Source organism: Pseudomonas sp. LD120 (assembly GCF_009861525.1).
In the GTDB taxonomy this organism is placed as follows: Bacteria; Pseudomonadota; Gammaproteobacteria; order Pseudomonadales; family Pseudomonadaceae; genus Aquipseudomonas.
Window position 1 is genome coordinate 56,853 of record NZ_WVHL01000002.1, and the last position, 115,343, is coordinate 172,195.

At 63.6% G+C, this 115,343-nt stretch carries 86 protein-coding genes, 1 tRNA gene and 1 pseudogene (2 of these 88 cut by a window edge); 49 read left to right on the plus strand and 39 right to left on the minus strand.

From position 1 onward, the window contains the following. Positions 1-11,955, plus strand: the 3' portion of a protein-coding gene (locus PLD_RS03385) for a filamentous haemagglutinin family protein (RefSeq protein WP_159889837.1). 585 nt of this gene lie to the left of the window's left edge; the window shows 11,955 of its 12,540 coding nt (coding positions 586-12,540); its start codon lies off the left edge, out of view; it ends in the stop codon at positions 11,953-11,955. Positions 11,956-12,482: 527 nt separating this feature from the next. Here the strand turns inward: PLD_RS03385 and PLD_RS03390 are convergent. Both PLD_RS03390 and PLD_RS03395 read right to left on the minus strand, forming a co-directional pair. Further along, positions 12,483-12,935, minus strand: a complete 453-nt coding sequence (locus PLD_RS03390; RefSeq protein ID WP_159889839.1) for a hypothetical protein — start codon at positions 12,933-12,935, stop codon at positions 12,483-12,485. Positions 12,936-13,113: 178 nt separating this feature from the next. Continuing rightward, positions 13,114-14,325, minus strand: coding sequence for an MFS transporter (locus PLD_RS03395; protein WP_159889841.1), 1,212 nt, complete (start codon positions 14,323-14,325; stop codon positions 13,114-13,116). A 125-nt stretch (positions 14,326-14,450) separates the two neighbouring features. On the opposite strand from PLD_RS03395, the gene PLD_RS03400 reads away from it, so the two are divergent. Next, a complete protein-coding gene (locus PLD_RS03400; RefSeq protein ID WP_159889843.1) occupies positions 14,451-15,359 on the plus strand; it encodes a LysR family transcriptional regulator in 909 nt (302 codons plus the stop codon). 12 nt (positions 15,360-15,371) lie between these two features. On the opposite strand, the gene PLD_RS03405 is transcribed toward PLD_RS03400, so the two are convergent. The 9 genes and pseudogenes from PLD_RS03405 to PLD_RS03445 all read right to left on the minus strand — a co-directional run bounded on the left by PLD_RS03405 (position 15,372) and on the right by PLD_RS03445 (position 21,556). Next, positions 15,372-15,446: transfer RNA gene (locus PLD_RS03405), tRNA-Gln, on the minus strand. Between the two features lie 169 nt (positions 15,447-15,615). Further along, positions 15,616-16,320 (minus strand): hypothetical protein, encoded by a 705-nt coding sequence (locus PLD_RS03410; protein ID WP_159889845.1) that lies wholly within the window; start codon positions 16,318-16,320, stop codon positions 15,616-15,618. Positions 16,321-16,527: 207 nt separating this feature from the next. Further along, positions 16,528-17,634 (minus strand): Gfo/Idh/MocA family protein, encoded by a 1,107-nt coding sequence (locus PLD_RS03415; RefSeq protein WP_159889847.1) that lies wholly within the window; start codon positions 17,632-17,634, stop codon positions 16,528-16,530. Positions 17,635-17,947: 313 nt separating this feature from the next. Then, a complete protein-coding gene (locus PLD_RS03420; protein WP_159889849.1) occupies positions 17,948-18,715 on the minus strand; it encodes an SDR family oxidoreductase in 768 nt (255 codons plus the stop codon). Positions 18,716-18,754: 39 nt separating this feature from the next. Continuing rightward, positions 18,755-19,822, minus strand: a complete 1,068-nt coding sequence (locus tag PLD_RS03425; RefSeq protein WP_159889851.1) for a phosphotransferase family protein — start codon at positions 19,820-19,822, stop codon at positions 18,755-18,757. Between the two features lie 336 nt (positions 19,823-20,158). Beyond that, the gene (locus tag PLD_RS03430) at positions 20,159-20,293 is read right to left on the minus strand and encodes a hypothetical protein (protein ID WP_256674534.1); all 135 of its coding nucleotides are present in this window, start codon (positions 20,291-20,293) and stop codon (positions 20,159-20,161) included. 2 nt (positions 20,294-20,295) lie between these two features. Beyond that, positions 20,296-20,466, minus strand: a pseudogene (locus PLD_RS03435) (2-hydroxyacid dehydrogenase); the annotation flags it as partial. 16 nt (positions 20,467-20,482) lie between these two features. Then, positions 20,483-20,878, minus strand: coding sequence for a VOC family protein (locus PLD_RS03440; RefSeq protein ID WP_159889853.1), 396 nt, complete (start codon positions 20,876-20,878; stop codon positions 20,483-20,485). 138 nt (positions 20,879-21,016) lie between these two features. After that, positions 21,017-21,556: a cysteine hydrolase family protein gene (locus PLD_RS03445; RefSeq protein WP_159889855.1), complete on the minus strand. Its 540-nt coding sequence runs from the start codon at positions 21,554-21,556 to the stop codon at positions 21,017-21,019. Between the two features lie 497 nt (positions 21,557-22,053). Between PLD_RS03445 and PLD_RS03450 the strand changes: the two genes are divergently transcribed. Continuing rightward, positions 22,054-23,334 (plus strand): serine/threonine transporter, encoded by a 1,281-nt coding sequence (locus tag PLD_RS03450; protein ID WP_159889857.1) that lies wholly within the window; start codon positions 22,054-22,056, stop codon positions 23,332-23,334. A gap of 293 nt (positions 23,335-23,627) precedes the next feature. Further along, the gene (locus tag PLD_RS03455; protein WP_159889859.1) at positions 23,628-25,292 is read left to right on the plus strand and encodes a SulP family inorganic anion transporter; all 1,665 of its coding nucleotides are present in this window, start codon (positions 23,628-23,630) and stop codon (positions 25,290-25,292) included. Between the two features lie 146 nt (positions 25,293-25,438). Here PLD_RS03455 and acnB read toward each other — a convergent pair whose 3' ends face one another. After that, positions 25,439-28,039 carry a bifunctional aconitate hydratase 2/2-methylisocitrate dehydratase gene (gene acnB, locus PLD_RS03460; RefSeq protein WP_159890819.1) on the minus strand — a complete coding sequence of 867 codons (2,601 nt, stop codon included), beginning with the start codon at positions 28,037-28,039 and terminating at the stop codon, positions 25,439-25,441. Between the two features lie 409 nt (positions 28,040-28,448). Between acnB and PLD_RS03465 the strand changes: the two genes are divergently transcribed. Beyond that, positions 28,449-28,916 (plus strand): DUF1289 domain-containing protein, encoded by a 468-nt coding sequence (locus PLD_RS03465; protein WP_159889861.1) that lies wholly within the window; start codon positions 28,449-28,451, stop codon positions 28,914-28,916. Positions 28,917-29,055: 139 nt separating this feature from the next. Here PLD_RS03465 and PLD_RS03470 read toward each other — a convergent pair whose 3' ends face one another. Further along, positions 29,056-29,919: a universal stress protein gene (locus PLD_RS03470; RefSeq protein ID WP_159889863.1), complete on the minus strand. Its 864-nt coding sequence runs from the start codon at positions 29,917-29,919 to the stop codon at positions 29,056-29,058. Between the two features lie 231 nt (positions 29,920-30,150). On the opposite strand from PLD_RS03470, the gene PLD_RS03475 reads away from it, so the two are divergent. The 3 genes from PLD_RS03475 (at position 30,151) to PLD_RS03485 (ending at position 32,927) form a co-directional block, all read left to right on the plus strand. Next, the gene (locus PLD_RS03475) at positions 30,151-30,756 is read left to right on the plus strand and encodes a tRNA-(ms[2]io[6]A)-hydroxylase (protein ID WP_159889865.1); all 606 of its coding nucleotides are present in this window, start codon (positions 30,151-30,153) and stop codon (positions 30,754-30,756) included. A 170-nt stretch (positions 30,757-30,926) separates the two neighbouring features. Beyond that, entirely contained in the window at positions 30,927-31,637 is a 711-nt protein-coding gene (locus tag PLD_RS03480; RefSeq protein WP_159889867.1) for a winged helix-turn-helix domain-containing protein, read from the plus strand. Further along, a complete protein-coding gene (locus PLD_RS03485) occupies positions 31,638-32,927 on the plus strand; it encodes an ATP-binding protein (protein ID WP_159889869.1) in 1,290 nt (429 codons plus the stop codon). Positions 32,928-32,997: 70 nt separating this feature from the next. Here PLD_RS03485 and PLD_RS30565 read toward each other — a convergent pair whose 3' ends face one another. Both PLD_RS30565 and PLD_RS03495 read right to left on the minus strand, forming a co-directional pair. After that, positions 32,998-33,345 carry a MipA/OmpV family protein gene (locus PLD_RS30565; protein WP_159889871.1) on the minus strand — a complete coding sequence of 116 codons (348 nt, stop codon included), beginning with the start codon at positions 33,343-33,345 and terminating at the stop codon, positions 32,998-33,000. Positions 33,346-33,483: 138 nt separating this feature from the next. Then, positions 33,484-34,050 (minus strand): GNAT family N-acetyltransferase, encoded by a 567-nt coding sequence (locus PLD_RS03495; RefSeq protein WP_159889873.1) that lies wholly within the window; start codon positions 34,048-34,050, stop codon positions 33,484-33,486. Positions 34,051-34,360: 310 nt separating this feature from the next. Here PLD_RS03495 and PLD_RS03500 point away from each other — a divergent pair, with 310 nt between their 5' ends. From PLD_RS03500 to PLD_RS03595, 20 genes are all read left to right on the plus strand, one after another. Next, positions 34,361-34,801 (plus strand): GTP pyrophosphokinase, encoded by a 441-nt coding sequence (locus tag PLD_RS03500; RefSeq protein WP_159889875.1) that lies wholly within the window; start codon positions 34,361-34,363, stop codon positions 34,799-34,801. A gap of 168 nt (positions 34,802-34,969) precedes the next feature. Further along, positions 34,970-35,608, plus strand: coding sequence for a TetR family transcriptional regulator C-terminal domain-containing protein (locus tag PLD_RS03505; RefSeq protein ID WP_159889877.1), 639 nt, complete (start codon positions 34,970-34,972; stop codon positions 35,606-35,608). A gap of 77 nt (positions 35,609-35,685) precedes the next feature. After that, complete coding sequence (locus tag PLD_RS03510; RefSeq protein ID WP_159889879.1) at positions 35,686-36,402, plus strand: response regulator; 717 nt, start codon at positions 35,686-35,688, stop codon at positions 36,400-36,402. 46 nt (positions 36,403-36,448) lie between these two features. After that, positions 36,449-37,219: an ABC transporter substrate-binding protein gene (locus PLD_RS03515; RefSeq protein ID WP_256674535.1), complete on the plus strand. Its 771-nt coding sequence runs from the start codon at positions 36,449-36,451 to the stop codon at positions 37,217-37,219. Further along, positions 37,216-39,471, plus strand: a complete 2,256-nt coding sequence (locus PLD_RS03520; protein ID WP_159889883.1) for an ATP-binding protein — start codon at positions 37,216-37,218, stop codon at positions 39,469-39,471. Before PLD_RS03515 ends, PLD_RS03520 begins: the two co-directional genes overlap by 4 nt. A gap of 208 nt (positions 39,472-39,679) precedes the next feature. Next, positions 39,680-41,083, plus strand: a complete 1,404-nt coding sequence (locus tag PLD_RS03525) for an amino acid permease (RefSeq protein WP_159889885.1) — start codon at positions 39,680-39,682, stop codon at positions 41,081-41,083. Positions 41,084-41,328: 245 nt separating this feature from the next. Continuing rightward, on the plus strand, positions 41,329-42,630 hold the full coding sequence (locus PLD_RS03530) for an IS4 family transposase (protein ID WP_159890820.1): 1,302 nt from the start codon (positions 41,329-41,331) through the stop codon (positions 42,628-42,630). Between the two features lie 1,287 nt (positions 42,631-43,917). Beyond that, the gene (locus PLD_RS03535) at positions 43,918-44,709 is read left to right on the plus strand and encodes an enoyl-CoA hydratase/isomerase family protein (RefSeq protein WP_159889887.1); all 792 of its coding nucleotides are present in this window, start codon (positions 43,918-43,920) and stop codon (positions 44,707-44,709) included. A gap of 324 nt (positions 44,710-45,033) precedes the next feature. Further along, a complete protein-coding gene (locus PLD_RS03540; RefSeq protein ID WP_159889889.1) occupies positions 45,034-46,194 on the plus strand; it encodes an acyl-CoA dehydrogenase family protein in 1,161 nt (386 codons plus the stop codon). Positions 46,195-46,215: 21 nt separating this feature from the next. After that, entirely contained in the window at positions 46,216-48,315 is a 2,100-nt protein-coding gene (locus PLD_RS03545; RefSeq protein WP_159889891.1) for an acetate--CoA ligase family protein, read from the plus strand. Between the two features lie 10 nt (positions 48,316-48,325). After that, the gene (locus PLD_RS03550; RefSeq protein ID WP_159889893.1) at positions 48,326-49,933 is read left to right on the plus strand and encodes a 5-guanidino-2-oxopentanoate decarboxylase; all 1,608 of its coding nucleotides are present in this window, start codon (positions 48,326-48,328) and stop codon (positions 49,931-49,933) included. Between the two features lie 27 nt (positions 49,934-49,960). Then, a complete protein-coding gene (locus tag PLD_RS03555) occupies positions 49,961-51,169 on the plus strand; it encodes a pyridoxal phosphate-dependent aminotransferase (RefSeq protein WP_159889895.1) in 1,209 nt (402 codons plus the stop codon). Between the two features lie 9 nt (positions 51,170-51,178). Continuing rightward, positions 51,179-51,883, plus strand: a complete 705-nt coding sequence (locus PLD_RS03560) for an NAD(P)H-dependent oxidoreductase (protein ID WP_159889897.1) — start codon at positions 51,179-51,181, stop codon at positions 51,881-51,883. A 275-nt stretch (positions 51,884-52,158) separates the two neighbouring features. Next, entirely contained in the window at positions 52,159-53,754 is a 1,596-nt protein-coding gene (locus PLD_RS03565; protein ID WP_159889899.1) for an FAD-binding oxidoreductase, read from the plus strand. Positions 53,755-53,758: 4 nt separating this feature from the next. Further along, positions 53,759-55,351: a glycerol-3-phosphate dehydrogenase/oxidase gene (locus tag PLD_RS03570; RefSeq protein ID WP_159889901.1), complete on the plus strand. Its 1,593-nt coding sequence runs from the start codon at positions 53,759-53,761 to the stop codon at positions 55,349-55,351. Between the two features lie 23 nt (positions 55,352-55,374). After that, positions 55,375-56,949: an FGGY-family carbohydrate kinase gene (locus tag PLD_RS03575; protein WP_159889903.1), complete on the plus strand. Its 1,575-nt coding sequence runs from the start codon at positions 55,375-55,377 to the stop codon at positions 56,947-56,949. A gap of 128 nt (positions 56,950-57,077) precedes the next feature. Then, the gene (locus tag PLD_RS03580) at positions 57,078-57,614 is read left to right on the plus strand and encodes a hypothetical protein (protein ID WP_159889905.1); all 537 of its coding nucleotides are present in this window, start codon (positions 57,078-57,080) and stop codon (positions 57,612-57,614) included. 202 nt (positions 57,615-57,816) lie between these two features. Continuing rightward, positions 57,817-58,293 carry a hypothetical protein gene (locus PLD_RS03585; RefSeq protein ID WP_159889907.1) on the plus strand — a complete coding sequence of 159 codons (477 nt, stop codon included), beginning with the start codon at positions 57,817-57,819 and terminating at the stop codon, positions 58,291-58,293. 62 nt (positions 58,294-58,355) lie between these two features. Then, the gene (locus PLD_RS03590) at positions 58,356-58,601 is read left to right on the plus strand and encodes a hypothetical protein (protein WP_159889909.1); all 246 of its coding nucleotides are present in this window, start codon (positions 58,356-58,358) and stop codon (positions 58,599-58,601) included. 213 nt (positions 58,602-58,814) lie between these two features. Continuing rightward, positions 58,815-60,941 (plus strand): TonB-dependent receptor domain-containing protein, encoded by a 2,127-nt coding sequence (locus PLD_RS03595; protein ID WP_159889911.1) that lies wholly within the window; start codon positions 58,815-58,817, stop codon positions 60,939-60,941. A gap of 57 nt (positions 60,942-60,998) precedes the next feature. Here PLD_RS03595 and PLD_RS03600 read toward each other — a convergent pair whose 3' ends face one another. From PLD_RS03600 to PLD_RS03620, 5 genes are read right to left on the minus strand one after another with little or no spacing between them, the layout of a single operon-like run. Further along, positions 60,999-61,904 carry a DMT family transporter gene (locus PLD_RS03600; RefSeq protein ID WP_159889913.1) on the minus strand — a complete coding sequence of 302 codons (906 nt, stop codon included), beginning with the start codon at positions 61,902-61,904 and terminating at the stop codon, positions 60,999-61,001. Positions 61,905-61,957: 53 nt separating this feature from the next. Beyond that, on the minus strand, positions 61,958-63,214 hold the full coding sequence (gene argG / locus PLD_RS03605) for an argininosuccinate synthase (RefSeq protein WP_159889915.1): 1,257 nt from the start codon (positions 63,212-63,214) through the stop codon (positions 61,958-61,960). A gap of 12 nt (positions 63,215-63,226) precedes the next feature. Further along, positions 63,227-64,411, minus strand: coding sequence for a PLP-dependent aspartate aminotransferase family protein (locus PLD_RS03610; RefSeq protein WP_218575847.1), 1,185 nt, complete (start codon positions 64,409-64,411; stop codon positions 63,227-63,229). Next, on the minus strand, positions 64,408-65,406 hold the full coding sequence (locus PLD_RS03615) for a fatty acid desaturase family protein (protein ID WP_159889916.1): 999 nt from the start codon (positions 65,404-65,406) through the stop codon (positions 64,408-64,410). The genes PLD_RS03610 and PLD_RS03615 overlap by 4 nt, the downstream gene beginning before the upstream one ends. Before the next feature lie 28 nt (positions 65,407-65,434). Continuing rightward, the gene (locus PLD_RS03620) at positions 65,435-66,181 is read right to left on the minus strand and encodes a YqcI/YcgG family protein (RefSeq protein ID WP_159889917.1); all 747 of its coding nucleotides are present in this window, start codon (positions 66,179-66,181) and stop codon (positions 65,435-65,437) included. A gap of 330 nt (positions 66,182-66,511) precedes the next feature. Here PLD_RS03620 and PLD_RS03625 point away from each other — a divergent pair, with 330 nt between their 5' ends. Further along, positions 66,512-67,291 (plus strand): TOBE domain-containing protein, encoded by a 780-nt coding sequence (locus tag PLD_RS03625; protein ID WP_159889918.1) that lies wholly within the window; start codon positions 66,512-66,514, stop codon positions 67,289-67,291. Positions 67,292-67,375: 84 nt separating this feature from the next. On the opposite strand, the gene PLD_RS03630 is transcribed toward PLD_RS03625, so the two are convergent. Beyond that, positions 67,376-67,873 (minus strand): hypothetical protein, encoded by a 498-nt coding sequence (locus PLD_RS03630; protein WP_159889919.1) that lies wholly within the window; start codon positions 67,871-67,873, stop codon positions 67,376-67,378. Between the two features lie 273 nt (positions 67,874-68,146). On the opposite strand from PLD_RS03630, the gene PLD_RS03635 reads away from it, so the two are divergent. Then, positions 68,147-68,695 carry a hypothetical protein gene (locus PLD_RS03635; RefSeq protein ID WP_256674537.1) on the plus strand — a complete coding sequence of 183 codons (549 nt, stop codon included), beginning with the start codon at positions 68,147-68,149 and terminating at the stop codon, positions 68,693-68,695. Positions 68,696-68,800: 105 nt separating this feature from the next. On the opposite strand, the gene PLD_RS30505 is transcribed toward PLD_RS03635, so the two are convergent. The 12 genes from PLD_RS30505 to PLD_RS03690 all read right to left on the minus strand — a co-directional run bounded on the left by PLD_RS30505 (position 68,801) and on the right by PLD_RS03690 (position 78,433). Then, positions 68,801-69,034 (minus strand): hypothetical protein, encoded by a 234-nt coding sequence (locus PLD_RS30505; RefSeq protein ID WP_218575848.1) that lies wholly within the window; start codon positions 69,032-69,034, stop codon positions 68,801-68,803. A gap of 325 nt (positions 69,035-69,359) precedes the next feature. Then, the gene (locus tag PLD_RS03645) at positions 69,360-71,072 is read right to left on the minus strand and encodes an amidase (protein WP_159889920.1); all 1,713 of its coding nucleotides are present in this window, start codon (positions 71,070-71,072) and stop codon (positions 69,360-69,362) included. A 147-nt stretch (positions 71,073-71,219) separates the two neighbouring features. Then, positions 71,220-71,666 carry a hypothetical protein gene (locus tag PLD_RS03650; RefSeq protein WP_159889921.1) on the minus strand — a complete coding sequence of 149 codons (447 nt, stop codon included), beginning with the start codon at positions 71,664-71,666 and terminating at the stop codon, positions 71,220-71,222. A gap of 20 nt (positions 71,667-71,686) precedes the next feature. Beyond that, positions 71,687-72,517, minus strand: a complete 831-nt coding sequence (locus PLD_RS03655; RefSeq protein WP_159889922.1) for a suppressor of fused domain protein — start codon at positions 72,515-72,517, stop codon at positions 71,687-71,689. A 271-nt stretch (positions 72,518-72,788) separates the two neighbouring features. Then, positions 72,789-73,169, minus strand: a complete 381-nt coding sequence (locus PLD_RS03660; RefSeq protein ID WP_159890826.1) for a rhodanese-like domain-containing protein — start codon at positions 73,167-73,169, stop codon at positions 72,789-72,791. A 9-nt stretch (positions 73,170-73,178) separates the two neighbouring features. Beyond that, positions 73,179-73,631: a group II truncated hemoglobin gene (locus PLD_RS03665; protein WP_159889923.1), complete on the minus strand. Its 453-nt coding sequence runs from the start codon at positions 73,629-73,631 to the stop codon at positions 73,179-73,181. An 11-nt stretch (positions 73,632-73,642) separates the two neighbouring features. Next, a complete protein-coding gene (locus PLD_RS03670) occupies positions 73,643-73,927 on the minus strand; it encodes a cyd operon YbgE family protein (protein ID WP_159889924.1) in 285 nt (94 codons plus the stop codon). Beyond that, the gene (gene cydX, locus PLD_RS03675) at positions 73,924-74,046 is read right to left on the minus strand and encodes a cytochrome bd-I oxidase subunit CydX (RefSeq protein ID WP_159889925.1); all 123 of its coding nucleotides are present in this window, start codon (positions 74,044-74,046) and stop codon (positions 73,924-73,926) included. Before cydX ends, PLD_RS03670 begins: the two co-directional genes overlap by 4 nt. 22 nt (positions 74,047-74,068) lie before the next feature. Continuing rightward, a complete protein-coding gene (gene cydB / locus PLD_RS03680) occupies positions 74,069-75,205 on the minus strand; it encodes a cytochrome d ubiquinol oxidase subunit II (RefSeq protein ID WP_159889927.1) in 1,137 nt (378 codons plus the stop codon). Further along, positions 75,198-76,769 (minus strand): cytochrome ubiquinol oxidase subunit I, encoded by a 1,572-nt coding sequence (locus PLD_RS03685; RefSeq protein ID WP_159889929.1) that lies wholly within the window; start codon positions 76,767-76,769, stop codon positions 75,198-75,200. Before PLD_RS03685 ends, cydB begins: the two co-directional genes overlap by 8 nt. Continuing rightward, the gene (gene cydP / locus PLD_RS30400) at positions 76,766-76,942 is read right to left on the minus strand and encodes a cytochrome oxidase putative small subunit CydP (protein ID WP_178116116.1); all 177 of its coding nucleotides are present in this window, start codon (positions 76,940-76,942) and stop codon (positions 76,766-76,768) included. Before cydP ends, PLD_RS03685 begins: the two co-directional genes overlap by 4 nt. 171 nt (positions 76,943-77,113) lie before the next feature. Further along, a complete protein-coding gene (locus tag PLD_RS03690; RefSeq protein ID WP_159889931.1) occupies positions 77,114-78,433 on the minus strand; it encodes a sigma-54-dependent Fis family transcriptional regulator in 1,320 nt (439 codons plus the stop codon). Positions 78,434-78,667: 234 nt separating this feature from the next. Here PLD_RS03690 and PLD_RS03695 point away from each other — a divergent pair, with 234 nt between their 5' ends. The 5 genes from PLD_RS03695 (at position 78,668) to PLD_RS03715 (ending at position 81,176) form a co-directional block, all read left to right on the plus strand. Next, positions 78,668-79,546, plus strand: a complete 879-nt coding sequence (locus PLD_RS03695) for an MBL fold metallo-hydrolase (RefSeq protein ID WP_159889933.1) — start codon at positions 78,668-78,670, stop codon at positions 79,544-79,546. 260 nt (positions 79,547-79,806) lie between these two features. Then, a complete protein-coding gene (locus tag PLD_RS03700) occupies positions 79,807-80,121 on the plus strand; it encodes a metalloregulator ArsR/SmtB family transcription factor (RefSeq protein ID WP_159889935.1) in 315 nt (104 codons plus the stop codon). Continuing rightward, positions 80,118-80,552, plus strand: a complete 435-nt coding sequence (locus PLD_RS03705; RefSeq protein ID WP_159889937.1) for a YeeE/YedE family protein — start codon at positions 80,118-80,120, stop codon at positions 80,550-80,552. Before PLD_RS03700 ends, PLD_RS03705 begins: the two co-directional genes overlap by 4 nt. 2 nt (positions 80,553-80,554) lie before the next feature. Continuing rightward, the gene (locus PLD_RS03710) at positions 80,555-80,974 is read left to right on the plus strand and encodes a DUF6691 family protein (protein WP_159889939.1); all 420 of its coding nucleotides are present in this window, start codon (positions 80,555-80,557) and stop codon (positions 80,972-80,974) included. A gap of 13 nt (positions 80,975-80,987) precedes the next feature. Next, a complete protein-coding gene (locus tag PLD_RS03715) occupies positions 80,988-81,176 on the plus strand; it encodes a DUF2892 domain-containing protein (RefSeq protein ID WP_159889941.1) in 189 nt (62 codons plus the stop codon). Between the two features lie 167 nt (positions 81,177-81,343). Here PLD_RS03715 and PLD_RS03720 read toward each other — a convergent pair whose 3' ends face one another. The 3 genes from PLD_RS03720 to PLD_RS03730 all read right to left on the minus strand — a co-directional run bounded on the left by PLD_RS03720 (position 81,344) and on the right by PLD_RS03730 (position 86,249). Then, positions 81,344-83,563, minus strand: coding sequence for an OsmC domain/YcaO domain-containing protein (locus PLD_RS03720; protein ID WP_159889943.1), 2,220 nt, complete (start codon positions 83,561-83,563; stop codon positions 81,344-81,346). A 149-nt stretch (positions 83,564-83,712) separates the two neighbouring features. Next, positions 83,713-85,221: an NAD(P)/FAD-dependent oxidoreductase gene (locus tag PLD_RS03725; RefSeq protein WP_159889945.1), complete on the minus strand. Its 1,509-nt coding sequence runs from the start codon at positions 85,219-85,221 to the stop codon at positions 83,713-83,715. Then, positions 85,218-86,249 (minus strand): LysR family transcriptional regulator, encoded by a 1,032-nt coding sequence (locus PLD_RS03730; RefSeq protein ID WP_159889947.1) that lies wholly within the window; start codon positions 86,247-86,249, stop codon positions 85,218-85,220. Before PLD_RS03730 ends, PLD_RS03725 begins: the two co-directional genes overlap by 4 nt. Positions 86,250-86,733: 484 nt before the next feature. On the opposite strand from PLD_RS03730, the gene PLD_RS03735 reads away from it, so the two are divergent. The 8 genes from PLD_RS03735 to PLD_RS03770 are packed head-to-tail and all read left to right on the plus strand — an operon-like array spanning position 86,734 to position 106,237. Further along, on the plus strand, positions 86,734-87,000 hold the full coding sequence (locus PLD_RS03735) for a phosphopantetheine-binding protein (RefSeq protein ID WP_159889949.1): 267 nt from the start codon (positions 86,734-86,736) through the stop codon (positions 86,998-87,000). A gap of 13 nt (positions 87,001-87,013) precedes the next feature. Further along, the gene (locus PLD_RS03740) at positions 87,014-88,363 is read left to right on the plus strand and encodes an NAD(P)/FAD-dependent oxidoreductase (protein ID WP_159889951.1); all 1,350 of its coding nucleotides are present in this window, start codon (positions 87,014-87,016) and stop codon (positions 88,361-88,363) included. 32 nt (positions 88,364-88,395) lie between these two features. Next, positions 88,396-95,757, plus strand: a complete 7,362-nt coding sequence (locus PLD_RS03745; protein ID WP_159889953.1) for a type I polyketide synthase — start codon at positions 88,396-88,398, stop codon at positions 95,755-95,757. Positions 95,758-95,805: 48 nt separating this feature from the next. Continuing rightward, the gene (locus PLD_RS03750) at positions 95,806-101,130 is read left to right on the plus strand and encodes a type I polyketide synthase (protein ID WP_159889955.1); all 5,325 of its coding nucleotides are present in this window, start codon (positions 95,806-95,808) and stop codon (positions 101,128-101,130) included. A 49-nt stretch (positions 101,131-101,179) separates the two neighbouring features. Beyond that, complete coding sequence (locus PLD_RS03755; RefSeq protein ID WP_159889957.1) at positions 101,180-102,814, plus strand: NAD(P)/FAD-dependent oxidoreductase; 1,635 nt, start codon at positions 101,180-101,182, stop codon at positions 102,812-102,814. A 1-nt stretch (position 102,815) separates the two neighbouring features. Next, on the plus strand, positions 102,816-103,958 hold the full coding sequence (gene pltE, locus PLD_RS03760) for an L-prolyl-[peptidyl-carrier protein] dehydrogenase (protein WP_159889959.1): 1,143 nt from the start codon (positions 102,816-102,818) through the stop codon (positions 103,956-103,958). Beyond that, entirely contained in the window at positions 103,955-105,451 is a 1,497-nt protein-coding gene (pltF, locus tag PLD_RS03765) for an L-proline--[L-prolyl-carrier protein] ligase (protein ID WP_159889961.1), read from the plus strand. Before pltE ends, pltF begins: the two co-directional genes overlap by 4 nt. A gap of 3 nt (positions 105,452-105,454) precedes the next feature. Then, positions 105,455-106,237, plus strand: a complete 783-nt coding sequence (locus PLD_RS03770) for a thioesterase II family protein (protein WP_159889963.1) — start codon at positions 105,455-105,457, stop codon at positions 106,235-106,237. 5 nt (positions 106,238-106,242) lie between these two features. Here the strand turns inward: PLD_RS03770 and PLD_RS03775 are convergent, their stop codons facing one another. Next, positions 106,243-106,878, minus strand: a complete 636-nt coding sequence (locus PLD_RS03775; RefSeq protein ID WP_178116117.1) for a TetR/AcrR family transcriptional regulator — start codon at positions 106,876-106,878, stop codon at positions 106,243-106,245. 111 nt (positions 106,879-106,989) lie between these two features. Here PLD_RS03775 and PLD_RS03780 point away from each other — a divergent pair, with 111 nt between their 5' ends. From PLD_RS03780 to PLD_RS03805, 6 genes are all read left to right on the plus strand, one after another. Continuing rightward, positions 106,990-108,003: an HlyD family efflux transporter periplasmic adaptor subunit gene (locus tag PLD_RS03780; RefSeq protein ID WP_159889967.1), complete on the plus strand. Its 1,014-nt coding sequence runs from the start codon at positions 106,990-106,992 to the stop codon at positions 108,001-108,003. After that, positions 108,000-109,769 (plus strand): ATP-binding cassette domain-containing protein, encoded by a 1,770-nt coding sequence (locus PLD_RS03785; protein WP_159889969.1) that lies wholly within the window; start codon positions 108,000-108,002, stop codon positions 109,767-109,769. Before PLD_RS03780 ends, PLD_RS03785 begins: the two co-directional genes overlap by 4 nt. A gap of 9 nt (positions 109,770-109,778) precedes the next feature. After that, positions 109,779-110,918, plus strand: a complete 1,140-nt coding sequence (locus PLD_RS03790; protein ID WP_178116118.1) for an ABC transporter permease — start codon at positions 109,779-109,781, stop codon at positions 110,916-110,918. A gap of 4 nt (positions 110,919-110,922) precedes the next feature. Then, complete coding sequence (locus tag PLD_RS03795; RefSeq protein WP_159889971.1) at positions 110,923-112,041, plus strand: ABC transporter permease; 1,119 nt, start codon at positions 110,923-110,925, stop codon at positions 112,039-112,041. 11 nt (positions 112,042-112,052) lie between these two features. Beyond that, complete coding sequence (locus PLD_RS03800; protein ID WP_159889973.1) at positions 112,053-113,549, plus strand: efflux transporter outer membrane subunit; 1,497 nt, start codon at positions 112,053-112,055, stop codon at positions 113,547-113,549. Positions 113,550-113,620: 71 nt separating this feature from the next. Further along, positions 113,621-114,220, plus strand: coding sequence for a LysE family translocator (locus tag PLD_RS03805; protein WP_178116119.1), 600 nt, complete (start codon positions 113,621-113,623; stop codon positions 114,218-114,220). 141 nt (positions 114,221-114,361) lie between these two features. Here PLD_RS03805 and PLD_RS03810 read toward each other — a convergent pair whose 3' ends face one another. Together PLD_RS03810 and PLD_RS03815 are read right to left on the minus strand one after the other, a co-directional pair. Continuing rightward, positions 114,362-114,859, minus strand: a complete 498-nt coding sequence (locus PLD_RS03810) for a hypothetical protein (protein WP_159889977.1) — start codon at positions 114,857-114,859, stop codon at positions 114,362-114,364. 294 nt (positions 114,860-115,153) lie between these two features. After that, positions 115,154-115,343, minus strand: partial view of a response regulator transcription factor gene (locus PLD_RS03815; RefSeq protein ID WP_159889979.1) — the final stretch only. The gene runs 596 nt beyond the window's last position; 190 of the gene's 786 nt are visible here — the last part of the coding sequence; its start codon lies beyond the right edge, outside the window; its stop codon occupies positions 115,154-115,156.

Consider the following 115,343-nt stretch of genomic DNA (forward strand, 5'->3'; position numbering starts at 1 on the left):
AACGGTCGGCCCAGCGAGATCCAGGGCCAGATCAAGGGCGCCGGCACGGTGATGATCATGAACCGCAACGGGGTGATCTTTACCGGCACCAGCCAGGTCAATGTGCGCAACCTGGTGGCCGCCGCGGCCACCATCAGCGACGAGCAGTTCACCCAGCGCGGTCTGTATGTGGACGCCAACGGCACCCAGCCGACCTTCGTCGATGCCCTGGGCAAGGTTCAGGTGCAGCGCGGTGCGTTGATCCAGACCCATGCCCCGGCCAAGTCCACCGATGCCGGTGGCTATGCCTTGCTCCTGGGGGCGGAGGTGGAAAACGCCGGCACCATCGTGACCGCCAAGGGCCAGGCCACCTTGGCCGCCGGCGACAGTTTCTACATCCGCCGCGGCGTGGGCACCGATGGCAACCAGCGCTCGACGACACGCGGCAATGAAGTGGCCACCTCGCTCAAGCCCGGCAGCAGCGCCGGCTCGGTCAGCAACAGCGGTTTGATCATGGCGTCCACCGGCGACATCACCCTGACCGGGCACCAGGTGGCGCAGAACGGTGTGGCCTTGGCCAGTACCTCGGTGGACACCCGCGGCACCATCCACTTGCTCAACGCCGCCAGCGACAGCACCGGCAGCGTGACCCTGGGGCAGGGCAGCACCACTGCGATTGTGCTGGACAGCAGTGGCAGCACCGCCCTGGACAGCCAGCGCAACAACGGCCTGATCAACCTCGACGGCACCCCGACCAACCTGATTACCGGGCAGTTCAATAACCTCAGCAGCGTGGCCGACCGCACCGATCAGTCGCGGGTGGAGATCGTCAGTGGCGGCACTGTGGACTTCCAGAACGGCTCCATCACCCTGGCCACCGGTGGCCAGGTGGCGGTCAGCGCCGGGCAGCGCAGCCTGGTGCGCGACGGCGCGGTGATCGATGTGGCCGGCGCCGTCGGGGTCAAGGTGGCGATGGAGTCCAACACCATCAAGATCAACGTTCAGGGCAACGAGCAGCGCGACTCGGCGGGCAATCGCGACAGCGGCCAGTTGATCAACAACGACGTCTGGGTCGACCTGCGCGAGCTGGTGTTTGTCCCGGCCGGCACCAACGGCTACGCCACCGACCGCTGGTACACCGCCGGCGGCTTGCTGGAAGTGGGCGGCTACCTGGGCACCCAGGGCCACAATATCGGCGAATGGATGGCCCAGGGCGGCACATTGACCTTCACCGGCCAGGAGGTGGTGACCCAGTCCGGCGCCCAGTTGAACCTGTCCGGCGGCACGGTCGATGTGCAGGCCGGCTACATCCAGCAAACCTGGCTCAAGGGCGTCGACGGGCGTCTGTACGAGTTGTCCCGGGCCCCGGGGGATTTGCTCTACACCGGTATCTACAAGGGCTACGTGGACAGCAGTCCGCGTTGGGGCCGCACCGATTACTACTACAACCCGCTGATCGCCCAGCAGCGCCGCTACGAGGCCGGCTACACCGTCGGCCGCGATGCCGGCAAGCTGGTGATCGGCACCGGCAATGCGGTACTCGAAGGCCAACTGGTCAGCGAAGTGTTCAAGGGCGAGCGCCAGACCCAGGCGCCCAACGTCAACCTCGACGGCTACCAGCAATCGCACAAGGCCGCGGCCCAGCGCGCGCAACTGATCATTGGCAACTACACGCCGATCTACAACAAGAGCAGTGGCACGTTGCGCTATGCCCTGAGCCCGACCGTGGACAACGTGCTGATCGAGGCCAACCAGCAGCAGATCGCCGACGGCCTGGACCTCGCCACAGCCTTGCCGGCCAATCGCCAGGGCCAACTGGTGCTCGACAGCGACACACTCAATGGCTTCCAGCTGGGGGCTATCAAGGTCGGCGCCAAGCAGCAGATCCAGGTCAACGGCGCGCTGCAGGTGGCCGACGGCGGCGACATCACCCTGTTCGGGCCGCAGGTGCAACTCAACGCCAACCTGACCGCCCATGGCGGCAGCATCAACGCCGGCAACGTGCTGAAGCAGGTGGATGTGAACCGCAACTTCGTGGTCGGCGATGTGATCCTCGCACCTACCGCTGGGGCCCAGGCCCGGGTCGATGTGGCCGACGGGGTCAAGCTGGATGTCAGCGGCCGTTGGAACAACTTGGCCTTGAATCCGGCGGACAGCAGTGGGCTGGCCTTTATCAACGGCGGCAAGTTGTCGTTGCGCAGCAGTGGCGACCTCAACCTGGGCAACGGCACCCTGGTGGATGCCAGCTCCGGGGCCAGCCTCGGCTACGACGGCAAGGCCACGGGCGGCAAGGGCGGCGACGTGACCCTGGCGGCCGATGGCCAACTCGACCTCAAGGGCGTACTGCGCGGCTATGGGGTCAATGGCGGTGGCACCCTGGCCTTGCAAGCGCACAAGGTAGTGATCGGTGCCAGCAACCCGGGCCCCGAGGCCGGCACCCTGCAACTGGCGGGGGACTTCTTCAACAAGGGCTTCGGCGCCTACGACATCACCGGTAACGAAGGCCTGACGGTGGCCGACGGCGCCCAGGTCGAGGTTCAGATGCCGGTCTACCGCGTCGGCGCCCAGGCCGGCAACAGCGCCACCGGCAGCGATTCGTCCAGCGTGCTGCAGACCTGGCTGCCGGAGCTGTACCAGCAGGATGCGCTCAAGGGTGTTTTGACCCAGCGCCGTGGCGCCGGGTTGACCTTGAGCGCCGGCAATCAGTACTCCACGGCCGCGCAGTTGGCCAGCACCGCATTGAACGTGGGCCAGGGCGCGGTGATCAGTGTCGACCCGGGGCAGGCCATCAACCTGCGTAGCGTCGGTCAACTGACGATGAACGGCACCCTCAATGCCTGGGGCGGCAGCGTCAGCCTCGGCGGGCTGACGGTGGCCAGTTCCGAAGCGGCCAATGCCGCCGGCCACGGGCGCTCGATCTGGGTCGGCGAGCAGGCGCTGATCGATGTCGCGGCGCGGGCAGTGAGCGCGGTGGACAACCGCGGGCGCCGCTACGGTCAGGTGCACAGCGGCGGCAAGATTGCCATCGGTGGCGAGATCGACCTGGCCACTGGCATCGCCAAGGCCAGCGACCTGTTTGTGGTGGTGCGTGACGGCGCGCGCCTGGAGGCTTCCGGGACCCAGGCGGCCCTGGACATTCCCGGCCAGGGCCGGGTGCAGGTGGCCAGCAATGGCGGCAGCATCAACTTCGCCTCCAACAACGGCCTGTACCTGGACGGCAGCTTCGTCGCCCGGGCCGGTGGCGCCGGGGCGGCGGGGGGCCGTTTGTCCCTGGCCCTGGAAAGCCCGTACTACATCAAGAACGCGGTCAACGACCGGGTGCTCAAGGCCCGGGAGTTGGTGATCAGCCAGGTCCACCAGGGCAGCACGCTGCCGGGCAGCGCCGATGCCGCGGCCGCCAGCTTGGAATACGGCCATGGGCGTCTGGGTGTGGATCAAGTCACCGCCGGCGGTTTCGACAATCTGGCGCTGCTGAGCAACGGTTTGTTGAGCTTTGACGGCGATGTGTCGCTGAACCTGGGCCAGAGCCTGCGCCTGTACAGCGGCGCGCTGAACCTGAGCGACAGCGCCGCGGCCAATACCCGGGTCAATCTGTCGGCGCCGTACCTGCTGCTGGCGGGCATTCTCGCGCCGTTGGAGGCCAAGGATCAGTACCTGCGGCCGGTGTCCACCGGCACACCGTCGCAACGGGCCACTCAGGGGCAATTCAATGCCAGCGGCAATCTGATCGACGTACGCGGCAACGTGGTGTTCGGCAGCGAGGGCAGCCTGCGCCAGGCCGATAACAGCCAGGTGACGGTCGAGCGTCGTGGTTTCGACCATGTGCAGTTGAGCAGCCAGGGCGATCTGCGTTTTCTGGCCGGCGCCGACGCGAATGTTATCGCCCAAGGCATCAGCACCCAACTGCTGACCCAGGGCGACATGACCCTGCGGGCGGCGCAGTTGTATCCGGCGACCGAGGTCGGGGCCCGGGTGATTGCCGGCTACCTGGGCAATCTCACCGGTACCGACCTTGACTTCGACCCGGCGCGGACCCTGACGATTGGCCGCGCCGGCAACTATGACGCGGCCGTGCCGTACTCGGCCTTCGGCCGCCTGCAATTGGGCGCGGCCACCATCAAGCAGGGTGGGGTGCTGCGCGCGCCCCTGGGGCTGATCGAGATCGGTAACCAGGGGGCCAGCCAGGTGGAGTTGCTGCCTGGCAGCCTGACTTCGGTGAGTGGCAAGGGCTTGGTGTTGCCTTATGGCGGCACGGTCGATGGTCAGGTCTACCAGTACAACGGCAAGACCGTGACCTTCGTTGGCCAGGGGGCACGGGTCAACGGCAACAGCGATCTGAGCATCGGTGTGATCCTGGGCGGCAAGTCCGTGGCGGTCCGCGCCGAGGCCACGGTGGATCTGTCCGGCGGTGGCGAGCTACTGGGGGCTGGCTTCATCTCCGGGCGCGGCGGCTCCACCGATGCTCGCTACAGTCCGCTGGTGCAGATAGGCAGCAATGGCCAACTGATTCTCCCAGGCCTTGCGAGCAACCCGATCTACGCCATCGTCCCCGGTGTGCAGCCGGGCTATGCGCCGGTCGCCCCAGAGGGCGGTGCAGTGGACCCATTGATAGGCCAACAAGTCACCATCGGCGCCGGCGTGCCGGGGTTGGCAGCCGGCACCTACACCCTGATGCCCTCCACCTATGCGCTGATGCCCGGGGCGTTTCGCGTGGAGATCAACGGTTTGGCGGGGCTCGCGAGCGAAGGCGCGACCCAGCTGCTGCGCAATGGCTCCTGGTCCACCGCTGGGCGCTTGTCGGTGGCCCATACCGGGATCAGCAACAACGTAGCCAGCCAGTTGATTCTGACCTCGGCCGACACCTTGCGCCGCTACTCGCAGTACAACGAAACCGGTTATGCGCCATTTGCCAAGGCCGATGCGGCCCGGCTTGGCGTACCCCGGCCCCTGCTCGCGGCGGACGCCAAGACCCTGAAGCTGGCGCTGCGCGAAGGGGCGGGCAGCGATGCGTTTTCCTTTGAGGGCATTGGCCGCTTCAAGGCCGCCGCCGGCGGATACGCAGGCACCGTCACGGTGATGAGTCCTGGCGACACCAACACGGAGGTGGTGGCGGCCGGCAAGGCGGCCACCGACGGCTTCCAGGGGGTGACCCTGCATGCCGACAGCCTCAATGCCCTGGGTGCCGCACGCCTGGTCATCGGTGGCTTGAGCGCTGTCGCTTATGGCCAGGGTGGCAACTACGTCACCTTTGATGAGGGCAACTACCTGACCCGGGGCGCGATCACCCTGCGCGCCGGGGCGAACCTGGCCGCGCCTGAGGTGTTTCTGGTGACCGGAGGTGGGGCAATCCAGGTGGAGCAGGGGGCCTCGATCAACACCATCGGCCAGGGTCAGGCCAGCTACGACGCGAGGGATGGTTTTGTCTACAAAGCGGCCAATATGGTCGCCGTCTCCAACGGTTTGCTGAATGTGATCAATGTGCCTTCAGCGGGTGCCAAGGTCAGTGATGGCATTCAAGTGGGGGGGTGCAGCGGCGCCCCGTGCAGCGGACAGGCTGCGCTGTACTCCGAAGGCAGCATCGTCGCCTTGACCGACAGTACCTTCGAACTGGGTGAGCAGGTGCGCTACGGCACGCGCCATCTGAACCTGGGCCTGAACGCAATCAATGTCGGCAGCACCGAGGCGCTGGCGGCGGCGGCGGCGAGCAATCGCCTGCCGGCGGGGATGACCCTGAACCAGCCAACGCTAGAGCGTCTGCTGCGCGGTGACACTCAGTTTGGCGCCCCGGCCCTGGAAACCCTGCAACTCTCGGCCCGGGACAGCTTCAACTTCTACGGCAGCGCCAGCCTGGACACCTATGACCCGGTGACCGGCAAGTCGCTGCTGAACAACCTGATGCTGTCCACCCCGGCGATCTATGGTGCAGGCGGCGCCAATGACGTGGCCAGCATCCACACCGCCCACCTGATCTGGCAGGGCGCTGAAACCCCGGCCGGGGCGGTGGTGGCCGGTGGGATCGGCAGCGGCAGCGGACGTCTGGATATCAATGCCGAGCGTATCGAGTTCGGCTACGGCGCCTTCGCCCAGCCCAGCACCACCCAGCGCTTCGATCGGCTGGCCCTGGGCTTTGCCGACGTCAACCTCAATGCCAGCCAGCGCATCACCGCCAACCACAAGGGCAGCCTTTCGGTGTACCAGAGTCAGGGCGCCTATGACCCGCAGAAGGGCTTTGCCTACAGCGGCGGCAACCTGAACATCCTGACCCCGCTGATGACTGGCGCAGCCGGCTCGGTGAACCGCATCAGCGCTGGTGGCGTGATCGATATCGGCGCTTCGGCCGGGCCCCGCGGCGAGGTCGATGGCCAGGGCGCGGCGCTGTCCTTGCAAGGCGACAGTATTCGTCTGGCCAGCGCCGTGGTGCTGCCCAGCGGCAAGCTGACCCTTGAGGCCCGTGGCGATGTGCAACTGACCGATGCGGCATTGATTGACGTGGCCGGGCGTGCCGTCGCTTTCAACGACCTGACGCGCTATGGCGCAGGGGGTGAGGTGTTGCTAGAAAGCCACGCTGGCCATGTGCTGCAAGCGGCGGGCTCGACCATCGATCTGTCGGCACAGCACAACCAGGCCGGCAAGCTGCGGGCGGTGGCGGTGGACAGCGCGGCCGGGCGGGTGGAGCTGGCGGGCAAGATCCTCGGCAGCAGCAGCGGCGATTACGATGCCGGCGGCATCCGGGTGCCTTACCTGGGGGGCGCGGTGGAGATCCAGGCCCAGTACCTGGGTGTCAGCGGCACTCTGGACGAACAGTTCGCGGCGCTAAACCAGCGGCTCAACCAGGGGCAGGTATACGGCGCGCGCAGCTTCCAGCTCAAACAGGGTGACTTGACCATCGGCAACGGGGTCAAGGCCAACAGCGTCAACGTCTCGCTGGACAACGGCAGCTTGCGGGTCAATGGCCTGGTGGATGCCAGCGGTGAGCGGGTCGGCAGCATCAACCTGGCCGCCAGGCACGGCCTGACGCTGGACGGCAGCGCGGTGTTGGATGCCCATGGCCGCCAGTTGCGGGTCGACAGTTACGGCCAGATCATCGATTCGCCCAACCGCGCCACCGTGGTGCTCGGTTCCGGCCTGGGTCGGTTGACCCTGGCCGACGGCGCGCGCATTGACCTGCGCCATGGCACCGATGTGGCCCAAGGCAGCGGCGCCGGGCAGAACGATGGCCGCAATCGCGGCACCCTGGCGTTGAACGCGCCACGGCTGATCCAGGCCGATGGCAGCAGCGACGATATCGATATCGATGCCCGTGGCGGCTTGCAGATCCAGGGCGCACGCTCGATCGCGGTCAACGGCATGATCAGCTATGACGATGCGCCACTGAAAAATGACAGCACCGCCAGCGGCCGACCGTACCAGGCAATCACCCAGGCTTACCTGGACCAGAAACATCAGCTGAGCACGGCCTTTATCAACGCCGCGCTGCAAAACAACGACCTGTTGCAGAACAAACTGGCCGGTCTGAACAACGCCACCTATGCCGACGCCTTGCACTTGCGCCCTGGCGTGGAGATCGTCAGCAAGACCGCCGACGGCGACCTGGTGGTGCAGGGCGACCTGGACCTGTCCGGCTATCGCTACGCCAGCCTCAACCCGCATAGCCAGAAAACGTCGGTATATGGCTCCGGCGAGGTCGGCAGCCTGACCCTGCGGGCCGGTGGCGACTTGAACATCTACGGCAGTATCAATGACGGTTTTGCGCCGCCGCCGTCCACCGTGGACGACAAGGGCTGGGTGCTGTTGTCGGGCGTGGACTTCACCGGCGGTCACCTCATCGTGCCGGGCACTGGGGTGACCCTGGCCGATGGCACGCGGTTCCCCAGCGGCACCACCCTCAACTACGACTTGCCGCTCAAGGGCCTGACCCTGGTGGCGGGCACCCGTTTGCCGGTGACGGTGCAGCTCGAACAGAGCCTGACCTTGCCGGCGGGCAGCGTGCTGGCCGCCGCCGTGCGCGATGCCCAGGGCAACCTGCTGTTCGCCGCCGGGACCCTGCTCAGCGAGGCTCGGACCCTGGATGCCGGTACCCGGCTGGAGGCCGGCAACTTGCTCGGCCAGAACATCCAAGTCACGGCCATGACCTGGCCTAAGGGCGTGGCGTTGCCCAACGTGGTGGGCGCGCTGTTGCTCGACGGCAGCAAGGCGCTGCCCCTGGGCGCGCTGATTCCTGCCGGCACCGACGTCAAGCTGCCGGGGGGTGTCGAGTCGATGCAACTGCGGCCGGAAGTGGCCGGGCGCCAGGGCTCGCAGTGGGCCCTTGCACCGATGCTCGCCGAGGGCTCGCAATCCTGGTCCCTGCGTCTGGTGGCCGGGGCCGATACCGAGGCTGCCGACAGCCGTATCCTGCAGGCCAATCCCCGCAGCGGCGACCTGCATCTGGCGGACAGCCACTACGGCATGTTCGCCAAGGAACTGCCTTCCAAGGGGGTGTTTACCTGGACCGCCAAGGTGGTCGAGGACTTGGCCGCCAATGGGGTGATCGTCCAGGAAGGTGACCCGGTGGATCAGCAGGTCCTCGACGACCTGGAACTGGGCAGCATTGCCGAGTTCTGTGGCAATACCCCGGAATATTGCGCCATGAAGAGCACTTACGTCTGGACGCAGGAGGCTGTGGACGAACTGGCCATGGCCGGCATTGAGGTGACCTTGGGGGCGGTGATCGAGGAGCAGTTCATCCAGGACCTGGGTCTGCCTTCGGTAGAGGCCATGTGCAGCGAGTCGCCCAACTTCTGCCTGGCGCAGAGCGCCAAGGAGTATGAAGCGACGCCTTCGAGCCGCCGCTTCAGCGTGATCCGCACCGGCACGGGCGACCTGGAACTGCTCAGCGCCGGCAACCTGAGCATGGATTCGCTGTACGGGGTCTATACCGCCGGGACCTCATCGACCGCCACCCCCGCTGGCGATCCTTACAACCAACCCCGGGGCCTGGGCAGCGGCAGCACCGTGCTCAACGACCCGGGCAGTTATTTCGAGTCGTTCGTCGATGGCAGCAGCACCAGCCTGTATCGCGCCTGGTACCCGGAAGGCGGTGGCGACCTGCGGGTCGATGTCGGTGGTGACCTGACCGGCAATATCACCAGCATGGCAAGCAACAGCCTTACCTGGCCCAACCCCAAGGACAACGGCTTGGACTCGGCCGAGGTGGGCAACTGGCTGTGGCGCCAGGGCAGCGCCGATGTGGCCACTGGCGGCACGGTCCAGCCCACGGCCTGGTGGATCAACTTTGGCACCTATGTGGCGGGCGCCGCCGACAAGATGGTGGGCTTCACCGGCTTCGGCACCTTGGGCGGCGGTGATCTGGATCTGACGGTCGGTGGCGATGCCGGGGTGCTCAAGCGCCTGTCCGCGGCCGCCGATGCGGCTTCGGTCAGCCCGCGCAGCGAGGGCCTGGTGCTGGCGGTGGGCAGTACCGGTCGGGTGGCCAGCGATGGCAGCCTGCAACTGACCGGCGGGGGCGATATGCGGGTGCATATTGCCGGGGCCTTGAACCCGGCCAGCGAGCAGAGCAACGATCATCGCAGCGGCATGCTGGTCAACCTGCGCGGCAACGCCCAGTTGCAGAGCGCCTCCCAGGGCAGCATCGGCCTGCTCTATGGCGGCACCGCCGCCGACCACAACCCGAGCGAGACTCGGGCCTTCGATCCGTCGCGCGCCACCCGTGGCCTGGCCCAGGGCGGCCTGACCCTGGTGCCGGGGGATGCCACCTACCAGTTGCAAAGCCTGGGTGACCTGGTGCTGCAGAACGTCGAGGACCCGGGACGGGTCAAGCAGTTCAACGGCGCGCTCTTCAGCCGTGGCAGCGAGCAGGGCAGTGGCCAGAGTTGGTTCACCCTGTGGACCGATCACACGGCTGTCGATGTGATGTCCCAGGGGGGGAACCTGACGCCTTTTACCACGTCCTCCAGTGCGACGGACCTGGCGGTGGTCTATCCGTCGATCCTGCGGGCGGTGGCTGCCAGCGGCAGCCTGTACTACGGCAAGGCCGCGGCACCGCAGCGCGACGACGTCAATTATCGCTACCCGCTGGTGTTGGCTCCCGGTGCTGACGGGCAGTTGCAGTTCCTCGCCCAAGATTCGGTCTACGCCGGTGGTTTTACGGTCAGCCAGTCGGGTGCGGCAGGGGCGGCGATGGCCACGCCATGGCACCCGGCCTTTGTCGGGCGCATCGGCGGCGCCGTGGTGGCCAGCAACCTGTCGATCAATGGCTCCCCGGCCAACACCGTCACCTTGCCACTGTTTGCCTTTGGTTCCGGCAGTGTCTCCGCCGTGCTGGACGAGGCCGTGGACCCGGCGCGCTTCTATGCCGTGAGCGGCGACCTGATCGGCGTCAACAGTGGCCGGATCATCCGTTTTGGCAGCGCGCCTTCTCAGTTGCACTCCGGGCAGACCTGGTACGAGGCCAGCCGCCCGGTGTGGATGATGGCCGGGCGCGACATCGTCAGCAGCGGCAGCATCGTTGGCGTCGGCGACCCCGGTGATGGTTCAACCTCGCGGGGCAATCTGTTCGTGCACAACCACCCCAGCGATATTTCCCTGGTCAGTGCCGGACGCGACATTCTTTACAGCAGCTTCAACGTTGCCGGCCCCGGCACCCTGGAACTGACGGCGGGGCGCAACATCCTCATGGAGGACAAGGTCAGCGTCACCAGCATCGGCGCGGTGGTCCCGGGGGGCAGCCGTCCTGGCGCGAGCATCGTGATGCAGGCCGGGGCCGGCGCCAGCGGCCCGGATTACCGGCGCTTCGTCGCCGCCTACCTGGACCCCGCCAATCAGGCCCAGCCCGGCGAAAGCCTGTCGGGCACCAAGGTGGCCAAGACCTACGAGGCCGAACTGGGGAACTGGCTGGCCGAACGCTTCGGTTTTGTCGGCGACAGTGCCCAGGCCCGGGCCTACTACGCCGCGTTACCGGCCGCACAGCAGCGGGTATTTGCCCGAGACGTGTATTTTGCCGAACTCAAGGCCGCCGGCCGCGAGTACACCCAGGCCGGCGGGATACGCCAGGGAAGCTACGCCCGGGGGCGGGCGGCGATTGCCGGGCTGTTCCCGAGCACCGACGTGGCCGGAAACCCGATCACCTACCAGGGCGACATCACCCTGTTCGGCGCTTCTGGGGTACACACCGACTTCGGCGGCAATATCCAGATGCTGACGCCTGGCGGCAACCAGACCTTTGGCATCGAAGGCACCGCGCCACCCGCGTCGGCCGGGGTCATCACCCAGGGCGCGGGGGACATTCAGTTGTATTCCCTGGGCAGTATTCTGCTGGGTCAGAGTCGGATCATGACCACCTTCGGCGGCTCGGTCATGGGCTGGTCGGCGGTGGGCGACATCAACGCCGGCCGGGGTTCCAAGACCACCGTGGTCTACACCCCGCCCAAGCGCGTCTATGACCACTGGGGCAACGTCAGCCTGTCGCCGGCGGTGCCCAGCACCGGGGCGGGGATCGCCACCCTCAACCCGATTGCCGAAGTGGCGGCCGGCGACATCGACCTGATCGCGCCCCTGGGCACCATCGACGCCGGCGAAGCAGGCATCCGGGTCTCGGGCAATGTCAACATCGCCGCGCTGCGGGTGGTCAACGCGGCGAACATCCAGACCCAGGGCAAGTCCTCCGGAGTGCCGGTGAGCGCCACCGTCAACACCGGCGCCATGACCTCGGCCAGCGCCGCCGGCTCCGCCGCGTCCCAGGCCGCGCAAGACGCCGCCCGCAACCAGCAGGCGGCGGCCAAGCAGGGCCGGGCCTCGATCGTCACCGTGGAAGTGCTGGGCTTTGGCTCCGAACCGGTGCAGCGTCAGCACGAAGAAGCCAGCCGTGCCCCGGGCTACAACCCCGACAGCCCGGTGCAGGTCCTGGGCGCCGGGCCCTTGAGCGACCAGGCCCGGGCGCGCCTGACCGATGAGGAGCGTGGGCAGCTGACACTCTAGGAATCTCTTGCGGTAGCACGCTTGGGGGGGCGATCGTTGATCGCTCCCTTTTTTGTCGCTGTGTCCCGTCCTGAATAAGGTTTACACCTTCTTATCCCTTCTCAGGAGGGAGTCATGAATACGGGAGAAAGACGCAGTCAGCGTGATTACACTGTCCCGTCCTGAATAAGGTTTACACCTGCTGACCCATTCTCAGGAGGGAGTCATGCAAACGGGAGAAAGGCGCTGGCTGGAGAGGGCAGGCCTGAACGGGATGAAAAGCGGCGCGGGTGTGGGTCTGGATCACAGTGCATTCAGATTTCCGGCCGGCGGTCCGGGTGTTCAGGCAATGCTGGGTCGACGGTTGAGGCGCGTCAGTCAAGGTCGCAAGTGTTACGGGAGAGCTTAGAACGGCGCCCGCCGGGGCCCGCAGCCTCGATCAGGCGGCGGGCCCCGGTGCTCCTTGTCACGGGTGACTTTTCGTCTGCTCTATCGCTGAGCACAAGGTGCTTCTCAAAGCCTTGGCGATAGGGTTGGTGGCTGGCTCGCTAGACGGTCGCGATCATGCAGCCGATGGCCCCGGATTGCTGATAGATGACCCAGTCCTTATGGGCGTTGGCGAAGTCTCGCAGCCCACGCTTGGCCGCATCGCTGTAGCCCAGGGCGACGGCCCAGCGCGCGGCTACCGGGTCGGTGTACTGGGTGAGTTTTTCGATGTCTTTCTGAGTCTCCGTCAGGAGTTTGTTGCCGGCATTCGTGGCGCTTTCGACTTTCAGTTCGATGGCGTAGTTTTGGCTGTTATGTTGCGCCAGCACATCCAGGCGCCAAGCCTGGTTGGGGGCCGGGTAGGGCACCTCGCGGGCGGCGGCCACATGGGCCGAGCGCAGCAGGATCAGGAATTCCACCTGAAACCACACTTCCCAGGCGGCACCGGTGCTGATGGCGGCTTCGATGCGCGCGTGGTCGTTGAGGATCAGGTGACTAAGGTCGGTATTTTTCATGGTGCGTTGCTCTTTGTGGGTGAGGGTACAAAGGGGAACGAACCACGCAGGGATGTTGTGAAGGCTCTTGGTCAGGAACCGAGGATGACGGATGACGGGCGATTGGCGGTGGGTGACAGGCGATGAGCGGGTTTGCGGCCCACAAGGAGTGGGCGGCCTGCGCAGAAATGAGCGTGCGTTAGCCCTCAAGCGTGGCCGCGGTATTGGCCTTGTTCAACTGAGCGGCGCCCAGGCAGTAGAACAGTCCCCCGGCGACAATGAACGCCCCCAGCATGTAGAAGATCCAGTGTGCTGGATGGCTCGCCAAAACCATGCCGCAGAGGATCGGGCCCAGGGCGCCGCCGAGGCTGGAGAGGTTCTGCGCGCCGTAATAGAGGCCCCGCAGGGATTCGGGGGCGATCAGGTCGATGAACATGTATTCGGCGGGGAACACGATGATTTCACCGAGGGTGAACAGGGTCATGGAGAGCATCCACAGCGGCAGGCTGGTCGACAGGGCGAATCCGCCGACCCCCAGCAGGAACAGGCTCAAGCCAACCGCCAGCCACTGCTTCAAGTGGCGGGGAGTGATCCTGCGGCCAATGGCGTATTGCAAGGTGATGACCAGCAACGCATTGGTCGCCACCAGGGTGCTGATGGTGCTGTAGGCGACCTCCGCGGATTCGGTGACCACCAGGTATTGGGACAGGTACGCCGAGAACTGGCCAAAGACCACTGCGCTGAGCAGTCCGCCGAGGGTGAAGCAGATCAGGCGATGATCCCGCAGCAGTAGTCGGCCCAGCGCGAGAAAGGCCGGGGGCTGATGGGGACTGGCGCCAGGCGTGAGGTGCCGGGCGCCCTGAGCCAGGTACAGGATAAAGAAACCGCTTCCCAGGGCGCTGGACAGTACAAAGGGCAGGCTGCTGCCTTGCTGGGCCAGCCAGGCGCCGAGCAACGGGCCAACGGCATAGCCGATGTTGGTCAAGGTGTACTTGATCGAAAATACTTCGCTGCGTTCGGCCACCGGTAACTGCTGGGCAAAACCTGCTTTGACCGCGATATCGAACACCGCGTAGGCGAGGTTGATCGACACCAGGCACAGGTAGAACAGCCAGAGACTCTGGGCGGCAAAGGCGCCAATGAAGCCCAGGGTGAAGACTGCGACGCAGGCCAGGATCAGCCGGTAGGTGGCGATCCGATCCACCAGGTAGCCGCCGTAGAGGCTCAACAGCGAGCCGACGATCAGGCTGCTGCCGATCACCAGGCCGATGTCGACGACGCTCAGGGTGAAGTAGGCGGACAGGTAGATCACCAGATAAGGCAGGGTGATCGCCCGCGCCAGGGTCAGGATCAGCGAGCCCGACAGCAACAGCTTGATGGTCTTTGAGTAGTTTTTTAGGGTGCGCAGCATCCATGCCTCGTTGAGCAGTGCAGGTTGAGTCTTGCTTGGGCTATCAGCTTACTGAGGAATGGGCTTCTGTTTTATGATGATTTTTCTCCAGTGAATGGAATCAGATTCATGAATAAGGACGCTGCATGTTTTCTTCCGAACGCCTGAAGGGCATCGATGTTTTTGTCTGTGTGGTCGATTCCGGCAGCTTCAAGGCCGCTGCCGAACGGCTGAACCTGACGCCCTCCGCCGTCAGCAAGGCCATCGCCCGCCTGGAAAACCGTTTGCAGGCCCATCTGTTGCAACGCACCACCCGCAGCCTGGCGCTGACCGATGCGGGGCAGGCCTTCTATCGCACCTGCGCCGAGGTACTGGCCGATCTGCAAGAAGCCGAGTGGGCATTGCAGGCGGAGAACACCGAGCTGCGGGGCAAGCTGCGTATTGACCTGCCGGGGGCCTTTGGCCGCACTCAGGTGTTGGAGCTGATCTTGCGCTTTGCCCGGGAACACCCCTTGCTGCAACCCCACGTGACTTTTGCCGATGCCTTTGTCGATCCTCTTGAAGCTGGTGTCGATATAGCCGTGCGGCTCGGCGGGCCGCGGCAGTGGCCCGCAGCGCTGGGGCATCGCCACTTGGGCCATGAGCGGCATCTGTTCTGCGCTTCCCCCGCGTACCTGCAGCACCAAGGTACGCCCCTGACCGATGCCGACTTGCTGCAGCATCGCTGCATCGCCTATGGCTGGGCGGATGGGCGGGTCCATCCCTGGAGTTTTCCTGGCAGCCGGCCAGGGGAGATCGAGCGACGTGTCATGCCGGCCGCTTGTGTGGTGGGCGATGGCCAGGGTTTGTTGATGGCGGTGATGGCGGGCTACGGAATCGCCCAATTGCCGTCGTGGCTGGTCAAGCGTCAGTTAGAGGAGGGCACCCTGGTACAGGTGCTGGCGCAGTGGGCACCCCAGGGGCAGGCCATCCATCTGTTATGGATAAAGAATCGTCAGGCATTGCCCAAGGTCAGCGCCTTGCTGGAACTGTTGGCGGAACACTTGATGGCATAGACAGAAAGAAAATGGCAGGGGCGGCTGGATTCGAACCAACGCATGGCAGGATCAAAACCTGCTGCCTTACCGCTTGGCGACGCCCCTGTAACTGTTGCGACGTTACTTGCTTTGACTGCCGGTCCGGGGAGGGCCGCTGCAAGAACGGGCGCAAATTTATCAATTTATCCGCAGGCTGGGAAGCCCCTAAGTGCAAAAAAATGATTTTGAAAACAGCTGCTTAGTCTTTTTCAGGGCACTTCGCCTGCCTCTGGGCTCAGGGGCTCAGGTAGGCGGGCTGTGAGTCTTTCAGGGGCAGGGCGATCTCCAGCGCGCGGCGGATGGCTTGCAACTCCGCGCCTTCAAGGAGGCGCCGGCCAAACTCATAGTCGTTGCCCCCCGGCCCCAGGTGCACTGAAAACAACCCGAACAGTTGCTCGTCTGCCTCTTCGATGAACAGTTCCATATAGGTTTCGTGGCGGCGGTAGGCGCTGAGGTAGATCAACCCCTGGACCTCGGCGCGGTGGCACTCACCGATGGCCTCCCAGGTCAGGCAACAGTCCTGTCCGCTCTCGATCAGCGGCAGGTGCCAGGCATGCTGCTCCAGCGGTTGGGCGCGCAGGGCCGCCGGCAGGGGCTGGCAGGACAGGACCCGGAAGCGGTACCTGAGCTTGCCCTGGTAGAGGGCGTTGCGTGGTGTCGGCGGCTCAGGCGCCGGGCCGCTGATCCTGACCCGCAGCAGGTGGCTCAGGGCAATTTCCGAAGGCTGCTCGTTCCAGCCATTGAGGTCGGCAACCGGCGGGCACCAGATCAGTTGCAGGGTTTCTCCCACCTGGATACGGTCCTGACGCTCGAAGAAGGCAGAGCTTTCCTCGCCCACCACGGGCAACAGAGCGCGCAGGGGCAAGGTCGGCGCGCCGTAGTCGATGCCCAGGTCGGTAGACCAGAACAGCGGGGCGCAGGTTTTTATCTTGGCCGGCATGGGGTGAACAACTCGCGGGTATCGGCGCTGGATTTTAGGCAAGGCCAGCCGATTGTCACGTCTTTGTCGCTGCTGGCGCAGGCTGAGAGCGGCGGGCGGGTGCTGCTGTTTTTGTGATTACTGAAGGTTCTGGGGGCTTTTCGCAGCCTCGCCTCAAGCGCGACAGCGGCGGCGCAGGCTGCGATGGGCCAAGACTGTCCGGGGTGATTACAGCTCCACCCAGCGTTGTTCCTGGGCCGCCAGGCGGATCGCGGCGGCGAGCCGTTCCACTTCCCAGGCCTCCTGGAAGTCGGTGCCGGCGTGCCCTTGGCCACACAGGGCCATGACCAGTTCCTGTACCTCCAGGGTCTTGAGTTCGTTGTAGCCCAACTGATGCCCCGGCGCCGGGCTGAACGCCGCATAGCCTGGCAGTTCGGGGCCCGCCAGTAGACGCTGAAAACCCTTCTGGCCGACCCGGTACAGGCGCACCTCGTTCAGGCGTTCCTGATCGAAGGCCAAGGTGCCCAGCGTGCCGCTGATCTCAAAACTCAGGTGGTTCTTGTAGCCGTGCTTGATCCAACTGCTACTGACTGTGCCCCGGGCGCCATTGGCAAAACGCAGTAGGGCGTGAGCCTGATCGTCCACGGCGATGCCGCGTCGTTGTGGGCTGCCGTTATGGATGGGACGTTGCTGATGCACGGTCTGGGTATCGGCGCACACCGCCTGCACCGGGCCCATGAGAAAGCGCGCCATGGCCAGCAAGTGGCTGCCCAGGTCCGCCAGAGCGCCACCGGCATGGGCCGGGTCACAACGCCAGGACCAGGGAGCATCAGGGTCGGCCATGAAGTCCTCGCTGAACTCGCCCTGGAAACTCACCAGTTGTCCCAGTTCGCCATTGCCGATCAGTTCCCGAGCCAGAACGATCAGTGGATTGTGCTGGTAGTTGTAGCCCACCCGAGTCACCACCCCTGCGGCCTGGGCGGCGTGGTGCATCTGCCGAGCTTGTTCGACGCTGACCGCCAGGGGCTTTTCGCAGTACACCGCCTTGCCCGCCGCCAGCGCGGCCATGGCCATGGGAAAGTGCAGGTGGTTGGGAGTGGTGATAGCCACCAGATCGACCTGGGGGTTGGCGATCAGTTGCTGCCACTCGGCGTGAGCCTGGGTGAAGCCCCAGGCGGCGGCGCAGTGTTGCGCTCGCTGTATGTCGGCATCGGCCAAGGCCGCCAGTTGCAGGCGTACCGGTAGTTCGAAGACTGCGCTGACGCTACGAAACGCCAGGGCGTGAGCGCGGCCCATGAAACCGGTGCCGATCAAGCCAATGCCAAGTTCATCCATTCCCGCACCTGCACACTTGTTGTTGTAGGGGGGCTAGTTATGGAATAAATATTCCTTAAAATCAATCACTGGAATAAAAATTCATTTTTTGGTGGTTGTCGGTCGTCGTTACCGGCAGGCCAGTGATGCGGCTATCAAGGTTGCCGGCAGCGGCAAATGAAAGGTCGCCCGGGGTGCTGCAGGCGACCCTGCCGCAAAAAAACCGTCAGTTGAGCGATCGAAGGCCACGCTGGGGCGCGTGTGCGCCCGTGTCTTGGCGGCTTAACTGATCGGCGCTCGCCCCAGGCGGCCGTCGCAGCGGTTTGGGCGAGCCTCAGGAGAGGAAACCGCCGTCCACGTTCAGCGCAACACCCGTGGTGTAGCTGGAGGCATCGCTGGCCAGGTAGAGCACCGCGCCGGCCATTTCGCTCGGGTCGGCCACGCGCTTGAGGGGAATCTGCGCCAGCGCGGTCTTGAGGATGGCGTCGTTGTTCACCAGGGCCGAGGCGAACTTGGTGTCGGTCAGACCCGGCAGCAAGGCGTTACAGCGGATGCCGAACTGTGCGCATTCTTTGGCGAAGACCTTGGTCATGTTGATCACCGCCGCCTTGGTCACCGAGTAGATGCCCTGGAAAATCCCCGGCGAGATGCCATTGATCGAGGCGACGTTGATGATGCTACCGCCGCCGTTGTCGCGCATCAGCTTGCCGGCTTCCACCGACATGAAGAAGTAGCCACGGATATTGACGTCGACGGTCTTCTGGAAGGCCCCCAGGTCAGTGTCCAGGACATTGCAGAATTGCGGGTTGGTGGCGGCGTTGTTGACCAGGATGTCCAGGCGGCCGAACTGCTCGCGAATCCCGGCGAAGACCTGGCTGATCTGCTCCATTTCACCGATGTGGCAGGCAATCGCCGTGGCCTTGCCGCCGGCGGCGATGATGGCGTCGGCCACGTGCTGGCAGCCTTCGAGCTTGCGGCTCGACACGATCACGTGGGCCCCTTGCTGGGCCAGGAGCTTGGCAATGGCTTCACCGATACCGCGGCTGGCACCGGAGACGAATGCGATTTTGCCGTCGAGGTCGAACAACTGAGTCTTGGACATGGTATTTCCTTGCTGGGCTGTCGGGCGCCGAGGGCGCGGTCAGAGGCTGGATTTTTCGATGACTTGCAGGCTCATCTGCTCCAGCAGTTTGTTCATGTGAATGAACTGCGCGAAGCGTTTGTCCTGGGTCTGGCCGTGGTAGAAGCGGTAGTAGATCTGCTGCACGATGCCGGCCAGGCGGAACAGGCCGTAGGTGTAGTAGAAGTCGAAATTGCCGATTTCGATTCCCGAGCGTTCGGCGTAGTAATCGACGAATTCCTGGCGGGTCAGCATGCCCGGCGCGTTGCTCGGCTGGCGCCGCATCAGTTGCACCGGCGCCGGGTCGGCGGCCTCGATCCAGTAGGCCAGGGTGTTGCCCAGGTCCATCAGTGGATCGCCCAGGGTGGTCAGTTCCCAGTCCAGCACGCCGATGATCTGCATCGGGTTGTGGGGGTCAAGGATGACGTTGTCGAAGCGGTAGTCGTTATGCACGATGCTTGAGGTTGGGTGGTCGGCGGGCATCTTGTCGTTGAGCCAGGCCTTCACGGTTTCCCAGTGCGGCGCGTCGGGGGTCAGGGCTTTCTCGTAGCGCTCGCTCCAGCCCTTGATCTGACGCTGCACATAGCCTTCAGGCTTGCCCAGGTCGCCCAGGCCGCAGGCGTTGTAGTCGACCCGATGCAGTTCGACGAAACGGTCGATGAAACTCTTGCACAGGGCCTGGGTCTTGCCGGCATCCAGGCCCAGTTCCGTCGGCAGGTCGGAGCGCAGGATGATGCCCTTGACCCGTTCCATGACATAGAACTGGGCGCCGATCACCGACTCGTCGGTGCAGTGCAGATAGGCCTTGGGGCAGTAGGGGAAACCGTCCCTGAGCTGGTTGAGAATACGGAACTCGCGGCCCATGTCATGGGCGGACTTGGCCTTGTGGCCAAACGGTGGGCGGCGCAGGACGAACTCCTGCTCGGGGTATTCCAGCAAGTAGGTGAGGTTCGAGGCACCGCCCGGGAACTGGCTGATCTGCGGTGTGCCGCTGAGGCCGGGAATATGCGCCTTGAGGTAGGCATCGATCAGGTTGGCATTGAGCTCCTCGCCGGGGCGAGTACGGGTGGATTGGTCTGTAAGCGCCATGCTTATCCCTTCTGCTTATTCTGGAGGCCAGAGATTATTGACTAATCTAATGCGCCTACCGGCCCCTCACAATCGCGGCGGGCCTTTATAGGTGCGCGTGTTGCCGGACAATCATTGCTTTTGATACAAGCGTTTGAATTTACCTTGTACTTCCTCGGCCTGGTAGCACCAAGCCCCCACAGATGCCGGCTTGCCAGCTAAGGGGGCGTCGTGACGGAGCCGGATGGGAGGCGGCTGCCCTGGCTAGCCGGCTCCTGCACCAGCCCGCTCTTTCCCAAGCCATGCAGGCACAGAGGCAAGCCGCCCCACGAGCATAGGCGTTGCCCAGGGGATGGGTCAGTTGGGTGTCGGCAGGGGCAGTGGGGTCAGCAGGGGCCGGCCCTCGAAGTGGGCCAGCAGGTTCTGGCCGACCATGTCCACGGTGTCGCGGCTGGCCTGGGGCGAAAGGCCGTCGAGGTGGGGCGTTAGCACCACAGTGCGCCTCGGGTCAGCACGGCGTCGATCTGTGGGGCGTGGGTCTTGATGGCCTGGTCCCGTTCGGCGGGCGTGGGAGCCAGGATCAGGTTGAAGCCCAGCGCTTCGAGCAAGGGCAGATAGGCGTTGACGTTCTCGACCAGGACCAGGACCAGGACGGTGGCGCGCATGACGGTTCCTCAGCAGTTAATGGGGCAAGGGCTGGCGCAATTGAAAGATGTTGCCTTCCGGGTCGACGCCGTCGCAGACCTGCGCACCCTTGAATGACCATTCGCGCTCGGCCTCGTACAACCGGCCCCCGGCGCTGGCGGCCCGTTGCCTGGCCTGTTGCAGATCGGCAACCTGGAACAGTGGCTTGCACGCGCCATCGCTACGGGGCAGTGGCGGTTCCTGCACGACGATGTGCGCGGCAATCGCCGGAGGCACCTGGACCAGTGTCAGTTCGAAGCCCTGATGCACCAGTTGCTGGTAATCCGCCTGTTGCTCGGTGATGGGCCAGCCCAGCAGGTCGGCATAGAAGCGGGCGAGTGACGGCGGGTCGAGGCTGTAGAGGATGCAGCCGGCGATCGTGGTGGCGCTCATGGAGGATTCCATACAGGCGGGGACGAAGGCTCAAGGGTGCGGGTTGCGAGGGAATTTGGCAATGCTCGCCGGCACCGTTCCCGGGGGAGTCACGCCATGTTCGGCGTGCCCGGGGCGGTGTGGGGCGGGGCGATGGGGTCAGAAGGTCACATCGGCGGTCGTGGCCAGGCGCACGAAGGGCCCGTTCAGGGTGGCGTTATGGTGGGCGATGATCTTTTTCGCCCCCAGTACGGGCGTGTCCATGCAGGTATGGGCGTCCTCCACCAGCACGGCGGCAAAGCCCAGGTCGCCGGCGGCGCGGCAGGTGGCATCGACGCAGTACTGGGTCTTCATGCCGACGATCACCAGTTCATTGACCTGGGCCTCTTGCAGGCGCCCGGCCAGCCCGGTGCCGACAAAGCAACTGGGGCGGGTCTTGTCCAGCACGCAGTCCAGTTCTTCATCCACTTCCAGGGTCGGCAGCAGTTGCCAGAGCGGGCTGCCGGCGGCAATCGGCGATTCGGCGGGGCCGGTATGGCGCACGGCGAAGATCGGCGCCCCGGCCTGGCGGGCGCGGCGGATCAGCTGGTTGATGTTGTCCAGGGTCTGCGCGCGTTTGTAGGGCTTCTCCGGTCCGTTGAACAGTCCCACCTGCATGTCGATGACCAGCAGGGCGCGCTTGGCGTTGGATAAAGGCATGGTGTTTCTCCTTGTGTTGCCAGGTGGACGGAGAAACAAAAGGCCCCGTCCATTGCTGGCGGGGCCTTGGTTTTACTGTGCTTGCATCATCCCGCACAGCCACCACACGACCCGCCGTTGGCAGTCGTGGTGGTAGCGGTTGGGTTGAGCGCGTAGATATTCATCGGGTCCGATCATGCCGCCTGTTCGTGAAGCTTGTCAACGCGGCCCTTGGTGCTGAAGCGAGCGCGTCGGATGTGCATCGCCTCGGCGTGGCGCTTGCGCGGGCGAGCTTTTGGCCGGGGGAACCGAGTTGAGCGTGAAAGGGCCGGGCCAGACGCTTCTCCATCAAATAAAAAACATCTGCAGCGCATAAACCGTTCCTCAGCTGAGTCTATGCAGGGCCTGTGTAATCCCGGACAATCGCGCCCCCTCTGTTTCGGCGGGGCGCGCGCTGTCGGGTACTCCGACGCGCTCTGACCGAATGGCAAATGACCGGAATGTGGAGATCCCACCGGATGAATGATCAGGCCAACAGCGTTGATCAACGCTTTGAAGCGACGGCCCCTGCGACCCTCAACGGCTGGAGCCGCCAAGACACCACCTGGATGCTCGGCCTGTTTGGCACCGCCATCGGTGCCGGTACCCTGTTTCTACCCATCAATGCCGGCATCGGCGGTTTCTGGCCGCTGTTGATCCTGGCGTTGTTGGCCTTCCCCATGACCTTCTATGCACACCGCGGGCTGACCCGCTTCGTGCTCTCCGGGCGTGACGGTGCGGACATCACTGACGTGGTGGAAGAGCATTTCGGGCTCACCGCCGGTGCCCTGATCACCTTGCTGTACTTTTTGGCGATCTTCCCGATCCTGCTGATCTACAGCGTGGCCCTGACCAACACCGTCGACAGCTTCATGACCCACCAGTTGCACATCGCGCCGCCACCGCGGGCGGTCCTGGCCTTGGTGCTGATCTTCGGCCTGCTGGTGGTGGTGCGTTGCGGCGAGCAGGCGATCGTCAAGGCCATGAGCCTGATGGTCTATCCGTTCATCGTGGCTTTGCTGTTCCTCGCGGTGTTCCTGGTCCCGCACTGGAATGGCGGCATTCTCGCCACCGTCAGCGATGTCCCGGCGCCTTCGAGCTTCCTGCATACCCTGTGGCTGGCGATTCCGGTGATGGTGTTCTCGTTCAACCATTCGCCGATCATCTCGGCCTTTGCCGTGGACCAGAAGCGCCGCTATGGTGTGCACGCCCAAGAGCGCAGCTCGCAGATCCTTTCTCGCGCCCACCTGCTGATGGTGGGCATGGTGCTGTTCTTCGTCTTCAGTTGCGTGTTGACCCTGAGTCCGGCGCAACTGGTAGAAGCCAAGGCGCAGAACCTGTCGATCCTGTCCTACCTGGCCAATCACTTCCAGAATCCGACCATCGCCTTTGCCGCGCCGTTGATTGCCTTTGTGGCCATCGCCAAGTCCTTCCTGGGTCACTACATCGGTGCCAGCGAAGGCCTCAAGGGCTTGATCGGAAAAAGCGCTCGGCGTCCGGGAGCGAAGGCCCTGGACCGGGCCACCGCGGCCTTCATGCTGGTGATCTGCTGGGCGGTGGCGACCCTCAACCCGAGCATCCTGACCATGATCGAAACCATGGGGGGGCCGGTGATCGCGGCGATCCTGTTCCTGATGCCGATGTACGCTATCCACAAGGTGCCGGCCATGGCCCGCTATCGCGGTCAGGCGTCCAACGTGTTCGTGACCCTGGTGGGTCTGGTCGCTATCACCGCCCTGGTGTACTCGCTGGCCGCTTGAGATCCGAGGCGCTGGCCGGATCCGCCGCCTTGATCCCGCCACGGCAAACGACGCCGCCGGAGCTTCCACAGGGCCGGCGGTGTCGGCGTTTCGGGCTTTCTGCTAAGGCAGATGCAAGGCATTGACGGAGATCGTTTTCCCTCTCGAATAAAGGTCTAAGCTGGTGCTCTTATGACTGCCTGGACTCAGCCCGCGCCCGCCCCGGATGTGTTGGCAGCGCGCTATCGAGCGGGTTGCCGAGCGGTGTGCAGCGCCGGCTGCGCCGGGGTATTTTTTGCAACGGATGGACTCAATTGTCGACTGATTACCGCGTACCGAAGCGCACCCGAGACCTGTTGGCCGGGTTGTCCATCGCCGGCTTGCTGCTGCCTGAAGCGGTGGCCTATTCCAGTATCGCCGCGTTGCCGCCGCAGACCGGGGTCATTGCCCTGTTTGCCGGGCTGTTGTGCTATGGCCTGTTCGGCAGCAGCCGCTTTGCAATTGTCTCGGCCACCTCGTCATCGGCGGCGGTGCTGGCCGCCGCGACCCTGTCTCTGGCCGGTGGCGATACGCAATTGCGCCTGGCGCTGGCCTTCGCCCTGGTTCTGCTCACAGGGGCGTTCTTCCTCCTGGCGGGCCTGTTTCGCCTCGGAGGCGTCACCGCGTTCATCGCCAAGCCGGTGCTGCGCGGGTTTGCCTTCGGCCTGGCCGTGACCATCATCCTCAAGCAGTTCGCTACGGTGGTCGGAGTGCACTTGAACAATGGCAACCTGGTGCGCTTTTTGCCGCAATTGCTGGAGCAATGGCCGCAATGGAATTGGTCCGGGGTGGCGGTGGCGGCGCTGGCTTTGCTGGTGATGGCGATCTGTTCGCGCATTCCCTATGTGCCCGGCGGGCTGGTGGCGGTGGTCATTGGCATTGGCGCCGGGCAGTGGCTGGACCTGCCGGCCCACGGGGTGCAGTTGATCGGGGTCATCGAACTATCGCTGGAGGTGCCGAGCCTGCCGCAACTGCCTTTTGCCGACTGGTTGCGCCTGGGGGAGCTGGCGTTCGCCCTGGTGATGATCCTGTATGCCGAGTCTTACGGGTCCATCAGTTCCATGGCCCTCAAGCACGGTGATCGGGTGTCGTCCAATCGCGACCTGCTGGCCCTGGGGGCGGCCAATCTGCTGTCGGGGCTGTTTCACGGCATGCCAGCCGGCGCCGGTTACTCGGCGACATCGGCCAATGAGGCGGCGGGAGCGCGGTCGCGCTTGGCCGGGCTGACCGCCGCGGCGGTGATGCTGCTGATCGTCTTGACGGTGTTGCCCTACATTGCCCTGACCCCGGAACCGGTGTTGGCGGCGATCGTCATGTATGCCCTGGGTCACGGCCTGAGCCTGCAGCCGTTGGGGCGCTATTTCATCTGGCAACGGGACCGGATACTGGTGATCTGTGCGGTCGGCGCGGTGTTGGTGCTGGGGGTTCTGGATGGGCTGCTGCTGTCGGTGGGGGTGAGCATTCTACTGATGCTGCGTCAGTTGTCGGCCGCGGACATTCAGATTCTCGGGCAGTTGGGCAGCGGTCATGATTTTGTCGACCTGAGTCGCCATCCCCAAGCCCGGCAGGTGCCCGGAGTGTTGATCCTGCGTCCCGGAGAGGCGCTGTTTTTTGCCAATGCCGAACGCATTCTTGGTGGCGCCCTGCACCTGATCCGGCATGTCCAGGTGCCGATTCATACGGTCATCCTCAGCCTGGAGGAGTCGCCGAACCTGGACGGCACCAGCATCGAAGCCCTGGACGAGTTCTTTCGTCAGGTCAGTCAGGAGCACAAGCACCTGGCCTTGGCGCGACTCAAGCACAGGGCCAAGGATGTCCTGGCGGGCTTGCCATCGAGTGCCGAATATCAAGTGTTGCTCAGTTGCACCAGTGTCGACGACACGCTGCAGGAAAGCCTGCAGAGCTGGAGCGGTCAGGCTCAGGCAGGGCTCTGGCATTGAGTCTTGGCGCTGGGCGTATCACGCCTGGCCTGTGGCGCCGTAGCGCAGGGCGCAATAGCCGGCAGGGGCGTCAGCAAAGGCGACAGGCATAAAAAAACGCCGCGTATCGTGGAATACGCGGCGTTCTTTTTTACAACGCTAGAGCCTTAGGCTTGCACCACCGGGATCTTGGCGTTGGCCGCCGCTTCACGGAACTCGGCGATCTGGTCGAAGCTCAGGTAGCGGTACACGTCCGCCGCCATGCTGTCGATCTTGCCGGCGTATTCCATGTACTCCTCGACGGTCGGCAGGCGACCCAGGATCGAAGCCACCGACGCCAGCTCGGCCGAAGCCAGGTAGACGTTGGCGCCGTCGCCCAGACGGTTCGGGAAGTTACGGGTCGAAGTCGACACCACGGTCGAGTTCGGTTCTACGCGAGCCTGGTTACCCATGCACAGCGAGCAGCCCGGCATTTCCATGCGCGCGCCAGCCTTGCCGTAGATGCCGTAGTAGCCTTCCTCGGTCAGTTGGTGAGCGTCCATCTTGGTCGGCGGCGACAGCCACAGACGGGTTGGCAGCTGGCCCTTGACCTGATCCAGCAGCTTACCGGCGGCGCGGAAGTGACCGATGTTGGTCATGCACGAACCGATGAACACTTCGTCGATCTTCTGGCCAGCGACGCTGGACAGCAGGCGAGCGTCGTCCGGGTCGTTCGGCGCGCAGAGCACAGGCTCCTTGACGTCGGCCAGGTCGATCTCGATGACTTCGGCGTACTCGGCGTCCTTGTCGGCTTCCAGCAGCTCAGGGTTGGCCAGCCAGGCTTCCATCGCTTGCGCGCGACGCTCCAGGGTCCGGGCATCGCCGTAGCCTTCGCCGATCATCCAGCGCAGCAGGGTGATGTTGGACTTCAGGTACTCGGCGATCGACTCTTTGGACAGCTTGATGGTGCAACCGGCAGCCGAACGTTCGGCCGAGGCGTCGGACAGTTCGAAGGCTTGCTCGACGGTCAGGGTTTCCAGGCCTTCGATCTCCAGGATGCGGCCGGAGAAGGCGTTCTTCTTGCCTTTCTTCTCGACGGTCAGCAGGCCTTTCTGGATCGCGTAGTAAGGGATGGCGTGGACCAGGTCACGCAGGGTGACGCCAGGCTGCAGCTTGCCCTTGAAGCGAACCAGGATCGATTCCGGCATGTCCAGTGGCATGACGCCAGTGGCGGCGGCGAAGGCCACCAGGCCGGAACCGGCCGGGAACGAGATGCCGATCGGGAAACGGGTGTGGGAGTCACCACCGGTGCCGACGGTGTCCGGCAGCAGCATGCGGTTCAGCCAGCTGTGGATGATGCCGTCGCCCGGACGCAGGGACACGCCGCCACGGGTCATGATGAAGTCAGGCAGGGTGTGGTGAGTGGTGACGTCGATCGGCTTCGGATAGGCCGCGGTGTGGCAGAACGACTGCATCACCAGGTCGGTGGAGAAGCCCAGGCACGCCAGGTCCTTGAGTTCGTCACGGGTCATCGGGCCGGTGGTGTCCTGGGAACCGACGGTGGTCATCTTCGGTTCGCAGTAGGTGCCTGGACGCACGCCAGTCACGCCGCACGCCTTGCCGACCATCTTCTGTGCCAGGGTGAAACCCTTGGTGCTTTCAGCGGGAGCTTCAGGCTTCTTGAACAGGTCGGATGGCGGCAGGCCCAGTTCGGCGCGCGCCTTCTCGGTCAGGCCACGGCCGATGATCAGCGGAATACGGCCGCCGGCACGGACTTCGTCGAGCAGCACCGGGGTCTTCATTTCGAAGGTGGCCAGGACTTCGTCGCTGTTGTGCTTGGTGACTTTGCCGGCGTGCGGGTACAGGTCGATCACGTCGCCCATGTTCATCTTCGACACGTCGAATTCGATCGGCAGGGCGCCGGCGTCTTCCATGGTGTTGTAGAAGATAGGCGCGATCTTGCTGCCGAAGCAGAAACCGCCGGCACGCTTGTTCGGTACGTAAGGCACGTCGTCGCCGAAGAACCACAGCACCGAGTTGGTGGCCGACTTACGGGACGAACCGGTGCCGACCACATCGCCGACGTAGGCGATCGGGAAGCCGTCGTTGCGCATCTGCTCGATCTGTTTCATCGGGCCGATGGCGCCTTGTTGATCCGGAACGATGCCGTCACGGGCCATTTTCAGCATGGCCAGGGCGTGCAGTGGGATGTCCGGACGGGACCAGGCATCCGGGGCAGGGGAGAGGTCGTCGGTGTTGGTTTCGCCGGTGACCTTGAATACCCGCAGGCTGATCTTGTCGGCCAGTACCGGGCGGTTCTTGAACCACTCGCCGTCGGCCCAGGATTGCAGTACGCCTTGGGCGTGAGCATTGCCGCTCTTGGCTTTTTCCGCGACGTCGTGGAAGGCGTCGAACATCAGCAGGGTGTGCTTGAGTTGAGCAGCGGCAACCGGCGCCAGCTCGGCGTCGTCCAGGAGGTCCACCAGGGTCACGATGTTGTAGCCGCCCTGCATGGTGCCCAGCAGTTCAACGGCGCGCTTCTTGTCGATCAGGGGCGAGGTGGCTTCACCTTTGGCCAGGGCGGAAAGGAAACCAGCCTTGACGTAGGCGGCTTCGTCGACGCCTGGTGGAACGCGGTTGGTGATCAGGTCAACGAGGAACGCTTCTTCGCCAGCGGGGGGATTCTTCAGCAGCTCGACCAGGCCTGCAGTTTGTTCGGCGTTTAGCGGCTGGGGAACGATACCCAGTGCTGCACGCTCTTCGATATGTTTGCGGTAGGCTTCAAGCACAGTTATTACCCTCATCAGTGGTCCCAAATGGGTGTCCGGGACGCTCATCCCGAAACTGTCGGTACTCATGCGCTGCAAGGCTTTTTGGGCCCCTTAGCCAGAGTTACGGACAATTCCTTACAGAAGCTGCTTTCAAAGTTTTACGCCTGCAGAACGGGGAGCTGATGAGGGTTGGCGCTGGACTTTTCCCCGCTGGAAAAACCCATCGCCAACACCGCTCTGAAGGAGGACTGTGCTCGTGACGCTTTGAAAACAGCTTCAAACGGACATTGGCGCCTAAAAAGGCTGGCTGATTCTACGGTAAAAAAAGTTTCAACGTAAGTTGCTGTGTTGAAGTTTGAGGGGTGATCAATGTTAGACAAAGGGCTAACATGCGCCACCGTTTTGCTTTTGCGTGTGCTGTCTCTCTATGCCCAATCAGACCATCAAGACCCCCTGCGTCGGCCTCTGCTCCACCGTCTACGGTGACTTGGTGTGCCGCGGCTGCAAGCGTTTCCACCACGAAGTGATCAACTGGAACGGTTACAGCGAGGAGGAAAAACGCGCGGTCTGGCTGCGCCTTGAGCAACTGCTGGTGCAGGTGATGGCGGCCAAGCTGGAAGTCTTCGACCCGGCGCGCCTGCGCGGGCAACTGGAGCAGCGCAAGATCCGTTTCGTACCGCACCAGTCCGAATACTGCTGGGCCTACCAACTGATTGCCCGGGGCGCGCGGGTGATCAACCAGCTCGATGCTTACGGCATGGTGCTGTTGCCGGAGTTCCGCGACTGGGGCCTGCCGGAGTTGCGCGACGCCATCGATCGGGAGTTCTTCCTCCTGTCCGAAGCCCATTACCAGCGCTACATCGCCCCCGGTTTTCTCAAGGACGCCCTGGGCTGAGTCAGTGCCGGCCGCCGCCCCGCATCCGTCGCCAAGGAGCTGGCTTGCCAGCGAAGGCGTGGGTACGGGCGGCACCAGGCGGCGCAGCGGTTCGCCAGCAAGCCGCTTCCTCCGGTGGGAGCGTTGGGGGGAGAGGCGCTCAGGCCTTGGCCGCCAGTTGTTCCAGGTGATCCATGATGTCCGCCGGCTTGAGCACCAATACGTCACTGTCCAGGGCGTCGAGTACCACTTCGGCCGTATTGCCAATCAATGCGCCTGACAGGCCGGTGCGCGCCACGGTGCCGATGATGGTCAACGCCGCCCCCAGTTTGTGGGCCATGTGGGGGATCAGCACATCCGCCGGGCCTTCCTCGATATGCAGGTGCGCGTCGTCGATGTCGAACTCGTTCTGGAACGCCTTGCACTCCTCGCGATAGCGTTTCTCGATGGTTTCCTTCAACTGAAACACCGGATCGGCCGCCGACAGCATGGGGGTTGGATGCGCGCTGATCACGTGCAACTGGGCCTTGGCCAGGCTGGCGATGTCGAAGCCATGGTCGACGATGCTGGCATGCAGGGCGCGGTGCTCGCCGTCCATGTTGCCGACATCAATGGCCGCCATCACCACGCCGTCGGTCCAGGGCGTGGCGGTCTTGACCAACAGCACCGGGGTCGGGCAGTAGCGCAGCAGTTTCCAGTCCGCGGGGGTCAGCAGGACTTTTTTCAGCGGGTTGTCGTGGGAATGCTGCTTGACCACCAGGCCGCAACCTTCGGCCTGCTGCACGTCGATGATGGTTTCGTGCAGGCTCTCGTTCCACGCCTGTTCGGTGGTGACGCTGTAACCTTCGCCGCTCAGGCTGCTCTTGAGCACACTGAGCAGTGCCGAATGCTCGTGTTTTTTATCGCAGACCAGCAGATGCAGATGGGCCTGGGTAACCCCGGCGATCAGTTTGGCGCGTTTGAGGGCCAGGCTTTCGCCGGGCATGGGATCGATGACCACCAGGATACTGCGGATGCTTTGCATGATCGGGGGCTCCAGGGAGAGGATGAACGGCTAGCGTGCACAACTATAGTTGCTCGCGCCCGAAGCGGATGTTGATGCACATCAAGCGCGACCGCTGGTGGTCTGTGGCACGGCCGGTATAATCGCCGGCCTTTGCCTGTGAGGCCTTTTTCTCGTGAGCCTCACGTTATTGATCACTGCTCGTGCCGCCGTTCAGCTTCCGGTTGTGGCGGCCTGCTCGGAAATGCATCGATGAACTTCCCGGAAATACACGACTTCCTTGGTTGTCGGACCCCAGACGCCTGGGTCCAGGCGGCCCTGGCCGACCAGGAGACCCTACTGATCGACCACAAGAACTGCGAGTTCAAGGCCGCCAGCACTGCCCTGAGCCTGATCGCCAAGTACCACTCCCATGTCGACCTGATCAACATGATGTCGCGCCTGGCCCGGGAAGAGCTGGTGCACCACGAACAGGTCATGCGCCTGATGAAACGACGCAAGGTCGAACTGCGTCAGTTGCACGCCGGCCGCTACGCTTCGGGCTTGCGCAAGGTGGTGCGCAGCCACGAGCCGGTGAAGCTGGTGGACACCCTGGTGGTCGGTGCCTTTATCGAGGCCCGTAGTTGCGAGCGCTTCGAAGCCCTGGTGCCGCATCTGGACGAGGAACTGGGCAAGTTCTACTTCGGTCTGCTCAAAAGCGAGGCCCGGCATTATCAGGGCTACCTGAAGCTGGCCTATCAATATGGCGAGCCCCGGGACGTCGTCCAGGTGATTGACAAGGTGCGGGCCGCCGAGCAGGAACTGATCGAGTCCCCGGACCCGGAGTTTCGTTTCCACAGCGGCGTGCCAGCCTGGTGATGACGGTGCCCCTGTGTAAACGCGGGGGCAAATTGTTAAAAACTCTTAAAAGAATGAAACATCGCCTCAAACCGCGATAAGTCGCCGGTTATGTGCAGGCTTTAGCCTTTTTTTAACCCTCGGCCACCTATAATGCGCGACTCAAATCGCGCATTGATAGACAGGCAATTATGGACAACCTGGGGCTTGGCAAAGTGTTGTTGGTAGAGGATGACGAGAAGCTTGCCGGGCTGATCGCGCATTTTCTAACCCAGCATGGCTATGAAGTGCTCACGGTGCACCGGGGCGATGTGGCCCTGGCAGCGTTTCTCGAGTTCAAACCGAAGCTGGTGGTGCTCGACCTGATGCTGCCAGGGCAGAGTGGCCTGCACGTGTGCCGTGAAATTCGCGCGGTGGCCGACACCCCGATCGTCATTCTCACCGCCAAGGAAGACGACCTGGACCACATCCTCGGCCTGGAGTCCGGCGCCGACGACTATGTGATCAAGCCCATCAAGCCGCCCGTATTGCTGGCCCGCCTGCGCGCCTTGCAGCGGCGCCAGGTGCCGGAACCCGCTGCGTCGCGCGGCGCGTTGGAGTTCGGCGAACTGAGCATCGATCGCAACAGTCGCGAGGTGCGCCTGTGCGGCGCGCCGATCGAGCTGACCACCATGGAATTCGAACTGCTCTGGCTGCTGGCCAGCGCGGCGGGCAAGACCCTGTCCCGGGATGACATTCTCAACCGCATGCGCGGCATCGAATTCGACGGCCTCAATCGCAGTGTCGACGTCTACATCAGCAAGCTGCGCGGCAAGCTCAAGGACAACCCGCGCGAGCCGGCCTGCATCAAGACCGTGTGGGGCAAGGGTTACCTGTTCAATCCGTTCGCCTGGGGGCTTTGAATGCTGCGCTTGTTTCTGGGCCTGTATCTGTTCCTGGCGTTGGGCTTTGCCGGGGCGACGACGGCAGTGCAGCACATTTTCATGAACTACCTGGCGGCCGACCTGATCGAGTCCTACAACCGCGATGCGGTGCGTGGACCGGCCTACAGCCTCAGCGAGCAGTTGCGGCCGTTCGACCAGGCCGGCCGCACCCACCAACTGGAGTTGCTCAAGCCGCATTACGGGTTGCAGCTGAAATTGGTGCAGGCTGATGAGCTGCACCTGAGCCATCGTGAACAGGCGTTGCTAAATGCCAATCAACTGGTGGTCCGCGAGGACTTCAACCAGTTCATCTCCAGCATCGATGGCGGTGCGCAACTGCTGAGCATCAGATTGCCGGAAGATCCACCCTTGACGCTGTTCTACAACATTGCCGCCTATGTCTTATTCGGCGGGCTGCTGGCCATCGTCCTGTATTTCTGGGTGCGCCCGCACTGGCGCGACCTGGAGCGCTTGCGGCTGGCCGCCGAACGCTTTGGCGGCAATGACCTGAGTACCCGGCTGCACCTGTCGCGACGCTCCAACATTCGCGACCTGGCCCAGCACTTCAACCGGATGGCGGCGCGCATCGAGGGCCTGATCGCCAATCAGCGCGAACTGACCAATGCGGTCTCCCATGAACTGCGCACGCCCATCACCCGCTTGTCCTTCGAACTTGACCAGCTCCGGCAGCAGCCCGACCCGGAACAGAACCGAGAGCTGATCACCGACATGTACGCCGACCTTGGGGAACTGGAGGAGATGGTTTCCGAACTGCTGTCCTACGCCAGCCTGGAGCACGGCGCGGCCACCATCAGTCGCGAGAATATCCAGGCCCAGAGCTGGTTCGACAGCGTGGTCGGCAGTGTCGCCCTGGAGGCGGAAGCGGCGGGGGTGCAGTTGCTGATCCGCTCCTGCCAGGTCGAGTACGTGCGGATCGAGCCACGCTTCATGGCCCGGGCGGTGATCAATCTGCTGCGCAACGCCATTCGCTACGCCGACCGGCGGGTGGAGGTGTCCCTGGTACCCCTGGAGCAGGGCTACGAAGTGCGGGTCAATGATGATGGGCCCGGCGTGCCGGTGGACGGACGGGAGAAAATCTTTGAACCCTTTTCCCGGCTCGACGCCAGCCGCGACCGGCGTACCGGTGGCTTCGGCCTGGGCCTGGCCCTGGTGCGGCGGGTTTCCCAGTGGCATGGCGGCATGGTCGAGGTGGTGGATTCGGAGTGGGGCGGGGCCTCGTTTCGCCTGACCTGGGCCCATGTCGATTAGCGGCAGCGGCAAGCGGCAAGCGGCAAGCTTCAAGCCGCCAGTTCGCTGCTTGCTGCTCGAGGCTTACCGCTTAAAAGCTGTACTCAAGCTGGGTGCCCAGCACCCTCTGCATGCGCCGATCGACGATCGGGCTGGCGCCGGCTTCCTTGCCCAGGTACTGCATGAACAGCAGGGGCGAAAGCTTGGTCTGCTCGTTGAGGGGCAGGGTCCAGATCAGTTCCTGGCCGTCCACCAGGGCGATGGGCAGCCCCGGTACCCGATGCTCGGCCATCTCACGGGGGATGTGCTGCTGCAAATAGTCGATAAGGCTGGCGTAGTTGCCGGGCGCTATGACCGGCGGCGTGGGGGGATGACCATTGCCGCCGAGGCTGCTCAGCAGGATGCCCAGCAATGGCAGACCGAGAAGCTTGCGGGACATGCAGCACCCGAGCGTAAATTCGATCAGCGGATGCTAGGGAAGGGCGTCTGAGGCGTCTTTGGCCGCTTTGTCGGGAAACTGTCAAAGAGTGTTAAGCGAAGGCGGCCGCGCCTCTGACCGAGGCGCGGCTTGGACGGATTACAGCGCCAGGCTATGGATGACCTGGGTGGCATCGTCGGGGTCGATGGCGCTGCGCATGCCGAGGGTCTTGGCCAGGCGGCGCATGCTGTAGTTGGCGGCGCTGTCCACCGAGTACAGCTGCTGGAAGCCGTTGGCACGGGCTTCGTCGATCAGGTGCTGCATCAGCAGGGCACCGAGGCCCTTGCCTTGCCACTCATCGGCGATGGTCACGGCAAACTCGCAGCGCCAGGGCTGGTCGTCCACCTGGGCGTAGCGGCTGATACCGACTTCCCGCAGCTCGCCGTTGTCATGCACCAGGGCCACGTAGGCCACCCGTTGCGGGGTGCCGACGTCCATCAACTGGTCGAGCAATTGGTTGCCCACTTCCTTGATCTCGCCAAGGAAACGCTGGTGCCGGGTTGCCGGCGAGAGGTTTTCGATAAAGGCCTTTTCCCGTTCCCGGTCTTGGGGCCGTAGCGGGCGGATCAGCACGTGGCTGCCGTCGCTCAGGGCATCAATCCAGTACTGGCCTTGCTGGGCTGGGAACGGCGGGGTGGCGAGCATATCGAGAGCACTGTTGGGCATGATCAAGTCTCCGGAGAACCAAAGGGCAAGCAATGGCTGCAAGCTTCACTCCGTCGCTCCAGCGGGCATTTGACCGGCATCAATGTCTGATGCTGCACCGGTACGCGTGGCGATCATCGGTCATGGGTCTTTTGGCTGTTGAGGCCGTTTTCAGACCCGCCAACGGTGCCGATTGGCGTGGGGCGAACCCCTTGTCTGAGCGAGGCTTGGCGAGGCGTCTCCCAGCCCCTAGTATGGCGCACGCAATCGTGCTGCCCAGGCCCGACAGCGTCAGTGTCGTCATTGCCACTTTCATCCGGAGTCACCACCAATGAGCACCTTGGAACGGGCCATCGCCATCGCCACCCAGGCCCATGCCGGGCAAGTCGACAAGGGCGGCGCGCCTTACATCCTGCACCCGCTGCGGGTCATGTTGCGCTTGTCGCAGCCACAGGAGCGGGTGGTCGCAGTGCTCCATGATGTCCTTGAAGACAGCCCGGTCACCCTGGCCGAGTTGCGCGCTGAAGGATTCAGTGACGAGCTGCTGGACGCCCTGGTGGCGCTGACCAAGGCCGAGGGCGAGGACTATCCTGCGTTTATTCAGCGTGCAGCACAGAACCCGCTGGCCCGAGCCGTGAAACTGGCCGATCTGGCGGAGAACAGCGACCTGTCGCGAATCCCGGCGCCTGGTGACGAAGACCTGCAGCGCCTGGAGAAATATCGCCAAGCCATTGCCTTCCTTGAACGTCTGCCGGCCACGCCGCCCCTGTAGCCGCCCTGAGCCTTGGCCAAGCCGGGAAAAGGTCCACAAGGCCTACTGGGCACTCGTTCGGCAAGCCTCTGCGCGCAAGGTCGCGGGATAAAGGTTGGATCGCCATGAACGGCTTGTTGTACAGTCGTTCAGCTTGAATTCTCTCGCACCGTTCAAGGAAGTTGTCCTATGAACCAGGAAGCGCGTTTTTCCCGTCTGGAACCCGATCTGCGCAAGGCCGGGTTGATCGAAGCCACGTTGGTTTGCCTCAAGCGCTATGGGTTTCAGGGCGCCTCGATCCGCAAGATTTCCGCCGAGGCCGGGGTGTCGGTGGGGCTGATCAGCCATCATTACGCAGGCAAGGACGAGTTGGTGGCCCAGGCGTATCGGGCGGTCACCGGGCGAGTCATGAGCCTGTTGCGCGCAGCCATGGAGCAGGCCGCGCCCAATCCCCGGGAACGTCTGTCGGCGTTTTTTCGGGCCTCGTTCTGCGCCGAACTGCTGGACCCCAAGCTGCTGGATGCCTGGCTGGCGTTCTGGGGCGCAGTGAAGACTGCCGAGGCAATCAATCAAGCTCACGAACATTCCTACGCCGAGTACCGCAACGAGCTGGCGAGCCTGCTGGGCACGCTGGCCCGGGAGCGGGGCTGGGAAGGTTTCGATGCCGATCTGGCGGCCATCAGCCTCAGCGCCTTGCTCGACGGTCTGTGGCTGGAGTCCGGGCTCAACCCCGGCACTTTCAGCCCGCAGCAGGGCATGCAGATCTGCGAAGCCTGGGTCGAGGGCCTGCTGGCCAGCCAGGGGCGCGGTTTCATCAGGCCGACATAGGGCTATTGATCGGTCGTTCAGTAATGGTTAGCGTGCGCAAGGCTTGATCTCCAATAAAAATAATCAGGAAACAGGCGATGACTCCTCGGGTTTTGATCGTCGACGACGATCCGCTGATTCGCGAACTGCTTCAGGCTTATCTCGCTCAGGAAGGCTACGACGTGCATTGCGCCGCCACCGCGGAGCAGGCGGAAAGCTTTTTGACCGAGCACACGGTGGACCTGCTGATGCTGGACATCCGCCTGCCGGGCAAGGACGGCCTGACCCTGACCCGGGAACTGCGGGTGCGTTCGGAAGTGGGGATCATCCTGATCACCGGGCGCAACGACGACATCGACCGCATCGTCGGCCTGGAATGCGGCGCCGACGACTACGTGATCAAACCCCTCAACCCGCGCGAGCTGGTGTCGCGAGCCAAGAACCTGGTACGCCGGGTGCGTCAGGCCTACCAGCCGCAACCCCAGGCGTCGAGCCCGAGCCCGGTCAAGCAGTTCGCCGACTGGGCCCTGGACACCGACCGCCGGCGGCTGATCGACCCGCGCGGCGGTGAAACCCTGCTGACCCACGGCGAGTATCAGTTGCTCAGCGTGTTCCTGCGCAACAGCGGCCACACCCTGAGCCGCGACCAGTTGATGGACCAGATCCGCAACCGCGAATGGGTGCCCAGCGACCGCTCCATCGACGTGCTGGTGGGCCGCCTGCGGCGCAAGTTGCACGACGACCCGGCCGAGCCGGAGCTGATCATCACCATCCACGGTGCCGGTTACCTGTTCACCGCCAGCGTGGCCGCCTGAATTGCCGCGCCGTGCATTGGGCCAGTGTCTGTTCCTGAGCCTGTGCTTGATCCTCCTCGCCGGCCCGACCAGGGCCGAGTCCACGCCGGAACCCCAACCCGTGCTGCGCTATTGCGACTACCCGGTGTACCCGCCGATTTCCTGGAGCGACGGCCAGCAGGTGCGCGGGCTGGCGCCGACCCTGGTGCGTCAGGTGCTGGGGGAACTGGGGTATCAGGTGCAGGTGGTGGTGCTGGGCAACTGGAAGCGCTGCCTACTGGACGCCGCCGCGGGCCAGGTGGATGTGGTGCTGGCCTACAGCACCAGCCAGCGCCAGCAGGACCTGCTGTTTTCCCAAGTGCCGGTGCTGCGCGAAGAAGTCGCGTTGTTCGTCAATCGTCGCCATCTGCCGCGCTTCAACCACTTGCAGGATCTGCGCGCCTACCGCGGCGGCCTGCTGTTCGGCGAGAGCTACGGCCAGGATTTCGACCGCGAAGTGGTGCAGCACGGCAACATCGAATGGGTGTCCAGCAGCCAGCAGAACTTCGGCAAGCTGATCCGCCAGCGCATCGATTTCATCCCCCATGAACGGCGCACCGGGCAACTGTTCATCGAGCAACTGCCGGGGGCTGAGGACATAGTTGCCTTGCCCCAGGCGGTGAGCGTCGACTACCTGCGCCTGGCGGTGTCGCGCCATTCGCCCCTGGCGCCGCGCATGGCCGAGATCGACGCGCGGTTGCAGCAGCAGGTGGACAGCGGCGCGGTGCCGCGCTGGCTGGCGCAAAGCCAGGACGACTACCGCGCCATGCTCAAGGCACAACAGAGGGCGGCGCCATGATTGCGCTGCGTTCCGCCGGCCTGTTGCGTCGCCTGCTGCTGTTTATCCTGCTGTTCAGCCTGTGCTTCACCGTGCTCGCCAGCAGCGTGCAGCTGTACTTCGAATACCGCCGGGAAATGCGCGAGATCGACAGCCGCATGGAGCTGATCCGCGCCGGTTACCTGGGCAGCCTGGAACGCAACCTGTGGGACCTCAACCAGGAGCAGTTGACCGTGCAGTTGCAGGGGCTGGTGGACTTTTCCGACGTGGCCCGGGTGCACTTGATCAGCAACGACTTCGACTTGCAGCAGGGCAGCGCCGCGCTGATCGGGCCGCTGCGGGTCGAGCGTTTTCCCTTGAGCTATCAACCGCCGTCCGGGCCCTTGCGCCAGTTGGGCGAGTTGCAGGTCAGCACCGACCTGGGGGCGGTGTACCGGCGCCTGTACGCCACCGGGCTGGCCAGCCTGTTGTGGATGAGTGTGTTTCTCTGCGGGCTGGCGGTGGCCTTGTCCGGGCTGTTCTACCGCCTGGTGACCCGCCACCTGCAGGTGATGGCCGACTTTGCCCGGCGCGTGGCCGCCGGCGAGCTGCGCCAGCCCCTGCGCCTGGACAAGCGCCAGCGCCCAGGCGGTGATGAAATCGACACCGTGGCCCAGGCCCTGGACGACATGCGCCGGGCTGTGCTCGACGATGTGCAGCGCCGCGAAGTGGATCGCCTGGCCTTGCAGGACAAGCGCGACGAACTGCAGAAAATGGTCCAGCGGCGCACCGCCAGCTTGATGCACGCCAAGAACGAGGCTGAGGCCGCCAATCTGGCCAAGTCGCGCTTCCTGGCGACCATGAGCCACGAACTGCGCACCCCGTTGAACGGCATCCTCGGCATGGCCGAACTGCTGCGCCAGGCGCCGCTGGAGCAGCAGGACCGCCAGCGCTTGCAGGCCTTGCATCAAGCCGGTGAGGGCCTGCTCGGCATCCTCAACCAAGTGCTGTCCTTTGCCCGCCTGGAGGAGGGCGAAAGCCGCCCGGAGCTGCGGGACTTTTCCCTGCGCCAACTGTTGGAAGAAGTCACCACCTTGTTGCAGCCCCGGGCCGAGGGCAATCGCACCCGCCTGGAACTGCACATCGACCGGCAACTGGCGCCGCGCCAGCAGGGCGCCGAGCAGTACTTGCGCCAGGTGCTGAGCAACCTGCTGGCCAACGCCATTCGTTTTACCGAAGACGGCTGGGTGCGGGTCGAAGTGCAAGTGCTGCACAGCACCGCCGAGGGCCAACGCCTGCGTTGCTGCGTGCGCGACAACGGCATCGGCATTGCCGCGTCGATGCGCGAGAAAATTTTCGAGCGCTTCGTCCAGGCCAGTGACGAAGTCAGCCGGCGCTATGGCGGCACCGGCCTGGGCTTGGCGATCTGCAAGCACCTGCTGCAACAACTGGACGGGCGCATTGGTGTGGACAGCGAGCTGGGGCAGGGCAGCTGTTTCTGGTTCGAGCTGCTGCTGGGCATCGGCCAGGAACCTGTGCCGGTGCCCGCGCTCCAGGCGCCGACGCAGGCATTGCGGATCCTGGTGGTGGAAGACGTGGCCCTGAACCGCGAAGTGGCCAGCGGCCTGCTGGAGCGTGACGGCCATCAGGTGTGGCTGGCGCAAGACGGCGAGGCGGCCCTGGCCCTGTGCCGGCAGCAGGCTTTCGATCTGTTGCTGCTGGATGTGCACCTGCCCGGCATCAGCGGGGTCGAGCTGTGCCGGGAAATTCGCCGCCGCCCCGGGCCCAATCGGCAGGCGCGGATCTTCGCCCTGACCGCCAGCGTCCAGCCGTCGCTGGTGCGCGATTATCTGCAAGCCGGGATGCAGGGCATCCTCGGCAAGCCGTTGCAGTTGGCCAGCCTGCGTCAGGTACTGGCTGGGCAGGCCCAGGTGCCGCTGGCCGACACCCGGCAAGGCGTGCTCGATCAGAGCGTGCTGGACACCCATCGCAGCCTGTTGGGTGAGCAAAAATTGCAGGGCCTGCTTCAAGTGCTGGCCGACGCCCTGGATCAGCAACAGCCACTGCTGGCCGACGCCCTGGCCGCCGAAGACTGCACCGAAGTCCTGCACCTGGCCCACCGACTGGCGGGCAGCGCCGACTCCCTGGGCTTCTGCGCCCTGGCCCGAGTGCTGCGGGAGTTGGAAAGCGCGGCGCAGCAAACCGATCGCCCGGCGCTGGCGGCCCTGGGGGCGGCTCTGCAAGCGTCCTGGCAGCAGTCCCGGGCCTTGCTGCAACAGCTGTTGGCGGCCTGACGTACAAAATCCTTACGACTTTTTACATCTTCGATCCTGGCGTTCAATCCGAACTTACATGGCTTTCCAATAATCGTTCGAGCCGCGCCCGCCGCGGCCTTCGAAGCTTATTGGAGATAATAATAATGAACGGCCTGCACGCTGCTTCCGCCTCCCGCCACACCCCCTCGAACCGCGCCCCGCGCCTTACCGACTGCTGAGGTGCGCCATGACAACCACCACTGAACGTAAAGGCATCCACCTGACCCGCTCGCTGAAGAGCCGGCACATTTTCATGCTGTCGCTGGGCGGGGTGATCGGTACCGGGCTGTTCATGGGCTCCGGGGTCACCATCAACCAGGGCGGCCCCTGGGGGGCGATCCTCTCCTACCTGGTGGCCGGCTTCCTGATGTACCTGGTGATGGTCTGCCTCGGCGAGCTGTCGGTGCAGATGCCGGTGTCCGGCTCGTTCCAGGCCCACGCCACGAAATACATCGGCCCGGCTACCGGCTTCATGATCGGCTGGGTCTACTGGATGAGCTGGGCCACCACCGTGGGCCTGGAATTCACCGCTGCCGGCATGCTGATGCAGCGCTGGTTCCCCGAGGTGCCGATCTGGTACTGGTCGGCGCTGTTCGTGGCCCTGCTGTTCGGCATCAACGCCCTGGCCACCCGCGCCTTTGGCGAGGCCGAATACTGGTTCGCCGGGATCAAGGTGCTGGCAATCCTGAGCTTTATCGTGGTAGGTGCGCTGGTGATCTTCGGCGTCATCGACCTGCCCAGCGGCGCCCCGGCGCCGATGTTCGACAACCTCAAGGGTGATTCCCTGTTCCCCAACGGCTTGCCGGCGGTGTTCGCGGTGATGATGACCGTGGTCTACGCCTTCCAGGGCTGCGAGATCATGGGCGTGGCCGCGGGCGAAACCGACCAGCCGGAAAAAAGCATTCCGCGTGCCGTGCGCAACGTGGTGTTCCGGGTGCTGATCTTCTACGTCCTGGCGGTGATGGTGCTGGCGGCGATCATTCCCTGGCAGCAAGCCGGGCTGGTGGAAAGCCCCTTCGTCCAGGTGTTCGACATGGTGGGCATTCCCTACGCCGCCGACCTGATGAACTTCGTGATCCTCACGGCGATCCTCTCGGTGGGCAACTCCGGTCTGTATGCCTCCACGCGGATCCTCTGGGCCATGTCCAAATCCGGCATGGCGCCCAAGGCCCTGTCGCCCCTGAGCAAACAGGGCGTGCCGCTGCGGGCCCTGGCCATTACCTTGTGCTTTGCCCTGATCTCGCTGATGACCAGCTTCATCGCTGCCGACACCCTGTTCATGGTGCTGATGGCCGTGAGCGGCATGGCCGGCACCGTGACCTGGATCGTCATCGCCCTGGCCCAGTACCGCTTCCGCCGCCAGTTCCTGCGCGACGGCGGGCAACTGCACCAGCTCAAGTACCGCGCGCCGTGGTTCCCCCTGGTGCCGCTGCTGTGCATCGTGCTGTGCAGCTCGTTGTTCGTGTTCCTGGCCCTGGATGAAACCCAACGCCCGTCGCTGTACTGGGGCTCGGGCTTTATCGCTCTGTGTTATGGCGCCTATTACCTGATGCAGCGCAAGCGTCAGTTGCACCCTGTAGCGGCGGTGTAGGAGCCGGATTACCGGCGAAGGGGCCCGTGAGGCGTGCAGCGTCTGGGTGGATGCCTTCGCTGGCCTTTGCGGCTAGAGGGGCGGGGTACATATCCGTTGCTGCGGTCACGGCTGCTTAGGGTTTCGCTCTTACAGCCATCCCTTTCAAGGTCTTAGGTAGAATCCCCTGAAATCTCAGTCAGGGATCCCCGAAGATGTGGACCGATGTTCTAGCTCGATTCGAGAAAAAAGCACCTGCCAGCGTCATGGCCAAGTTGGCGCTGGAGCAGGCTATTGCTCCTGAGTGGGTCGATCAGGTCTTCGAAGAACATCGGCAACGGCAGTACTCTCGTGAACTACTGTTCTCGACCATCATCAAGCTGATGTCCCTTGTTTCATTGGGTTTGAAGCCATCCCTGCACGCCGCCGCTCGGCAACTGGAAGATCTTCCTGTCAGCTTGGCAGCCCTCTACGACAAGATCAGTCGTACCGAACCTGCTCTGTTGCGCGCGCTGGTCACAGGCTGTGCGCAACGCCTGACCCCAACCATCAAAGAGCTGGGTTGCACCACGATGCTGCCGGGCTGGCAGGTTCGGGTGGTGGACGGCAACCACTTGGCATCCACTGAGAAACGTCTGGGCGCTCTACGCCACGAGCGAGGTGCCGCTCGTCCTGGCTTTTCGGTGGTTGTCTACGACCCCGATCTCGATCAGGTCATCGACCTTCAGGCGTGTGAGGATGCCTACGCAAGCGAGCGTATTTGTGTGCTGCCTCTATTGGCTGATGCCGAGCCGGGCCAGGTGTGGCTGGCTGATCGACTCTACTGCACGCTTCCGGTCATGGAAGCTTGTGAGCAGGTCCAGACATCCTTTGTCATTCGTCAGCAAGCCAAGCACCCACGCCTGATTCAAGAGGGTGAGTGGCAAGAGCCCGTACCTGTGGAAACAGGCACTGTGCGCGAGCAGATCATCCACGTCAGAGGCGGTTACCAATGGCGGCGCGTGGAACTGACGCTTCATTCGCCAACGGACTCGGGTGACAGCAGCTTGATGTTCTGGAGCAATCTACCTGAGAGCGTCAGTGCACAGCAGATCGCGGAACTCTATCGCCGCCGCTGGAGTATTGAGGGCATGTTCCAGCGACTGGAAGCGATCCTGGAAAGTGAAATCGAAACCCTTGGCAGCCCAAAAGCTGCCTTGCTCGGGTTCGCTACTGCGGTATTGGCATACAACGTCCTGGCCGTACTCAAACGAAGTGTCGAACAAGCCCATCGGGACACCCAGCCTGAAGGCTGGGAAGCCTCGACCTATCACTTGGCGGTCCAGGTCAGGAGTGGTTATGAGGGAATGCAGATTGCGCTGCCCTCGGAGTACCTTCCCGTTATCCCTGCGGAAAAACTGGCTCAGCGCTTGTTGGAATTAGCCAGAAACATCCAGCCAAAACAAGTTGCGAAAAGCCCCCGAGGCCCCAAGGTGCCCAAGCCCAAAACATGGGTGCAGGGGACGGCCGTGAATGCCCATGTTTCAACCGATCGAGTCATCAAGGCAGCCAAAACGAAAAGACCTTGAAAGGGATGGCTCTTACAGCGGTGGGCGGGGTACATATCCGTTGCTGCGGTCACGGCTGCTTAGGGTTTCGCTCTTACAGCGATGGGCGGTGTACATATCCGTTGCTGCGGTCACGGCCACTTAGGGTTTCGCCCTTACGGCGAGTCACTTTTACCAAACGCCGTAAAAGTAACCAAAAGGGCTTGCCCCTCCATGGGCCCCTCGCTGAGGCTCGGGGTTCCCTCCCTCCGGCATTGCTCCGGGGGGCCGCCTCCAACCGGCCATCCATGGCCGGGTGGCGGCTAGCTCGGCATCCATGCCGAGCTGCCCCCTACGCAACGCCTACGCTCGGCCGGCTGGGAAGGGGCCTGAAGATCAAGATCAAGATCAAAAGCCAAAGCCAAGGTGCGCAGGCCGGCTCTTTGTAGCCGCTGCCGAAGGCTGCGAAACCAGGCGATGCGATATGTCAGGAAAATTGGGGAGGCAGGTTTAGCGTCTCCTGCGACGGAGTGCCGCCCAGAGCGGTCGCGGCCTTCGGCAGCGGCTACATGTAACGCGAACGGCAATGAAACAGGTCGGCCGGCAGGCCGCCGTCAGATTTTGATCTTGCTCTGGCTTTTGATCTTGATCTGTTAGCCCCGTTAACCACGATGGCCGAACGCAGGCATTGAGCCGTGGGTAACCCGGCAAGGATGCCGGGTTAGCCGCCACCCGGCCATGGATGGCCGGTGGCGGCGGCCCACGGATCAATGCCGGAGTTCGGGCATGCCTCGCTATGCGAGGCACCGAGTGGAGGGGCAGAGCGTTTTGCTTACTTTTGCGCTCTTCAAAAGTGAGCCGCTGTAAGAGCGGAGCCGCCAGCGGCCGCACCCGCAGGAACGGATATGTACCCAACCCCCGCTGTAAGAGCGGAACCGCCAGCGGCCGCACCCGCAGGAACGGATATGTACCCAACCCCCGCTGTAAAAGCGGAACCATAAGCCGCCGCACCCGCAGCAACGGATATGCCCACCAATCAGACCGCACCCTCATGTTTTACGACCGCCGCGCGCCCGAGCGGGAGCAAGCACCCTGGCCACAAAAAAAACTCCCCCACCCGCACTTTTGTCGAGGCTTGTTCGAAGTTGTAACAACCCCCACGCAACAACCCCCAATGCCCAGACTTTTACCTAATAAAAACAAAGAGATACCTCAAAAAATCGACCCAAAAGCCCCGTAAGCCCCCCCAATTGCCGCCTTGTTGAACACTCGTTTAGTATCACCCTCAAGCCACCCCCTCACGCCAACCACAATAATTCGAGGACGCCCATGACCCCTTCATCGTCGCTGCTCAGCCGGATCGAAGCCGGCGTAGCCTGGATCACCCTCAACCGCCCGGCGCAACGCAACGCCCTGGACATCCCGACCCTCAAAGCGCTGCACAGCCTGCTGGACACCTGCAACAGCGACCCTAGTGTTCGAGCCGTGGTACTCACCGGCAGCGGCCGCAGTTTCTGCGCCGGTGCCGACCTGGCGGAGTGGGCCGAAGCCGAAGCCCGGGGCGCTCTGGAAAGCTACGGCTGGACCGAAACCGCCCACGCGCTGATGACCCGTCTGCACAGCCTGGACAAACCCACCATCGCCGCCATCAACGGCACTGCCGTGGGCGCGGGCATGGACCTGAGCCTGTGTTGCGACCTGCGGGTGGCGGCGCAGTCGGCGCGCTTCAAGGCCGGCTACACCAGCATGGCCTACTCGCCGGATGCCGGCGCCAGCTGGCACCTGCCGCGCTTGATCGGCAGCGAACAGGCCAAGCGCCTGCTGTTTTTCGACGAATTGTGGGGCGTCGACCGGGCCCTGGCCGCCGGGTTGGTGGGTGAGGTGTGCGCCGACGAGCAACTGATCGGCAACGTCAGCGAGCTGGCGGCGCGTTTGGCGGCGGGCCCGACTTTCGCCTTTGCCCAGACCAAGAAGCTGTTGCGCGAAGGCGCCGACCGCAGCTTGCCCCAGCAGTTGGCGGCCGAGCTGGCCGCCGGCCTGTTGTGCGGGCGCAGCGCCGACGGCGCCGAAGCCCTGCGCGCCGCCATGGAAAAACGCGCGCCACATTTCACAGGACTGTAGGAGCGGCCGTGCGGTGTGCCGTTTGCCGGCGAAAGGGAGCGTGACCCCTGCGCCCATTTCGAAGACGGCCTTGCCGTTGCAGGAGCGACCGGTGGTGTGCCGTTTGCTGGCGAAGGGGGGTAGCCCCCTGCGCCCATTTCGAAGATGCCCTGGCGTTGCGGGAGTGGCCGGTGGCGCACTGTTTGCCGGCCAAGTCGTCTTCAACAGCCGCGCCTCATTCAAGGGCCTTTGCGCCAGCCCGCAGGCTCCTGCGGTGAGGTGTTTGCCGTCGGCCGTTCTTCCCGATCAGTTTTTTTGCATCGTCACTCACTCACAGGTAGCGCCATGAATTTTCAACTCAGCCAAGAACAAGAAATGCTGGTGGACGCGGTTCGCAGTTTTGTCAGCAAGGAGTTGCTGCCCCACGAAGAGGCGGTGGACCGCGCCGATGAGGTCAGCGCCGACCTTGCCGGGGAGATCCGCAGCAAGGCCATCGCCGCCGGTTTCTATGCTTTCAACATGCCCGAGGAGGTGGGCGGCGGCGGTCTGGACTACCTGTCCCAGGCGCTGATCGAGCGTGAGCTGGCCAAGTGTTCCTGGGCCTTGCATGTGTTCGTGGCCCGGCCGTCGAAAATCCTCATGGCCTGCACCGGCTCGCAGATCGGCGACTACCTGCTGCCCTGCGTGCAAGGACGCAAGGTCGACTGTTTCGCCCTGACCGAGCCCGGCGCCGGTTCCGACGCCAATGCGATCAAGACCCGCGCCGTGCGCGACGGCGGCGACTTCGTGCTCAACGGCAGCAAGCATTTCATCAGCCACGCCGGGCATGCGGATTTCGCCATTGTCTTTGCGGTCACCGGCACCTATGAGCACAACGGCCGCCAGCGCAACGCGGTGACTGCGTTCCTGGTGGACCGCGACACCCCGGGCCTGACCATCCGCCGTGGCCCCAAGTGCGTGAGCAACCGCGGCTACCACACCTTCGAGATGTTCTTCGACGACTGCCGGGTGCCGGCCAACAAGGTGCTGGGCGAGGTGGGCAAGGGCTGGGAAGTGGCCAACGCTTGGCTCACCGCCGGGCGGGTGATGGTCGCGGCCAACTGTGTGGGGCAGGCCCAGCGCGCCCTGGATGCCTCTTTGCAATGGGCGGCGGATCGCCAGCAGTTCGGCCAGGCCATCGGCAGTTACCAGGGGGTGTCGTTCAAGCTGGCGGACATGGCCACGCAGATCCGCGCCGCCGAGCTGTTGACCCTGCACACCGCCTGGAAGATGGACCAGGGCAGCATGACCGACGGCGAGGCCGGCATGGCCAAGCTGTTCGCCAGCGAGGTGCTGGGCCGGGTGGCCGACGAGGCGGTGCAGATCTACGGCGGCATGGGCCTGATGGACGAAGGCCCGGTGGAGCGCATCTGGCGCAATGCGCGGATCGAGCGGATCTGGGAAGGCACGTCGGAGATCCAGCGCCACATCATTTCCCGTGAACTGCTGCGGCCGCTGATGCGCTGAGCGCCCTGGAGAATTGCCGTCATGTCCCAGACCTTGCGTGACAATCTCAAACGCCTGCTGGCGCCCCGGCATCTGGCTTTCGTCGGTGGGCGCAGCATGGCCCGGGCCCTCAAGCGCTGCGCCGAAGGCGGGTTTGCCGGGCCGATGTGGCTGGTCAACCCGCAGCATGCCGAGCTCGATGGCGTGCCGTGCGTGGCCAGCATCGAACAACTGCCTTGCGCCCCGGATGCGGTATTCGTCGCCACCCACCGCGAGCTGACCCTGACCTGCGTCGGGGAACTGGCGGCCAAGGGCGCGGGCGGGGCGATCTGCTACGCCTCGGGCTTTGCCGAAACCGGTGCCCAGGGCCAGGCCTTGCAACAGCAACTGCTTGCGGCCGCCGGCGACATGGCGCTGCTGGGCCCCAACTGCTATGGCTTGCTGGACTACCTGCACAGCGCCGCGCTGTGGCCGGTGGCCCATGGCGGTCAACCCGTGGAACGCGGTGTGGCGGTGCTGACCCAGAGCGGCAACTTTGCTTACAACCTGTCCATGAGCGATCGCTCGCTGTCGGTGGCCTACATGGTCTCGGTGGGCAATCAGGCACAGTTGGGCATTGCCGAATTGATGGACGTGCTGCTGGATGAGCCTCGGGTCACGGCTATTGGCCTGCACCTGGAGGGCCTGAAGAACGTGCCGGGCTTTGCCCGGGCGGCGCACAAGGCCCTGGAGAAGGGCATTCCGATCATTGCCCTGAAGACCGGGGTGTCGCAGGTCGGCGCCGAGCTGGCCTTGAGTCACACCAGTTCGCTGTCGGGTTCCGATGCCTTGTACGACGCGTTGTTCCAGCGCCTGGGGGTGATCCGGGTCAGCGGCCCGGTGAGTTTTGTCGAGACCTTGAAGGCCGCGTCCTGCGGGCAGTTGCCGGCCGGCCCGCAGCTGATGGCCCTGGCCTGTTCCGGGGGCGACGCCGGGCTGATCGCCGACTACGCCGAGCGCAACGGCCTGCACCTGCCCAAGCTGGATATCGGGCAATGCGCCGAGCTGGCCGGGGTGCTGCCGGGCTACGCCAATCTGGTCAACCCACTGGATTTCACCACGGCGATCTGGGGTGATGCCCAGGCCTTGCAAGCCATGCTCGACACGGCCCTGCGTACCCAGGCCGACAGCGCCATGCTGGTGCTGGATTACCCGGCGGAGTTCACTGGCGAGCGCAAGGAATGCGACCTGCTGCTGGAGCTGTTCTGCGCGGCGCTGCAACGCCACGGCCAGCGTGGTTTCGTGACCTCGGCGTTCCCTGAATTGCTGCCCGCCAGCGCCCGCGAGCGTCTGCATGCCCATGGCATTCCCGCCTTGCAAGGGGTGGAGGATGGCCTTGCCGCTTGGGGCCGGATCGTCGCCTATCAACAGCGCCGTCCTGCACTGCTGGCCCTGGGTGAATCGGCCCTGGTGCCGTTGTGCCCACGGGCCCTGCACGGTGCCAGCGTGCTGCTGGACGAGTGGCAGTCCAAGCAGGCCTTGCGCGGCTTCGGCCTGAGCATTCCGGACGGGGTGCTGAGCAGCCCCGAGCAGGCCCTGAGCGCGGCCGCTGCGGTCGGTTATCCGCTGGTGCTCAAGGCGGTCAGCGCGCAGTTGCCGCACAAGACCGAGGCCGGGGCGGTGGCCCTGAATCTCAAGGACCCTGAAGCGCTCAGCGCGGCCCTGCGCTTGATGCGCACGCGGATCGCCGAGCATGCGCCCGGCGTGGCTTTTGAGCGGGTGCTGCTGGAACCCATGGCCGCGCCGCCCCTGGCGGAGCTGATTGTCGGCATCAAGCGTGAGAACGACTTCGCTCTGGCCCTGGTGATTGGTGCTGGCGGGGTGCTGGTGGAATTGCTCAAGGACAGTCGCAGCCTGCTGCTGCCGACCACCGAAGGGGCGATCCGCCAGGCCCTGCTCAGCCTGCGCAGCGCCGCCTTGTTGCAAGGTTTTCGCGGGCGCCCGACGGCTGATCTTGAAGCCTTGGTGGCGGCCATCGGCGCGGTGGCGGACTACGCCTGCGAGCACGCCGGGCAACTGCTGGAACTGGATGTGAACCCATTGTTGGTCGGTGCCCAAGGCACCGTCGCGGTCGATGCGTTGATTCGCCTTGGCCAGGCTTGAGGAGAGAGACATGCACGATCAGACCTTGACCGGTGGCCAGGCCCTGGTACGCCTGCTGGCCGGCTACAGCGTCGACACGGTGTTCGGCATTCCCGGGGTGCACACCCTGGAGTTGTATCGCGGCTTGCCCGACAGCGGCATTCGCCATGTGTTGACCCGGCATGAGCAGGGCGCGGGTTTCATGGCCGACGGTTACGCCCGGGTCAGCGGCAAGCCCGGGGTGTGTTTCGTCATCAGCGGCCCGGGGGTGACCAACGTCGCCACGCCGATTGGCCAGGCCTACGCCGACTCGATCCCGCTGCTGGTGATTTCCAGCGTCAACCACAGCGCCAGCCTGGGCAAGGGCTGGGGTTCGCTGCATGAAACCCAGGATCAGCGGGCGATGACCGCACCGATCACCGCCTTCTCGGCCCTGGCCCTGAGCCCGGAAGACTTGCCCGAGCTGATCGCCCGGGCCTTTGCCGTGTTCGACAGCGAGCGCCCGCGCCCGGTGCACATCAGCGTGCCCCTGGATGTGCTGGCGGCCAAGGTCGCCCGGGACTGGACCGGCGAAGTGCGGCGGCGCCCGGCTCGCGGCCCGGCCGCCGCGGCGGATATCCAGCAGGCGGCCGACACACTGCGTCGCGCCAAGCGGCCGATGATCATTGCCGGTGGTGGCGCGCTGCGCGCGGCCGAGCAGTTGCGGGCCTTGAGCACGCGCCTGGGCGCGGTGTTTTTCAGCAGCGTCGCCGGCAAAGGCCTGCTGCCGGAGGAGGCGCCGCTCAATGCCGGGGCGACCCTGTGCGTGGAGCCCGGCTGGCAGTTGATCGCTCAGGCCGACGTGGTGCTGGCGGTGGGCACCGAGATGGCCGACACCGATTACTGGCGCGAGCGCCTGCCGCTGAACGGTGAGCTGCTGCGCTTGGATATCGACCCGCGCAAGTTCAATGACGTCTACCCGTGTTCGGTGGCTTTGCACGGCGATGCCCGCGCCACCCTGGACGCCTTGCTCCAGGCCTTGCCACCCACACCGGCCGACGCCACGGCGGCGATTCACGTGGTGGCCGATCTGCGTCAGGCGGTGCAGAACGGGCAGGGGCCCCTGCAACGGATTCACCGTTCGATCCTGCAACGGATTGCCGCCGAGCTGCCGGAGCACGGTTTTATCGCCAGCGACATGACCCAGCTGGCCTACAGCGGCAACTACCTGTACCCGAGCCGGGCCATCCGCAGCTGGCTGCACCCCACCGGCTACGGCACTCTGGGCTACGGCTTGCCGGCGGGCATCGGCGCCAAGCTCGGCGCGCCCCAGCGCCCGGGGCTGGTGCTGGTGGGCGACGGCGGTTTTCTGTACACGCTGCAGGAGCTGGCCACGGCGGTGGAGGAGCTGGACAGCCCGCTGGTGGTCTTGCTGTGGAACAACGACGCCCTGGGGCAGATCCGCGACGACATGCTGGATCTGAACATCGAACCCATCGGCGTGCTGCCGCGCAACCCGGACTTTGCCGCCCTGGCCCGGGCCTTTGGTTGCAGCGTCAGTCAGCCCGCCAGCCTCGACGAGTTGCAACAAGCGCTGCGCGACGGCTTTGCCCGCAAGGGTGTGAGCCTGATCGAACTCAAGCACGCCTGTGCGCGCTAACCCTTCCTCTTTGCCTGGAGCCAGAGCATGCGCTTTTCTCAACTGACCCAACGTATTGCCGGAGACGGCGCCGCCGCCTGGGACATTCACTACCGGGCCCTGGCCAAGCGCGAACGTGGCGAGCCGGTCTGGTTGCTGTCGGTGGGCGACCCGGATTTCGACACCCCCCAGCCCATCGTCCAGGCCGCCATCGACAGCCTGCAGGCCGGCCACACCCACTACGCCGATGTGCGCGGCAAGCGCGCCTTGCGCCAGGCCATTGCCCGGCGCCATCAGCAGCGCAGCGGGCAAGGGGTGGATGCCGAGCAGGTGGTGGTGCTGGCCGGCGCCCAGTGTGCCCTCTACAGCGTGGCCCAGTGTCTGCTGGACCCGGGCGATGAGGTGATCGTGGCCGAGCCGATGTACGTCACCTATGAAGCGGTGTTCGGCGCCTGCAATGCCCAGGTGGTGCCGCTGCCGGTGCGGGCCGAGGACGGCTTTCGGGTGCAGCCCGAGGCGGTGGCCGCGCGCATCACCGGCAAGACCCGGGCCCTGGTGCTCAACAGCCCGCACAACCCCACGGGCGCCAGCATCCCTCGGGCCACCTGGGAAGCCCTGGCGGCGCTGTGCATCGAGCATGACCTGTGGCTGATCTGCGACGAGGTCTACAGCGAGCTGTTGTACGAGGGCGAGCATGTCAGCCCGGCCAGCCTGCCGGGCATGGCCGAGCGCACCGCGACCCTCAACAGCGTGTCCAAGTCCCACGCCATGACCGGCTGGCGCCTGGGCTGGGTGGTGGCGCCGACGGCCCTGGCCGCGCACCTGGAAAACCTCGCCCTGTGCATGCTCTACGGCTCGCCGGAATTCATTCAGGACGCTGCCATCGTGGCTCTGGAGCAACCCTTGCCGCAGTTGCGGCAGATGACCGAGGCCTATCGCCAGCGCCGCGATCTGGTCTGCGACTGCCTGGCCGATTGCCCCGGCGCCCGGCCGCTGAAACCCGATGGCGGCATGTTCGTCATGGTCGACATTCGCGCCACCGGGCTCAGCGCCCAGGCCTTCAGCCAGCGCCTGCTGGACGAGCAGGGCGTCTCGGTGCTGGCCGGCGAAGCCTTTGGCCCCAGCGCCGCCGGGCATATCCGCCTGGGGCTGGTGCTGCCGCCCGAGGACTTGCGCGAAGCCTGTCGGCGCATTGCCCTGTGTGCCGAGCACTGCCTGAACCACTGTATTGCCCCCGTCACTTTGCCCAGCGCTTGAGGAGTCTTCATGAAGGTACTGATTGTCCACGCCCACCCCGAACCGCAATCCTTCACCGCCGCCTTGCGCGATCAGGCACGCAGCACCCTGGAGGCCCAGGGGCATCAGGTGCAGGTCAGCGATCTGTACGCCATGAACTGGAACCCGGTGGCCAGCGCCGCCGACTTTAGCGCCCGGGACAACCCGGATTACCTGGTGTACGCCCTGGAGCAGCGCCTGGGGGTGAAGAACCAGAGCATCGCCGCGGACATCCAGGGCGAGCTGGACAAGCTGCTGTGGGCCGACCTGTTGATCCTCAACTTCCCAGTGTTCTGGTTCTCGGTGCCGGCCATGCTCAAGGGCTGGATCGACCGGGTGCTGGTGTCGGGGGTGTGTTATGGCGGCAAGCGCTTCTATGACCAGGGCGGGCTGATGGGCAAGAAAGCCCTGGTGACCCTGACCCTGGGCGGGCGCGAGCACATGTTTGGCGAAGGCGCGATCCATGGACCACTGGAGGACATGCTGCGTCCGTTGCTGCGGGGGACCTTGGCCTATGTTGGCTGCGAAGTGCTGGAGCCTTTCGTCGCCTGGCACGTGCCCTACATCAGCCAGCAAGCCCGAGAAGCCTTCCTGCACAGCTACCAGCGGCGCCTTGAGCGCCTGGCGGATGATCGGCCGCTGGTATTCCCACGGCTAGAACAGTTCGACGAAGCCTTACATCCATTGCCCGCGTAGTCGCTACCGCAAGCGGCGAACCACCGCGCAGCGGGCGCGACGGGTGTAATTGCCAAAGGTCCTGCGGGCGCCGGGGTTTTCGGGCGTCGCCAAGCGAGGGGCTGCGGGCCTTGGCGCCGCTTTGCTAAGGCGCGAGGGGCCGCTCAGGGGCGATGGGCGCGCTGTGACTCAAATGGCTACACCCGCTGGCGCGATGTGACCGTGACAGCCGGCCTCTACCCACTAGTATTGGGAGCTTAAGAAAAGACCTATAAGAACCGCAAAAGGACACACGCATGCGACGCTGGAACGGCTGGGGGGAAGCAACCACGGTGGTCGAGCTGCCGGCCCAGGGCGCGGGCTTTCTCGCCGAGCGCCTGGGGCCGGGCCGGCGGTTACCGGAAGCAACGTTGGAACAGGCGCTGGCCAAGGTGCCGGCTTCGCGCCTGGTCGCCCATCCGCTGTATTGCATCGATCCTCATGAGCGGCTGTTGCATGCCCGCGGCCAGAGCCTGCCGGATTGGCTGGCGTTGCGTGAAGGTGAGCTGGGGAGTTACCCCGATGCCGTGGCCTTTCCGGAAACCGCCGAGCAGATCCGTCAGTTGCTGGCCCTGGCCGAGGAGCGCGACCTGTGCCTGATTCCCTACGGCGGTGGCACCTCGGTGGCCGGGCACATCAATCCGCCCTGGTCCGAGCGCCCGGTGTTGACCCTGTCCCTGGTGCGGATGAACCGCCTGCTGGACTTGGACGAAGACAGTCTGCTGGCCACCTTCGGCCCCGGTGCCAGTGGTCCGCAAGTCGAGAGCCAACTGCGGGCTCGGGGCTACACCCTGGGGCACTTTCCCCAGTCCTGGGAGTTGTCGACCCTGGGCGGTTGGGTCGCCAGTCGTTCCAGTGGCCAGCAGTCGCTGCGCTATGGGCGCATCGAGCAACTGTTCGCTGGCGGCACCCTGGAAACCTTTGCCGGGCCGATGCCCATTGCCAGCTTTCCGGCGTCTGCCGCCGGGCCGGATTTGCGCGAGGTGGTGCTGGGCAGCGAAGGGCGCTTCGGGGTCATTTCCGAGGTCAAGGTGCGGGTCAGTCGCTTGCCGGACGATGAGCGCTTCTATGGGGTGTTCCTGCCCGACTGGCCCCAGGCCCTGCAAGCGGTACGCGCCCTGGCCCAGGCTCGGGTGCCGCTGTCGATGCTGCGCTTGTCCAACGCGGTGGAGACCGAAACCCAACTGGCCCTGGCCGGCCATCCCAGGCAGATCGCCTGGTTGGAGAAATACCTGGCCCTGCGCGGTGCCGGGCCGGGCAAGTGCCTGTTGACCTTCGGGGTGACCGGCAATCGCCAGCAGAACGCCTTGTCCCTGCGCCACGCCCGGCGCCAGCTCAAGGCGTTCGGCGGGGTCTTTACCGGGACCTTGTTGGGCAAGAAGTGGGCGCAGAACCGCTTTCGCTTTCCCTACCTGCGCGAAAGCCTGTGGAACGCCGGTTACTTGGTGGACACCTTGGAAACCGCCACTGACTGGAGCAACGTCGACAGCTTGCTGCAACGCATCGAGGACAGTCTGCGCGACGGTCTGGCCGCCGAGGGTGAGCAGGTGCATGTGTTCACCCACCTGTCCCACGTCTATGGCGAAGGGTCGAGTATCTACACCACTTACGTATTCCGCCCGGACGCGCGGTACCCGTCGACCCTGGCCCGCTGGCAGGCGCTCAAGCACGCCGCCAGCCAGACCATCGTCAATCACCACGGCACCATCAGCCACCAGCATGGGGTGGGCAAAGACCACGCGCCGTACCTGCTGCGGGAGAAGGGCCCGCTGGCGCTCGACACCCTGCAGGCGCTGAGTCGCCACTTCGATCCCGCCGGGCGCCTGAACCCCGGCACGCTGCTGGAGCCGTGACGTCATGAGCCAGGACTGGAACGCCCAGTGGCGGCAACAGGCGCTGCCCGGGCTGGCGATGCAGGAGTGGGACTTGATCGTCATCGGCGGCGGCATCAGCGGTGCCGGCATTCTGCGTGAAGCGGCACGGCGCGGCTGGCGCTGCCTGCTGCTGGAGCAGCAGGACTTCGCCTGGGGCACCTCCAGCCGCTCCTCGAAGATGGTCCATGGTGGTTTGCGCTACATCGCCAAGGGGCAGTGGCGCCTGACCCGCGATTCGGTGCGCGAACGTCAGCGCCTGTTGCAGGAGGCCCCCGGGCTGGTGGAGCCCATGAGTTTCCTGATGCCCCATTACCGCGGCCAGTTTCCCGGGCCCAAGGTGTTTGGCGGTTTGTTGGCCCTGTATGACGCCCTGGCCGGGCGTCGCAACCACTGTTTTCACGATGCCGCGCAACTGCGTTACCTGGCACCGGGGGGCAAGGAGCCGGACCTGCTGGGGGGCACCTGTTTTCTCGATGCCCTGACCGATGATGCGCGCCTGGTGATGCGTGTGTTGGCCGAAGCCCGGGCCGATGGCGGGCTCGCCTTCAACGGCGTGCGGGTGACCCGTTTGTTGCGCGAAGACGGCCGGGTGTGTGGGGTCGAAGTCGAGGACCGTGTAGGCGGCAAGCTGCAAACGTTGCGTTGCCGTGCCCTGGCGGTGGCCACGGGGGCTTGGGCCGAGCGCCTGCGTCCGGCGGACAGTGGCCGACAGTTGCGCCCGCTGCGCGGCAGTCATCTGTTGCTGGCGGGTTGGCGTTTGCCGGTGGCTCAGGCGTTCAGCTTCATGCACGCCGAGGATCGTCGACCGGTGTTCGTGTTCCCCTGGGAAGGCGCCACGGTGGTCGGCACCACCGACCTTGATCACCGAGATGACCTGGACCAGGGCGCCCGCATCAGTCAGGCCGAGCTGGATTACCTGCTGGCCGCCTGTGCCCAGCAGTTTCCCCAGGCCCGGGTCAGCGCCGCCGATGTGCTCTCCACGTGGGCCGGGGTACGCCCGGTGGTGGCTAGCGCGGGAGGGGAGCCGGCAGGCAAACCGTCCAACGAAACCCGTGAACATGTGCTATGGCAGGAGCCGGGGTGCGTGACCCTGGCTGGCGGCAAGCTCACCACCTTCCGGCCTCAGGCCATCGAGGTGTTGCAAGCCTGCGCGGCGATGCTCGGGCGCAGCGTGGAGGACAGCGGCGAAGCGGTGTTCGCCCCGCTAGCGCCATTGGCCATCCCCGGCCTTAATGGCACTCAGTTGCGACGTCTGGCCGGGCGCCACGGCCGCGACTTGCCGCGGCTGGCTCAGTGGGTGGCTGAACTGGGCGGCGAGTGCGTTGGCGCCAGCGACACGTTGTGGGCCGAACTGGCCTTTGCCGCCGAAGCGGAAATGGTCTTGCACCTGGACGATCTGTTACTGCGCCGCACCCGTCTCGGGCTGTTGCTGGCCGAGGGCGCGGCAGAGCACCTGCCGGCCATCCGTCGCCTGTGCCAGCCGCTGCTGGGTTGGGACGATGCCCGCTGGCAGGCCGAGGAACAGCGCTACCGGGCCTTGTGGCAGCGCCATCACAGCCTGCCAGCCAATGCCTAACGATGCTCAGCCAAGAGAGCCCCATGGATAACCACAACAACAAGAAGCAGGACTACCTGCTGGCCATCGACAACGGCACCCAGAGCGTCCGCGCGCTGCTGTTCGACCTTGAAGGCAACCTGCTGGGCAAGGGCAAGATCGAACTTGAAGCCTATTACTCGAAACAACCGGGCTGGGCCGAGCAGGACCCGGACTACTACTGGGCCAAGCTTGGCCAGGCCTGCCAATTGCTCTGGCAGCAGACCGGCATCGACCGCTCGCAGATCCGCGGCGTGTCCCTGACCACCCAGCGCGGCACCCTGATCAATGTCGATGCCCAGGGCCGCGCGCTGCGCCCGGCGATCCTCTGGCTCGACCAGCGCCAGGCCGCCGTCGAGGGCCGTATCAAGGGGCCTTGGGGGTGGCTGTTCAAGCTGATCGGCGCCGAGGCCACGGTGGACTACTTTCGTGCCCAGGCCGAGGCCAACTGGGTGGCCCAGGAGCAGCCCGAGGTGTGGGCCGCCACCGACAAGTTCCTGCTGCTCTCGGGCTTTCTCACCCATCGCCTGACCGGCAATTTCGTCGACTCGGTGGGCTGCTGCGTGGCCTACCTGCCGTTCGACTACAAGCGTCTGCGCTGGGCCGCCCCCAGTGACTGGAAATGGCAGGCCCTGGCGGTGCGTCCGGAACAATTGCCGATGCTGCTCAAGCCTGGTGAAACCCTGGGGCGGATCAGCGCCCAAGCCAGCCGCCACACCGGTATTCCCGAGGGCTTGCCGCTGATTGCCGCCGGTGCCGACAAGGCCTGTGAAGTGCTGGGCTCGGGGGTCCAGGATGCCACCACCGCCTGTCTGTCTTACGGCACCACGGCCACCATCACCACCACCCGCTCGCGTTACCTGGAGGTGGTGCCGCTGATCCCGCCGTACCCGGCGGCGGTGCCGGATCACTACAACTGCGAGGTGATGATCTTTCGCGGCTACTGGATGGTCAGTTGGTTCAAGCAGCAGTTCGGCCTGCGGGAAGTGCAGCAGGCGGCCGAGCAGGGGCTGGAGCCGGAACAGCTGTTTGACGCCCTGGTCCAGGCGGTGCCGCCCGGGTCCATGGGTCTGACCCTGCAACCCTACTGGTCGCCGGGTATCCGCGAGCCGGGCATGGAGGCTAAGGGCGCAATGATCGGCTTTGGCGACGTGCACACCCGGGCCCACATCTACCGGGCGATTCTCGAAGGCCTGGCCTACGCCCTGCGCCAGGGCCTGGAGCGCATGGAACAACGCTCCAAGCTGAAGATCACCCGCCTGCGGGTGGCCGGCGGCGGCTCCCAGAGCGACGCGGCGCTGCAGCTGACGGCGGACATTTTCGGCCTGCCGGTGGAGCGCCCGCATGTGTACGAAGCCTCGGGCCTGGGGGCGGTGATTGCCTGCGCGGTGGGACTGGGGCTGTACCCGGATTTTCCCACGGCGATCAGCGCCATGACCCGGGTCGGCGCGGTGTTCCAGCCCCAACCGCAGGCGCAGCAGATGTACCAGCGGCTATACAGCGAGGTCTACCTGCGCATGTACCGCCAGCTCAAGCCGCTGTACCAGAGCATTCGCGAGATCACTGGCTACCCGGCGTGAGGACGCGGTGGACGCCGGCCAGCAGGAGCAAGGTCTCCCGGTGGAAAAAACACACCGGCGCGGCACGACTCAACTATCGTCATCCAGGTGTACGGAGCCCTACGACAACCTGAACCGGTGAGCCGAACATGAACCGCCAGCAAGCGCTGAACATCCTTTGTAAACGACTGTTCCTCATCTTTGTGCTGCTGTTGGCGGCCGCCCTGGGGGCGGTCGCCTTGGCCAACGGTCATGTCGTCCCCGCGGTGTCCGAGGTCGACGGCTACGTCGTCCCTTGGGTGGTATTCATCGCCGGCAATATCGGCGGCTATGTGGGTTTTCACCGCAGGCTTTCCAGCCTCAACGATGAGGAAATCATCGGTCTGTGCAGCGCTTGGTTCAGCCTGGTGCTGCCGTCGTTCATCGGCGGCATCCTCGCGGGGTTGCTGTACACCCTGTTCATTTCCGGGGTGGCGCAAGGGCAGCTGTTCCCAGTGATCGTCGCCGATGAAACCTGTCGCTACGGTGAGAGCAGCTTCTATGTGATCTTTTGCCAGCACGCTAGTGGCTACGCCTCCTATGCCAAGCTTTTGTTCTGGTCCTTTGTCGCAGGCTTCAACCAGAACTACGTGGTCGATCTGATCGAGAACATCAAGGGCAGCAAAAAAGCCCAGGGTGAGGCGTGAGTGAAGACTCCATGAGCAACGGCCGCCGGGTAAAAGGGCTGGCGCCGTACTGTCCGTCGATTGCAAGGCGCTACGATCACACCGTCTGATGATGGCTAGGTATTTGTGTTTTATGTGTAGGTCTATTTAATTACTAGTAGGTGTTGACACCTACTAGTAGGTTAAATATTCTTCGCGGCACATACACAAGAGGTGCCTTCCGATGAATAGTCTCGCCAACGCCTTCAAGGCACTCGAAGTCCTCACTCAGGATGAGTTCAATCGTCGCTTTCCACAAAAGAACACGCTGGGGGAGGTGGTGCTGGGCATGGGTGAGCTGGTCGAGGTCTTGAAGAAAGATAACGGCCTGTCGCTGCGCAAGATTGCCGAAATCGCTGATGTTTCGGTGGCCGGTCTCGATCGCTGGCGCAACAACGGCTACGGCAGCAAGAAGCACTGTGAAAAACTCATCGCCTACTGCCAGCAACTGCTGGGCGAATCCCTCTTGCCGCATCCGGCCGTCACAGCACCCGCTGCCAGTGTGGCGCAGAGCCTGCGCGCCTGTAGCCCGGCGCAACTGGAGGCGGCCATTGAGCGTGCCTTGCAGGCGCAGTTGGGGTTCCCCGAGTCGCTGGCGTGCACCCTGGTCAGGATGGAGGCCGGCGCTGACGGCCACCGTCTGGAAATTCTGCTTCGCTGAGCCACGGCCCCGGTGTTTCCCGGGCTGCGGCTGGCGCCATTGACCATCACGGAGAGTTGAAGATGAACCCTATGCAAGCGTCGGCCTGGGACCAGGCCGCCATCGCCCTCAAACACAATGTGGCCAAGTTGCCTGCTGGGTACCAAGGCAAGGTTCGCCAGATCATTGGGGAAACGCTGTGGGAGCCTTTGCAACGCACGACCCGCCATCGCTTTGGCAAGCATGTACGAGCCAATCTTGAACACTATGGGTTGGTGTTCGTGGGCCAGGCGGGGACCATAGCGGTGTACAAGAAGTCGGCGGTCTGATCGGCCTGCTGACGGCGGGCCCAGCCTCGGTGGGGCCACCTGCCGTGTCAGCGTTGCAAAGCGCCGTTGCCCCTGGTTGGGCAGCGGCGTTTTTTTGTTTGAGCGCCGATTTCCCGCCGCCTGAATGACCTTGGCCAGATTGTCCTGTGCTCTGTTGCTTCTTTCCTGCGTCGCAACTTGCATTGTCCCTTTCTGCCGGTCGGAGTTTGCTTGATGTCTTCCCCAAAATCCTTGCCCACGGTCCTCCTGGGCCTGGCCCTTGCCTGCCCGGCGCTTGCCGAAACCCGCGCTGTAGAGTTGGCGCCGGCGCAGGTGCTGGGGCAGGAGCCGGTTGGCGAGGGGCAGGGCATGGAGGAGGCCGCGGCACGGCTGGCCCAGGTGCCCGGCGGCACCAATCTGGTGGACATGCGCCAGCCGCTGCAGGGCCGGGTGGCCAGCAACCAGGAGGTGCTGGCCTACCAGCCCGGGGTCTATGCCCAGTCGGCGGGCAACGAAGGGGTGAAGATCTCGATCCGTGGTTCGGGCATCAACCGCGCGCCGGGGGCCCATGCCTCGGGGCTGTATACGATGCTCGACGGCCTGCCGCTGACCGGTCCCGGCGGTACGCCCTATGAGTTGCTGGAGCCGCTGTGGGTCGATCACGTGGAGGTGCTGCGTGGCGCCAATGGTTTCGAGCGTGGCGCCCTGGCCTTGGGCGGGGCCATTGACTACGTCAGCCACACCGGCCACGACGCGCCGCTGTTGCAGGTGCGTTACGCCACTGGCAGCCATGGCTATCAGCAGCGTCAGCTCAGTTCCGGGCAAGTGCTGGGGGATTTCGACTATTACGTGTCACTGACCGACGCCAATGCCGACGGTTATCAGGACCACACCCGCAGCCAGAGCCGCGGGGTGATCGGCAACTTCGGCTACCGCTTCAACCCGAACCTGGAGACCCGTTTCTACCTGCGCTACCGCGAGACCGACAACGATCTGGCCGGACGGGTCAGCAAACGTTCCATCGAGCACGACCCGCGGGCGGCCAACCCGGCCTACGTTCGCCGCGACGACCGGCGCAAGCAGCCGGGCAGCACCTTTGTCGGCAACAAGACCACCTACTACATCGACGACGATTCGAGCATCCAGACTGGCCTGGTCTACCACGACTACCCCATGGACTTGCGCGAAGGCCCCAACCGCCTGAAGGTGGCCTACAGCGACGTCAGCGGCACCTTGGACTACAAGCGCCGCGACAGCCTCTGGGGCATGGAAAGCCGCAGCACCCTGGGCCTGCGGGTCACCAAGCACCTGCCCAATGACGGCGCCAGCGAATTCGTGCGGATTCCCACAGGCAACACCGCCAGCTATGCGCCAGGCACGCGGATTCGCAACTTCACCTACCAGGGCTCGGACACCGTTCTGCACCTTGGCAATGACCTGGAGATCGCCGACGATCTGTGGCTGAGCACCGGGCTGGCGGCCATCTACACCCGCCGCGAGAGCGCGGTGACCTACCCCGAGGGCGGTGGCAAGACCAGCCTTGGCGACTGGGACTACGCGCCGCGCCTGGGCCTGCGCTACCAGTTGACGCCGGATGTGCAGCTGTTCGGCAACCTCAGCCGTTCGGTGCAAGCACCGCACCCCTGGTCGCTGATCTACAGCTCGAACCTGCGCTTCCCGGCCGGTAGCGGAGTGGCCAGCGGCGCCCAGCGCGATCCGATCAAGCTGCGCAACCAGACCGCCACCACCCTGGAGCTGGGCGGCCGCGGCGACAGCGGCCTGGGCCAGTGGAGCCTGGCCTGGTACTACGCCCAGGTGCGCCACGAGCTGCTTTCGGTACTGCCCGATCCCAGCGCCACCACGCTCTATGAACTCAATGCCAGCCCCACGGTGCACCAGGGCGTGGAAGCCAGCTTGCACAGCGAGCTGTGGTCGCGCCCGGGTGTGGGCCGCCTGAGCCTGCGCCAGGCCTACACCTTCAGCGATTTCCACTACCGCGACGACTCGCGCTTTGGCAACAACCGCCTGCCGGGCCTGCCCATGCACTACTACCAGGGCGAGCTGCGTTACGACTGGCCCCTGGGCTTCTTTGCCGCGGTCAACACCCAGCTGGTGTCGAAGGTGGCGGTGGACTACGCCAACAGCTACTACGCCGATCCTTACGCGCTGTTCGGCGCCACCCTGGGCTACAACGCGCCCAAGAACGACTGGCAGACCTGGGTCGATGTGCGCAACCTGACCGACAAGCGCTACGCCGCCACCGTGACCCCAGGCTACGACGACAAGGGGCTGGACGCGGCGCGCTCGACGCCGGGGGAAGGGCTGGGGGTGTACCTGGGGCTGTCCTGGAGCTTGCGTTGACCGCGGAGGCATCAACACACAGGTCACCAGCGCGCTTCCTGGTGGCGCCGGCGGTGGTTACTTGAACACCTGGGCGCTTCTCTGCAGCAGGCGTTCGAGCAAGTTGAACTGATAGACCAGCAGCGCCGCGACCACGATCAGTGAGCCGATGCCTTCATCCAGCGTGACAAACTCGCGCAGGACCACAAACGCCAGAATGGCGGAAAACACCGGCTCGGAAATCTCGAACAGCTGCACGGTGGAGGCGGGGGCGTTGCGCAAGGCTTTGACCGTGAAGAAGTAACCGAGGATGGTCGGGAAAATCGCCAGCGGCAGCAGGAAGCGCCAGGCGTCTGAATTCAGCAGAAGCTCGCTGGGAGCGGATGTCAGCGGCAACAGATACAGGCTGCCCACGCCGATCAGCAGCCAGGTGCCCTCAATCCCTTCCACCAGCCTGAGGTACTTGGCCAGGAGCAGGAAGGCGCCGTAACAGGCCCCTGAGCACAGGGCCAGAAACAGATAGCGGGGATCGGCGTGGGCGCCCTGGGGCAGCATCATCAACAGACCGACCATGATCATCAGCAGGCAGAACAGGGTATTGCGGGTGATCCGCTCGGCGAAGAAGCAATGCCCGGCGATCAGCGTGGTGACGGTGGACGAACCGATCAGCGTCACCACCACCAGGGGGGCCGCCAGCCCCTGGTAGGCGATGGTTTCGAAGGTGAACAGGCCGAAGATGCCGAACAGCGCGCACACCGCCACCGCCAGCAGCGACTTGGCCCTCAGGTCCAGCTGGCGCCAGCGACCACTGAGCGCGACCCAGACCCCGAGACAGGCAAAGGCGACCACACATTTGCAGAAGGCAATATCGCCCGGGGTGTAGGTGCCGATCAGCAATTTGGCAAAAATGCCCGAGGTACTGTTGAAAAAAGCCGCCAACAGGGCGCAGATAATGCCTGTTCTGAGCTGTGGGTTAAGTTCCATCTTCACTCCGTCCGTATAGCGGCGAGGCGTCAGGCGACACCTCGCCGCGCTTTTCATAGTGTGTGCCAAAGGCCCTGATTGATTGCCCCGGTCAGCCCGGCCATTTTGATGCCTTGGCCGGTCGCCTGAAGGTAGCCTTCCGAATCCGCATGGCTGAAACTGCCCACCGCTTCCATTGAGGCGTTGTCCTGGTTATAGAGGGCCGCCGGCACCCCTTGCGCCTGGACAAAACCCATCGTGCCCTTGTAGAGCTTCACCGAAATATCGCCGTTGACCACGCTGGACAGCTCGTCAATCGCGGCCATGGCCGCAGCGCTGGTCTTGTCGAACCAGGTCCCGCGGTAGATGTGATCGGCAAGCAATTGGCTGAGGTGGTCGAATAGCTTGTGCGAGCCTTGATCAAAGACGATTTGCGTCAGCCATTCGTGGCAGGTTCCCAAGAGTTCCATCCCGGGCGCTTCGTACACCCCCCGCGATTTGATGCCGATGATCCGATCCTCGACCAGGTGCACGTGCATACCGATGGCGTGCCGACCGGCCAGGATATTGGCCTGTTCGATGAGCGCCAGTTCGTCCAGGGGGTTGCCGTTAATCGCCACCGGGCGGCCCAGGGCAAAGCTGATGGTCACCACTTCAGGCGTGTCGCAGCCGTTCTCGACCGCCACCCCCATGGTCGGGGCCACGACTGCGGCCGCCGTGCCCAGGCTTTCCAGAATGCCGGCTTCATGGGTCAGGCCCAACAGGTTGGCATCGGTGGAGTAGATGACCTCGGCGCCGGCTTTCAACGGCAGCCCGAGCCCCTGGCAGTACTCGATCATGGCCTTGCGACCCTTGAAGCGTTCCAGAAAGGCCGGGTCCCGCCAGGGCGCATAGACGCTGAACGAGGGTTGCAGCAGGTTGGTGATGTGCTGGAACCGGACCTGATCGTTGCCGCGCCCGGTGCAGCCGTGGGAGAGCACCTCGATCTTGAGTGCCTGCATTTTTTCCAGCATGCCCTTGAGCAGTACGTGGCGCGCGATGCCCGTGGTGTTCCAGTAGCGCCCGGCATGGAAGGCCCTGGACTTGATGACTTCGATGCCGGCTCTGGCCAGGCTGTGCCTGAGATCGAGGATGTGCACCGACTGCGCGCCGGCCGCCAGCATCCGCTCTTTGACCGCCTGCAGATCGACTTCATCGGGTTGCCCGAAGTCGGCGGTGACGCACTCCACTGCCACGTCGTGCTCTTTCAGCCAGCTGACAATGGTCATGCTGTCCAGGCCGCCGGAGCCGGCAAAACAGAGGGTTGTTCCCGCAAGGTCTTTTACGTGCATGGTTTGAGTCCTTCAAAGAGAGTCCAGGGCATTGAGCAGATCGCTTTCCAGGTCGTGCACATCTTCGATGCCGACCGACAATCGAATCAGCGCCTTGTCAGGTTGTTCGGCCCGTGAGCCGACCAGCACCTGATCATCCATGGCCTTGAGCATTGAGTGCGACATGGCCTCGGCGTGTTCGATGCAGCTGTGGATGCCCCCCAGGCTGACCGACAGCCCGGCAACGCGGGTGCTTTCCAGAAAGGTGGCGACATCTGCCGTGCCGCCTTTGATAAGGAACGAGACGACCGCGCCGCCGTGGTTCAGGTAGGCCGCCGTCAGGTGGGCATGGGCGTAGCCTTCAAGCAGCGGGTAGATGACGCTTTCGACCTTGGCGTGGCGCTGCAGGCGCCGGGCAATTTGCAGGGCGGAGCGCGACTGGCGCTCCAGGCGCAGTTCCAGGGTCTTCAGCCCCTGGGAGATGTTCCAGGCGGCATTGGGGTCGATGGCGGCGCCGAGCAGCGACTGGGTATGCCAGATCTTTTCCTGAAGTTCGCTGGAGCAGGACAGGGAGCCACCGAACACCGAGTAGTGACCGCCGGCATACTTGGTCAGGCTCATGATGACAATGTCTGCCAGCTGCGCCTGGGACTGACGCATGTACGGCGGCACGAAGGTACTGTCGCAGATCGAGATCAACCGATGCTCATTGCACACGCGTGACAGCCCCGGCAGGTCGATCGCTTTCAGGTCCGGATTACTCAGGGCTTCGTAGTACACCAGGGTCAAGCGGCAGGTGCGGGCAATTGCCTCCAGGCTCTGGGCGTCGGCCGGATCGAAGACCTTGACCACGCCTCCCCATTGAGTGAAGTCCTCAAGGAAAAACCGTGTTGTATCGCCATAGAGGCTACTGGCAATCGCGACCACATCGCCGGGTCTGGCCAGTGCCAGCAGGGTGGTGGTGATGGCTGACATGCCGGAAGGAAAAATCAGTGACTGGTCCTTGTGCATCAGCAGGGATATCTGGTGTTCGAGATAGCTGACCGTGGGGTTGCCCCAGCGTGTGTAGTAGCTCGTGGGGTGGACCTGATGCTCGGTGGACACAGCGGTCTGGTAGCTGGGCATGCGAAACAGGCTGGTCTGGTAGATCGGCTGAACAAGAGGTTCATGTTCGTGCCCCACCACTTCAAGGTTCATCAGACGGGTAGAGTCTTTCATACAGCCTCTTCTTTTTTATAGGTGGGCGTGGTGAGCGGCGGTAGCGCTATGTCACCGTCCATCAGCGCAGGGATCAGGGGTTTCACCTCGTTGGCCGAGAGGAACACGCCCCCGAAGCCGGCATTGACTTGTCGGTATTGCCGATCGTTGAGCATCAGCCGGTGGGCTTTTTGCATGTTCCAGTAGGGGATGCTGGGACGCAGGTGGTGCACCAGATGGAAATTTTCCTGATGCACGCTGAGGAAAAAGCCTTCCAGCGGGTGGCTGAAGCGGTTGCGTGTCAGCAGCAGCCCGTCCTGGCTTTGGCCCAGCAACGGGTAGTGCTCCGCGATCTCGATAAAGCGGCCAATGACCATGAAGGCGGTCAGGTAAGGCAAGACCCAGAACAGCAGCAGTTGTTGCAGCAGACCGAGCCAGGCGGCGGCGCTCAGGAGGCCCGACCAGAGCACGAGCATGCCCAGGGCTTCGCCCTTGTAGCGGACCAGGGAGCCGAATCGATGCTTGAACAGATAGCCGATGTACTGCGGCATGTTGAACAGCAGCAGCGTGGCCAGGACATGCTCCAGGCCGAACGCCTTGCGGTCCTTGACGGCATAGAGTCCGGCATCCTGATAGAACAGAAAGTCCGGGTCCTTCTGCGGATCGCCGAGGTAGGGGTGATGTTCATGCACGTGAGAGTGCTTGTAGGCGTTGAATGACTGGAAAATCAGAAAAGCCGTCAAGTACCTGCCAATCAGGTTGTTCAAGCGCCTGGATTTCGCCGCTCGTCCATGAGCGGCGTCGTGCATCACCGTGGCCAGGCCACGCTGCCGGGCACCAATGATCAGCAAGGCCAGTGGGTACAGGTAGTAGCAATGACCGCTTGCCCAGGCGCACAGCGCCACGAGGGTGAAGTCGGTGCTCAGCCCGAGCAGCGCGTGCCAGTTATCGGTCACCGCCAGGTGATTGAGTTTCTGCGTGAGTTCGCGGGAAAAGCGGTAGTTCCTGACAGTCATCGTCTGCTCCATGACGAAATTGCTCCCTTCAGGCCTTGGCCGTGTTATCCGGCATGTGAAAGGGGCATGTGCCCTCCAGGACAGCCTCGCGATCCCCCAGCCAGAACTGCTTCCAGTCCCGGTTCTGGCCCTGGCCGTGGGTGGCCAGGTCGGCCGAGACCGGCACCTGGTCGTAGGTGTTTATCCGCTGGCGGATGAACTGCCTGATCACGTCTCCCTTGGCATTGGGGGGCGCGATGCAATCGATGCCGTCGCGCAACTGCATGACCAGTACCAGGCGGCTGCCGAGGTTGCGGCTGCGGCGCAGCAGGTGCTCGGGGCTGGAGAGGTTGACGAACAGACGCTGCCCCTGGAAGCAGTAGGCCCAATCCTGGTCATCCGGATTGCGAGTCAGCTGCTCGGGCCAGGGAATCTCGTCGCGTCGCACAAAGTCATTGAGCAAGTCCCAGGAGATCTGCTCATGGCCCCCGGCGACGCCGTCGGTGTTGACCACAATCAGCAGGATCTTCATGGCCGCGACCCGCTCATCCGGGGTGGCCAGGACGTTGCCAACGTAGTGCTTGAAGGCTTCAAAAGCCTTGAGTCTTTCAACCTCGGACTGGCAGTCCTCCATGAAGTGGAAGTCTATGTAGCCTTTTTCGTAAGCCTGTTTCACGTAGATACAGGGAAAATCCTCGGCACAGGCCAACGCCTCGAATTCCGCTCTGTAGGACTTTTTCCATGAGTCCGGGACGCCGCAAGCGGCGGGCACAGCTTTTTCACTCAGTGCATTCATCAACCAACTCCATGGTGACTTCGATATGCATTCATTTGCATATCGATGGACAGGGCTCAACCTCAGGTGCATCTCCTGGCAGCAGTTCGGCAGGCGATATGCAACAAATTACATAACGGATGCGGCCCCTTCAAGTCGCCAATCGCTGTTTTTTTCTGCAGGGGGGCTTGGAGCTTCGGCTGATGGCTTCGGCTCTTTGCCGGCTCGTGGAGCGGCAACGGCAGGGCGCCTCGGGTTGGCCGTGGCGATGTCGGGGCAGGGCGTTCGACGCTCAATCAGCGGCGTGCTAACTTGCCTTCCCCTATCGTGTTGACAGCAAAAGATTTTCTTATGGCGACCATTCCCGTTGTGCTGGCCCTGGGGCATGACAGTAATAAACCTATCGCTTCCAATCGGGTGCGCTTGCTCGAAGGCATCGAGCACAGCGGCTCGATCACCTGCGCGGCGGAGTTCTCCGGAATGAGCTATCGCTCGGCCCTGACCTCCATTGAAAGTCTTGAGGAGCTCAGCGGCTGTCAGTTAGTGATCAAGACCGTGGGGGGCAAGCATGGCGGTGGCGCCGAGTTGACCGCCGAGGGGCGCAAACTGATCGAGGCGTATCGCCTGATCGAAAAATTCCAGACGGAGCTGGCCAGCCAGTTGGGCGATCATCAGAGCATCTTGTACGCCTACAACCGGATGATGCTGAAAACCAGCGCGCGCAATCAGCTACAGGGGGTGATCGGCCAGATCGATGATGAGGACGATATTGTCGATACCTTGAGCGTCAGGATTTCCGACACCGATACGCTCAACGTCACCGTTACCAAGGAAAGCACGGTGGAACTGGGGTTACGCCCCGGTGTTCAGGTATCGCTGCTGATCAAGGCCCCGAGCATCACCTTGGCCGCTACGCCTGCGCCGGCTCATGGGGTCAATCGCCTACAGGCCAGGGTCGTCGCGTTGCAGAAAGGCCGAAGCAAGAGCCGCTTGAAATTGCGCCTGGCTGACGACATCGGCATCTCGTCGATCGTCGCCACCGGCGAGCTTCCCGCTGGCGGTCTGCTTGAGGGCAGTCATGTCCAGATCGACATCGATGCCGAACATATTCTGATCGGCATATCGTTCTAGGCAAAGGTTCGGCGGCGCAGAGGCCGCCAGCCGGGCGCGGCGAAACCACAAGGTTGCCGCTGCAGCGGGCACTCGGTGGGCTGCTCAGTTGCGGAAATACAGCTCGTCCAGCTGCCGTCGACGGATCACCAGGTACTCGTCCCAGACCTTGGGGAAATCCTCGTCCCGGGTGAAGGGAAAGGTCAGGTAGAGGGTGCGTCCGATGACACTGATGTACTCCCGCACTCGCTTGTACGCCGGTTGCTCCAGCAGCGAAATGTACTCGTCGTAGGCGTGGTGGTAGTGGCTAATCGTGACCCGGTGGGGCGCGATCATGCCGCGGGAAAAGTCGATCACCCAGCCGTGGCTCATGCCGTTGCCCAGGTAGCCGTAGACCCCGTCCTCGGAGAGGCTGATGGCGTTTCGTGCCTGCTCGCCATCCTCGTCGTTGACCAGCACGATCTGGGTTTCGAAATAACGGATGGCCTGTTGCTCGGGGCCGCGCAGGTGCAGGTTCCAGCTGATGGCGCCCATGCGGAATTCACCTTGTTCGGCAAATTCGGCAATCCAGCCGTTGGCGAGGGTAATGCGGTGAGTGGTCATCGTTGTCCTGGTGATGGCGGTCCTTGAAGGTCGGGAATTGTACGTCAGCCGCTGTGCGAAGCGGCAGGGTCCGTGGCGAGCCGTTGTTCATGTCGGCATGCGGGCCGGTGTGGCCATTGCGGATCAGGGCATGCAGCACGCAATGAATGTCCTTGAGGGGAAGCACTTCAGCGCAGTGTTCGGCCAATCAGACAGTGAGCGGCCATGCAGGGTACGGCATAATGCGCGGCCGTTTGGCTCAACCACAGAAGCGATCAGGAGGATCAGGCCGGTATGTACAGACTGGGGCACATGATAGACAACCAGTGGGTGGAACACAGTTATCCGCCTGTATTCATGGTCATGCCCGTGGGTGAAGGACAGCGCGTGGTGGCCGCGGCGCCTGGCTCGGACCCGCAGGTGCTGCTCAGTCTGGTGCGCTGCCTGGCCGAACCCCTGGTCCTGCTCTTCGTTCTGCATACGCCTCGGGACGAATCGCCAGCGGGGCGCTACTGCAGTCCGCCGCTGTCACGGCAAGAGGTCGAGGATTTCATCCATGACTTCAAGCCCTTTCTGTGTGGCGATAGCCGCTTCGATCTGTGGGTGTATTCGCCCGAGCAGCAGGCCACGGTGGTCTGGGACCGGCACAATCTGATCTACGCCTACGGGCCCATCGAGGATTACGCCAGGGCCCTGCGCGCACTGGGATTCGGCCATGGCGAGCCGCAGCTGCCGGTGCCGCATACCCATCACTATCATCCGCAACTGGATGACCTGTGCCGGCAGTTGCTCAAGCACTTCGACTGGCAGCACTCGCCGTTGCAGCCTGAGGATGAGCAGTGATGGCCCTGGGCTGATCAGGCAGTGGCCTGCCCAGGCTTGCCTGGGCCGCTCCATGCAGCGCGGTTAACGCCTTGTCGTTGGGCGCCGCCGTTGCAGCCTTGGCGATCAGGCCCACTCATGTTCAGTCAGCCTTTTGAATTCAGTGCAGACCTGATCAAACGGTTGCCTGGAGAACTCGGCGCGTTGGCCATTGGCGTTCCAGGCGACCGCAGTGACCAGTCCGTTGATCACAGCGACGGCTCGTCCAAAACGTTCCCAGATCAGCTTCTCTCCCTGCACCACCTGCTCAATCACGGCCACCGTGCAGTTCAGATCCATGTCGTCGGGGCAGATCAGCAACGGGACGATACTTGAGCAGTCCTCGCTTGCGAGGGGCCGTCACTGCCACGCCAGTTCTGCGTGCTGGTCATCGGTCAGCCAGCCCTGGGCCGGGACCAAACCCTCGGTGCTGTCTGCACCCGCAGCGTCGTAGATAACGCCCTTGACCCAGCTGTCCAGAGGTACATCGTCAATGGTGAAGACAGGATGGGGAGCGGGTGTGTTTCGATTGATGCATTACCGCGTCAATGTGGTTCATGGGGCGCTCGTAACGGGGCAAGCGCAACGGGTCATGTGCGTTCGCTCAAGTGGGGGGCGGGGCCATTGCGGCCCCGACCCCAGTGGCTCAGTTGGCGCGGTGCAAGGCCGGTGTCCGTGGCGGAACCAGGCGCTTACTGCCGGTGGATTCGAAGGCCGACGCCAGGCGCAGCAGGCTCGAATCGTCATAGGCGCGGCCGGCGAAGGTCAGGCCCACCGGCATGCCGATATCCGCCATCACCCCCATGGGCACGGTGACGGTGGGCACGCCCAGGTGGCGGATCGCGAGGTTGCCGTTGGCCACCCACACGCCGTTGCTCCAGGCGATGTCCGCCGACTCGGGATTGATGTCGGCATCGGCCGGGCCAACGTCGGCCACGGTGGGGAACAGCACTGCGTCCAGCCCCAGGCGATCCATCCACTCTTCCAGATCGATGCGCCGGGTCTGCTCCAGGCCGCGCAGGCCGTCGGCCAGGCTGGCGATCTGGTCCCAGCGCTTGAGCCCGCGCTTGGCCATGGTCACGTACTGGTCCATGCCGGCGGCCAGGTCGTCTTCGCGGTTGGGCAGGGTGCCCGGGTCGTGGGGGAATATTTGCGGCCCGTCGACATCCGCCAGGCGGTTGAGCTTGGGATCGTCGTTGGCCCGCAGGAAGTCGTCGAAGGCCCAGCCCGAAAGCTCCCACAGCTCGTCATGCAGGAATTCCTGGCTCACCAGCCCACGGTTGTACACGGTCGGGGCGCCGGGGCGGTCGCCTTCGCAGTTGGACACCAGGGGGAAATCCACTTCCAGCACTTCGGCGCCGGCGGCTTCCAGGGCACGGCGGGCCTGTTCCCAGAGGTCGATCACTGAGGGCCGGGTATGGATGCGCTGGCCGGTGGGGCCACCGATCCCGGGTTTGTCGCTGGTGCCGGCTTCCGGGTCGGCATTGATGTACATGCGCGGTACGCCAAAGCGCTTGCCCTTGAGCGCCGTGGCGTTGGCCGCCAGTTGCGGGTAGGACGCCGGGCGCACCGAGGCGACGCTGGGGATCGGCACCCAGGGTTGCAGGCGCCACAGGTCGCCGCAGGTGTCCGGGTCTTCGGTCACCACCACCTCCAGCACCTCCAGCAGGTCGGCCATGGTCCGGGCGAAGGGCACCACCACGTCCATGGTCGGGGTCAACGGCCAGTTGCCGCGCACCGAGATCACCCCACGCGACGGTGTGTAGGCGCACAGGCCATTGTTGGAGGCCGGCCCGCGACCGCTGGACCAGGTTTCCTCGGCCAGGCCGAAGGCGGCAAAGCTGGCGGCGGTCGCGGTGCCGGCGCCGTTAGAGGAGCCCGAGGCGAAAGGCGCGGTCAGGTAAGCGGCGTTATAGGGGCTTTCCGCGCGGCCATACACCCCGCGCTGCATGCCGCCGTTGGCCATGGGCGGCATGTTGGTCTTGCCCAGGCAGATGGCCCCGGCGCCCCGCAGGCGCTCGATGGTGAAGGCATCGCGGTAGGCCACCAGCTTGGCGAAGGCCGGGCTGCCCGAGGCGGCGGTCAGGCCCTTGACCAGGTAGCTGTCCTTGGCGGTGTAGGGAATGCCGTCCAGCGGCCCCAGGGTCTGGCCCTTGGCGCGCCGCTCATCGGACGCTTCGGCCTCCTTCAGGGCCTCGGGGTTGCGCACCACCAAGGCGTTGAGGGCGGTGGTGGTATCGGGGCCATCGTAGGCGTCGATCCGCGCCAGATAGGCCTGGACCAGCTCCACGGCGGTGGTGCGGCCCGATTCGAGGGCGGCGCGCAGGTCGGCAATGGAGACTTCGGTGACTTCGATCATGGGGCTACCGCCGTTGGCTGGTGGGTGAGGAGGTCAAGAGGGCGCAACGGAGCGCGGGTGTTCGGGTAATGGCTGTGCATGGTGACTCTCGTGGTACGGCTGGGCACGACAAGGGGTGCAAGGGAAAACTGTGGGCCTTTTTAGCATCTAGTGCGGGGCAGAGGAACCGTTGAACTCGCCCAGGTAGTCCAGCGTCGGCGTGCTGTGCGGCACGCGCTGATGGGGGCCGGATGCAGCGGATCGCGGGTCGCCATGAATCGACTCGCTGGCGACGAGGATGAAGTGGCTGTAGCACGCCTTGATCTGCAAGCGCAGCCGCTGCTGCTCGGAATCGCTGCGGATCAGCGATTCCAGGTAGTGGGCGCTGCCCTCTCTGCCGATCAGCTCGACGAAGTCGGAGTCCATGTAGTCGCCCAGCTCCTGCTTTAGGCGCCAACTGGGGTTGCGTGCTTCCCAGGCGCTGAACTCGGCGTCGCTGGCGTCGGCCGCCGGTGCTGGCTCCCACTGCTCGAAGGCGAACAGCTCGGCCTCGGTCTGGTCCGGGAAGCGGGCGGCGAACAGGTGAAAGGCGAAACAGGCATCGGCGACGTGCATGGGCTAACAGGCTCCTTGGCTCAGATCAGGCTGGCGCGCTGCAGGTGGCTGACGTGCCCCAGGCCGGCCGCGTTCAGGCGTGCCACCAGGTCTTCTCGGGCCTGGGCGCCACCGTCGCGCACGTGCTCCAGCTCCGAGGCGGTGATCAGCACCACCGGCACCAGGCTCACCGGTGACAGCGGCATGTCTTGCAGACGGCTCGGGAAGTCCGGGGCCGGGCCGCCGATCAGCACCCCGACACAGTCGTCGGCGCTGACAAACTGCGCGGGCAGTTGCTCGCGGATGGCGTGGGACTGGCTGACACCGGGCAGTTCCAGGGAGAGCACGCCGTAGTTGGCCAGTGGCTGGGTAATGCCGCCGACATCGGCCACGGTGCTGGCGACGTGCCTGAGCAATTCGAATGCCCAACTGTCGGCAAACGGCGAGACGTCGCCCTGGGGGCCTTGAGCCTGGGCAGGAATGTCGGGGGTTTCGATGAACAGCTCCATTTCGAAGCCGTTGCCCAGGTCGTCGCCTTCGACGCCGTCGAATGGGTCGGACAGGCCTTCGGTGGCGAGGAGAATGCCGTTGTTGCGGCGCACGATGCGGTAGGCCTGACGGGTGGACGGCCAGTGGGGGCCGCCCATGAAGCTGGGGCTGATGACGAAGCCCAGGACATCGGATTCGCAAGTGCCAACCGCTTGCCAGTGGCGATCGAGGCAGGCGCCGCCGGCCTCCCGCAGGGCGCTGTGGGCCTGTTCCGCCGCCGTTGGTTGAACGGGCGCGGGCAAACCGGTCGGAGGCGGGGCGGGTTTGGCGGCTGCCGGTGGCGTTTTTTTGAATGCGTTGAGCAGCTTGTCGAAGAGGTTCATTGAGCGGTCCTTGCGGGGAGCGGATGACACGGCGCCTGCGTTCCATTGCTGGAGGGGCAGGCGCGCATTGTGACGACTTGGCAAGGGTGTGCAAAGCGACTGAGTCGATAGCAGTGGGGGCCAGGTGGAGGCCGCAGCGGGTCGGTGAGTGGCACCGTTGCAGACGCCGAAGCGTTTCGGGCGGCCAATCCCGAGTCGGATCTTTGCTTGCTCGCCCGACGGGCAAGCGTTTCGCGTGCCGATGAGCCGGCAACCGACCGGGCCCTAAGGGTCAGTCGAAGGTTGGCAGGCTCGGCCTCACGATTGGCTTATTCGCACCGACCCAGGCATCGAAGCCACCGGCAATCGACTTCACCTGCCGGTAGCCCATGTTCTTCATGGCCGCCGCCGCCAGCGCCGCACGGCCACTGGTTTTGCAATAGAGCACCACCTTGAGGTCGGGTGAATGGAGGGCGCTGTCGTTGCTCAGTTTGAACTCCAGCAGGCCGCGCGAGGCGTGGATCGCCCCGGGCAGGTGCCCGGCGGCGTACTCATCGGCTTCGCGCACATCGATCAGCACGTCGGCGCTTTGGATCGCTTGATCGGCGTCTTCGATCGCAACTTCTTCAATCAGCGCTTTCGCCGCGGTGACCAGGTCATGGGCTGTTTTCATCATGATGTTTTAAGACTCCGATTCAGCGTGTGTGATGTTTGGGCTGGGTGCCAGGTCAGTGTTGATCATGTGATCGGCCATTTCGCAGAACATGGCCAGTAACTTGCTCTTTAGCGCCACGTCCTGCACCTGTTCATCCAGCGCCAGGCCCATGCATAGCATCCATTCGTCGCGTTCAACGACGCTGATGGCGTAGGGCGCATGGCGCCTGCGCAGGCGCGGGTGGCCGCGTTCATTCTGGAACAGCGGCGGGCCGCCCCACCAACCGCTGAGGAACTTGAACAGGCTATCGGCGCTACCGACGAGTGTCGGCGGATGCATCTGGCGCACTCCACGGGCTTGCGTCAGGGTCTCCATCAACTGGTAAAAGCGCTCGACCAGTGCGCGAATGCCTGCCTCGCCTCCTACCTGGAGGTAAGTGCTGGGGCGGTCTTTGTGCTGGACACTCGGGTGATCAGTCATGGGGTTAATCCTCAATGCAGACATTTTGCCCAGCCCGCTAGCGCCAGCGCCGCCAAACAGCTCCAGCCTGAAAATACCCCGCGCCAGACCCACATCCGTGGGACAAAACCCACGCCTTTGACAAAGGCCACGCTCATGGCCGCGAACAGCGCGCTGGCCAGCAGGTGGTCGGCCTGACCGTCTGGGGTGGCCATCAGCGGAGGGTAGAGCGTGCAGGCGAGCATGATTGCCAGTGCGATCAGCAAACTCAGCGGGTGAAGGCGTGAGGTTGGTGCTGGGGCGATATCCGGCATCATTGCGGCGCCTCGTCTTGCTGGTTTTTGGTGCGACTGGCTTCGTTCTCGCCCCACATTGCATTCAAGATCGCCAGCAGCAATGCAAAGCCGACTCCCAACATCCAGGCGAAATACCACATGTCCGTTACTCCTCTTTGCCTGCTAGTAGGCGGAATGTTCGTTGGCTTTGATCTGCGCGGCGGTGACTTTGCCTCGCATCACGCGATACGCCCATGAGGTGTACATCACGATCAGCGGCATGAAGATCAGCGTCGCCCAGAACATAATGGCCAGGCTTAAATGGCTGGAAACGCTGTCCCACACTGTCAGGCTGGCGGCGGGCACCGAAGAGGAGGGCATGACGAATGGGAACATCGAGACCCCGGCCGTGCTGATGACCCCGACCACCGCCAGCGAGGAAGCGACAAACGCCGACAGGGTGTGGCGCCGGCTCAGCAACAACGCCGCGCCCGCCGCGCCCGCCAAGCCCAGCGCGGGCAGCAGCCACAGCCAAGGATAATGGGCGTAGTTGGCCATCCAGGCGCCGGCTTCGCGCACCACCGACTTGTTGAGAATGTCCGGCAGCCCGGCTGTATCAATGACCGAGGTAATGCGATAGCCCTCGATCGATTGCAGCCAGACCCCGGCGATGACGAACGAGCCGATCAGCACCGCGGCCGCCATCATCGACCCCTTGATAGCCCTGGACTGGATGATGCCCTCGGTGCGGTGAGCCAGATAGGTGCCGCCCTGCAGGGTGATCATGGCGCTGCTGACGACGCCGGTCAGCAGGGCGAAGGGGTTGAGCAGTTGCCAGAAGCTGCCGGTGTAGGTCGAGACCAGAAGGTTGTCGAAGTGAAACGGCACGCCTTGCAACAGGTTGCCGAAGGCAATGCCGAACACCAGGGGCGGCACCGCGCCGCCGATGAAGAGCCCCCAGTCCCAGGTGCTACGCCAGGTGGCGTTGTGGATCTTGCTGCGATAGTCGAACCCCACCGGACGGAAGAACAGTGCCCAGAGGACCAGAATCATCGCCCAGTAGAAGCCGCTGAATGCGGTGGCGTAGACCACCGGCCATGCGGCGAACAAGGCGCCCCCGGCGGTGATGAACCAGACCTGATTGCCATCCCAATGCGGGCCAACGGTGTTGATGACCACGCGTCGCTCCACATCATCGCGGCCGACGAAGGGCAGCAAGGTGCCGACCCCCATGTCGTGACCGTCCATGATGGCGAAGCCGATCAGCAGAACGCCGACCAGCGCCCACCAGATAATTTTCAGGGTGAAGTAATCAAGCATGGTGGAGTTCCTTCAGATGGGCATCGTGGGCATAACGGCCAGTACCGAGGCTGCCGGGGCCTTGACGGGCAAACTTGACCATCAGGAACACTTCAACCATCAGCAATACGGTATAGAAAAGGACGAAGCCTGCCAGCGAGCCGTAGAGGTTGTTGATGCTGAGGGTCGAGACGCTCATGTGGGTCGGCAGCACGCCGTAGATGGTCCAGGGCTGACGGCCGTATTCAGCGACGAACCAGCCCAGCTCGCAGGCAATCCAGGGCGCGGGCAGCATGCAAAGCGCCCAGCGCAGCAACCAGCGGCGGTGCGAACAGGTGGACTTCACGGTGCTCCAGAAGGCCAGCGCAAACAGCACGAGCATGGCAAAACCAAGGCCGACCATGATCCGGAATCCCCAGAACATCGGGGTTACGCGCGGGACGGTGTCGTTGACGGCTTTTTCGATCATGGCCGGCGTGGCCTGGTTGACGTCTGCAACGTACTTCTTGAGCAGCAGGCCGAAGCCCAGGTCAGCCTTGTAGTCGTCGAAGGTCTGCCGCGCCACGGCATCGCTGCGGTCGGCTCGGACCGCCTCCAGCGCATTGACGGCCGTGATGCCGCGTAGAATCCGCGCGCGGTTTTTTTGTTTGATGTCATGAATGCCCGGAATCTGCTTGCTGACCGAGCGGGTGCCGATCAGGCCCATGACCCAGGGCACGTCAACTTCCCAGTTATTCTTTGATTGCGCTTCGTTGATGCTGGCGATCAGGGTCAGGCCAGCGGGGGCGGGTTTTGTTTCCCACATGGCTTCCATTGCCGCCAGCTTGGTCTGTTGCGCCTCACCCACGGTGTAGCCCGACTCGTCGCCGAGCACGATCACGCTGAGCACCGATGCCAGGCCGAACGCCGCCGCGACCCTGAAGCTGCGTTTGGCAAACTCGACATCACGGTTTTTCAGCAGGTACCCACTGGAGATCGACAGCACAAACATCGAGCCGGTGACGTAACCCGCCGAGACGGTGTGGACAAACTTGGCCTGCGCCACCGGGTTGAACACCACTGCCCAAAAATCCACCATCTCCATGCGCATGGTGATGTAGCTGAACTCGGAACCCACCGGGTTTTGCATCCAACCGTTGGCGATCAGGATCCACAAGGCCGAGAGGTTGGTGCCGATGGCCATCAGCAGCGTGACCAGCAAGTGGTGCTCTTTCTTCAAGCGGTCCCAACCAAAAAAGAACAGGCCGATCATGGTCGATTCGAGGAAGAACGCCATCAACCCCTCGATGGCCAGCGGGGCGCCAAAGATGTCGCCCACGTAGTGCGAGTAGTAGGCCCAGTTAGTACCGAACTGAAACTCCAGGGTGATACCTGTCGTCACCCCCAGGGCGAAATTGATCCCAAAGAGCTTGCCCCAGAAGCGGGTCATGTCTTTCCAGATGACATTCCCGGTCATCACATAAACGCTTTCCATAATGACCAGCAGCCACACCATTCCTACCGTGAGCGGTACAAAAAGGAAGTGGTACAACGCAGTGGCTGCAAATTGCAGCCGTGACAGATCCACCAGATGTTCTGAAATCACTTGCTTGCCCCTTGAGTCGAGGTGGGTACACCGAGCCGGTTGCCGATGACGGTGGCATCAACACTGACGTGCGTGTCGCGGATGAACAGCCACCACAGCACTGTCAGCACCGCCAGTTTGATCAGTACGGCGATCAGCAGATGCCGCCGCAGTCGTTGGTCTGAATGAGTCATGAACAGGAGGTAGCACAGGCTGTGCCAATTTTTCGGGGCGTTTTTTTATCGTTTTATAACAATGACTTAAGTGTATTTTTCGACAGCGGGCGGGCGCTTGTGGCAGGTGCTGGTACTGCCAGGACTGCCAGCGTGGCAGTCCTGGCAGCGCTGGCAGGCAGGGGCGGGGAGTCAGACCAGGCCTTGTTCCTTCAGTCTTCTGTAGAGCGTGCGTTCACTCATGCCCAGGTGCCTGGCCAACTCACCCCGGGTGCCTTTGAACGTCGCCAGTGCCTGCGCCAGCGTGTTGCCGTCGACGCGGCTTGGCGCCTGGGGGGCGACGGCGCAAGGGGCCTGGGGCAAATACGCGGCGCGGATCACGCCGTCGTCGGCGAACAGGCTGGCGCGTTCCAGCACGTTGCGCAGCTCGCGGACATTGCCCGGCCAGGCGAAACGCTGCAGTCGGGCCAGCGCATCGGCTTCGATGGTCAGCCGGCGCTTGCCAACCGCGGCACGTTGTAGGAAGGAATTGACCAGCAGGCCGATGTCCTCAACCCGGTTCCGCAAGGGCGGCAATAGAATGGGAAAGGCGCTGATGCGGTAGTACAGGTCCGGCCTGAATTCGCCGCTCTCCATCATCCGCTCCAGAGGTTTGTGGGTCGCGGCAATCAACCTGAAGTTGGCATGAAGGGTCTCGACACCGCCGACCCGGCGATAGGTGCCAGATTCGATCAGGCGCAACAGTTTCACCTGCATGGCCAGTGGTACATCGCCGATCTCATCGAGAAACAAGGTGCCGCCCTGGGCCGTATCAACCAGCCCGGGCTTACGCGTGACCGCGCCGGTGAAGGCGCCCTTTTCATGGCCGAACAGTTCGCTTTCAAACAGCGTCTCGGTCAGTCCCGAGCAGTCCACCACCACAAATGGGCCGGTGGCGCGCTCGCTGGTTTCATGCACGGCCCGGGCAAACAGCTCCTTGCCGGTGCCAGACTCACCCAACAGCAGCACCGGTAACATTGAGGGAGCCACCCGCTGCAGTTGCGCTAAGGCCAGGTTGAACGCCGGCGAGCAGCCCACCAGCCCTTCGTTGCTTGGCCGCGCCGAGGCGCTGCGCACCATGCTCAGCCGCTCGACATAGGCGCTGATTTCACCGTGCTCATCGAAAATGGGGCGTAACTCCACTTCAACGTGCTCAGGGCCTCGCGGGGTATGGTGAATGTGCAGGACCTTGTCCGGGCTGCGCATCTCCTGAGCTTTTTTCATCGGGCAATGCTCACCGGCCTGATCGCAAGGCACATCGTACTGGTGTGAAACGCGATAGCACTTCTGGCCGATGTAAGCCTTGTCTGCACCGCCAAATTGGCGCTGATAGGCGGTGTTGGCCGCCAGTATGTTGTAGTGCGGATCGAGCACGATCATCGGCTGGGACTCGTGCTCTAGAAACGACACCAGCGATTGCACTTGATCCGGGCGCGGCAGCGCGCGCTCCCGCGAGGGCAGGGTAGTTGTCATCGTGGCTCCCGAGAGTCCATTGAGGCGGTTGTGGCACTGCCACCTATGCCAATGCGTACTGCCATGGCAGTGCATTTAGCAGGCGCCAGAACGCGATAAAGCGCAACTTAAAAAATAACCTTAACCAACTCAATGGCTTGGATGGATTGTCCGACATGATTTTACCCTGGCCGATTTATTGCTTACTCATGTTCACCACAAGTGGCCCGGCGAAAGGCCCCGAGGAGACCGACCATGAACAGCACCCTTCACGTCGAAGGATTCTTCGATGCGGCGACGCACACCATCAGCTATCTGGTACTTGATCAGGCCACTCGACGTTGCGCACTGATCGACAGCGTTCTGGATTACGCCCCTGAATCCGCTCGCACGGCCACAACCTCCGCCGACAAACTGATTGCCAGAGTCAGCGAGCTCAATGCCCAGGTTGACTGGATTCTTGAAACCCACGCCCACGCCGACCACCTGAGCGCCGCGCCCTACCTGCAGCAAAAGCTGGGCGGCAAAATAGCCATCGGCTGCCATATTGCGACGGTACAGGAGGTGTTTGGCCGGCTGTTCAACATCGCCGACGAAATGGCCCGCGATGGAAGCCAATTTGATCACCTGTTTGCCAATGAAGAGCTGTTCACCATCGGCGCTTTGCACTGTCGGGCACTTCATACACCGGGGCACACGCCTGCGTGCATGACTTATGTCGTCAGCGATGCCAGGGAAACGGTGGCATTTGTCGGCGATACCCTGTTCATGCCCGATTACGGCACCGCGCGCTGTGATTTCCCCGGTGGCGATGCGCGCACGCTGTTCCAGTCAATCAACAAAGTGCTGAGTCTGCCGGCCGCCACGTTGCTGTACATGTGCCACGACTATCCGCCTGAGGGCCGCGAAGTGCAGTTTGTCACCACGGTGGCAGAGCAGCGTGCGCACAATGTTCATGTCCGCAATGGCATCAGTGAGGAAGAGTTTGTGGTGATGCGCGGCAAGCGCGATGCAACGCTGTCGATGCCGACGCTGATCCTGCCGTCGGTCCAGGTCAACATCCGCGCGGGCCATCTGCCCGAGCCGGAAGTGAACGGGACACGCTATTTGAAGATCCCGCTCAACCTTTTCTGACCGGTCTGCCGGCGGCAGATGGCTGCTGGTTGGGTGTTGCGCGCAACCGACCAGCGGCGGCGCCTTGGCAGTCACGTGGCAGATCCTGGATAACCTGAAAAAACAATTGCAATAAAAATATAATGTAATATTGTAGATCGATAGCCTTGCCGTCGACCCTTCAGCACTGCGCCTGTCCGGCCTTGTGTTGAATCGACGGCACCGGCTGTTCATCCACATGCCACGGTGGCACCGAATGAGAGCACAAAATGAGTGCGTCCATGCTTGAACTTGACATCCAGCAGCTACGCGCCAATGCCGATGCGGCCAGCCAGTTTCTTAAGGCTCTGGCCAATCCGGACCGCTTGTTGCTGTTGTGCCAGCTGTCCCAGGGTGAGCGCAACGTCAGTGATTTAGAGGCGCTACTGGGCATACAGCAACCGACGCTGTCGCAACAGTTGGCGGTGCTGCGCCGTGAAGGGCTGGTGGAAACTCGCCGTGAGGGCAAGCAGGTGTTCTATCGTATTAGTAGCCCCACCGCGTTAGCTGTCATTCAGACCCTGTATCAACAATTCTGTGCCGGAGAAGCATCGTGACTATCGATTGGCTCAACTTCACGCCCTGGTCGTCACTGGCCGGTGGTGCATTGATTGGCCTGGCGGCCAGCCTATTCGTGGTCGCCAACGGCCGTATTGCCGGCATCAGCGGTTTGCTCGGCAGTGTTCTACAACGTGGCAGCGAAGGGGCGGGTGAGAAAGCACTGTTTCTGCTCGGTCTGCTCGTCGCGCCATTGTTATGGGGGCTGTTCATCGCGTTGCCGAAGATCGAGTTCCAGGCTGGCTGGCCCGGGTTGGTCATCGCCGGCCTGCTGGTGGGGATTGGCACTCGCTACGGCTCAGGGTGCACCAGTGGCCACGGGGTTTGCGGCCTGTCGCGGCTTTCCCCGCGTTCGATGATTGCCACCGGCTGTTTCATGGCCAGTGGCTTCGCCACAGTGTTCGTCGTACGGCACGTATTGGGAGGCTGAACATGACCAGACTAACGGCCTTCATCGCGGGACTGCTGTTTGGCTTGGGCCTGCTTCTGGCGGGCATGGCCAACCCGCAAAAAGTACTGGCTTTCCTGGACCTGGCCGGGGCTTGGGACCCGTCTCTGGGCCTGGTTATGTGCGGTGCCATTGGTGTTGCCATCGGGCCGCTGACCTGGGCTCGGCGTCAATCCCGTTCGCTGCTGGGAAACGCCATGCAGTTGCCCACCAAGCGTGAGCTGGACCCGCGCCTGATCGGCGGCAGTCTGTTGTTCGGTATCGGTTGGGGAATCGCTGGGATTTGTCCTGGGCCCGCTGTGGCAATACTGCTGACAGGCCACTGGCAAATCATCGTATTCGTGCTGGCCATGCTGGCTGGCATGCTGTTGTTTACTGCGCTGCAGAACCGGCGTAGCCACTGATCGGGAGATTGCCATGAAAGCGAACATCGGAATAACGGACCGCAGTGTGCGGGTGGTCGCCGGCCTGTTACTTATCGGCCTGAGTCTGTTCGGGGTGATAGGCCTGTGGGGCTGGATTGGCCTGGTGCCATTGGCCACCGGCCTATTCAGTTTCTGCCCGCTTTACACGCTCTTGGGCATCAGCACATGCAAGCGTTGCTGAACCAGACGCCTTGCCGGCCATGGGCGCGCAACGAGTCTGACGGCCGGCAAGGGTAGGCCCGCTTACGATGGGGGCTAACGAGCACGCGCGTTCTGGATAAACGCGGCCCTCGCGGACTCATCGCGAGCAAGCCATTGCCTTAACGGATCGGCCTGGCACCCGAGGTGTCAGCGGTGCCCGGCTGTCCACTTGGCTCGCGCCGCGTGCAACTTCTTGTAGCTGTCGATCAAGCGCAGGTGGCGGTCCAGGCCTTGCAGTTGCAGGTTGGTCGGGGTCAGGCCGTAGAAACGCACGCTGCCGTCCACCGAGCCGATCACCGCGTCCATCCGTTCGTTGCCGAACATGCGCCGCAGGTTGGCCTCGTAGTCGCTCAGTTCCAGATCGTCGTCCAGTTCCACTTCCAGCACCGCGTTCAGGGCCTGGTAGAACAGTCCGCGTTCGACGGTGTTGTCGTTGTATTGCAGGAACATCTCCACCAGTTCCTTGGCCGGGTCGAACTGCCCCAGGGCCACGTGGAGCAGCAGCTTGAGTTCCAGGATGGTCAACTGGCCCCAGGCGGTGTTGTCGTCGAACTCGATGCCGATCAGGGTGGTGATGTCGGTGTAGTCGTCCAGCTCGCTTTCTTCCAGACGCTGCAGCAGGTCCTGGAGGCCGTCTTCGTCCAGGCTGTGCAGGTTGAGGATGTCTTCGCGGAAGAACAGCGCCTTGTTGGTGTTGTCCCAGATCAGGTCGTCCACCGGGTAGATTTCCGAGTAGTCCGGCACCAGGATGCGGCAGGCGGTGGCCCCCAAGTGCTGGTACACCGCCATGTAGACTTCCTTGCCCAGGCCTTCGAGGATGCCGAACAGGGTTGCGGCTTCCTCGGCGCTGGCTTTTTCCCTTTCGCTGAAGCCGCCCTGGCTGGTGAAGTCCCACTCGACGAACTCAAAATCCGCCTTGGCGCTGAAGAAGCGCCATGACACCACGCCGCTGGAGTCGATGAAGTGCTCGACGAAGTTGTTCGGCTCCATCAGCGCCTGGCTTTCGAAGGTCGGCTGCGGCAGGTCGTTCAAGCCCTCGAAACTGCGGCCCTGGAGCAGTTCGGTGAGGCTGCGTTCCAGCGCCACCTCGAAGCTCGGGTGGGCGCCGAACGAGGCGAACACCCCACCGGTGCGCGGGTTCATCAGGGTCACGCACATCACCGGGAATTCACCGCCCAGGGACGCGTCCTTGACCAGCACCGGGAAGCCTTGCTCTTCCAGACCCTGGATGCCCGCCAGAATGCTCGGGTACTTGGCCAGCACCTCTTGAGGGACGTCCGGCAGGGCCAGCTCGCCTTCGAGGATCTGGCGCTTGACCGCGCGCTCGAAGATCTCCGACAGGCACTGCACCTGGGCCTCGGCCAGGGTGTTGCCGGCGCTCATGCCGTTGCTCAGGTACAGGTTCTCGATCAGGTTCGAGGGGAAGTACACCACCTCGCCGTCGGACTGGCGCACGTAGGGCAGGCAGCAGATGCCGCGCTCGATGTTGCCCGAGTTGGTGTCGTACAGGTGGGAGCCGCGCAGCTCGCCATCGGGGTTGTAGATGGCCAGGCAGTGCGCGTCGAGGATCTCCTTGGGCAGCTCGTCCTTGCGCCCCGGCTGGAACCAGCGCTCGTCCGGGTAATGCACGAAATCGGCGTTGGCGATCTCCTCGCCCCAGAACTGGTCGTTGTAGAAGAAGTTGCAGTTCAGGCGCTCGATGAACTCGCCCAGGGCCGAGGCCAGGGCGCTTTCCTTGGTCGCGCCCTTGCCGTTGGTGAAGCACATCGGCGACTGCGCATCGCGGATATGCAGCGACCAGACGTTGGGCACGATGTTGCGCCACGAGGCGATTTCGATCTTCATCCCCAGGCCCGCGAGAATGCCGGACATGTTGGCGATGGTCTGCTCCAGGGGCAGGTCCTTGCCGGCAATGTAGGTGCCTGCGCTGGCGCCCGATTGCGGCATCAACAGCGCCTGGGCGTCGGCGTCGAGGTTTTCCACCTCCTCGATGATGAACTCGGGACCGGTCTGTACCACCTTCTTCACCGTACAGCGGTCGATGGAACGCAGGATGCCCTGGCGGTCCTTGTCGCTGATGTCTGCCGGCAGTTCGACCTGGATCTTGAAGATCTGGTTGTAGCGGTTTTCCGGATCGACAATGTTGTTCTGCGACAGGCGGATGTTGTCGGTGGGGATGTTGCGGGTCTGGCAGTACAGCTTGACGAAGTACGCCGCGCACAGCGCCGAAGAGGCCAGGAAATAGTCGAACGGACCCGGCGCCGAGCCATCGCCCTTGTAGCGGATCGGTTGGTCGGCCACCACCGTGAAGTCGTCGAACTTGGCTTCAAGTCGAAGGTTGTCGAGAAAGTTGACCTTGATTTCCATGGGAGCACCGGCATCACAAAGCAAAAAATGGCGGGCATTATCCGGGATTTTGCGTGCCAGTGGGGGGCGTTTTTCGGGGACGGGCCGAACCCCTGGACCAGGTGCCGGTCACGAGTACCGGCACCTGGCCCGGGAAATCGCTCAAGTGCTTAGACCTTGACGATGAAGCGATTGTCGATTTGCGAATAACCAAGGGGCAGCAGATCGGCTTCGTGTTCCTTGATCAGCTCATGCAACGCGTTGGCCGTGGCAGCGACCGGCCGGGTCTGCTGCTTGGCCTGTTGCACCACCTGGCATGCCTGTTTGAACAGGCTTTCGTAAGCCGGCGAGTTCAAGGACAGGCAGCCAGGGAAGCGGACGGCCTGCAGCGCCGCATCGAACTGCTGGATGTCGCCACTGTGTTCCAGGTCGTGCAGCAGCTTTTGCAGAAAGGCACTGCCCAGGTTGGAGCCGCTGAGCCACACCCGATGCCAGACGTTCCACAGGTGAAAGTCGCTGAAGGCTTCATAAGAGCAGGACACCAACTGGTCATTGGTCGCTACCGCGTTCAGGCAATGGCGCTCGACTTCGATGAAGTGTTCGCGTTGCCAGCGGTTGCTGCGGGCGGCTTCAAGCACCTTGGGGGCCAACCTCAGGATGGACTCGAAGGTGGTGATCAGCCCCCTGGAAAACAGCGGGTCGATAAAGCCTGTGGCTTGCGGCAGCAGGCAGAAGCGATCGCCGACATTTTGCACGCTGCGATAGTTGATCCGCGGCGCGTAGATCCACTCCCGGGCATTGACCGCATCCTTGAAGTGTTCGCCGACGGCCGGGTATTTCTTCAGCAGCTTGCGAAACTCGATCTCCGGTGCCTCGGTGGGGCGGTACTTGGCGTTGTTGAACTGAAAGCCGATGCTGCACAAGCGGTTGGTGCTTTGCGCATGGTTATTGAAGGGAATGACCCACAGCCAGCCTTCTTCGAAGATGTGGTGCAAGGTGCTCTTGAACAGTTCGATGGGGGAATGGCTGCGGGACAGAGGCACCAGGGCCTCTTCGTAACTCTTGACATTGAGCATGTGGGTGAAGAATGAGCAGGTGTCGGTCGCCAGCCCTTCGGTGGTTCGCAAGCCCAGTTGGCGGGCCAGCGGCGAGCCCTGGGCGGCGGCGTCAATAATGAACGCGGCCTTCACGGGCTCGGCGTTGGACAGCGTGACCTCGACCCCGTTGTCGTTGAGGCTGATGGACTCGATCTTGATGTTCTGCCGCGATTGGGCGCCATATTGCAGGGCAATCTGCAGGGCAAAATAGTCGATGTCCTGCCTGAAGAGATGGGCTTCGGGGGCCTTCAACGGAGGGGCCACGAGATGTTCCGGGGAAGAGGGGGCGTTCTCCTGGTGCCAGGCAAAGCTGAAGCCCAGCTTAATTCCGCAGGCGCTTGAGCCGACATGCTCGATGATCTTGTCCGGATGAGAAAGGTAGGCAATTTCAGGTATGTCGAAGCGTTGCGAGAGCAGGCGCAATAGCAAGCCGCTTTCTGGTGTCGCGGCTTCGCCGACGGAGAACCGTGGATGCTGCGCCGAGTCGAGTATCAGCACACTCAACCCGGACTTCGCGAGGACGGCGCCCGTCAGGGCGCCGGCGATACCACTTCCGATAATAATGACGTCGTACTGGTTCATGATGCCTGGCTCTTGTCTTGCAAGGTGGTGACCCTGGAAAGTGATGCACGTAATGCGCTGTCGAAATGCAGGGTCGCGATGTTTTGCGATACTTCTTTTTCAAACGGCAAATCCCAGTAGGGCGTACAGCCGATCGAGCGCTTCAACTCATTGATAAACAGACGGGTCTTTGCCGGTACGACGTTGCTGCGCGCTCGGAGTGCGTAAATGGCGCCTTGTCGCGGGTCGGCTTGGCAATACTCATCGAGCACCGACACCAGTTGGCCGCTGGCGATCTGTTCATGCACCAGCCAGGTAGGGGCGTGGATGATGCCGATGCCCTGAAGGGCGCCATCTACCAGCAGTTCGGAGCTGTTGACCGACAGTCGGCTGTTGGGGATGAACTTCTTGAGCTGGCCCTCGACCTTGAATTGCCAGGTCAGGGAGAAATTGTTGCAAGTGGTGTGGAGCAGGCAGGCGTGTTGGTACAGGTCTTCCAGTGTCTGTGGGCAGCCGCGTTGCCTGAGGTAGTCCGGGCTCGCACAAAGGACGCGCCGCATATCCGCAAGTTTTGTTGGAATCAGGTTGCTGTCCGGCAATATGCCAAGTTTGATACATACATCGACATTGTCGACACTTGGATCGAGAGCTTTGTCATTAAGTGAAAAGTCGATCTTCAACCCCGGGTGATGATTCAATATTCGACTCAATAACGGTGCTACATGGCGCCGTCCAAAGGCCGCGGGTGCTGAAACCTTGAGCACTCCAAGGGTTGAGGCGGTGTGTTCTTTTATCTCTGATCTGGCGTCCCCTATGCATCTGGAAATGCTCTTTGCGTGTTCGAGAAAGAGCAAGCCCATTTCGGTGAGTACCAAACATTTTGTCGATCGGTTGAATAAACAGGTTTCCAGCTCTTTTTCCAGGCTATTGATTCTGCGCATCACTGAGGAGGGGGGGATTCCAAATAGTCTTGCGGTTTCAGAGAAGCTGCCCGTTTTAGTAACGGAGATATAAAGGTCTATGTCATTGACAACGCCTAGCGCCTTCATTCCTAAATCCTTTTAGAATTTCAAGTGTCTTATTTTTGTAAAGGCAGATTGCAAATAAATGATGACAGTCTCCTTAGTACGACTAGGCTTTTTGTTTGTCAAGCCGCGTCGAGTCCATGTTTAGTGGTCTCTGGAAGAATTAATTCATAATGTTTCAGGGGCTGGGGTGCTATCCGACGTAGACCGCAACAGCGCCTAACGGCGGGGGAAAGCGGCACTATCTAGATACAAAAATGGTTCTAGTGGCTAATTGCGCAAGGTGGCAAAGCTATGCTTGTCGGCTTCGCTGGGGCTGTCAGACACGCTTCGCTCAAGGTCGTTAAACATTCCCAAGTTGAATTCTTCGCATCTAGAGGACGGCGCGCGGCCTTTGCGGATCGGCAAAAGCGCTTTGCAGAATGGACTGTTCACAAGTGCGTTCTTATTGCGGATGGTAAGTGGGCTTTTTCCAACCCACGATTGTCCACATCAGGAGCATACGTCTATGGACGGAGCGGAAGTAAAAGAGAAGATTCGTCGCTACATCATGGAAGATTTGATCGGGCCAAGTGCAAAGGAAGAGGAGCTGGATGATCAGACTCCATTGCTTGAGTGGGGCATTCTCAACTCGATGAATATCGTCAAGCTGATGGTTTATATCAGGGACGAAATGGGTGTCTCGATTCCAAGCACGCATATTACCGGCAAGTATTTCAAAGACCTGAACGCAATATCCAGGACTGTCGAGCAACTAAAGGCCGAGTGCGCCTAACAGGGAGTGGGCAATGAGCGATCATGATTATGATGTGGTGATTATCGGCGGCGGGCCAGCGGGTTCGACCATGGCTTCCTACTTGGCAAAAGCGGGTGTCAAGTGCGCGGTGTTCGAGAAGGAGTTGTTCGAGCGCGAGCATGTTGGCGAATCGCTGGTACCGGCCACTACTCCGGTGTTGCTGGACATCGGGGTGATGGAAAAGATCGAAAAAGCCAACTTCCCGAAGAAGTTCGGCGCGGCCTGGACCTCGGCCGATTCTGGCCCTGAAGACAAGATGGGTTTCCAGGGGCTGGACCACGATTTCCGCTCGGCGGAAATCCTCTTCAACGAGCGCAAGCAGGAAGGGGTGGATCGAGACTTCACCTTCCACGTCGACCGCGGCAAGTTCGACCGCATTCTTCTGGAACACGCCGGTTCCCTGGGGGCCAAGGTCTTCCAGGGCGTCGAGGTCGCCGACGTCGAGTTTCTCAGCCCGGGCAACGTCATCGTCAATGCCAAGCTGGGCAAGCGTAGCGTCGAGATCAAGGCGAAGATGGTGGTCGATGCCAGCGGCCGAAACGTGTTGTTGGGCCGTCGCTTGGGACTGCGGGAAAAAGACCCGGTTTTCAACCAGTTCGCGATCCACGCCTGGTTTGACAATTTCGACCGCAAGTCCGCTACGCAGAGCCCGGAAAAGGTCGACTACATCTTCATTCACTTCCTGCCGATGACCAACACCTGGGTCTGGCAGATCCCGATCACCGACACCATCACCAGTGTCGGCGTGGTGACCCAGAAGCAGAACTACACCAACTCCGATCTCTCTTATGAGGAGTTCTTCTGGGAAGCGGTCAAGACCCGGGAAAACCTGCATGACGCGCTGAAAGCCTCGGAGCAGGTCCGCCCGTTCAAGAAGGAAGCGGACTACAGCTATGGCATGAAAGAAGTGTGTGGCGACAGCTTTGTACTGATCGGCGATGCCGCTCGGTTCGTCGACCCGATCTTCTCCAGCGGCGTCAGCGTTGCGCTGAACAGTGCGCGCATTGCCAGTGGCGACATCATCGAGGCGGTGAAGAGCAACGACTTCCGCAAGTCCAGCTTCACCCATTACGAAGGCATGATCCGCAATGGCATCAAGAACTGGTACGAGTTCATCACGCTGTACTACCGCCTGAACATCCTGTTCACCGCGTTCGTTCAAGACCCACGCTATCGCCTGGACATCCTGCAGTTGCTTCAGGGGGACGTCTACAGCGGCAAGCGCCTGGAGGTGCTGGACAAGATGCGCGAGATCATCGCCGCGGTTGAAAGTGATCCGGAACACCTTTGGCACAAGTACTTGGGTGACATGCAAGTGCCTACCGCCAAACCCGCGTTCTAACCAATAGACACCCAGTCGAAGGAGATGACTGAATGGATGCCCGTGCGCCCATGGATTTTGAACCCATTGCAATCATCGGGAGTGGATGCCGCTTTGCCAAAGGTGCATCGACCCCCGAGGCATTCTGGGAGCTCCTTCGTGCTGGGACCGATTTTGTCGGACCGGTTCCCGCAGAGCGCTGGAACACAGAGGCGATCTACAATGAAAGCGCCGCTGAAACCGGTACGACCTACTGCAAGGTCGGTGCGTTCCTGGAACACGTCGACCGGTTCGATGCGCATTACTTCGGCATCTCGGCCTCCGAAGCCAAGGAAATGGATCCGCAGCAGCGCCTGCTGCTAGAAGTCGCCTGTGAAAGCGTGGCCCGTGCCGGCCTGACCCGCGAACAGCTCAAGGGCAGCAGGACGGCGGTCTATGTCGGCATGTTGGGCATGGACTACCTGGCGCTGCATGCCCGTGAGGCGGGCATCGAACAGATCAACCCTTACTACGCCGCCGGCAAGGAGTTCAGCTTTGCCGCCGGGCGCATCGCCTATCACCTGGGCGTCCACGGGCCGGCAATGACCGTGACCACCGCGTGTTCGTCGTCCCTGGTCGCTATGCACCTGGCCTGCCGCGCCTTGCAGGCCGGCGAGGCTGACATGGCCCTGGCCGGTGGGGTCAACCTGATGCTGGCGCCGGACCTGACCATCTACATGAGCCAGATCCGGGCGATCTCGCCCAGCGGGCGCTGCCGGGTATTCGATGCGGCGGCCGATGGCATTGTCCGGGGCGAAGGGTGCGCGGTCACCGTGCTCAAGCGCCTGGCCGATGCCTTGCGCGATGGCGACCCAATCCAGGCCGTGATCCGAGGGTCGGCCATCAACCAGGACGGCGCCAGCGCCGGCCAGACCGTGCCCAACGCCAATGCCCAGACCGCGGTAATCCGCGAGGCCCTGAGTGTGGCCGGGCTGAGCGTGGAAGACATCGACTATATCGAGGCCCATGGCACCGGAACGCCATTGGGCGATCCGATCGAGCTGTCCTCGCTGGACCGCGCGTTCCAGGGGCGCTCGCGGCCGCTGCTGGTGGGGTCGGTCAAGGCCAACATGGGCCATCTGGATGCGGCTGCCGGAATGGCCAGCGTGATCAAGACCATGATGGTCCTCAAGCACGCCGAGGTGCCTGGGCAACTGCACCTCACGCGGCTCAACGAACTGGTGGACTGGAAGCGCTCCAGGCTGTGGGTGCCCACAGCGCTCGAACCCTTGCCGCAACGGCCGCGGCTGGCCGGCATCAGCGGCTTCGGGCTCAGCGGCACCAATGTCCATATGATTCTTGAAGATGCCAGTGCCTATTGGCAGACGCCACCGCAGGCGGCGCCCTTGACCGCCGGCCGGCCGTGGATCCTGCCGGTGTCGGCCCAGTCCGCGCAGGCAGTGGTGGACCAGGCCAGAGCCTACGCGGCAGCTCTGCCGCAGCAGGACGCTGGGCAATTGCAGGCCTTTGTCGCCAGCGCCATGCACCGCCGCGAGCACTTTCCCTATCGCTCGGCAGTGGTGGGCGCTGACGCTGCGCAGTTGCAGACGCACCTGGAGCAGTTGCCGGCCCCGAGCGCGGCGTGCATCACCGATGCCGAGGAGCGGCGCGCTCCGGTGCTGGTGTTTACCGGGCAGGGCGCCCAGTGGGTGGGCATGGGCCGCGAGCTGCTCGACCGCGAGCCGGGCTTCCTGGCAATGATCCGCCGTTGTGACCAGGCGCTGGCCCCGTGGGCCAGTTGGTCCGTGGAGGCCGAGCTGCGCAGCGACGCCAGTGCCTCGCGTTTGCACCTGACCGAATTTGCCCAGCCCTGCATCTTTGCCATCCAGGTGGCGATCAGCGAATGCCTGCGCCAGTGGGGCGTGATACCGGCGGCAGTGGTCGGCCACTCCATGGGGGAGGTGGCCGCGGCCTATTGTGCCGGGGCACTGGACCTGGAGTCGGCGGTGCGGGTGATCCATCAACGGGCCCAGGCCATGCAGGACACGTTGGGGCAGGGGCGGATGCTGGTGGTCGGCTTACCCGCAGCAACGCTTGAGGCGCGCCTGGCAAGCAACCAGCAACTGGAGCTGTCGGTGGTCAACAGCCGAACCAGCTGTGTGGTCTCCGGCAGCCCGCAGGCCGTGCAGGCGCTGGACCAGCAACTGCGCGACGAGGGCATCTTTACCTACCTGATGCCAGCCGAATATGCCTTCCACTCCTACCAGATGGACCCTTGCCTGGCGCAGATCCACGCTGGCCTGCAAGAGTTGCCGCTGGCTGCGGCGCACACGCCTTGGGTTTCCACCTGTGCCATGCCAGACGAACCGATCGTGGCCGATGCCCACTATTGGGCGATGAATGCCCGCGGCAGGGTGCGCTTCGATCGGGCCATCGAACACCTGATAGAACAAGGGCACCGACTGTTCGTCGAGATCGGCCCGCATACGGTACTGGCGGCGTCGATCAATCAGGCCTTGGCCGACAAGGGGCTCAAGGGGCTGGTGTGCGGCGCCTTGAACAAGCAGGGCGATGCCGCCCTGGAGTTGGCCAATGTCGTTGCCCGCCTGTACGAATGGGGCGTGGTGCCGGACTGGCAAGCCTATCAACCCAGGGAGGCGGCGCTGGAGTTGCCGGCCTATCCCTGGCAGCACGAGCGGTTCTGGTTCACGCCGGCACAACGGGCGCCACGGGCCGAACCCTGGTCGCAGCTGCGGGCGCGGGTGCAGCTGTATGACGCCCAGGGCACTCTCTGCGCCCAGGTCAGCGATGTTGTGCTGGGGGCTCCGGAGCCGCAGCAGGTGGCGTTGCCAGTAACCGCCGCTGTGCCGGTGGCGGTGCCGCCGGTGGTGGATGTGCGGGCGAAGATCGGCGATCTGCTGCGGCAGATCGTCGGCGCAGCCTGTGTCGACCCGGATCCGGATCGCGGCTTCTTCGAATTGGGGCTGAGCTCGATATCCCTGGTCGAGTTCAAACGTATGCTGGAACGCCAGTTTGCCCTCAAGCTGTCGGCGACCGTGGGGTTTGACTATCCCACCATCAATCGCCTTGGCCAGTACCTGGAGGGGCTGCTGTACAGCGAACCGGTCGACGCGCCATCAACCGTCGACGTCGCAACCGCCGCTGACGGTAACGTCGCGGTGGTTGCCATGGCCTGTCGCTTTCCCCAAGCCGACAGCCCGGAGGCCCTCTGGGCGCTGCTGTTCGAACAGACGGCGACCGTGGTGCCGGTGCCTGAGTCGCGCCTGGCCGGTGCCAGGCCGCACGACAGCTTCCCGCGCTTCGCCAGCCTGATTCAGCGTCCCGAAGGCTTCGACGAAGCGTTCTTCCGTATTTCCCCCAAGGAGGCGCGGAGCATGGACCCCCAGCAACGACTGTTGCTGATGGTGGCCTGGGAGGCCCTGGAGCGGGCGGGCATACGCCTGGAGAGCCTGCTGGAGCAACGGGTCGGCGTATTTGTTGGCGCCAACGCCCATGACTATGACGCACGGGTTCTGGGCTGCGCCGAAGGCGTGGATGCCCATTACGGCACCGGCAGCTCGTTTTCGGCGATCTGCGGACGTCTTTCGCACTTTCTGGGCGTGCGCGGGCCCAGCCTGACAGTGGACACCGCATGCTCTTCATCGCTCACAGCCATTCATCTGGCCTGCAACAGCTTGCGGGCGGCGGAGTGCGACATCGCGATTGTCGGCGGGGTGAATGTCATCGCCTCGGCGTCGATCTTCCAGTCCATGGGGCAGGCCGGGGCATTGGCTGCGGACGGTATCAGCAAGGCGTTCGATGACAGTGCCAACGGTTATGGCCGGGGCGAGGGCTGTGGCGTGGTGATTCTCAAGCGTCAGGCCCAGGCCGAGCAGGACCGTGATCCGATTGTGGCGACGATCCTCGGCTCGGCGGTCAACCACGATGGCGCCTGTGCCGGGCTGACCGTGCCCAATGGCCCGGCGCAAGAGGCGCTGATCAGGGAGGCATTGGCCAACGCGGGGGTGCAGGCGGCGCAAGTCAGCTATGTCGAAGCCCATGGCACCGGCACCGTGCTGGGGGACCCCATTGAACTCAATGCCTTGCATAACGCTTACCGTCAGGATTGCCCCGATAGCCCGGCGCTTACGGTTGCCTCGGTCAAGGCCAATATCGGGCACCTGGAGGCGGCTGCGGGCATCGCTGCGCTGATCAAGGCCTGCCTGGTCGTTGGGCAGGGGCGGATTCCCCCGCAAGCCCACTTGCACACCGCCAATACCCGTGTCGAGTGGGCCGCCATGAACCTGCAACTGGCGCGCCAGGCCATGGACTGGCCGGGTCGGCCTGAGTCGCGGATTGCCGGGATCAGTGCCTTTGGTTTCACCGGGACCAACGTGCATGTGCTGCTTCAGGGCAGCAGCGCACCCTCGCCGGCTCCCCTGGCGGACGCCCGAGGCCCCGTGGCCTTGTGCTTGTCGGCGGCCACGCCGGCGGCATTGGCGGAACTGGCCAGGTGCTATGTGGCCTTCCTGGAGACCACCGAACATGGCCCGCAAACCATCTGTTACAACGCGCTGGTGCGGCGCACAGCGTTCAAGGAACGCCTGGTGGTCCATGGACAGGATTGCCCAGAACTGAGCCAGGCGTTGCAAGCCTGGCTGGCCGCAAGCCCGCTTGAGCAGCGCCGGCTGCCCGAGGTCGGCGACCCCTGGTCAGCCATGGCCGAGGCGTTTATCCGCGGTGACAGGCAGCCGGGGCCCGAGCGTTTGCCGGACGGCTATCCGGCCATCGGGTTGCCCACCTATCCGTGGCAGCTCAACGATTACTGGATCGATGCCAGCTTGACGCCGCAGGCGGCGCAGCCGGGCCGGACAACGCCGGGCCATGCTTGCCTGCAGTGGCTGGCGCGGCCCGCCGGGCACCTCTGGTACTGGACCGGGGCACTCGCGCCCGAGGCCGGGCATTACGAGCCGTTGGCTGATCAGGGGCACCGGGTTAAACCCCACCTGCTGCTCGACGCGGTTCTGCAGGCCGCGCAGCAAACCCCCCGGGGCCTGCAGCAGATCCGCGATCTGCGGATTGCCCAGTTGCGCCTGAGTGGCGAGCAGCCGCTTGCTACGCACTTGACCATCAGCTTCACCCAGGTTCCCGGCGCCCGCTTCGAGTTGGCCTTGCAGGCTGTCGGCGACGAGAACCGCCAGGTCTGCATGAGCGGCACGCTGGTTGACTGTGAAGCGCAGCCGGAGGAGGACACGCTGGGCGTCTTACCGATGTTCGATGACGCCTTGCCGCCAACCCCGTGCGTTGGCCTGTGCCCCTGGTCCGAGTGTGCGCTCACGGGCCGGCAGAGGGCCCTGTATCGCTTTGCGCCGTCCCTGACCGCGGCCGAGCGCCAGGCGGAGCTGCTGGCCCGTGTCGTCGATCTGTTCGAAGGCGCCCACGCTGCGGCGTTACTGGGCTTCGCTCGAGTCCAGGTGCTGACCGAGCTGCCGGCGCAGGTGTGGATCCTGCTGGGCGGCAGTGACCACGAGCAGCCGCACCGCCTGCAGGTCCTGGATGCACAGGGCTGCCAGGTCGCGCTGTTCGACGCTCCGCAGTTTGCCCGCGCGGGCTCGTGGTACCTGCCAGAGCCCGAGCGGGCATCGGCCGGACTGCCGATGATTCACCGGCAGTGGCAGGACTACCCCTTGCCGGACGAGGACGCCAAGCCGTGTCAAGGTTACTGGCTGGTGCTGGCCTGGCGGGCCGATGAGGTCCGCAGGTTGAGCGCGGCGTTCGAGGCGCAGCAGTGCCCGGTGCAGATCATCGAGTTGCACGTCGGGCCACAGCCCTTGGCCCGGAGGCTGACAGCCGCCTTGCGCCGTGCCGTTGCCGAGCCATCTTGTCTGGGGCTGATCGTGGCCGGTGTCGAGGCGCAAGCAGGGCGCGATGCAGACGGCATCGCCGACCCCCTGGCGGCGTCCTCGGAACTGGTACAGGCATTCGCTGCCGCGGTTGCCAGCCTCGGCGCGCCGGGCAAGCCGGTGTGGTTCGCCCTGCAGGCGGATGACGCCACATTGCCGGCCGCCGCCCAGGCGGCCTGGCAAGGCGCCGCGCAGATCTTTGCCCTGGAGCATCCGGCCTGGTGGGGCGGGCTGGTGACGCTGCGGGGCCGCGACAGAAGAAGCTATGCCAGCCTGTGCAGGCTGTTGCACGGGCAACCCCGGCATGATCATTTCGCTATCAGCGGCGCCCGGGTCGAGGTGCAATACCTGATCGAGGACAACATGCAGCACCTGCAGCTCCTGGAGCCGCCTGAGTTGAACGGCATGGTCGTGGTGCACGCCGTCCCCGGGGCGGACCTGGCGCCTGTGCTGACCGCGCTGGAGCTGCGTGGGGTGCAACGCGTGCTGCTGCTTTGCCAGGCACCGGGGCAACTGCACCTGCCCGAGCCGTTGTCGCTGTCGATCGTCCACCTCGCGAAGGTTGACCGGGAAACCTTGAGCGATACGTTCGCCGGACTGCGAGCACAAGGCCGCATTGCCGGGTTTATCCACGTAGCGCTGGACTGGCGGACGCTTGCTCTCAAGGAGCCCGGGTTCGTTGCGCGAATGCAGGAGATGGCCCAGCCGCTAGAGGTCCTGCAGCAGGTTCATCAGTTGCTCGATGACCCCGAGGCGTTCTTCCTGATCCTGGGCAGTGTGTCCTCGCTGCTGGGTGGGGCCGGCTTTGCCGGTTCGGCGATTGCCGACGGGTATGCCGCGTGGGTGCATGCCCAGCGCCAGCGCCAGGGCTTGAACTGCCAACTGCTGTATCTCACCCAGAGCGAGCAGGAGCTGTTGCATGACGCCACGACCCGCACGGCACTGCAAAGCAGCGGTCTGCAGCCTTTGCAGCGCTCACAAGTGGTGCAAGCCATCGTCCGCACGCTGGGCGGTGCGGGCCAGTGCGGTCTGCTCAATGTCGATTGGCATCAGCTCAAGGGGTTGTACCTGAGTGTCTTGCCCTGGCCGTTGCTCGACCGCGTCGGCGTCGCAGACAGTCGCCAGGATCAGCGCCTGGACGAACTGTCCGGCCTGTCGCCGGTGCAGCAACGGCGGGCCATGCAGGCACTGGTCTGCGAGACGGTGGCGCAAGTGTTCGGCTTCACCGATGGCCTGGATCTGGATCTCAGGAAGGGTTTCTTCGACATGGGCATGTCCTCGGTCATGTCGCTGGACTTGCGTTCACGGCTTGGCCGGGCGCTGAGCATCGACCTGCCGTCGACCTTCGGCTTCGAGTACACCTCCATCGAGCAGGTGACCGACTACCTCATGGGGCAGGTGCTGGAGCCTGACACCCATGACCCGCTTGCCGCGTCCGAACCGGTCACGCGGCAAGAGGACCTGCGTGAGCTGTCACAGGCCCAATTGATTGGCGCGCTCGAGGACGAGTTGCGCGATATCGCCCACTACTAGCCCCGGGGCTGAATCACCCCTGCCAGAGAACCACTGATCGAGGCCTTTATGGATAACGACGTCCGCGATGTAAGCAAGGAACAGCTGCAAGAGAGTCTTGCTCAGGCGATCACCACCATCCGCGCACTCAAGGAGAAGGTCGCCGGCACGCGCTCGGCGCCAGTCGAACCGATTGCCGTGGTCGGCCTGGGTTGTCGGCTGCCGGGCAGTGCCGACACGCCCAAGCGCTTATGGAACCTTTTGAAAAACGCCACCGATGCCGTGGGTGACATGCCCGGCGATCGTCTGTATGGCACCGATTATTACCATCCAGACCCACAAGTGCCGGGCAAGGCCTATGTCATGCGAGGCGGCTTCATCGAGGGGGTGGACCAGTTCGACCCGGGCTTCTTCGGCATTTCGCCCAACGAAGCCTGCGGGATGGACCCGCAGCAGCGGCTGGCCCTGGAAGTGGCCTGGGAAGCCCTGGAGAACGCCGCCATTGCGCCTGACAGCCTGCATGGCAAGAAGCTCGGCGTGTTCATGGGGGTCAGCACCAACGATTACGTGCGCCTGCGTCAGCAGGTGGGTGCTGTCGAGGACGTCAATGCCTACCAGTTCTATGGCGAAACCAGTTTCGTGGCCGGGCGCATTGCCTACACCCTGGGTTCCAGAGGGCCGGCGGTGGTCCTCGACACGTCCTGCTCCTCGTCCCTGGTGGCCCTGCACCAAGCCTGCCACAGCCTGCGCAACCGCGAGAGCGAGGTGGCGCTGGCCGGTGGGGTCAATCTGATCCTGTCGCCCTACGGTTTCATCCTGGTGAGCAAGCTGCGGGCCGTGGCCCCCGACGGACGTTGCAAGACCTTCGACGCTGCGGCCGATGGCTATGGCCGCGCCGAAGGCTGCGTGATTCTTGCTCTCAAGCGCTTGAGCGATGCGGTGCGTGACCAGGACCCGATCATGGCCATCATCGAGGGCAGCGCCGTCAACAATGACGGCGCCAGCAGCGGCATTACCGTGCCCAACATTCACGCCCAGGAAGAGGTGATCAACCTGGCGCTCGGCCAGGCCGGGCTTCAGGGGCGCGAGGTCGACTACGTGGAAGCTCACGGCACCGGTACGCCGCTGGGCGACCCGATCGAACTGCGCGCCCTGCATGCGGCACTGGGCAAGCAGCGACCTGTGGATTCGCCACTGCTGGTGGGGTCGATCAAGGCCAACATGGGGCATCTGGAACCGGTGGCCGGGGTCACTGGCCTGGCTAAGATCCTATTGTGCCTGCAACAAGAGACGCTGGTGCCTCAGGTGCACTTCAACACGCCCAACCCGCGGGTCGAATGGGATCGCCTGGCCCTCAAGGTGGTCACCCAGGCAACGGCCTGGCCACGTCAGGGCAAGGCGCGGCATGCCGGAGTCAGCTCGTTTGGCGTCACTGGCACCAATGCCCACGTCGTGGTGGGCGACCCGCCGCTGCGCGAGCGCGCCACGGGCCGTGACAACCCCTGGCAACTGATCACCCTCTCGGCCAAGGGCGAGACGCCGCGCCGCCAGATTGCCGGGCGCTATGAGCGTTTCATCGCCGACAACAGCCAGTTGCTGCTCAAGGACCTGTGCTACACGGCGAACGCCGGGCGGGCCCACTTTGGCCATCGCTTTGCTGCCGTGACCGATAGCCGCGAGGGGCTGCGCGAGCAACTGGCGGCCTATGCGTCACGCAAGGTGGTGGGGCATGTCTTCGAAGGGCACTGCCCGGGGGCGGCTGCGCCGCTGGCGATGCTGTTTCCGGGGCAGGGTTGCCAGTACCGGGCGATGGCCCAGGCGCTGTATGACAGCGAGCCCTTTTTCAAGACCCGGATCGATGAATGCCGCGCCTTGTTGGCGCCGCTGATGGACGTGGACCTGCTGACCCTGGTGCTGGACGCCGGACCTGCCAGCGACCGCTACCTGGAGCAGACCCGCTATGCCCAGCCGGCAATCTTCGCGGTGGAATACGCTTTGGCTCGCCTCTGGATGCACTGGGGCGTCGCCCCGGACGCGCTGTTCGGTCACAGCTTCGGCGAAATCAGTGCAATGTGCGTGGCCGGAGCCGTGTCCCTGGCTGACGCGTTGCGCATGGTGGAGGCGCGCGGGCGCCTGGCCCAGCAACTGATGACGGCCGGCGGCGCCATGTACGCCCTGGGCATGGGCGAGACGCAATTGCGCGACGTGCTCAAGGACAGGCCGGGCACCGCGATCGAGTTGGCAGCGGTCAACAGCCCGCAGGACGTGGTGATCGCAGGCCCGCAGGCCGAGGTCCAGGCGCTGGCCGAGGAGTTGCTCGCCAGCGGCTGCAAGGTCAGGAAACTTGCGGTGTCACATGCCTTCCACACCGCAGCCACCGAACCGATGCTCGAAGCATTCCGCCAGACGGTGGCCGGGATCACCTTCAGCGAGCCGCGCTTGCCGGTCATCAGCAGCGTTTCCGGGCGGGTGCATTCGCTCTCCAGCCTGAGCTCGCCGGACTACTGGTGCATGCACACCCGGCAGACCGTGAGGTTTAGCGATGGGGTGGTCGCCCTGGCCGACGAACTGGGGGTGAAGACCTTCCTCGAGGTTGCCTCCGATGCGGTGCTGACGCCGCTGATCGGGCGCCACGACTGCGCGCAAGACAGCATGGCCATTGCCTGTATGCGCCGGGCCGGCGATCCACCGAGGGACCTGCGCCTGGCTGCCGCGCAGCTGTATGTCAGTGGCCACAACCTCGACTGGGCGCACATCCACCAGCATGACGGCGCCTTGCGCCAGACCTTGCCCGGCTACGCCTTTCAGCGCCAGCGCTACTGGTTCGACAGCGCGACCGGTTCGCCCACCCAACGCACCGCTGCGGGAGCGCTCGGCCGCTTATTGGGGCATCCGGTCAACGCGCCGACGCCGGCATTCGCAGCGACCCTGGACGTTGAAATGTTGGCGGCCATGGGGGGCGAAGTACTTGACGACCTCGCCGTGCTGCGGCCGGCCAGGCTGCTGGCCGTTATGAGTGACGAGCTGGCCGGGCAACTGCAACTGGACGCCTACGTGGTGAGCCTCAACAGCCTGACCCAGGCCCTGGCCTTTCATCCGGCGGACTCCTTGTCTCTGTTCACCGAGCTCAAGCCCCTGCCGGAATCGGGCTGGGAGGTCAACTGCTCGGCCCTGAGCGCGGCGGAAAAGCTCGCGGGTGGCGATTGGCGGCCGGTGCTGTGCCTGACCCTACACGGAATATCGGGGCCCGCCGCTGGTAGTGTGCCGGACCCGGGCCATGCCGCCGCTCAGGATAATGGCTTTGTCTACCACATGCAGTTGCCCGCGCCAGAGGCTCCCGATGCTCCGCGCCACGGCCAGGTTCTTGATTACCTGGGGCAGGCGGTGCCGGGGGATACCCCGGGTTCGATAGCCGGGATCCGCCGCTGGGTCGTCAGCCCATCCGCGTCGACCCGGGCACAAAGCCTGGTGATCATCACCAGTCAGGCGCATCCGCAGCAATTCGACTGCGCCTTGTACGACGCTGAGGGGCTGTGCGTGGGCAGCCTGGAAGGGCTGACCTTGGTGGCCACCCCGGGTGACGATGAGTTGCGTGCCAGGGTGTACCAACCAGACGTGCTCTACAGCCTTGACTGGCTGGAACGCCCACGCCAGCCGGCCGAGGCGCCACCGCAGGAGCGGGCGTTCACCCTGGTCAGCCGCTCGCCGGACACCGTCCGGCCCCTGGTCGAGCAACTGCAGCGTCTCGGGCATCGCACTCGGGTCATGAGCCCGCAGGCGTTGCTGGAGGCAGCCCGGGCCGCACGCGGCCAGGACCTGAGCCCGCCGGCCAGCGATGACGCTCAGGCCTTGGCCGCCGAGCTCGTCGTGCTTGACGGCAAGGACATCGAGGATGCCGGCGCCACCACCCTGGAGAGCTTGTCGAGCCTGCAGGCGACGTTCTTTCATCCGTTGCTGGATATGCTCAAGGCGGTCATCGAGCTGGGCCCGCGCGGCGGCCGGTTGTGGCTGGTGAGCCAAGGCGCAAACGCCATTGGCCTGGATCACCACCAGCCCCTGCAAGTGGCGACCGGGCCGTTGTGGGGCTTGGGCAAGACGCTGGCCCTGGAGCACCCTGAGCACTGGCGCGGGCTGATTGATCTGGCGCCCGATGATCCGCACTGGGCAAAGGCCCTGGCCGCAGAGGTCAGCGACCCCGATGGCGAGGACAAGATCTGCCTGCGCGCAGGCAAGCGTTATGTCCAGCGTTTGAACCACTTCAGCGCCGCGCAGTTGCCAGCGCAGGCCTATGTGCCTTGCGCCCTGGGCAGCTACCTGATTACCGGCGGCATGGGGGGGATCGGCCTGGCCATGGCCCAGTGGCTTCTGGACAAAGGCGCCGGCAGCGTGGTCATCACCGGTCGGCGTCCTCTCGAACACGTCGCGGCAGGCCTGGAGCGGTTTGGCGCCGCCGCATCGCGGGTGCGTTACGTTCAGGCCGATATCAGCTGCCGTCAGGACATGCAACGGGTGTTCGCCGACCTGGCGGCGTCGACGTCCAGCCTGAAGGGGATTTTCCATGCCGCGGGGATCTCCATTCCGCAGGACCTCAAGGACGTCGACAGTGCCAGTTTCGATCAGGTGATGCGGCCCAAGGTCGAGGGCAGCTGGTTGTTGCACGAGCTTTCCCTGGGGCTGGACCTGGACTTCTTCGCCATGTGTTCGAGTATCGCCAGTGTCTGGGGGTCGCAGCATGTGGCCAGCTACGCCGGCGCCAATCAGTTCCTCGACAGCCTGGCCTGGCATCGTCGAGCCATGGGCTTGAGCGCCCTGGTGATCGACTGGGGCCTGTGGGCCGGGGGCAGCCACCTGTTCGACGAGCAGGTGTTGAATTTCCTTACCAGCGTTGGATTGAAGCAGATCGCCCCGGCGCAGAACGTCGGCCTGCTGTCGCGGATTCTGGCCAGTGATCTGCCCCAACTGGTGGTGTCCGGGGTCGACTGGAATCGCTTCAAGCCGCTGCTTGAGTCCCGCGGCCCGCAGCCGCTGTTGCAGTACATCCGCACCCAGGCTCCGGCCACCAGGGCGGGTGACAGCAGCAACGCCGAGATCCTGCAGCAACTGGCGAGCGCCGATGAAGCCGCGGCTCTGGCCCTGCTGGATGACTACGTCTGGGAGCAGTACGCACAGTTGCTCGGGGTCAAGACCGAGCAGGTCCGGGCCAAGCTCGAGGACGGCGGCAGCTTGATGGACTACGGCCTGGACTCGTTGCTGGTGATGGACATGGTCGCCCGTTGTCGCCGCGATCTGAAACTGGAGATCAAGGCTCGTGAATTCCTTGAGTGTCCGGGCCTGATGTGGCCGGACTTCCTGGCCCGCTCGATAAAGGAACAGGGCTGCCTGACCGAGGCCTGACGGCACCGGGCACTGCAACCCTGACCAATGATCTGTGATTGAGGTGGTTATGAACGATGTGCAGTTTGGCCAGGCGCCAGACCATTACGATATTCTCCTGGCCGGCAACAGCATCAGCGTGATGATGCTCGCTGCCTGCCTGGCCAGAAACCAGGTCCGGGTGGGGGTGTTGCGCAACCGGCAGATGCCGCCCGACCTCACCGGTGAAGCGACGATTCCCTATACCTCGATGATTTTCGAGCTGATTGCCGACCGCTATGGTGTGCCGGAAATCAAGAACATCGCCCGCACCCGCGATATCCAGCAGCAGGTGATGCCGTCTTCCGGGGTCAAGAAGAACCTCGGGTTTATCTATCATCAGCGTGACCAGGCGGTGCAGATGGGGCAGGCGCTGCAGTTCAACGTGCCTTCCGAGCATGGCGAAAACCATCTGTTCAGGCCCGATATCGATGCCTATCTGCTGGCGGCGGCGGTCGGCTATGGCGCACAACTGGTGGAGGTCGGCGACCACCCCGAGGTGCAGCTGGAGGGGACCGGGGCCAGGGTGCTCTCGGCCCAGGGGCGCTGGGTGACTGCCGACTTCATGGTCGATGGCAGCCGTGGCGGTGAACAGTTGGCGCGCCCGGCGGGGCTCGACAGCCAGCCCTCGACGCTAAAGACCCGGACCGTGGAATTCTCCACCCATATGCTCGGGGTGGTGCCCTTCGATGAGTGCGTGCCGGGAGACTTTCCCGGCCAGTGGCATGGCGGCACCCTGCATCACGTGTTCGACGGTGGCTGGATCGGAGTGATTCCGTTCAATAACCATCAGCACTCGCGCAATCCTCTGGTCAGCGTGCTCATATCGCTGCGCGAGGACCTGTGCCCGAGCACCGACGGTGACCAGGTCCTGGCCACCCTGATCGAGCGGTACCCCAGCTTGTCCCAGCACCTGTCCGGCGCCAGGCGAGTCCGTGAGTGGGCGGTTCGCCAGCCGGTCCGGCAGGTCTATGGCACCGACCTTGAACGGCGTTGCTTGATGTTTGATGACGGCGTGGTGAGCAATGACCTGTTGTTTTCGCGCAAGCTTTCCAATGCTGCGGAACTGGTGCTGGCCCTGGCCCACCGACTGATCAAGGCCGCACACAGCGGCGACTACCGCAGCCCGGCCTTGAATGACTTTGTCATGACCCAGGACAGCATCATCACCTTGAGTGATCGGATCGCCGCGGGTGCCTATGTAGCGTTTCGCGATCCAGAGCTGTGGAATGCCTATGCCCGGGTCTGGTTGCTGCAGTCGATTGCCGCCACCATCACCGCGCGCAAGATCAACGATGCCTTTGCCAAGGCCCTGGACCCGCGAGTGTTCGATGACATCGACCAGCTCGCAGAGGACGGTTTCTGGATGCCTCTGTACCAGGGTTACAAGGATATTCTCAACACGACGCTGGGCCTTTGTGATGACGTCGAAAACGCCAGGGTCTCTGCCGCGCAAGCTGCGAGCCGCATCTTTGCGGAACTTGCCAACGCCAGTTTTGTTCCGCCTATTTTTGATTTTGCTAATCCTCACGCTCGTGTCTATCAACTGACCACCTTGAGAAAACTCAAGGCGCTCTGGTGGGGGGTGATGCAAGTGCCGTCAGAGGTCGGGCGGTTGATTTTCTATCGATCCTTCAGAAAACCTTCCCTGCGCAAGGAGAGTTGAAATGGACTTCAACTACGACGATACCCAGAAAAAACACGCGGCGATGATCGCCCAGGTGTGTGCCGAGCAACTGGCGGCGTGTGGCAATGAACATTCGCGCTACTTCACCGCACAGCAATGGGCGATCTGCGGCGAGGCCGGATTGCTGGGACTGTCGATTCCCCGAGAGTACGGCGGCCAGGGCCTGGGCGCGCTGTCGACGGCAATTGCCATGCACGCCTTCGGCCTGGGGTGCGCGGACATGGGGCTGGTGTTCGCAGCTGCGGCTCACCAGTTCGCCTGCGCCATGCCGATTGTCGAGTTCGCCACCGCGCAAACCAAGCGCGATGTCTTGCCGAAACTGGCCAGCGGCGAGTTCATCGGCTCCAACGCGATCACAGAACCCGAGGCGGGCTCGGACGCCAGCAACTTGAAGAGCCGGGCCTGGCCCCAGGCCGATGGCAGTTACCGTCTCAGCGGCCACAAGAGTTTTGCCGGCAACGCGCCGATTGCCGACATTTTCGTGACCTACGCCACCTCCCATCCCGAGTACGGTGCCTTGGGGGTCAGCGGTTTCATCGTCGAGCGCCACACCCCAGGACTCAAGGTCAGCGAGCCCCTTGGCAAGGTTTGCTTGCGCAGTTGCCCGGCGGGTGAAGTGTTTTTCGACGACTGTCCGGTCCCGGCCGTCAACCGCCTGGGCGAGGAGGGGCAGGGGCGACAGGTGTTCCAGAGCTCCATGGGCTGGGAGCGGGCCTGTCTGTTCGCGGCGTTCCTCGGAATGATGGAGCGGCAACTTGAGCAAACCATCGAGCACGCGCGCACTCGGCGCCAGTTTGGCAAGCCGATTGGCGACAACCAGGCGGTCTCTCACCGCATCGCGCAAATGAAACTGCGCCTGGAGTCGGCCCGGCTGCTGTTGTTCAGGGCGTGTTGGGGAATGGACCAGGGCGATCCGGGTCAGCTCAACATCGCCTTGTCGAAACTGGCCATCAGTGAAGGCGCGCTGGCATCGAGCATCGATGCGGTGAGGATCTTCGGCGGCCGCGGTTGCCTGGAGTCCTTCGGGATCGAGGCGATGCTGCGCGACTCCATCGGCACCACGATCTTTTCCGGTACCAGCGATATGCAACACGAAATCATTGCCCGGGAGTTGAAATTATGAAGCTGCTGCATGAACGGATGCTGCACAGTGCCGCCCGCTACCCGAGGCAGGCGGCGGTGGTGGACGAGCAGAACGTCCTGAGCTACGAGGCGCTGGCGCAAAGGACCGAGGAGTGGGTGGCCACGCTCTGTGCCTTGGGGGTCAGCCAGGGGCAACGGATCCTGCTCTGGGCGAACAAATCGGTGGAGCTGGTGGCCATCATGCACGCGGCCCTGAGGCTGGGAGTGGTGTATGTGCCGGTGGATCCGCTGAGCCCGGTGTCGCGCCTGGAAAAGATTGCCCGCGACTCGCAGGCGGTGCTGGTCCTGTGCACGGATGCCCGCCTGGAAGAGATCGCCGGCTGCGAGCTGGGCCAGGTCCAGTGTGTGGTGCTGGACGAGCCGGCGAACGCCCGCTACTGGCGCAACATCGATACCCGTTCCGTCGCCGTGCCGACGCCGGACATTCAACCGGACGACCTGGCCTACATTCTCTACACCTCCGGTTCCACCGGCATGCCCAAAGGGGTTTCGCTCAGTCATACCAATGCCCTGGCATTTGTCGACTGGGCGTGCGAGCGCTTTTCCTTTCAGGCCGGTGAGCGCTTTGCCAACCATGCGCCCTTGCATTTCGACCTGTCGGTCCTGGACATCTACGGTGCACTCAATGTCGGCGGCACGTTGTGCCTGGTCCCCGAGTCGATTGCCTTTTCACCGCGGCTGCTGACCGACTTCATCCGCCTGCACGAAATCAGGATCTGGTACTCGGTTCCCTCGGTACTCATGATGATGATGCACGACGGCGGCTTGCTCAGTGATATCCAGGACACGCTGCGGGTGTTGCTGTTCGCCGGCGAGCCGTTCCCGATCAAGCACCTGCGTGAGCTGCGTGCGGCCTATCCCGAGGTGCGCCTGGCCAATCTCTTCGGCCCTACGGAGACCAATGTGTGCACCGCGTTCGAGGTTGGCGCCATTCACCCCGAGCGTTTGCTCCCGGTGCCCATCGGCACGGCCGCCTCGGGTAACCAGGTGTGGGCACAAAGGCCTGACGGCAGCCGTTGCGCCGTGGACGAGGAGGGCGAGCTGGTCGTACAGGGGCCGACGGTGATGCTGGGTTATTTCGCCATGCCGGCCCAGCAGGGGCCCTACAAGACCGGCGATATGGTCCGGCAGCGGGCCGACGGTAACTACGAGTACCTTGGGCGGCGTGACGACATGCTCAAGGTTCGCGGCAATAGGATCGAACGCGGGGAGGTGGAGGCGGCGCTGCTGGCTCATCCCCAGGTCAGCGAGGCTGCCGTACTGGTGGTGGGCGAGGGGATGAATGCGCAGCTGTGGGGAGTGCTGGTGCCTCAAGCCGGGGACAATCTTTCGCTGATCGACCTCAAGCGTCACTGCGCCCAGCGCCTGCCGCGCTACATGATCATCGACAAGATGCTGTGCCTGGACGCGTTGCCGCGCAACGCCAATGGCAAGGTTGATCGCTTTGCCCTGACCCGACAGCTGGAGGGCTGAATCATGCGCACTCCATCAGGCATGGCCAGGGAGCTGTGGTTTCCCTATGCCAGCAGGCCCCGGGGCAAGATGCGCTTGTTCACCTTCCCCTACGCCGGAAGCGGGGCCTCGGTGTTTCAACGCTGGTTCCTGCCGTTGTATGACCAGGTCGACCTGTATGCCCTGCAGTTGCCGGGGCGCGAGGGGCGCAGCCAGGAAAGCCGCTACCGCGACATGCAGACGGCGGCCAATGACGTAGTCGACTGCCTGGAGCAGTTCAGCGATGACATTCCCTGCTGTTTCTTTGGGCACAGCATGGGGGCCTTGCTGGCCTTTGCCGTCGCCAGTGTCCTGCAGGAGCGGGGGCGGCCGCTGCCGCAGCAACTGCTGCTCTCGGGCATGGTCGCGCCCCATGTGCCGCAACAGGTGGCGCCGCTGCACCAGCTGCCGCCAGCGCAGGCCATAGGCGTGCTGCAGGCCATGGGCGGGGTGCCGGCGGTGGTGCTGGCCGAGGAGGACCTGATGCAGATGTACCTGCCGATCATTCAGGCGGATATTCAGATGGTCTACTCCTATGCCAATGCCCAGGCCCGGCCGCTGGATCTGGACATGATCTGCCTGAGCGGCAGCCAGGACCGGATCGCGCCGCCCTCGCAGATGCAGCAGTGGCGGCGCTATACCCAGGGCAGCTTCGAGCAGTTCGTGTTTGCCGGTGGTCATTTCTTTCTCGACGCTCAGGTCATGTCGCGGATCAAGGCAGTGTTGGCTGGCGCTCGGCACAATCAGCCCGGCACGCTGGCAGTGTGAGCCGGTTAGTGGGCAATCGCCGCGAGGCCGGCCCGGGCAAACAGCTTGAAATGCGTTTTCAGGGCGTCTGCATCGTGCTGCAGGACGGCCTGGAGCGGGCTGGCCTGCTGGCGGTCGATCACCGCCAGCATCAGGCAAGGCGCGATGATGCTGATGGTGCAGCGTGCCAGCGCCGGGTCGCCGATTGGAAATCCGGTGATTTCGCTGATGAGCGCTTCCAGCAGGCGGAATTTGGGCATCACTTCTTCTTGGACAAGGCTTGAGAAATGGACAGTAGGGGCCAGTATTTCCCGCGCACAGACCTTGCTTTGCCAGCTTTGTTCGTCGAGCACCCGGGTGACGATGACATCGATGAACCTATCGAGCTTGGTCAGCGCGGGCTCCTCGCTCATCGCAAGTTGCGACAGGGCTTCGAAGCTGACCAACTGCTTGTGCCCCTCGATCAATACCGCCTTGTACAGGGCTTCCCGACTACCGAAGTGGTAGTTGATGGCGGCGAGGTCGGCGCCGGCCTCTTCACAGATGAGCTTGCTCGCGGTATTGGCATAGCCATGCTGGGCAAACAGACGGGCAGCCACATCGAGAATGCGCACCCTGGTGTGTTCGCCGTCGCTTCTGCTGGTTCTGCGTCGGATATTCATGGTGTTCCTCATGGTTGGGGCTAGGGGTTGCTTCACGGCCAGTATCTGTTATTTTCTAATTTAAATTCAAATTGAATTTTAATTAGGCCTTGGCAAACAAAGGACTCATGGATGAAGAAGCAGTTGATTGTAGGGGTTGCCGTACTGCTGGTGGTCACAGCGGGTGTTTCCTGGTTTCTCCTTCGCCCCGAGAAACACAACGACCAGGTGAAGCTCCATGGCAACGTCGACATCCGTCAGGTGTCCCTGGCGTTCGATGGCAGTGAGCGAATCGCTGCGCTGTATGCCGAGGAGGGCGACCTGGTGCAGGAAGGCCAGGTTCTGGCCGAGCTTGACACTCGCACGCTGCGCCTTGAAATAAACCGCTCCAAGGCCAAGATCGGCGCTCAGGAACAGACGCTGCTGCGCTTGAAAAATGGTACGCGGCCGCAAGAGATCGAACAGTCAAAGGCACGTTTCGACGCTGCCCGGGCGCAAATGCAACTGGCCCAACTGCATATGCAGCGCCTGCGCAGGATTGCCGACGACACCCAGGGCAAGGGCGTCAGCCAGCAACGTCTGGACCAGGCGGCAGCCGACTTGCAGGTCGCCAGGGCGCAGTTGCAGGAACAGCGCGAGTCTTGGACCTTGGCCAAGATCGGCCCGCGCGACGAAGACATCGCCCAGGCGACGGCAGACCTGCAAGCTTCCAGGGCCGACCTGGATTTGCTGGAACACTACCTGGCGCGTGCTCAGCTCAAGGCGCCCACTCAGGCCCGGATACGCTCGCGCTTGTTGGAGCCTGGCGACATGGCCTCGCCTCAGCGCCCGGTATTTGCCCTGGCGCTGACCGACCCCAAGTGGGTGCGCGCCTATGTCAACGAACGCCAGTTGGGCCACGTGCGGCCTGAGCAGACGGCGCGTGTCTATACCGACAGCTTTCCCGACCAGCCCATAGACGGCAAGGTCGGGTATATCTCCTCGGTTGCCGAATTCACCCCCAAGTCGGTTGAAACGGAAGACCTGCGCACCAGCCTGGTCTACGAGATCCGAGTGCTGGTCCAGGATCCGCACGATCGCCTGCGCCTCGGCATGCCGGCCACGGTCTACCTCGATCAGGCGCCGGTGGCCGGGGCCGCGCCATGAGTGCGCTGGCGACAACTGTCGAGGCCGTTGAACTGGTCAAGCGCTTTCGCACCGGAGCGCGAGAGCAACTGGCCCTGGATGGGGTTTCCCTGAAGGTCCCCAGCGGCCAGCTCAGCGCGCTGGTGGGGCCGGATGGTGCCGGAAAGACCACCCTGCTGCGGATGATCGCCGGCCTGCTGAAGGCCGACGCGGGACAACTGAAGGTGCTGGGGCTGGACGTTGGCGCCGACCCGCAACAGGTGCAGGACCTCATCAGCTACATGCCGCAGAAGTTCGGTTTGTACGAGGACCTGACGATCCAGGAAAACCTTGAGCTGTACGCTGACCTGCATGGCGTGCAGGCCCAGCAGCGCCAGGAGCGCTTTTCCCGGTTGCTGCAAATGATGGACCTGACGCGCTTTCGCGACCGACTGGCCGGGCAGCTCTCCGGCGGCATGAAGCAGAAGCTCGGGCTGGCCTGTACGCTGGTCCGTTCACCACAACTGTTGCTGCTGGACGAGCCCACTGTGGGGGTGGACCCGCTGTCGCGGCGGGAGCTGTGGAGCATCATCGAGCAATTGATCGAACAAGAAAATCTGACGGTGCTGATCAGTACCGCCTACATGGACGAGGCCCAGAGCTGTGCCCAGGTTTTCGTTCTGTACCAGGGGCGCCTGATCGCCCAAGGGCCACCGGCGCAACTTTGCGAGCTGGCGCAGGGCCTGTGCTATGGCGCCGGCCCCCAGCCAGGTACCCCGGCCAGGTTGTTGCAGGCGCGCCTGCTTGATGACAGCGAGCACGTCATCGATGCCGTGCCCGAGGGCGGCAAGGTGCGTTTCATCCGCAGCGCCCGGGTGCCCATAGAGGACATTCCTTCGCTGACTGGCCTTGCACCTCCCCAGGCTCTGGAGGCACGCCTCGAAGACGGCTTCATGGTGTTGCTCCGACAACAGGTTGCCAGCGTTGCAACCCCGGACGAGTCGCTGTGGGTGCCAACCAGCGACCATCAGGGCGACAGCGCGGTCGACCGTCGGGTGGTCATCGAAGTCCGCGACCTGGTCCGCAAGTTCGGCGACTTCACCGCGGTCGCCAGTACGTCGTTCGAGGTGCTCAAGGGCGAAATCTTCGGTTTGCTGGGCCCCAACGGTGCCGGCAAGACCACCACTTTTCGCATGCTCTGCGGCTTGCTTCCCGCCTCCAGCGGGCACCTTGAAGTGGCCGGCGTCAACCTGCGTCACGCACGGGCGGCGGCGCGGCGCAAGATCGGCTATGTCTCGCAGAAGTTCGCCTTGTACGCCAACCTGTCGGCGCTGGAGAACCTGCGTTTCTTCGGTGGCGTCTATGGCCTGCATGGCGGGCAGTTGAAAGCGCGAGTGGCGCTGATGCTTGAACAGTTCGACCTCGAAGAACACCAGCACCTGCGCAGCGGCGAGCTGCCCGGTGGCTACAAACAGCGCTTGGCCATGGCGGTCGCGTTGCTGCACGAGCCGCAGATTCTGTTCCTCGACGAGCCCACCAGTGGCATCGATCCCCTGGCCCGTCGGGCCTTCTGGCGGCGCATCACGGCCCTGGCGCAAAGTGGCACGACGATCGTCATCACCACCCATTTCATGGAAGAGGCCGAGTACTGCGACCGCATCGTGATCCAGGATGCCGGGCGCTTGTTGGCCCTGGGCACCCCGGAACAGGTCCGCCAGCAGGGCGACGAGTCGCTCGCCGACATGAACAGTGCCTTCATTGCCGTGGTCGAGCGTGCTCGGGCCCGGGCCAGTGTTGCGGCGCAGTGAGGAATAACCATGAATGATTTCAAGGGATCTACCTCAGGGTTCAGGCGCAGGCTCGTCGCGCTTACCCGTAAGGAATTTCGCCAACTGATGCGCGACAAGAGCAACCTGGCGATAGGCATCGTCTTGCCCATTGTATTGATCCTGATATTTGGCTACGGCTTGTCCTTGGATATCCGCAACACGCCCCTGGCGGTGGTCATGGAGGACAGCTCCCCCAGCGCTCGGGGCGTGGTGGCGAAACTGGAGAGCTCGGACTATTTCTCGGTGATCCGGGTGACCAGCATGGCCGAGGCCCAAGTGCTGATGGACAGGCGCCGGGTCGACGGCATCGTCCGTGTGCCGGCGGATTTTTCCCGGCGCCTCGAACGGCGGGATGCGCGCTTGCAGTTGCTGCTGCATGGCGCCGACGCCAACAGCGCGGCGACCCTTGGTCGCTACGTCAGGGGCGCGCTGAATGTCTGGCAACAGCAGCAGTTCGACCGTGCGCCCGCGCAGTCCGCGGGGCGGGTACTGGTTGTCGAGCGGATGTGGTTCAACGCCGCCAACAGCAGTACCTGGTACCTGGTACCCGGGCTGATTGCCTTGATCATGACCCTGGTGGGTGCCTTCCTGACCTCCTTGGTGCTGGCCCGGGAGTGGGAGCGGGGCACGCTGGAGTCGCTGTTCGTCACCCCGGTGAGGTCGATCGAGATACTCCTAGCCAAGATCATTCCCTATTTTCTGGTGGGCCTGGTGGGCCTGGTGATGTGCCTGGTTTCCGCACGGCTGCTGTTCGAAGTGCCGATCCAGGGGTCGCTGTTGCTCCTGCTGCTGAGTTCGATGCTCTACCTGCTGGTTACCCTGGGCATTGGCCTGCTGATTTCGGCGAAGACCCGCAACCAGTTCCTGGCCAGCCAGATCGCCATCATCTTCAGTTTCCTGCCGGCGCTGATGTTGTCGGGGTTTCTCTTCGATCTGCGCAACGTACCGACGTTCATCCGGGTGGTCGGCTCGATCCTGCCGGCGACCTACTTCATGGAGCTGGTCAAGACCCTGTTCCTGGCCGGCAACAACTGGCCGCTGATCGCCAAGAACCTTGCCATCCTCACGGCCTACGCGCTGTTGCTGTTGAACGCTGCACGTATGTGCACCCGTAAGAAGCTGGATTGACGCCATGGACAAGCTGATGAATTTCGTACGTGAGTTGCTGTTCCTGTTTCAGAAAGAGTTCCTGGCCATCGTCAAGGACCCGGCCAACCGGGTGATCCTGATTGCCCCGGCGATCGTCCAGTCGTTGCTGTTCGGCTATGGCGCCACCTATGACTTGAACTACGTGCCTTATGCCGTGCTGGACCAAAGCCAGGGGCGGGCCTCGAAAGAGCTGCTGGCGCGTTTCGATGCCTCCGGGGTGTTCGCCCGGGTGTCGACATTGACCAGTGTCGATGAGATCGCCCCGGTGATCGATCGGGGCAGCGCGTTGCTGGTCCTGCATATCTCCTCCGACTTCGACGAGCGCTTGAGCCGGCATGAGAATGCCGGTCTGCAACTGATCTTGGATGGGCGAAACTCGACGACCGCGGGGATGGCGGCCGGGCATATCGCCAACCTGGTGGGCGATTTCAACCAGCAGTTCCTGGCGGTGGACAACGCGCCGGTACGCCTGGAAACCCGCGCCTGGTTCAACCCCAACCTGCAAACCCGTTGGAACATCGTGCCGGGTCTGATCGCCGCGTTGAGCATGATCCAGACCCTGATGCTGGCGGCGCTGTCGGTGGCCAGGGAGCGCGAGCAGGGCACCTTTGACCAGTTGTTGGTCACGCCGCTGACGCCGTTCGTGATTCTGCTGGGCAAGGCGCTGCCGTCGGTCTTGATCGGGCTTTTGCAGTCGAGCCTGATCCTGGCCGTGGGGCTGTTCTGGTTCAAGATCCCGATGATCGGCTCGGTGCTGGATCTGTACCTGGGGCTGTTCGTCTTCACCAGTGCTTGCGTGGGCATCGGCCTGTCCATCTCGGCGCTCTCGGCCAACATGCAGCAGGCCATGGTGTACACCTTTGTGCTGATGATGCCGCTGATCCTGCTCTCCGGGCTGATCACCCCGGTGCACAGCATGCCCGAGGCCCTGCAACTGCTGACCTACCTCGATCCGCTGCGCTTTGCCATTGACCTGGTCAGGAGGATCTACCTGGAGGGGGCAACGCTGGCGGATGTGTCCTGGAACCTGGTGCCCATGTTGGCCGTAGCGCTGGTGACCCTGCCGCTGGCTGCGTGGCTGTTTCGCAATCGATTGGTGTGATAAGGAACGTCATGAAAACTACTCATTCTGGATACCTGCTCAACGGCCTGGCGGCGGCCTTGATGCTGTCTATCTCCGCCTGCACCGTTGGGCCCGATTTCAAGGCACCAGTACTGCCCAGCCCGGAGCGGTGGACGGACTGGCACAGCGGCCCGGCCGCGCAGACGGTGCCTGGAAGAGCTTCTGTAACAACACCGCAAGGGGCCGACAGTGACTGGTGGCGGGTATTTGGCGATCCGGTACTGAACCAGTTGCAGGCCCGGGTGCACGAAGCCAGCCCAGACCTGCACACGGCCCTGCTGCGCTTTGCCCAGGTTCGGCTGCAACGCCAGATCGTTGCCTCCCTGGAAACGCCCGAAGTGGCTCTAAGCGCTGCGGTTTCGCGAAACCGGCAAAGCCGGTATGCGCCGAACAATCGCATGCTCGAAGCCTTGGGCAGTGATCGTAATGCCCTGGAAAAGGCGTTGACCGACCCTTATAGCCTGTACCAGGCCGGGTTCGACGTTTCATGGGAACTGGATCTCTGGGGCCGGGTGTCGCGTCTGGGCGAAGCCGCCCAGGCCGAGGTCGATGGCGCGGCGGCGACCCTGGACGACGCGCTGCTCAGTGTCTCCAGCGAGTTGGCGAGAAACTACTTCGAAGTGCGTACCGCACAACGCCAGACCCGCCTGTTGGAGCAGGAGGCGCAGATCCTTTACGCGCACCTGCAAGTGGTGGCAGTCCAGGCCCGGGAAGGCGAGGAAGATGGGTTCGCGGTAGAGCGGCAAGAGGCGCGGTTGGCGGCATTGAATGCACAGATACCGGGCTGGAAGGCGTTGCACACCCAGGCAGCCAACCGCATTGCGTTGCTGTTGGGAGAGCATCCCGGGGCCCTCGACACCTTGCTTGCGGGACCCTCTGACAAGGCCCTGGACAGCCCGCTGCCCAACTTGCAGTTGGGCCTGCCTGGCGAGCTGGCCCGCCAGCGTCCGGACATCCGCGCGGCCCAGGCCCGCCTGCACCGCGCGACGGCGGGCATCGGCGTGGCCGAAGCCGAGTTGTACCCACGCGTGATGCTGGGGGCCAACCTTGGCTTCGAGTCCTACAAGAGCGGCCAGTTTGCCGACTGGAGCAGCAGGACCTGGTCGGTAGGGCCGCGCCTGGACCTGCCGTTGTTCGACCGCGGGCGGCGCAGCAAGACCGTGGTCCTGCGCACGCTTGAACAACAAGAAGCCGCCGTGGCGTTTCACCAGACCGTACTGGCGGCCTGGCAGGAAGTGGACGATGCCTTGAGTCGCTATCACAACGAATACCAGCGCGCCGCGCACCTCAAGGACAGCTACGACAGCAAGGCTCGTACCTATGAGTGGACCCGTGTCAGGTACGCGGCCGGGGAGGCCAGCTACCTGGAGGAACTGGAGGCGCAACGCACGGTGCTGCAGGCGCAACGCGACCTGGTCAATAGCGACAGTCAACTGCGCACTCACCTGATCAGCATTTACAAATCCATGGGCGGGCACTCCACCTGACCCCCTGAAACGCTGTCCCTCGCAATACGCCCAGCAGACTCACGTTCCTAACGGAATAGGAAACCATGCACATGGAAGAGCTCTATAAGATCGCGTTTTTTTCAGCCTTGATCCTGGTAGTACCGGGGCCTTCGAATACTTTGATGCTGGCCTCGGGCTTCAAGTTTGGTTTGTTACGCGCCTTGCCGCTGATGTTGATCGAGATGTTCGGCTACACCGTTTCGATCTGTATCTGGGGTTGGGGGATCGCTTTCCTGTCACACGATCATCCGTGGTTGATCCATCTGATCAAGCTGTTGTGTGCTTTCTACATTGCGACGCTGGCCTTGAAAACCTGGAAGACCTCAAGCACCGGCGCCCAACACGCGGAGCGCTTCGAAAATTGGCCGCGGCAATTGCTGATCACGACCCTGCTCAACCCTAAGGCGCTGATCTTTGCCAGCGTGATATTTCCGGCCCGTTCATTCACCAGCCTGGGGGATTTTCTGCCGGCATTGAGCGCCTTCTTCCTGGCGCTGGCGCCGATTTCCCTGCTGTGGGTCTCGCTGGGGGCCGGCATCCGTGCCCAATACCTGGGCCGGGTCTCGGGGCCGCTGTTCTCCCGGGGCACGGCCGTCGTCTTGGCGCTGTTCTCCGCCACCCTCACTTACACCGTGGTTCGGGCGGTGTAGGCGCTTAGGCCACGCTTTTCAGCGCCCCCCTGAGGCCAGGACCAGGGCGCTGTTGGCATTACCCTGGGCTGGCGGTGTGCAGTAGGCAAATGTCTTGGGGCGAAGGGCGGACTCATCCGGTGTCGTCCTATTGCTCAAGCATCACACTGCGTCAAACGATCCATAGCGGTTCAACAGACACATCGGCCGGCCCTTGAGTTGCCGTTGCGCCCGCTGTCGCGGGGCAGAAAGCGGCGCTTCCCATGACTTTTCCTTGTGCATCATTTCGTCCTTTCCTGCGTGCTTGTCGGCAATTTCAAGACTGCTGAACTTGAAGTTTTCCGCGACATTCTCGCCACGCCGGTTGTGCAGGTCGCGTAGGCGGATGTTTTCAGCGTGCCCGTTATGGGCGTAGGTGCAGCGTTGCCACATGCCGCCAGTACCGGTCGCGGAGCCTACGTATAGCTGATGCTCGCCTGCCGCCCGGTCGCCACTGAGGTACACGCCCGCTACGCAGGAAAGCGCGGTCTGCCATGACTCCAGGCCTTGTTTGACGATGATGTTCAGGTCCCGATGAGAGGTGTCGATTTCCTTGAAACCGGGAAACTTGCCGAGCGCCATGGGCTGTTCCAGGGTCGAGGGCACCACCACGCTTTTCATGCCAGGTTTGCAGCCAGAGAGAGTGCCCCCGCGGCTTGCTGTAGTCGAGTATCAAGCGATCTTCCCGCTCAGCAAATTCAGGTCCGCGCGGTAGACGTACACGAAGTCATGCCTGTCTTCATCACGCCTGGGCTCGTTGAGCTTGAGTGAGTTGTAAACCCCGGCCAGCACCCATCCGTGTTGCGAGGGGCTTGGAGGCTGTTAGCGATTGGATACGGGACTGGTGAGGCATGCGGGGGAGGCCGTGGTTTGCTTACGCCTTGCCGGTAAGGATCGTCATTGAGGTCGATCGCCTCAAGAGAGAACGTCCTGTTTGGGCATGAAGAAGCGAGCGAAGAGTTCGGATTGCGACTTGATGTTCAGCTTGGCGTAAATGTTGCGCCGATGAACTTTTATCGTTTCTGCCGAGAGGGAAAGTTTTCCAGCGATCTCTTTGTTGGAAAAGCCACTGAGTAACAGCCTGAGGACATCGCCTTCCCGTGCT

Coding starts and splice junctions, on each gene's coding strand:
- PLD_RS03650 (WP_159889921.1), bottom strand. CDS start 71,666: ATGCACGTCGCCGATGCCTGTTTCGCCTTTCACCTGTTCGCCGCCCGC.
- PLD_RS03800 (WP_159889973.1), top strand. CDS start 112,053: ATGAAAACTACTCATTCTGGATACCTGCTCAACGGCCTGGCGGCGGCC.
- PLD_RS03585 (WP_159889907.1), top strand. CDS start 57,817: ATGAATAGTCTCGCCAACGCCTTCAAGGCACTCGAAGTCCTCACTCAG.
- PLD_RS03440 (WP_159889853.1), bottom strand. CDS start 20,878: ATGAGCGCCACCACGATCGCCGGCTGCATCCTCTACAGCCTCGACCCG.
- PLD_RS03565 (WP_159889899.1), top strand. CDS start 52,159: ATGCGACGCTGGAACGGCTGGGGGGAAGCAACCACGGTGGTCGAGCTG.
- PLD_RS03510 (WP_159889879.1), top strand. CDS start 35,686: ATGACTCCTCGGGTTTTGATCGTCGACGACGATCCGCTGATTCGCGAA.
- PLD_RS03535 (WP_159889887.1), top strand. CDS start 43,918: ATGACCCCTTCATCGTCGCTGCTCAGCCGGATCGAAGCCGGCGTAGCC.
- pltE (WP_159889959.1), top strand. CDS start 102,816: ATGGACTTCAACTACGACGATACCCAGAAAAAACACGCGGCGATGATC.
- PLD_RS03395 (WP_159889841.1), bottom strand. CDS start 14,325: ATGCTGCGCACCCTAAAAAACTACTCAAAGACCATCAAGCTGTTGCTG.
- PLD_RS03525 (WP_159889885.1), top strand. CDS start 39,680: ATGACAACCACCACTGAACGTAAAGGCATCCACCTGACCCGCTCGCTG.
- PLD_RS03785 (WP_159889969.1), top strand. CDS start 108,000: ATGAGTGCGCTGGCGACAACTGTCGAGGCCGTTGAACTGGTCAAGCGC.
- PLD_RS03560 (WP_159889897.1), top strand. CDS start 51,179: ATGAAGGTACTGATTGTCCACGCCCACCCCGAACCGCAATCCTTCACC.
- PLD_RS03415 (WP_159889847.1), bottom strand. CDS start 17,634: ATGGATGAACTTGGCATTGGCTTGATCGGCACCGGTTTCATGGGCCGC.
- PLD_RS03660 (WP_159890826.1), bottom strand. CDS start 73,169: ATGAAAACAGCCCATGACCTGGTCACCGCGGCGAAAGCGCTGATTGAA.
- PLD_RS03485 (WP_159889869.1), top strand. CDS start 31,638: ATGCTGCGCTTGTTTCTGGGCCTGTATCTGTTCCTGGCGTTGGGCTTT.
- PLD_RS03755 (WP_159889957.1), top strand. CDS start 101,180: ATGAACGATGTGCAGTTTGGCCAGGCGCCAGACCATTACGATATTCTC.
- PLD_RS03495 (WP_159889873.1), bottom strand. CDS start 34,050: ATGCCCAACAGTGCTCTCGATATGCTCGCCACCCCGCCGTTCCCAGCC.
- PLD_RS03580 (WP_159889905.1), top strand. CDS start 57,078: ATGAACCGCCAGCAAGCGCTGAACATCCTTTGTAAACGACTGTTCCTC.
- PLD_RS03770 (WP_159889963.1), top strand. CDS start 105,455: ATGCGCACTCCATCAGGCATGGCCAGGGAGCTGTGGTTTCCCTATGCC.
- PLD_RS03595 (WP_159889911.1), top strand. CDS start 58,815: ATGTCTTCCCCAAAATCCTTGCCCACGGTCCTCCTGGGCCTGGCCCTT.
- PLD_RS03780 (WP_159889967.1), top strand. CDS start 106,990: ATGAAGAAGCAGTTGATTGTAGGGGTTGCCGTACTGCTGGTGGTCACA.
- PLD_RS03690 (WP_159889931.1), bottom strand. CDS start 78,433: ATGACAACTACCCTGCCCTCGCGGGAGCGCGCGCTGCCGCGCCCGGAT.
- PLD_RS03750 (WP_159889955.1), top strand. CDS start 95,806: ATGGATAACGACGTCCGCGATGTAAGCAAGGAACAGCTGCAAGAGAGT.
- PLD_RS03645 (WP_159889920.1), bottom strand. CDS start 71,072: ATGATCGAAGTCACCGAAGTCTCCATTGCCGACCTGCGCGCCGCCCTC.
- PLD_RS03810 (WP_159889977.1), bottom strand. CDS start 114,859: ATGAAAAGCGTGGTGGTGCCCTCGACCCTGGAACAGCCCATGGCGCTC.
- cydB (WP_159889927.1), bottom strand. CDS start 75,205: ATGCTTGATTACTTCACCCTGAAAATTATCTGGTGGGCGCTGGTCGGC.
- PLD_RS03725 (WP_159889945.1), bottom strand. CDS start 85,221: ATGAACCAGTACGACGTCATTATTATCGGAAGTGGTATCGCCGGCGCC.
- cydP (WP_178116116.1), bottom strand. CDS start 76,942: ATGACTCATTCAGACCAACGACTGCGGCGGCATCTGCTGATCGCCGTA.
- PLD_RS03540 (WP_159889889.1), top strand. CDS start 45,034: ATGAATTTTCAACTCAGCCAAGAACAAGAAATGCTGGTGGACGCGGTT.
- PLD_RS03400 (WP_159889843.1), top strand. CDS start 14,451: ATGTTTTCTTCCGAACGCCTGAAGGGCATCGATGTTTTTGTCTGTGTG.
- PLD_RS03410 (WP_159889845.1), bottom strand. CDS start 16,320: ATGCCGGCCAAGATAAAAACCTGCGCCCCGCTGTTCTGGTCTACCGAC.
- PLD_RS03635 (WP_256674537.1), top strand. CDS start 68,147: ATGTACAGACTGGGGCACATGATAGACAACCAGTGGGTGGAACACAGT.
- PLD_RS03700 (WP_159889935.1), top strand. CDS start 79,807: ATGCTTGAACTTGACATCCAGCAGCTACGCGCCAATGCCGATGCGGCC.
- PLD_RS03715 (WP_159889941.1), top strand. CDS start 80,988: ATGAAAGCGAACATCGGAATAACGGACCGCAGTGTGCGGGTGGTCGCC.
- PLD_RS03570 (WP_159889901.1), top strand. CDS start 53,759: ATGAGCCAGGACTGGAACGCCCAGTGGCGGCAACAGGCGCTGCCCGGG.
- PLD_RS03610 (WP_218575847.1), bottom strand. CDS start 64,411: ATGAAAGACTCTACCCGTCTGATGAACCTTGAAGTGGTGGGGCACGAA.
- PLD_RS03445 (WP_159889855.1), bottom strand. CDS start 21,556: ATGCCTTTATCCAACGCCAAGCGCGCCCTGCTGGTCATCGACATGCAG.
- PLD_RS03465 (WP_159889861.1), top strand. CDS start 28,449: ATGCCCAATCAGACCATCAAGACCCCCTGCGTCGGCCTCTGCTCCACC.
- PLD_RS03470 (WP_159889863.1), bottom strand. CDS start 29,919: ATGCAAAGCATCCGCAGTATCCTGGTGGTCATCGATCCCATGCCCGGC.
- PLD_RS03550 (WP_159889893.1), top strand. CDS start 48,326: ATGCACGATCAGACCTTGACCGGTGGCCAGGCCCTGGTACGCCTGCTG.
- pltF (WP_159889961.1), top strand. CDS start 103,955: ATGAAGCTGCTGCATGAACGGATGCTGCACAGTGCCGCCCGCTACCCG.
- PLD_RS03720 (WP_159889943.1), bottom strand. CDS start 83,563: ATGGAAATCAAGGTCAACTTTCTCGACAACCTTCGACTTGAAGCCAAG.
- PLD_RS03795 (WP_159889971.1), top strand. CDS start 110,923: ATGGACAAGCTGATGAATTTCGTACGTGAGTTGCTGTTCCTGTTTCAG.
- PLD_RS03555 (WP_159889895.1), top strand. CDS start 49,961: ATGCGCTTTTCTCAACTGACCCAACGTATTGCCGGAGACGGCGCCGCC.
- PLD_RS03735 (WP_159889949.1), top strand. CDS start 86,734: ATGGACGGAGCGGAAGTAAAAGAGAAGATTCGTCGCTACATCATGGAA.
- PLD_RS03740 (WP_159889951.1), top strand. CDS start 87,014: ATGAGCGATCATGATTATGATGTGGTGATTATCGGCGGCGGGCCAGCG.
- PLD_RS03625 (WP_159889918.1), top strand. CDS start 66,512: ATGGCGACCATTCCCGTTGTGCTGGCCCTGGGGCATGACAGTAATAAA.
- PLD_RS03450 (WP_159889857.1), top strand. CDS start 22,054: ATGAATGATCAGGCCAACAGCGTTGATCAACGCTTTGAAGCGACGGCC.
- PLD_RS03730 (WP_159889947.1), bottom strand. CDS start 86,249: ATGAAGGCGCTAGGCGTTGTCAATGACATAGACCTTTATATCTCCGTT.
- cydX (WP_159889925.1), bottom strand. CDS start 74,046: ATGTGGTATTTCGCCTGGATGTTGGGAGTCGGCTTTGCATTGCTGCTG.
- PLD_RS03600 (WP_159889913.1), bottom strand. CDS start 61,904: ATGGAACTTAACCCACAGCTCAGAACAGGCATTATCTGCGCCCTGTTG.
- PLD_RS03805 (WP_178116119.1), top strand. CDS start 113,621: ATGGAAGAGCTCTATAAGATCGCGTTTTTTTCAGCCTTGATCCTGGTA.
- PLD_RS03695 (WP_159889933.1), top strand. CDS start 78,668: ATGAACAGCACCCTTCACGTCGAAGGATTCTTCGATGCGGCGACGCAC.
- PLD_RS03590 (WP_159889909.1), top strand. CDS start 58,356: ATGAACCCTATGCAAGCGTCGGCCTGGGACCAGGCCGCCATCGCCCTC.
- argG (WP_159889915.1), bottom strand. CDS start 63,214: ATGCACGTAAAAGACCTTGCGGGAACAACCCTCTGTTTTGCCGGCTCC.
- PLD_RS03630 (WP_159889919.1), bottom strand. CDS start 67,873: ATGACCACTCACCGCATTACCCTCGCCAACGGCTGGATTGCCGAATTT.
- PLD_RS03420 (WP_159889849.1), bottom strand. CDS start 18,715: ATGTCCAAGACTCAGTTGTTCGACCTCGACGGCAAAATCGCATTCGTC.
- PLD_RS30565 (WP_159889871.1), bottom strand. CDS start 33,345: ATGTCCCGCAAGCTTCTCGGTCTGCCATTGCTGGGCATCCTGCTGAGC.
- PLD_RS03390 (WP_159889839.1), bottom strand. CDS start 12,935: ATGAAAAATACCGACCTTAGTCACCTGATCCTCAACGACCACGCGCGC.
- PLD_RS03530 (WP_159890820.1), top strand. CDS start 41,329: ATGGCCAAGTTGGCGCTGGAGCAGGCTATTGCTCCTGAGTGGGTCGAT.
- PLD_RS03775 (WP_178116117.1), bottom strand. CDS start 106,878: ATGAATATCCGACGCAGAACCAGCAGAAGCGACGGCGAACACACCAGG.
- PLD_RS03475 (WP_159889865.1), top strand. CDS start 30,151: ATGAACTTCCCGGAAATACACGACTTCCTTGGTTGTCGGACCCCAGAC.
- PLD_RS03790 (WP_178116118.1), top strand. CDS start 109,779: ATGAATGATTTCAAGGGATCTACCTCAGGGTTCAGGCGCAGGCTCGTC.
- PLD_RS03520 (WP_159889883.1), top strand. CDS start 37,216: ATGATTGCGCTGCGTTCCGCCGGCCTGTTGCGTCGCCTGCTGCTGTTT.
- PLD_RS03665 (WP_159889923.1), bottom strand. CDS start 73,631: ATGACTGATCACCCGAGTGTCCAGCACAAAGACCGCCCCAGCACTTAC.
- PLD_RS03615 (WP_159889916.1), bottom strand. CDS start 65,406: ATGACTGTCAGGAACTACCGCTTTTCCCGCGAACTCACGCAGAAACTC.
- PLD_RS03575 (WP_159889903.1), top strand. CDS start 55,375: ATGGATAACCACAACAACAAGAAGCAGGACTACCTGCTGGCCATCGAC.
- PLD_RS03620 (WP_159889917.1), bottom strand. CDS start 66,181: ATGAATGCACTGAGTGAAAAAGCTGTGCCCGCCGCTTGCGGCGTCCCG.
- PLD_RS03745 (WP_159889953.1), top strand. CDS start 88,396: ATGGATGCCCGTGCGCCCATGGATTTTGAACCCATTGCAATCATCGGG.
- PLD_RS03545 (WP_159889891.1), top strand. CDS start 46,216: ATGTCCCAGACCTTGCGTGACAATCTCAAACGCCTGCTGGCGCCCCGG.
- PLD_RS03655 (WP_159889922.1), bottom strand. CDS start 72,517: ATGAACCTCTTCGACAAGCTGCTCAACGCATTCAAAAAAACGCCACCG.
- PLD_RS03480 (WP_159889867.1), top strand. CDS start 30,927: ATGGACAACCTGGGGCTTGGCAAAGTGTTGTTGGTAGAGGATGACGAG.
- PLD_RS03710 (WP_159889939.1), top strand. CDS start 80,555: ATGACCAGACTAACGGCCTTCATCGCGGGACTGCTGTTTGGCTTGGGC.
- PLD_RS03505 (WP_159889877.1), top strand. CDS start 34,970: ATGAACCAGGAAGCGCGTTTTTCCCGTCTGGAACCCGATCTGCGCAAG.
- PLD_RS03670 (WP_159889924.1), bottom strand. CDS start 73,927: ATGATGCCGGATATCGCCCCAGCACCAACCTCACGCCTTCACCCGCTG.
- PLD_RS03500 (WP_159889875.1), top strand. CDS start 34,361: ATGAGCACCTTGGAACGGGCCATCGCCATCGCCACCCAGGCCCATGCC.
- PLD_RS03425 (WP_159889851.1), bottom strand. CDS start 19,822: ATGGCGCTTACAGACCAATCCACCCGTACTCGCCCCGGCGAGGAGCTC.